Below are 115,343 nucleotides of genomic sequence, written 5' to 3'. Positions count from 1 at the left end.
CTTCTTCAATTATGGAAACCATAAAACCAGCGTCCGAAGTGTGCAAGCCATGATTTTCAACCAGGACACTTATCTCCATGGACCGGCCAAATTCTGCAAGTCGGCCCAGGCCATCAACCAGCGCAGCTTTTAGTTGTTTTCTACTGCCTTTTCCAAAGGCATTTACACGTATGGAATGACCCCCAAGGGTTTTGATGGCCTCCATCCACTTGTAATGGTTCTCCACTGCAATAAGCCTTTTGCTTTCGTTCTTTACCCCCAGTTCTCCCTCGTCATCAACCATGATCAATAGACTCACTACTCCATGATCATCTGCGTACTGTCGCATTCTTTTCCAGAAAGCGGTGTCCCTGGCCTTTTCTTTATAGAAGGCATTCACATACTCAACCGCTTTAATTCCATACGTTTCAGAGGCGATACCTGCAAACTGTTCCGGATCGAGTTCCCCGGCAAAGAAAGCCCGGTTTAAGGACCATTGTGCCAGTGAAATATTGGGTTTTGATATTGTTAATTCCCTAAGCGGATCCAGCCAGGAGAAGGCCATAGGACTGTATACGGCTAAAGTTCCCAGTGCCGTATTTTTCATAAATCGTCTACGGTTTTGCATCCCTATTCCAGTGCTGGCTGGTTACGCTTGGCAACAATTTCGACCAGCCAGTAGATCAACTGACCCAGTCCGCTGACAAAAACGAACAACAAAATCCATAGTAACAGCAAGTTGTTTTTCTGGAGGTTGGGATTTTGCACGGCGTGGACGATGTAGAAAACCAGGCTGGCTATTGAAAGGAGGATCACCACAAAAAGCACGACCATAAAAATGCCCAGCCATCCAAAGATAAGTTCAGGCGGACCTTCATGATGTCCTTCCAGCTCCGGGATATTACTCAAAACAGAGAAAAGAAAAGCAAAATACCCCAGCATGATAATAAAGAAGATAATAATGGGGGAAAGCGCAAAAAATGCCTGCCAGTACTTGTTGTGAATCATTTTGAACTAGGTTGTGGTTACTCTTTAAAGTTACGGAATAATCCCCTTTATAACAACAAAACCCGGGCACGTCCCGGGTCCTGTCGTTTGGTTGGTTGTTGATTGGTTATTGACGGGTAGCTGCCACTACACGACTGCTCAACCCGCTCAGGTCTTCCCGGTATACCCAGAGTTCGTGACGTTCGCCATCGGTGGTTGCCTCAATGGTTTTCATGAATTTGGCCATGCTTCCTTCGCCATGGACAGCTTCATAATCCTGCCAGAAAGTATCGGACTCGCCCATCCAGGAAGACTTATCAAAGAAATCTACCCAGGCAAAATCGTTACCCTGCATATTGGCCATCTCATTGGTGTATATTCCATAGATCTGGTCTGATCGCTTTTCTTTATACACCTTTTGTACTTTCTCTACGGCATTGATGAATTCCATATCCCTGAACCTTTTGACATCCACCACAAAAACCAGCAGATTCTTCAGGTCGAAATCACTGGAAAAATTGGAACGGTCCGGATGGAAACGCCAGTAGTTCACTTCACTTTCTGCCTCCACGTATTTTATAACATTGTTGTTCCAGTCTTCATCGTGGCCATCCTGAGCCGGACGGCTATCGAATGCGGCCCAGGGGATGGGACCCATATTCCACATATACTTACCGGAATTGACCCCGTTGGAGATCCAGTAGACGCGCGCACCATAGACCTCGTCTGCATGGTATTTCTTGTTATGGGCTGCCATTCCGGCTTCAAATTCACTTACATGTTCGGGATTTACGGTAAGCATTACATTTTCTATAACCATATGACCCCCGCTTTCCTGGGCCAGCAGAAGGCCGGGAAGGACGAATAACAGATAAATTATTTTTTTCATTTTAATGTTTTAATAGTTAGTGTTTATAGTTGTCTATTCTCCGGCAGGAGGACTAACTGTATACCCCAACTGGTTATAAAGTTCCATATTGTCAAAATAGGCATCTTCCTGAATGGCTTTACCATCTGCATCAAATGTCCATATACTCATGCCATGGGTTTTGATAGCTTTTCCCGTAGGGGCATTGCCCATGAATTCTCCCGTATTTGTACCGGTAACCGTCCAGGTGAGGTAGGATTTTCCATCGCGTATCACATAGCTGTCGACAACCACATTGAAATCCGGGAAAGCCGAATGGAATACATCCATCAGTCCGGCATATTCTTCCAGGTTACTAGCTATTCGAATGCCATTAGCATTCCGCACAACATTGGGTGAGGCAGCCGAGGCAAAGAGCTCTTTATCATAATTGCTCCAGGCTTCGGCAACTTTTGCCTGGTTGGCCATAATGGCTTGTTCTGCTTCAGGGGCATTCTGCATGGCCGTGAGTTCTGCCATGGCATTTTGGATGATAGATCCGTCCCAGAAACCGTATTCTTCCACGATTTTCCCGTCTTCAACATTAACAGACAGGTGAACTGGTACATCCATTGATTTGTCGCTGCCTGTTGGCGTTGCCTGCCAGACTCCCCAGAAGTTCACCCAGGTTTTTCCATTGTTGTCTATTACCTTTTCGTAAAAAATTGGCTCGTCTTTAAAACTGTAGGTACTGAAAGGAGCAAGGGACTCCTGGAAAGCCTCTTTAAGCTCATTTGCCGTAATTCCTTCATCCCAGTTATTGTGATAAACTTTAGCGGTATCCGCGTATTTGGTTAACCAGGACTCCCAGTTGCCCTGTTCGTAATCGGCAACAAGGCTTTTAACTACGTCTATTTCAGGACCAGTGGTGCTGTAACGTTCTGGTCCCTGTGACTGGCACCCTGCGATTAAGAGTAATACGAGTGCGGCATAAAATAAATTCTTCATTTGTTTCATAGTTTAAATGGTTATTAGTTTGAAGGCGAATAGGCCATATCAGGTCGCATTTGGCCAGCGATCTCTTCATATTTCAATAGGTTCCCCCAAAGTTCCCCCATTACTTTTTGTCCGTCCTCCCCCAGAAGTTTTTGGTTATCCATCCCACTCTGGGCATAGTCTACCGGATCTTTGGCGGCAATGGCAACCATATAATACTCTCCGCGATTTCCAAACCCACTTCTATATACGCGATAATCTACTTTGGATCCTTTGGCTACAAAAAGGTCTTTCACAGCCTTCATTTTTTCCCTGACAGTCGCACGTTTTTCGGGGGTGAAGTAGAGGTAGTGAAATTTGCGGTAGTTCTGTCCCTCGGGCGTCTGTGTAATGCCACCTGGCATGTAAGACAGTTCTTTGTCCAGGTAAATAACATAGTCATGTTCTGTGTCATAGCACTTGTCCATCCTGCCAAAAAGGGCTCCCATTTTATCGCCCCCCATTTTTTCCGCTAAACCTGGAAAAGGAGATTTATCCAAATCGGCCATATTGTCTATAGCACCAACAAAAAGGTAACGCGAATCTGCCGTATTGGTTACAATCCATCCATCATTCTGAATGTTATGGGTTTTCATATTTTCAAGAAGTTCTTTACAAACTGCCTCATATTCCCCAACCATTCCTGGCTTAACAACATCCTCGTGCACCCAGAATGCCTGTGGACTATTATCCTGTGCCAGAATTAGTGCAGGCACCATAAAGATCAGGCCAAGGATTAGGGTTTTGATTTTTTGTGTTCTCATAATTGATAGTTTTAGGTTACTGTTTTTATTATTAGGTAATTATTCCAGGTTTGGTGGTATCAGGCTGTATCCCATTTGCTGCAGCAGTTCCAGTTCATTGTAATAGACAATTTCCTGAATTATTTTGCCCTCTTTGCTGAAGTTCAGGTGAGACAAGCCGTTAATGTTTATGCGCTTGCCGGTTGGACGGATCTCACCGAAAACGCCTGTATTGGTTCCCTGGGCATTCCACTGAATAAATGCCAGGTTATCCTTGTAATGTACATCACCTGCTGTGATTACCAGATCTGGAAATGCAGTAAAGAATAGGCGCAAATGCGCTTCCAGTTCTGCAGGCCCTATGGCAACTTTAACCCCATTCATATAGCGCGTGGATTCCGATGAGGTTAGCCCTTGCAGCGCATTAAAGCTTCTTTGATTCCAGCAGCTGTCTATCCATATGCTTACCTGCCTGGATAGTTGTGCTTCTCTTTCCCCAACATTCTTCTGCTGATCCGATTTACAAGCCAAAGGTGCAAGTATCAGGAAGATGATTATAAAGGGCCAGGCTTTCATGTATGCGCGTTAATTAAAGGGAAAAGACAGCAATCTTGAAGTAATCCTTTTATTGTCAGATAAGGAAGCGCTTAAGGACGGATAGGTGGTTTTATTGTCCGAAACTGCTGTTTTTTTTAGCGAATGTAACAGCTCTGGAAAATTTGCTTATCTTTAAAATTCTCATTTTCAATGAGGCAACCGACCTGAAATGAAAAACGGTGCCCTAACCACGGCCTTTCTTATAGCCCACCTCCTTTGGGTATCTATACCTGTTTATGCCCAAATAATAGATCCCGGCAAGAATAACCCATATAATAAGGTTTTTGTAGACACCGATAATTTCGGTGTTTCCTATCTGGATTCTCTGGAACTGGGTTTGGAAAGGGTGGACTCAGATCAGGTTAAAATGGTAATCCTCAATGACCTTGCCTATTACTGGCATACCAGAAACCTCAATCGCTCGGAGGAATTGGCCCTTAGCGGCATTCAAATGGCGGAAGACCTGGGCGATACGCTTGCCCTGGGCCGTTTTCAATCAACCCTGGGTGCGATACTGTTGCGGATGGAAAAACTGGATTCGGCCTTGTTTGTGCTAAAAAAGGCAAGATCCAGGCTGGGGCCAGAGGAACTCCCATTTTTGCTAACCCAAATGGGCTATGTTTACGAAAGACAGGGGGCATTGGACGATGCGGCCGATTATGCGATGGAGGCCCTGAAAATCGCTGAAAGCAATCAGGATAGTTATGGGATTGCTGTGGCATACAGCGATCTTAGCAATTTATTCTGGAAACAGGAGAAGTACGAGAAAGGACTGGATTACGGCCTCAGGGCTATAGACCTCTTTGAAAAATCCGGCCTGAATAACCTGGATTACGATTTCACACTATATGTGGTGGGCAATCAGTACCTCGCACTAAACCAATATCAGGAAGCGAGAAAAAATTTCGACCATGCCATTGCTATTGGTGAGCGATACGGATTTTACAATAACCTTTCGGATGCTTATATCTCCATGGTAGAGCTACTAGCCCTCCAAAATCAATATGAAGAGGCAAGTATGGCAGCTGAGAATGCCATAAAATATGCAGAATTGCTCGATAATAATTTTATGCTGATGCGTTCCTGGCTCTCCCTGGGAAAACTACAGTACTTGCAGGGCAAGTTTTTATCTGCTATTGAAAGCCTCGAAAACAGTATCCGAATCGCAACTCCAGAATTCGGTGATGCCTTTTTCCTGAGTCAGGCTTATGAAAACCTCGGGAAGGCCTATGCCGGAAGTCATAATTATAAGGAAGCTTATCTGGCCTTTGAAAAATACGACGCGCTTAAAAACACGGTGTTCAACGCACAGTCGGATCAACGAATAAGCCAGTTGGAGTATCAGTTCGACTCGGCTGAGAAAGACAGCACCATACTGGAGCAGGAATCCAAGATTCAGAGACAGCGTGCTACCCAGACCTTTATTATTGTTATAACGGCAATGCTGGTGGTGGTTCTGGTTCTTCTCTATACCACCCTACAGAGCAATAGCCGGAAAAAGGAACTGCTGGAACAGCAAAACCGGGAAAAAGAGTACCTCCTTAAGGAAATTCACCATCGGGTTAAGAACAACCTGGAGATTGTTTCGAGCTTGCTGGCCCTGCAATCGGCCCAATTGCAGGATAGTAAAATAGCCGATGCCATGCAAAAAAGCGAACAGCGCATCCACAGCATGAGTATGATCCACCAGAAATTATACCAGGGGAAAAGCCTTTCCAAGATAGAGATGAGGGACTATTTTGAGAACCTGGGCAATTATATTATCCACACCTTTGGCAAGGAAGGTGAGGTAGTGCTGCAATGCAATATGCCGGCCCTTGAACTGGATGTGGACTATGCAGTACCCATTGGGCTTATCGTAAATGAACTGCTAACCAATGCACTCAAATACGCCTATCCGGCTGGCCAGAAAGGGTTGGTACAGGTTGCCCTTACCCAACAGGGAAAACAGTTATTCCTGAAGGTATCCGATGATGGCATAGGGAAAGACATAACCAATATGCGAGGTACTGGTTTTGGTACCCAGCTCATTGCACTGCTCACCGATCAACTGGATGGAAAAATGGAACTTTCAGTAGAGCGCGGCACATCGGTTAGTTTTGAATTCCAGCTAAACCAGGCTGCCTGATATGGAGAAACAAAAACGCATATTGATTGTAGAAGATGATATGATCATCGCGGCCAACCTGTCGCTCCAATTAAGCCAGCTTAACTATGAAATTACAGGCATAGAATCAAGAGGTGAAGAGGCTGTTTTGCACGCCCAGCTCAATCCACCGGATATGGTTTTAATGGATATCAATCTCAGAGGAGCTTTGGATGGAGTTGAAACAGCCAGGAGAATCCATGAACACCAGGACATACCTGTTATATACCTTACGGCTAACAACGATGAGGCCACATTCAATCGAGCTAAAGAAACCCGTCCCAGGGCATTCATATCCAAACCCTTTAATAAACTGGACCTGCAGCGCACTGTGGCGCTGGTTGCGGAGGAAATTCGAACGGAAACGGATGGCCCGAAGCCGCAAAGCGGGGAAGTGGCGGTGATGAACGACCGGGTGTTTATCCGGCATAACGGTAAGATGATCAAATTGCTCCTGGATCAGATATTGTATATAGAAGCCGACCGCAATTATTGCAAATTGGCAACCAATTCCGGGGAGTATCTTGTAGTTTGTACCCTGAAAACTATTGAAGGGGAATTAGATACCTCAAAATTTGTAAGGGTTCACAGGTCCTTTATGGTCAATTTGGCCAAACTGGATGTAGTGGCCGAAGGTCATCTGGAAATCGCTCGCAAAACTATTCCGATCAGTAAGTCTTACAAAGAACAGCTGATGGCCAGACTGCACACCCTGTAAGCTTTTCAGGGCTGATCTTTATCCATATGCTTAATAATCCCGGAGTCCCCTCCCCGGTTCCTTTTGCACAATTCTTCTATGATTCGCTCATGGTCTTTCTCCCTTCCCTGCGATAATTTGAAGGCAGCCTGAACCTCTTCAATATCGATCTGGAAACCCACTACACCATTAACCTGTCTCAGGGTTTGATCAGACATTTCACTCAGGGAAACAGGGTGTTTGGATTGGGCCTCATATTTATCTACCAGCCGATGCAGGGAAGCCATTACTTCTTCCTCCTTCAATATCCTGAGCGTACCATATATATGAACGGCAACATAGTTCCATGTTGGGACTTCTTCATCCTGATACCAGGAGGACGAAATGTAGGCATGAGGCCCGTTAAAAATGGCCAGCACCTGAGTATCTGGTTGGAAATGTTTCCATTGAGGATTGCGTCTGGCCATATGGCCGGTAAGCACTTGCTTTCCTTTGGGAGTAGTTTCCAACTCCAGGGGCAGGTGAGTGGCCCACGGCCTGTTATCTACCTGGCTCACCAGGATGGCAAAGGCGTTGTCTCTGAGAAAATCCTTTACCTCTTCCAGGTTTTCATTGCGGTATTGCAGTGGGATATACATAGTGGAAAAATGTGATCAAAGATAGCCAATTTTGAAGGTTGGCTTGAATTGGCAGCACTAACGGGATGCTCATCTACAGTTCGGTAAGGGCAATTGACAGTTCAGTAATCCATGTTGTGCATAATTTAATTGAAGGCGCACCTTTGCTAAAAAATGAAGAATAATGCAATTTATAATCCCTCTTATTATTGTTTGCTATTGCCTTGTACTCCTATTTTTATGACAGGATTTATCATAGCTAAATGCCAGCTTCACCGGAAGTTTACTAATTTTATTTACCGGCCGTCCCAGTGGAAATCTCAGGTTTTATCCATTGGTTGGCCCTTTTTGAAACATATTCAACATGTACAGAAAGATCATTAAAATATTGCTCGTCGGATTTTTAATTGGCTTTGTTATGTCCTTTGTCTTTATTGGCATACAGGTCCTTGCGGGAAATCAGAATCTGGGAAACTACAACGAGATCCTTGAGCAGGTTGGCAACTATATGCTCTATTCCATCGTACTCACTTTTATCAATGTGAGCTGGTTCGATTACCTGAATGATAAAGTCAAGTGGAAAAAATACGCTCGCTATCGCTTGCTCATAGGGGCTTTGGGGGCAGTAGTTTTCACCATGCTGGGAATTCTTGTCATCCGTATGTTCCTCGAAATGTATGTTGGGGGTGAGTCCTGGGAGGAGTTTGTTTCCGAAGAACGGATTGTTCATTATTACGTTGCTCTGCTAATTACACTTGTAGTAACCGTTTTTTTTCACGCAGTCCATTTTTACAAACTTTCCAGGGATAAGCAGATCAAAGAACAGAAGATAATTGCGGGAACGGCATCTGCGCGCTTCGATGCCCTGAAAAACCAATTGGATCCCCATTTCCTGTTTAACAGCCTTAACGTGCTCACCAGTTTAATTGAGGAAGATTCTGCTCAGGCCCAAAAATTCACAACATCCTTATCCAAGGTCTACCGATATGTGCTTGAACAAAAGAACAAGGATCTGGTAACCGTAAATGAAGAGTTGCAATTTGCAAGGACCTATGTTCGCCTGCTCAAAATGCGTTTTGAAGACAGTATCGTTTTTGATATTCCTGAAGAGGCCAGCAACCCGGAGGCCAAAATTGTTCCCTTATCGTTGCAATTGCTTTTGGAAAATGCAGTAAAACACAATGTGGTCACGGGGTCCAAGCCCCTGCATATTAAAGTCTTTGAGGAAGATGGATATCTGGTTATCCACAATAATCTGCAGGAGAAATCCGTCGTAAAGAGAAGCAGTGGGGTAGGCCTCAGAAATATACAGCAACGCTATCAGATACTTACAGATAGACAGGTGGTGATTGATAAGTCAATAGATGCATTCCAGGTCAGTATTCCCATGCTAACCCGGCAGAAATCTGAAGTAACGAGACAGGAAGTTTATATAGAAGACAAGCGCTATCAGAAGGCTAAAGAACGTGTGGAAGCGATAAAATCCTTTTACGGCAACCTAGTCGCTTATTGCATGGTTATTCCTGGCCTTGCCTACCTCAATTATGTCACTACAAGCTGGCCCTGGGTGGTCTTTCCTGCTGTGGGCTGGGGTTTTGGCTTGCTTATTCACGGCATGGAGGCCTTTGGGTATAACCCCTTGTGGGGCAAGCGTTGGGAGGAAAAAAAGCTTCGCGAGTTAATGGAACGCGATGATTTTTAGCCATGGTTTTATTCAAACAACAATTCAGTCATTAAAAACTACAGTTGGGGAATCTATATTTAGGAACCCGATCTACAGTACCGAGATTTGTACTGTAATTATTAAATAATAAAAGATGGAAAATATTAACATGGAGAACAGTTACTTACGCGCTAAAAAGCGTGTTGAAGAAATCAAAGGATTTTATGGCAACCTAATTGCCTACATAATTATCATGCCCCTGCTGGCCTGGCTCAACTATATTACTACGTCATTTCCCTGGGTTATCTTTCCGGCTGTGGGATGGGGACTTGGCGTAATCCTCAACGGGATGTGTGCCTACGGCTATAATCCCCTCCTTGGGAAAAACTGGGAAGAATGCAAGATCAAGGAATTTATGACGGAAGACGGATTTTAATCACTTATAAAACAACCTGTCAATTTAAAAGATCATGGAAGAATTCAACAAAGAAAGCAAATACATACGCGCCAGGGAGCGGGTAGAAGAGCTGAAGAAGTTTTACGGCAACCTTACCTCCTATATAGTTGTCATAACAGGTTTGGCTATACTGAATTACTGGATAAATGGCTGGTCATATATGTGGTTCCTTTGGGCCGCATTCGGGTGGGGGATAGGTCTTATATTCCACGCACTTCGGACCTTTAACCTTAATCCCTTCTTTGGAAAGGACTGGGAACAGCGCAAGATCAAGGAATTTATGAAGGAAGATGAACAGTCTCCCAGGAGATGGGAATAATACAGGGATAATGGAAGAAAAATCAAGGTTTGAACAGGAAGAAAAACTAAAACGCGCTAAAAAGCGGGTAGACGAGATCAAGGGGTTTTATATTCATTTGACGGTATATCTGGTTATAAATACTTTCATTATGGTCAACATAGCCATGCAAAATTTTGGAAATGAGAACGAATTCTGGTCATTTCCAACTTTTGTTACCCCGTTCTTCTGGGGTGTAGGTTTGGCGTTTCATGCCCTGCATACCTTCCAGGCCAGGACCTTCTTAGGCAAGAAGTGGGAAGAAAGGATGATTCAGAAGTATATCGAAAAGGACAAGCAGGAAGCTAATAAATACAAATAATGGAAAGAGATCAGCAATATCGAATAAGGTTTGACCAAGCCAGAAAGCGCGTTCAGGCCATTAAGGACTTTTTTAATAATGTGCGTGCCTTTTTATCGGTTTTCGTGATTCTGGCAGTGCTATACCTCTTTAAGGTCGAACCTTTTATCCTTATCTGGGAAGTGTTTGAAGGTAAAACCCTTATGTGGATTGAGTACAACATACTGGCAGGGCTTGGGATTTGGGCGCTGGTACTGGTCATACAGGGATTGGCAGCATTTAAATACCGCTCTACTTTTCTCCGTAAATGGGAAGAACGGCAAATACAAAAAATCCTCAGGGAAGAACAGTAAATACATACTAATGCCTATTTTCAAGGCCTATACCAAAAGCGAACAACCAATAACGAATAACCACCAACCAGCTACCAACCAAAAACCACTATGCAAGTCATAATTATTGAAGATGAGAAACCCGCTGCAAGGAGGCTTGCCAGGTTACTCTCGGAGCTCGGGGTAGAAGTATCAACCCTGCTCCATTCTGTTGAGGAGTCCATTGAATGGTTTCAAAACAACTCCCATCCGGACCTGATTTTCCTGGACATACAGCTTTCAGATGGTCTTTCGTTCGAAATCTTTGATGCGGTAAGTGTAGAAAGTGCCATTATATTTACCACGGCTTATGATGAATATGCATTGCAGGCTTTTAAACTAAACAGTATTGACTACCTGCTCAAGCCCATTGATGATGAAGAGCTGGCTGCGGCAATGAAGCAATACCAAAATCTAAACCACAGGGAGCAAACCGTCAACCTGGATTTTGAAGATATACGGAAACTGTTGACCAATCCTCTGGAACGGGAATACAAAAAACGCTTCACAGCCAAAGTTGGGCAGCATATAAAAATTCTCAATGCAGAAGATATTGAATGTTTCTACAGTGAGAACAAAGGCACTTATGCTTTCACCAGCGATGGCAGAAATTATTTGTTAGACACTACTTTGGAAAATCTGGAGGAGGAGCTGGCCCCGGAATCCTTCTTCCGGGTCAGCCGAAAATTCTATGTCAATATTCGCCATATCCACGACATTGTTGCCTACACCAATTCACGGCTGAAAGTGAAGTTAAATCGATTTAATGAGCAGGAAATCATCGTAAGCAGGGAACGGGTAAGAGACTTCAAGTTGTGGTTAGAGTAATAATATTAATTAATCTGATTAACAATATATTAACCCTTACAATAGATTTTTCTTATGGCGGGAATTTAGGCTAAATTAAGAGTGTTTTTCTACGCGGTTATCGTCGAATGCGGACGGGAGTAGTTTCGGAATCAATTTAATAAAAATCGGCAATAAAACCGCGCCTCCCGGAAGCATGAAAATTGCAAGTGAAGGTATGCTTTTGAAAATATCGAGCAGCTGGTTTTGCACCTTTTTCTTCTCCTCAGCGCTCAGGTCTTTCACGGTAGATTTCGAGAGTAAGCTTACCAGTTCCTTGCTGTCTGCAAGTTCTTTTTGGAGCCGTTTACTGTTCCTCATGATAAGCTTATTGACCACCTTGGACATGCTGTCGTAAAACTGGACGGCCAGGTTGTTCGATTTCAAAAAGGAGATAATTGGAGCATTTTTTTCAAAAAAAGAAGTTACTTCTTCCAGGCTTCTTGCAATCTGTTTTCGTTCAAAACCCAGATCCATGCCAATCCCAAATATGAATTCCGATTCGTGCAATTCCAGCACCTTGTCTTCCCAAACGGTAATACAGGCTACATCCAAAAAGTACCGATTTTCCCATTTAGAGGCATATTTAGCCAACTTCTCACGGTATCGGCCGTCAAATTTTTCCTTATCGCTATCAATAAAAGTCAAAGATGATTCGAAAAGTTGCGCCAGCCTGTCGTCTTTTTTATTGCGTTCCTTGGAACTCAGCGCGTGAAACACCAGGTTGATCAGGATATGCTCCAAATTTTTAGCGTGTTTGCGGATCTTTTCCCGCCCGTTCAGGTACTCCTTGTAGGTGAGTACATCAATAAACAGCAGGGAATTGGTTATAACACTATTGAAGGTCTTGGAGATCACATTGTCTTCCAGGAACACACGGGAATCCATAAGGCGTTCTAGCTGCGATGCGGTTTTGCTACCTGTTAGCAGTTTATTCAGGAAAGACATGCTGAAGATCTCCAGGTCCTTGTAAAAGCTGAAAATGCTTTCCAGAAAGGCCTGATAATCGGTTTCCCCTGTTTCACTTTTGAATGTGAAGAAAAGGGCTGTTATCAGGTTGATCTTGGCTTTCTCGTCTTCGGACAAGGTATGGGAAGGTCTTATAAAACGGGGTACCTTTACGTTGAGGCCGTAAACAAACCCGGTCTTTTTCATGCCTCCGTAAAGATCGCGGAAGTCCTCATAGGTATCCACATGGGCCTTAACTTCGTATCCAAACTTTTTGATCCATCCGGATGCCGATGGGTTCATACCGTTACTTTTTAGTGACCTCTCTTCCTTCTGTTTTACATACTATACCATCCTGGCAATATGTATTTCAAGGGTAAAGGGGATCGACATTAAAAATAACATTTCTTGTTTCTCAAAACATGTGTTTCGCATATTTTCCTTAGTTATGGCCTTACCATTCATCGAAATTTTAACAATTCTATAGGATAAGCCGGATGAAACGTATATTTTTAACGTTGAACTACAGGAAGTTGCCTTTGAGTCTATTGGTCTAAAGGTTGATTTTCTGGCTCAACTCAAAGTAATAGCTAACCCAAATCTGCCTATTATGGAATACTTAATATTTTTTGTTTGGCTGGGTATCATGTCATTTCTTGTTTACAAGATCGTGAAAGCCCATCATTCTCTTAAAAAACCACTGGAAAGATAGGAGTACAGCTACTTAATTTTTTTAGTGCTCTATATGAAACCATGCTTCGATGCGAAGCAGTTTTTTGAATAGTTTGAAAATGCCCAAAAAAAAGGCCGCAATCTGCGGCCTTTGTTGTTTCTACGTGGTTTTATGCGGTCATTCTATGATTCCGGTACAGCTCACGCGAGCTCCGGCAGCACCGCTGGGTTGGGAAACAAAGTCGTCTTTCCCCTGATGCACAATAACTGCTTTGCCGAGGATGTTTTTGGTTTCATCAGCGCATCCAAGGCACCATAAATCTGTTGAGAACTCAACTGTGGCATTTCCTTCTGCATCGGCTGTAAAGTTACCGATATCACCCCTGTGGTACCCTTCTTCTGCACCCCATGCACCATGCGGCTCCCGGGTAGGGTTCCAATGCCCCCCGCTCGATTTTCCATCAGCCGATGAACAGTCGGCTTTCTCGTGAATGTGAATGGCGTGCTCACCTTCGGTAAGGCCACTTAGCACAGCAACCATTTTAACCATACCATCTTCTTCGGTAAAGGTTACGGTACCGGCCACATTACTGTCACTTTTCGGTTCCATGGTAAAGGTAATGGTCTTAACTTCGTCAGTTTCCACCGCTTTCTCCACCATTGCTTCGCTTTCAGCCTTAGCGTCTTTCTCACCTTTCTTGGCATCCTTGCAATTATAGAAGGCTACACAGCAAAGAGCAACTATTAAAAAACTTATCTTCTTCATCATATTTCTTTAGGTTATTTCCCAAAGATAGGGGATTCAAAATGGGTTGTCAACCCCGGCCTTTAAAAGCACCGCTGATTTTACATAGAAAGCAGTCTTAAAATACTTTCGTATTAAATCAAAAAACAAGTGGTTTGTTAGCTCAGGAGTTCAGTAATTACCTGAGTTTCGCTATGCAGGGTGCGATGCACAGGACATCGGTCTGCAATTTCCAGCAGACGCTGTTTTTGTTTTTCATCCAGTTCTCCACTAAGTCGGATTTCCCGGTGGAAGGTGTCTATTTTCGCACGATCCGAATCACAATTTGCGCAATCTTCTGCGTGGGTTTTGCTGTAGGAGGTATGAACCTCAACATTCTGCAGGTCCCAGCCTTTTCTCCTGGCATACATTTGCAGGGTCATTACGGTGCAGGCCGACAAACCTGCAGAAACGAATTCGTAAGGGGAGGGGCCAAAATCATTTCCTCCGAAATCCACCGGTTCATCTGCCGTGAAATAATGGTTCCCTATCTTCATATCAGTAGTAAATCCGGAATCATTATCAAGGCTGGCTACCACCTGATGCGTGCTCTTCAGTACAGGTGTTTCCGGTATGCCTACATACCTGCTGGCCCATTCTGCAATTACCCTTCCGGTATAATGGGAATCTTTTGAGCTGCTTAGCAGGTGGTCTGCCCCGTCCAGGCTTACGAAGCTCTTGGGATGCCTGGCCGCGTGGTATATCTCCTCTGCATTTTTCACCCCAACCGTGGTATCCTGTGGCGAGTGGAGGATCAGGAGGGCTTTGCCGAGGTTTCTTGCCACCTTTGGCAGGGTATGGGCTTCCAGATCATCAAGGAATTGCTTCTTAATAGTAAAGGGCCTTCCTCCCAGGTTCACTATGGCCCTGCCTGATTGGCGTATTTCCTCAATATTTCCCTGCAGCAGGTGGGTCACATGCTGAGGATTCGATGGGGCCCCGATAGTGGCTATGGCCTGTATGCTGTCCAGCCGGGCACCGGCGAATATAGCGGCGGCACCCCCCAGCGAATGTCCCACCAGCAAAGCGGGAGCCTGGTGCTGTTCCTTAAGGTAATCTGCGGCAGCTATCAGGTCTTCCACATTCCCGGAAAAATTGGTTTCAGCAAAGTCACCGTCGCTTTCACCCAGTCCGGTAAAATCAAACCGAAGTACCCCAAACCCTTTTTGGGTAAGGGCTTTACTGATATTCCTGACCGCAGACAGGTTCTTGTTGCAGGTAAAACAGTGGGCAAAGAGGGCAAAATTATGGGGGTGCTGGTCTGCCGGCAGTTCCAGGTGACCAACGAGTTCCTGACCTTCAACGTTCTTGAAAAATATTTTCTGTCTCTTCATGTTCTTCGGATTTGAAATAGTGGTCGTGACCGGAAGTTAATCCTGACATTTACAATCCTTTCAGATTGCAAAAGCCCACCATATTTTGTGCCGGGTGAGGTTACTTCTTGAACAAGCCCCTCAGATCAGGATTGTAGAATACTGCAAACTGAAGGCGATCAAAGCTGGTGTTGCTGAAATGATTTTTTAAATAACCTATCTGAACACTGCTGTTTTCCGTAAGATGCACCCCAAAGGCCGCATAGGCCCTGTTCTGATCGAACAGGTTATTCTGGAAGTTAACAAAAACCTCGTCGTAAAAATTCAGGAAAAAGGTATCTGTTAAAGGTAGAGTAACTTGCAGGCGGTATCTGGCCCTGTGCTGGGTTTCTTCGCCTCGTATTTCTCCAAAATCTATAAAGCGCTGTTCCAGCCGGTAGCGGTGCTCGATCTTGAATTCCCAGACCTTGTTGTACAACAGGAACTGCTGGAATATACGGTGCTCGCTGATCTCATTGATGGTGTTCAATTCCCCGAAGGAAGGATCGGTGTCTATATATGCATATCCGAGCGTGGCAATGGCATTGTCCGAAATATGGTAATTGGCCCCGGTACGCAACAGCATCTGGTTAAAATTGCTGCTAGTCTCATAGTAGCGGAACTGGGCTTCGGAGTGTATGCTCCATTTGTCCGAAATCCTGTTCATTCCAAAATACTGAAACCAACTTCCCCAGGTATCTTCCCCTGTTTGCTGGGCATTCATTCCTGTAACGGCAATAAGCGCAAACAATATCCAAATTTTCCTCATCTCATTTATGTTCTGTTTTACTAAGCAAGTTAATCAAAGTAAAGCTAAAAAGGCCCCCATTCCGGGAGCCTTTTTGGAATTGTAATCTACAATATTATTTGCTGGTGTCCAGGTCGGTGGACTGCCCATCCTCAATGGGTTTTCCCGGGTCCTGCTTGAGGTAGACCTCCAGGAATTCCAGCACCTTGCTGTACGCCTCTATTTGATTCTCCTTCTTAACAAATCCGTGTCCCTCGTCTTCAAACAGCACGTATTCCACAGGCACTCCATTTGCCCGCACCCCCGCTACGATCTCGTCGGATTCTACCTGCAGCACACGCGGGTCCTGAGCTCCTTGCAGAACGATCAGTGGCTTCGTCACCTTGTCCGTATGGAAAAGGGGCGAAATAGCCCTCAGACGTACGGAATCCGCACTGTAGGGGTCTCCCAGTTCCTTGTAGAGGGCATCTTTGAAAGAAGCCCACCATGGCGGGATGCTTTTGAGGGTACGGATCCAGTTGGTTACCCCAAACAGGTTAACCCCCACTGCAAATTCTTCAGGCGTATAGGTCAGGGCTGCCATGGTCATATAGCCCCCGTAAGAGCCCCCGATGATCCCGATCTTGTCCGGATCGATATCTGGTTGCTGGGCGAGCCAGTTCTTGCCTTCAACACAATCCCTCAGGTCTTTGTCACCATGGTTCAGGTCGTCCATCTGGTAAAAGGTCTTGCCATAACCGCTGCTTCCACGGTTGTTCACCGCTAGTACGGCATACCCATGGTTCACCAGGTACTGGATCAGGGAGTTGAACCCCTGCCGGCTTTGCCCGCCGGGTCCGCCATGTACCCAGACCAGTGCCGGGACTTTGTTGTCTTCCGAGGCCTGGTGGGGCTTGTAATAGATGGCCGGGATCTCCAGTCCGTCAAAGGATGGGTAGCGGACCACCTCCGCTGTTACCAGGTGCTCCGGGGTGATCTCCGGGTTCAATACATCGGATATCTTGTTAAGTTCCTTGCTTTCCAGGTTGTAAACATACAGATTGGAAGGAGTGTGCGAGCCTCCTGCATAGAAGCGCATCATGCTTTCATCCCGTGAAAACCCAACGGAAGTGATGCTGGCATTTTCGATCTCCGGCAAGGCAATATTCTCGCCACTGGCCACATCTTTGACCTCAATCACGTTCCTGGCGTCTTCATTGATGTAGGTCACCTGGTATTTTCCATTCTCGGTGAAATAGCTTCCCGAAATGTCCCAATCGCGTTCCATCATCTTTTCCCTGCTGCCATCGGCCAGGTTGTACTTCATCAGGTATGCAAATTCTGCACCGTCATCCGTGGTATAGTAAAAGGCCGAATTGTCCAGGGAAAAATCCTGCATTCTGTTTGCACTCTGGTTTTCATTTACTTTGATTAGCGCATCACCTGCACGGCTGTACAGGTAGAGGTCGCTGTCGTTGGTGTTTATGGACTTGCTCAGGGCCACATACTGCTCGTCCCAGGAAATGCCCTCTATATTATACCCCTCCGTATTCTCATAGAGCATGGTCGGGGTAAAGGTTTCCACATCCATTTTGTAAAGGTCGTTGAACTGCGGGTCCCTTTTATTGGATGCAAAATAGAAATGCTTGTTGTCCTTAGCCCACCCATAGAAAAGGGCACGGGCTCCTTCATAGGGGGTCAGGTCCTGCTGGCTCCCGTCCTCATCCCGAAGGTAGATGTGGTAGATCTCATCCCCGTTGTTGTCCATACGGAAAAGCATGCGTTGGTCTTCAGGGAAATAAGAGATGGCAAAAACCGAAGAACTGTCTGATTCCGTTACCGGCATAAATTCCCCTCCGCTGGTGGGAACCGTGTACATATTGTAGATCCCGGAGCGGTTACTGGAAACCAGTAATTTGGACTTATCCGGGGAAAAACTTCCCCCTCCCACGTTCTCGTTGTCCATCATCTGCTCGATGGTGTAGCTTTTGAGCGTGTCCGCAATGGAGGGCTCTTTTTTCTCCTGGCAACTCCAGATCAGGACGATCCCCAGGAGTAAGATGCTTTTTTTCATTGATGTTTGTTTTTAATTGTTGATGATATAGGTTATAAGACGCTTATTCCAGCGTAAAGGTTTCGGTTTTCTTAAAAGGAGTTAATTCAAGTTGCTCCATTTCCTCCTGGTAGGCCTTCCAGCGGTCGGAGAAGAAGGTGTTGGTTTGTTGAAGGGCTGCTTTCAGATCGTTCTTTGCAAACTGAATCAGCCGCTCTTCCGTAGTGGTAATCCCTGTCTTTCGGCTTGCCACATAGCGGTAGGCATTGGATATGCGCTGCATAACTGTTACCTCAGGGCTCCTTGTAATACCCTGGCGCTTGTCTACCTTGCCCAGATATAGCGCGATCACTGAATCAATGCCCTTCACGATATCCTTCGATGCTTTGATCTGTGTTTTATATTTTTCCTTGTCCAACTCCTTGAGTTCCTTCTCGTACTTGCTGGCAATTTTCTTGCTTTCCACCAGTTGGCGTACAGCATCTGCAGCGGTCTGCATATGCGCCTCAAGCTTTTTGGTGGTTTCATACACTTCGTTGATGCTTGATTGTGAAACATTCAACCTTGGGTCTGTTTTGACGGTAACAGAGGTTTCATCTGTATTTTCTCCATATTCAACCACCACCTTGTATGTCCCGGGTTTAACCGTTGCGCCCCCAGGTTCCCTGTTTCGTTTACGGATGGTCCGTGAAGGACGATCCGGCCCTTTTTCATCCATTCCCCAGTACACCCTGTGGAAGCCTTTTTTATCCGGAGTCTTGTATTTCAGGGTGCGGATCAGTCTATCTTTATCATAGATCTTGAAAATAACGGAGTCCTTCGTCATTTTTTTCTTCCCTGCTTCATCATTTTCTTCTGATTCTTTTTCTTCCTTTTCATCTTTTTTGGGTAGGGGCTTGCGATCTTTTTTCCCCTCCCTAAGGTAATAGGTGATCATGGCTCCCCCTCTGCGGTTTTCCCCATTGTACAGGGCATCGCCGCCGAAACGGCTTCCCGTAGGCTGCTGGTAGGCAGCCAGGTAAGCATCCGGACTTGGAAAGAGGCTGATCTCCTGGTTCAATAGACTTTTATCTCTGGCTAGTGCCCTTAGCGGACGTATATCGTCCAATACCCAGGCAGCGCGGCCAAAGGTGCCTATCACCAGATCCTGTTCCCTCGGGTGGATGACCAGGTCCTTTGTGGATACGGTTGGGAATCCTTCCGTCCATTTCTGCCAGTTGCTTCCTGCATCAAGAGAGATGTACAGACCATCGTCCGTGCCAAGAAACATCAGGTTGGGGTTTTCTTTATCCTCCACTATGGAAAGAGTATAACTCTTCACATCTCCTTCATCTACCAGGCGTTCCCAGGTTTTGCCATAATCCCTTGTGCGGTAGGCGTAGGGTGTGTAATTGTACCTGCGGTAATCATTGGCGATCAGCAAGGCCTCACCCTTGTTGCGTTGGGAAGCTTTGATCTGTGGGATCCAGCTGCCCCTGGGCAGCCCCTTTATATTTTTGGTAACCTCTGTCCAGGTGTTCCCGCCATTCCGGGTAAAATGCACCCGACCGTCGTCGGTCCCTACCCAAAGCATGTCCTTTTCAACCGGGGAAGGCTCAATGACCAGTATGGTACAGTGGTTTTCCGCCCCGGTGGCGTCCATAGTAAGGCCACCACTTTCACTTTGTTTTTGTTTTTCCGGGTCGTTGGTGGTCAGGTCCGGGGAGATCACTTTCCAGGTCAGGCCTTTATCAGTGCTCTTGTGTACAAACTGGCTTCCGAAATAAACGGTACTGTTGTTGAAGGGGTCCTGACCGATCCCGGCATTCCAGTTAAAACGCAGCCGGGTCTCGGCATCTGGTGGAGTAGGGCGAACCGAATAGTTGTTCCCGGTCTGCCAGTCGTATCGGCTCACAAAGCCCTGCTGGCTCATGGCATAGCCGTAGCGGGAATCGTCAAGGTCCGGAACCACATCAAATCCATCACCAAAGGCAATTTCCTGCCAGTAGCTGTTGCGAATTCCCTGGTCGCGCCAAACGTAGGCAGGACCCCTCCAGGAACCGTTGTCCTGCATGCCCCCGTAAACATTGTAGGGAAATTCATTGTCCACACTGATATGGTAAAACTGGGCCACGGGCAGGTTGCCTATAAAACGCCAGGTCTTGCCACCATCCCTGGTGATGTTCATGCCACCATCATTTCCATCGATCATAAACTGACCGTTATCCGGGTGGATCCACCATGCATGGTGGTCCGGGTGCACCCCGTTGCTCACCCCGTAGGCCGGCATCAGCTGGCTGAAATTCTTTCCCCCGTCTTCGGACACATTCACATAGGTAAAGACTGAGTATACCCGGTTTTCGTTCTCGGGGTCTACGTGTATGTCCGAATAGTAGAAGGGTCGGTTGCCAATATCGTTCTTGTCGTTGATCTTTTTCCATTTAAAACCCCCGTCCACACTTTTGTAAAGCGCATTTTTCTTGGCTTCTACCAGGGCATAGACCACATTGGGTTTGTTGTGTGCAATGGAGAGGCCAATACGCCCCAGCTCGCCTTTGGGCAGGCCATCTTCCTCCGTAAGTTTCTTCCAGTTCTTACCACCATCATGGGTCATATAAAGGCCACTTCCGGGACCTCCTGACTCAAAGAACCAGGGATCGCGCTTGTGTTCCCACATGGCTGCGATGAGTTTGTTAGGGTTGGTGGGGTCCATGACCAGATCAGCCACCCCGGTTTTGTTGTTTACAAAAAGGATCTTCTGCCAGGTCTGTCCGCCATCTATGGTTTTAAATACACCCCGTTCCGGGTGTTCCCCCCAGGGGGATCCTATTGCTCCTACGTAGACCGTGTTGGGGTCTGTGGGATCTATAATAATGCGGTGGATATGACGGGTTTTTTCAAGGCCCATGAGCTGCCAGTTTTTGCCGCCATCCAGGGAGCGGTACACTCCGTATCCTCCGTTGAGGGAATTTCGGGGATTTCCTTCGCCCGTACCTACCCAGATCACTGAGGGGTTGGATTGCTGTATGGCTACAGCACCTATGGACCCGGTGGATTCATTATCAAATATTGGGTCCCATTTGATGCCTCCGGAAGTGGATTTCCAGAGTCCGCCGGAAGCCGTACCCACATACATAACGTCCGGGTTTTGGTGGACCACATCAATTGTAGTTACCCGGCCACTCATACCGCCGGGGCCTATGTTCCGGGGTTTCAGGTCCTGAACCAGGTCCATCGTAAAGTCTTGTGCAAAAAAAGAAAGGGATGCAAAAAGCATCAGTGGAAGTAGTAATTTCCTCATATATAAAGGTGCGTTAGTTAGAGCTCTAAAGATACCCTAAAAGGCAGGGTGAAGTTCTTAAAAGGATGTTAAGGAGAATCCTTGAATCTATTAAAACAATTAGTTAATTTAGTTATGTATTTAATTCGTGCAGGGGTCGATGCTATTATAACTCAGTAGCTCATTAATAAGCCTTCGGACTGAAAGAATTTTAATCACATGCGAGAAGGTTGCGATGCTGCCACGAAACCTTCAGGAGTCACGGAAATTATGGTATTTGTATTTAAGAAAAGTTATTTAAGGGCTAACCTCATCTTTGGGTTGATTTGGTTGACTGTATTTATACTTAAGGTCTTCATAGAGGATAATACAAATTCGATATCCTATTGGATAGATTATGGCTTCTTGTTGGTGGCGGTGCTGTATCTGGGCACCTACCTTTACCAAAAGCGCTACGGTTATTTAACCCTGGAAAACGGACTGCTCAAACTGAACGATCCCAGGAATAAGCATATCGACCTCAACACTGTTACCCGTTTCAAATTTTTTGCCGGGGAATATATCCTGGAAAGTGATAGCAAAAAGCTAAAGGTGAATACCTACCTGCTGGAACCGCCGTCAGTGGCACTGCTAAAGGCAGCACTGGAAAAGCACGGTCTGAAACCCGGAACCTCCCGAATCCTGCAAATGGAATCGAACTAATCCATCAACCAACAACCAACAGCGAAAAACTATGCTACTACCCCTTGCCTTAAGCTCCGCAGTGATTTTCTTTGTATTGATCCTTGCCCTGTTTGCCCTGGTCCTTACCCTGGTAGCCCTGGTCGATATCCTGGGCAATAAATTTGAAGGGAATGACAAGCTCATCTGGGTATTGGTGGTCATCTTTCTAGGCATCATTGGCGTTTTCTTATACTTCGCCATGGGGCAGAAGCAGAAGCTTCCCAAACCCTGATTAAAACCATACAGATGGAACAACATACGAACAACGACAAACAATATCCCGAAGGCCATTTTGTAGGCATGTGGATGGGTATTGGCATAGCTATTTTCACCGGGCTGGGTGTAGCCCTGAGTGCTGCTTTGCAGAATTTTGCCTTTATCGGGGTTGGCCCTGCTATTGGGGTAGGTTTTGGACTGCCTATCGGACAGGCCATTGAAAACAAGTACAAGGCGCAGGGCAGGATACGGCCGCTTACGGAATCCGAAAAGCAAAGCCGGAAAAACTTCCTGATTGGTGGGCTCCTGCTTTTCCTTGCCGGTGTGGTGGTGTTTGCATGGATGTATTTCAGGAAATAAGCGCCTATCGCAACAAGCTGAAATGCCCTTTCAGTATCCTTTCTTCACCCTGCTGGTCTACCAGGCGCGCCAGGAACCAGTAATCCGAAGCCGGTAACCGCTTACCCTTAAATGTACCTTCCCATCCCTGATCTGCCGGGGATACCTGTGCTAAAAAGGTGCCGTAGCGGTCAAAGATATGTATGTAGGAAGCAGAGCTAAAGGTATCGTTCCAGCCCTGCAGGTTCCAGGTATCGTTGATCCCATCCCCGTTGGGGGTGAAGAATTTGGGGAAGCCCAGCACAAAGACCTCCAGGGAGGCGATCCCACAGCCTTTTTTGTCCCGCACATAGATCACATGGGCGCCGGCATCTACGTCTCCGAAGAAGGGTTCATCCTGGAAGGGGCCGGCTTCATCATCCAGGGCAAATTCATAATCGCCTATACCCAGGTTCGTCGGGTCTATGCTGATGCTGTTATTGTTGGAAAAGTCGGTTATGCTAACATCGTCCATGCCGATATCTGCCAGTGCCGATTCTACCACTGTGAAGGAGTAGGGGAAGGAGATACAGTTAGTTGCGGAAATGGCCTCTACGGTGTAGGTGCCTGCCTGGCTTACTTCTGCAAACGGATCCGTACTCACCACGGTGCCCTGGGCATCCGTCCAGACATAGTCGTACTGCCCTTGCGGATCAAAGGTAAACAGGGTTATGGGGCTGCCGTTCAGGCAGAAGATATCCGACTGGTCCACCTCAAACTGCGGCCTGGGATATACGGTTAACAGCAGGTGCGGCCCTATCCCGAAACAATCCCCATTGATAATGCTTTCCACCCTCACATAGAGGGTCTGGGAAAATGCAGTTTCGTTGGTATATACAACCTGGTCCTGTATCTCATTCTGCTCCAGTTGGGCATCCTCCAGGTTTCGGTAATACTGTACGCTCAGGTCCTGTCCGCCCGGGAACTGGTCCAGGAATTGCTGGGAAACCTGGGAAAGGTCGAACTCCCGGAAACCATCTGCCCTGTCATCGTCATCACAAAAGGCCAATTCCTCCAGGTAGCCGGCCGGGAAGGAGGTGGTGGATACCTGCAGGCCTACCTGGGCCACCCTGTAGCAGCTATTGGGATTGGCCACACGGATATAAACCGTGGACGCCAGGGAATTATTGAATGGGAGGGGAGCTACGGCATTAACAGCCTGTTCGGCATCTGCCTGGCTCAGGTAATAACTGAAATCGAAGGCTGCCGAATTTCCGTTGGAGAGGAAATCGTTTACTTCGGTAAGGTTGAAATCGGTAAAACCATCCGGGGTGCCGTCCTCATCGCAATTCAGGAGTAGTGCAGTGCTTTGGATCACGGGCAGGGCCTGTACTTCCAGGGTGAATTCCGTATCGGTAAAACAGCCCGGGTTGAGCTGGTTGCTTACCCGTACATAAACCTGTTCCCCACCGCTTACCCCATTGACATAGGCATTGGGATTGGCAATAAGGCTGCTATAGCTTGCATCGCGGTAATATTCAATGTTGAAGTCGGCCGCATTGGCGACGTTCAGGATCTGGTTTTCATATACGGTCAGGTCAAAAGTCGTAAAGCCGTTGGTGTCGTCCCCATCGCTATCCGTATCGCATAAGGCCAGGGTCGGGATTTCGGAAGGGACGGGGACATCCACGGTTTCGTATACGGTTACACCTACCTGCAGCCGGGCAGGGCTCTCGCAGCCATTCAGGGTCTGACTGCCGTAATAAAACCCGGAAACCAATAATTCTGAACTGTTTAGCGGACTGCCCCCGAAAGGGGTGTTATACCATTGGATACTCGCCCCATTTGCCGCTAAATCGGAAACCAGAGCAACTTCCAGGTCGCAAAAGGTCTGTGAAGCATTGCCCGTGGGGGCTGCCACATTGACCACCGTGGTGTTAACGCCTTCACGCACCGGGTTTGCACAACCGTTGAGGGATGCTTCCGCATAAAAAGTGGTGGTTGTGGTAAGGTAGGGCGTTGTAAAGTTGTTTCCGGTGCCCAACAGGTTTCCTCCTGTTGGGGCATCGTACCAGCTGATAGTTCCCTGGTTGGCAGTAGCAGACAAGCTCCCTGTGCCTTCCTCGCAAATGATTGCAGGGCTAACCGTTATAATGCTGGGTATGGGTTGTATGGTAGCGGTAACAGCAGTGCGCTCTCCGGTCAGGCAACCGTTAACCGATGCCAGGGTATAATAAGTAGTGGTAATACTCAGGGGGGGCGTGTTGTAAGAATTACCGGTAAATATAGGGGAGCCTCCCGTCTGGTTTTCAAACCACAGCACATCGCCTGCAGAGGCTGTTGCTTCCAGGGTAATACTGCCCGGGCCACAATTGCTTCCCTGTACAGTACTGGTTATTTCAGGAATAGTAATTCGGGTGCTGGCTGATATATCAAGCACGGGATCGCCGGGGGTGCCCCCGTATTCAACAATAAAGCCCTGGGGGTGAAACAGACTGGCAGGATTAAGGTCACCGGTATCGGGAAGGTCGTTCCAGGAACCAGGTGTGCCTATGGAAGGATCAGTGACATGTGCGTAGTCTTCCCCACCACAGCATTCATTGGGTTCCCCCTCATTCCAGTTCGCATAGCCTCCTGCAGGAGGAGATCCGTTCATATCACCATTCCAGAATATGGTACCTGCTTCCGGGCCGGTCATCCACCTCCAGACCCCTTCGGTTTGTGCGTCGCTCCCGCCAATCCAGCCCGTTCCTGCAGCTTGTTCTCCAGATAATTGTGCCTCTTCTGCAGAGGTGATGGTGGCCAGGTAACCCTTTAAGCCAAAATAGGTATAGGTTTCCGCCAGGTCCCGTGCTGTGGTCCAGGTAACCCCGGGCATGGGGATGTACTCATAGTAATGATTTGTGGAAGGAAGGTAATTTGCATCTCCGATTGTGAAGGAAAAGAATTTCTCACCCGTGAATGTAGTGGAGCTACTGGTAAATACCACATCCTGTACCGCTGCAATGAAGTCTGTATAGGAAACCAGGGCATTGCCAACCCCAGAAAGGGTGAGTTTACCTTCGTTAGCATTCCAGCTCGTCTGTATATTGGGATGAGAACCAGTGAGGCTGAGTATATCCTGTCCGGGAACATAACCCTGTGATATCTGTATAAAAAGGGCTGCTATCTGGGTGTCGTCCGGATCTGTAATATTGAAACTGCTAACAATGTTGATCTCGGATTGTGGACAGTACAGTTGGTCGCCCGTAGCATCCAGTGTGGGCGGGGCATTGATCTGTGTTCTGACACTTAAAAAGGTCAGCATAAGTATACCAGATATGAACCATTTTTTTAGCAAGGGCCTCTGACGGTTTTACAAAAGCGGACCCTAAAATAACCAATTATCACGAGAGGCCCGAGTGGTTAGGCCAAGTGGGCTGTTTACCACGACAAAAGGGATTGGAACTCCCTGGCAGGGATAATTAATTGCAGTAGAGGAGACCTCACGGTGAATGCCTGGATGAAACCAGTATGCCTGTATAGATCAAGCCTTATCCTGCTTGCCTTTTTGTTTAGGCAATCTTTTGTGGTCCTTGAGGCTTTTATTGATGATCCATTCCAGTTGTCCGTTCACACTGCGGAATTCATCCTCTGCCCATTTTTCAATTTGCTTGAAAAGGGCGGGGTCAATCCTAAGGACAAAAGACTTTCGTTTACTCAAACCTATCAACCATTAAGGGTGCCTGCGTTTACCACAGGGATGGCTTCTTTATCGCCACACAGCACAACCATTAGGTTGCTCACCATAGAAGCCCGCTTGTCATCATCAAAGTCGATGATATTGTCTTCAGAGAGCTGGGTAAGGGCATCTTCGACCATACCTACGGCACCTTCCACGATTTTTTTACGGGCAGCCACAATAGCCACAGCCTGCTGCCTCTTGAGCATGGCACTGGCTATCTCGGGGGCATAGGCCAGGTAACCAATGCGTGCTTCCATAACCTTGATCCCGGCAATAGCAAGTCGTTCTGTGATTTCGGTTTCCAGGGCTTCATTGACCTCGTCCATACCGGAGCGCAGGGTCAATTCGGCTTGTTCGTCGTCAAAATTGTCATAGGGGTAGGAACCCGCCAGTTTCCTGACCGCCGCATCGGTTTGAACACGGACAAACTCCACATAGTTGTCGACATCGAAGGCCGACTTATAGGTATCCTGCACCTGCCAAACGAGGATAACGTTGATGAGGATGGGGTTTCCGATCTTGTCGTTCACCTTTACCCGCTCGCTGTCAAAATTACGGGCCCTGAGGGAAATCTTTATTTTGCGGTAAAAGGGGTTGGCCCAGAAAAAGCCGTTTTCTTTCACGGTGCCTTTGTACGCCCCGAAAAGGACCAAAACTTTGGAACTGTTGGGGTTTACGATAAAAAATCCTACCATTATGAGTAATATTACCGGTATCAGCAACAGGAATAGGGGATTCATGGTCATGATGATCCCAATTATCGTTGCTGCTATAAGTACCAACAGCACAAATAGCATGGTATAGCCGCTGCTCGCTTTTACTTCTTTTTCCATAATAATATCAATTTGATATCATAATAATACTAAAATTTTTCAAAATAAAAAAACTATTTCTAAAAGAACTTGCCGGGAGAATTGACTAAGTGTTTTACATATGAACCCAGAATTAAAAGTTTGGTCATATGAAAGTTGTATCGGGCGGAGATTTTTCTTACCTTGATAGGTGCCCTATTCTATCTTAACCTGCTTTGGCTTAAGGAATTAGTGGAGTCCAGAAGCCACTTTAAAAACCGGGGCGTAACCGAAAAGCCATACGAGTAGGAAGCTAATAATTACAACCATGCCAAAGTATGTTATTGAACGGGAAATCCCCAATGCGGGACAACTCACACAGGAAGAACTAAAAGGAATCTCGCAGACATCATGTGGGGTATTAGAAGAAATGGGGCCGCATATTCAGTGGCTAGAGAGCTATGTTACAGGGGACAAGGTCTATTGCGTCTACATTGCACCCAATAAGGAAATGGTCAGGGAACACGCTCAAAGAGGAGGCTTTCCTGTAAATCAGGTTAATGAAGTAGCAGCGGTCATTGATCCCACTACTGCAGAATAATTTTTTGGATTACAGTACATTTGAGGATCAAAACAAATAAACATAGATAAGGTTTAAGCAAAATATTTTGATCCTCTTTTTTATTGCCCTGTATTGGCGGCAATACAACCAGGGATATCCAGTATTTCCATCCTCCGGTATTTGGCGTATCAGAGGGCTTAACCTGCAAAAACTAAACCTGCTTAGCAGAAAGTTATGGAATACCTTCTTGTATCCTTAGTGGCTTTCCTTGTTGCCATACTCACTTTTTTTTCAGGATTTGGTTTGGGGACTATCCTGACCCCGGTTTTTATGTTGTTTTTCCCGGTGGAACTTGCAATAGCCCTTACCGGGGTGGTGCACTTTTTCAACAACGTCTTTAAAATTTTCCTGGTAGGCAGGCGGGCCGATAAAGAGGTGTTGCTTCGATTTGGGATCCCTGCGGTTATCTTTGCACTGTTGGGTGCTTGGGTGCTGGTCCATATCCCGGATGCCAAGCCCCTGTTTGAATATGAAATGTTCGGTAGGATTTTTGTGGTGTACCCAGTAAAATTCATTATCTCCATCTTGCTCCTCATTTTTGCAAGCTGGGACCTCATCCCTTATTTTCAGCGACTTGAGTTTGGAAAGGATAAATTGCCAATAGGGGGAATGCTAAGTGGATTTTTTGGTGGGCTTTCCGGGAACCAGGGCGCCCTGCGAAGTGCCTTTCTGATTAAAGCCGGATTGTCCAAGGAGGCATTTATAGGTACTGCTGTTGTGGTTTCCACCTTTGTGGATTTTACTCGCCTGGGGGTTTATGCTACTCGTATTGACCAGACCGGACTTACGGACAACATCACAATTGTTTTGTGTGCCACCCTGTCAGCCATCATAGGTGCATATCTAGGTTTGAAACTCCTAAAAAAAGTGACCGTGAAATTCCTTCAGGTTACCGTGGCTATAATGTTGATTTTCCTATCCGTTGCTCTGGGTGCCGGTTTGCTTTAGTCTACAGAGTAGCAAAGGTGATTACTTAACAATTTTGCCCGCTTTAAACACCAGTTGTACCTTGCGCAACCTGGTAATATCCATACTTGGATCACCCTGAGCAGCGATAAGGTCTGCCATAAACCCTTTTTTTATTTCCCCTAGTCTTTCCAGGTGGAAGGTCCGGGCATTTACGGAAGTTGCTGCCCTAAGCACTTGCAGGGGTGCCATGCCATAGGCAACCATCAGCTCCAGTTCCCTGTAGTTCTCCCCATGAGTGTAAACCCCTACATCTCCACCGAAACCAATAGTCACACCAGATTGCAGGGCCAGTTTAAAAGAGGCTTTTTTCATGATTATACGCTCTGTATCGGGATCTTCCCCCTTCTTCCATCCGCGGTATTGCTCAACGGCATCACCAGCAGCCAGGGTAGGGTAGAAGACCACCCCTTTTTCCTTCATCAAACGAAAAACTTCCAGTGTGCCGCCATCCCCGTGTTCTATGGTTTCCACACCGGCGAGGATAGCCCTTCTCATGCCTTCCGGTGTGCTGGCATGGGCCACTACATAGCTGCCGGCAGAGTTGGCCGCTGCTACCATGGCTTTGAGCTCTTCCTGCAAAAAGGTCGGCTGGGAAGCTGCTCCCGGCTGCCAGCGGTAATCAGCGTAGACCTTAATAAAGTCTGCTCCGTTACCCAGTTGTCTTCGTGTAGTTTCAATAACAGCATCAACCCCGCTGGAGGGTTCTGCCCCCAGGGGGATGCTGACCCCATCGTGAAACCCTTTTGGACCATAAGCTCCGGTGGCTACTATGGCCGGACCCGCAACGAGCAGCCTCGGCCCGGGGATAATACCTTTTTCAATGCTTTCTCTCAGGTATACATCGGCATATCCGGCACCTTCAGAACCCAGATCGCGCATAGTGGTTACGCCCGCCATCAGGGAGGCTTTGGCATGATTTGCACCCCTAAGCGATCGCTCCACGGGGGATTCTTTAAGGACCTGGTCATTCCAGGGAGTTTCGTCATAAGGGTGGAGCAACAGGTGGGAATGCCCCTCGATAAGCCCGGGCATCAGCGTCATCCCGCTCAGCTCTCTTATTTGAGTACCCTTCGGGACACGCAGTCCTGATTCGACACCGGCATAGGTTATAATTTCACCTTCAACCAGTACCACCCAGTTATTGTGCATTTCTATGCCATCAAAGACCCGGTTGGGTTTTAATAAAAGTTGTCCGGTGGCCAGCGAGCCAGAAAGGAGGGAGAGACAAAGGGTAAGTAAAAAGTTTTTCATTGGTTATGCATTGATTTAAACATCCAGGGCCAGCAGGTAGTCGAGGCTCTTTTTTAAAACCACTTCCGGCTTTTTGGCCATGTCCTGCTCAACAAAAAAGTGCTTTACCCCATTTTTTCTAGCCACGGAAAGGATTTCCGGCAGGCTCAGCACGCCACTGCCGGCAGAGGTCATGTTTGGGAACAGGGCTATCCATTGTGCAGCATCGCCGCCATCCCCTTCAAAATGCTTCAATTGCGCCATGTCCTTAACGTGCATTAGGCGATAGCGGTTTTTGTATTTTTTGAGATAGGCAATTGGGTCGGCCCGGCCGGCAATGGTCCAGAAAAGGTCCATTTCCAAGAACACCGCGTTGGGATCTGTACGTTCCATTAGCAGTTCGAAAGGGATCTCCCCTTCCATTTCACTCAGCCCGTACCCATGGTTATGGTAGGCAAAGCGTATACCTAGTTCACGTGCCCTCCGGCCAATGGTATTGAAACTATCGGCTACAGCCTTGTAGCCGTCCAGGTTTTGCCTGCGTTCCTCAGGGATTGCAGGCAGGATTACATATTTGGCCCCGAGGTAGTTTGCAGATTCTGCCAGCTTTTCCAAATGGTTTTCCAGGGTATCCAGATCGGTATGCATGGCCGGGACCCGCAGCCTGTTCGCATCGAGGACCGCCTTAAAGCGTGATTGCGAAAGTCCGAAAAAGCCACTTCCGCTAAAACCCAGCATGGGCGTAATCCCTGCCCAGCGGGTTTTGTTGGATTGGGCACTGAAAGGGTAGGGCCCGTAGAGTTCCAGTTCCCTGAAGCCCATTCCGGAAATCATGGCTACCGTGCCTTCAAAATCCTGTTCCAGCGGAAGGGGAATGGAAAAGAGCTGCAGGCCGACGCTCTTCAATCTTTTAGAAGAAGGGAAGCCCCTACCTATTGCCAATTCTGGAGCCAGGAGGCTACCGGCTACAAACAGTCCGGAATTTTTCAAAAAGGTTTTACGGTCCATGTTCTTATTGTTTAGCTGCATTTGAGGCGATTGATTCCAGTTTCTTATCTATATCCTCCCGGCTGATCCAGGTTCCCCGGACCATTACGCCTTCAACATTCCTTAGGTTCTCCAATTCCTCCAGTGGATTCCCGCCTACCAAAAAGAAATCCGCGGACAATCCGGTTTTGATTTCCCCGAATTCATCTTCCATCCCATAGAACACCGCCGGATTGAGGGTGCCGCTCTGCAATATTTCCAGGGGGCTCAGGCCGGCCCGGAGCATCACTGCCATCTCATGGTGAATGGAAAAGCCTGGCACGTTAAAAAGCTGTGGTGCATCCGATCCCAGAAGTAATCCCTGACCATCTTCCTGCAGGGCCTTGATGAGTTGCCTGCGGATGCTGATAAAATCTTCCCATTGGTCTTCTGAAAAGCCGGTGCCTTCACCGGTAGACTGTTCCTTGCGCTTCTTCCAGTTCTCCAGGGTGGTGGCAGGCATATACTGCATTTCCGGCTCGGAAAGCATTTCATTGGCTTCGGCAGGGGCGAACCAACGCTCAAAAAGGCTTTGGGTAGGAACTATCCAGACCCCTTTTTCCTTGGACTGTTCCACCAGTTCTTTTATCAATGTGGTATCAGCCAGTGGGGTAAAGTTATAGCCAAAGAAGCCGTTTTCGTTTGGTTTTACAGCAGCTGTTACAGGTACCAGCCCCTCCAAATAGCCATCAACATGGTCTATGGAAGCAAATCCACTTTCAATAGCGTGACGAATGCCAACATCCACTGGGACATGACCTGCGAATTCAATACCCAATTCGTTGGCGGTTTTAACCAGGGTATCGAATACATCTCTTTGAATACCCGGATGTATTTTCAGAAAATCGTAGCCTTCTTTTTGATAGGCGGTAACCTTGGTCCGGGCTTCTTCCGGTGTTCTTACCGAGTTCCCGTTTAATGACGGGCTGGAAGTAAAGACCCGGGGACTGAGCAAGGATCCTTCCTGAGCTTCCTCTCGGAGTTTAAGGTGTCTGGGGTGGCCCAGCATACCCCGAATGGTGGTAATCCCATTAGAGAGATAGAGGAACAGGGTTTCCTGTATCCTTTCTTCTGAAGTTGGTGGTGAGGGGATGTGGGCGTGCATCTCTGCCAGGCCCGGTACGGCAAAAGAACCCTTTCCATTAATGGTGCTGGAATAGTTTCCTTCAATCGAAATCCCTGTTTGCTGGATCTTTCCTGAATCAACCAGGATCTGATAATTTTCCAAAATATCGCCGTTGCGGACATCCACTATATGGATATTGGTTATCAGGATGGCAGTTTCACTAACTTTTTGTTGTGCCTGGTTGCAACCCAGAAAGGCAAGGGACAAAAAGACGGCATATAATTTTTTCATGAATTATTGAATTAATTGGGTTCTAATAATGTTTTCAGATCTTCCTGCAGATAAATTTTACCCTCCCTTACCACGGCTTCTATCTTCCGGGTATTCTGTATATTATCAAGGGGGTTTGCAGAAAGTATAACAAGATCTGCCTTTTTACCCGGGCTGACTGTCCCATATTCCGTTTGCTTTTTAAGGAAGTGTGCCCCGTTATATGCGGATGTGCGAAGTGCCTCTAATTCACTTAAACCACAGGAAACAAGGGCTTGCAGTTCATCGTGAAGCGAAGGTCCGGGATATATATAAGAATTGTATGCCCCACAGTCCGATCCGGCCAGCAAACCAACTCCCGCATTGTGCAGCTCAGTGGTGAGCTGGCGAAAAAAATCATCCAGTTCCTTGCGATTTTTCCGGGCCTGATCTGTTCCACTCAAAAAACTTGAGATACGCCTTTTGTAGGTCTCCAAAAATTCCGGACTTAAATAGTGCAGGTAAGGATCCTCGCTGTGGTCTGCTTCATCCAGGTAGCTAAGCGTCCTCCCGATATGGAGGGTAGGTACTACATAAACCTGCTTCTCTCGTAGCATGGTGAAGGTCTGGTATGCAATACTGTCTGTATATGTCTGCTGCAATTCAGGCATGGCCTGCCAGAAGCCCATGTTCCCGTCAATTACAGCCTGCGTAATCCTTGTTTCGGTAGAAGAGCATCCTTTCATCACGTAATACAGGTGTTCAATGGCGTCGATGCCGGCTTCTACGGTCTCCTGCAAGCTAACGCTGAATGGCATATGGCCGGAACTTATGAGCTCCCGTTCTTCGGTTTGCCGGAGGGTTTCCAGGTAATGCCGTGCGCTGATCCTGCTGTCATAGAGTTTCACAAAATCCACCCCCAGGGATTCCAGCGAATCCAGAGCAACCGGGATATCCTCATCTTCTGTTACTTCCAGGGATCCAGCCCAGGTGGCACCGGGACCATCAATCTTGGGGCCTGAAGTAAATATCTTAGGCCCTGGCATACCGTTTGCAATTTCTTTCTGCCACTGCTTTATGTAGGTAGTGAGGTCTCCACCAGCATCCCGGACAGTAGTGATCCCGTTAGCTAAAAACAATTTCAGAAACGCTTTGTTTTGTTCAATGAGGGCTTCCCCTCCTCGGAAATGTACGTGATTGTCCCAGAAGCCAGGGAGCAGGTATTTGCCATTGGCGGGTATTGAATTTTGAGTTCGATAGCGAACTGAAGACCCTACAGGCAAAACTCGCTTAATCAGTCCATCTGAAATAAAAACATTGCGGGTATTGATCTCTCCTGATTCCAGATCAATTACTTCAGCAGCTGTAAGTACCAGGTCATACTCTTCAAGCTGTTCGGACTTACATGTGGTTAACAGCAGCAGTAAAAATGCAAGGTATCGGAATGGGATTAGAATACGCATGTCCTCTTGATAAGGACTTTAAGGTAATAAGTTTTCCCGATTAATCAGTCGCCTTAAACCGATAAATACCAGAATGAAGACGGAGTAAAAGAGGAAGAAGGGAAGGATGTACGATTCCAGCCCGAATACAAGCATAAGGCCAATAAGCAATAATTGAAATCCAAGCCCAAAAGTAGATACAGCTGTCATCAACCAATTCGGGATATTGCGTGCAGTACAGGCGCCACGGTCCAGCGCATAGATTATCCTGTCAAAAACCCCGTAGCAGAGCCGATACATTATGAAAAGCAGGGTTACGTGCTTTTGCTCTTCTCCCTGATGAGCCCTGGGAACCTGTGTTTCAAAAACCCTGCTCGTAGTATCCCCCTGATGTCGGCTTCGCAAAATGGCGTAGTAGTAATTGTAAAGAGTACCCTGAAGTTCCAGGCCTATAAATGCAAGGATTGCCATCCATACCGAACCATTGGTAATGTACCATATGCTCAGCACAATGAGAAAGTTTAGGATTATGTCCGACACGGAATCCAGAAAACGACCAGTATAGGAAGGGCGGTTTTTAATCCTGGCTAATTCTCCGTCGGCAGCATCCAGAATGGATTTCAGAATGAGAAAAAATACGGCTCCCAGATAATATTCATTCAATATGCAATAAATACCCAGCAGACCTGAGATTACAAAGCCAAGGGTAACATGAATAGGCGTAAGGGTAGTCTTGCGAAGCATCTGAGCGATACGCACTGCCAGTGGCCGACCGTAGTCGGACAGGTCAAGAAACTGGTATTGCTCAGGTAATTTGGGCATAACTACTCCCGAAGGCTAATCCATTAATTATCAAACGATGGAAGCTAAGGATTATATAAATGTACCGTTAATTTTAAAATTAACTAGGCTTTTACCTGGTGGGAATCCAGTAATGTTATCCCCAAAAAAAGTTATTCCCTTATCTGCTTTTGGCGTATTTGCGGGTTTCCACATAAAAGTTCGGATCAAATTCGGGGATGGCATTGCTTTCAATTTTATCAGTTTTCCAGTTGGCTGATGGGAAGATCCATGTTTCCCGCCCTTCGATATAGATCCGCAGGGGCATGTCAAATCCGTCAACTATATTGGAGTACCTGTAAGAAAAAAGTTCGCCGTCCAGCTTAAATTCGAGGACAGGGATCTTTGTTGTTCTTAGGTATTGATTAAAAAAGGCGCTCAAATCCTTGCCCGTCTTCTCGCTGATGTAGTTTTCGATTTGTTTGGTTGTAACAGTCTGGTGGTAAAATTCCTTATTCAAACCTCTCAATACCTTACGCCAGAGTTCATCGTCCTCCACCAACTGCCTGAGGGTGTGCAGCATATTGGACCCTTTGTAATACATGTCTCCTGAGCCAGGATTATTTACATTGTATTGTCCAATTATCGGACGGTCATTTCGGATCAGCTTACGTGTCCCGAGAACATAATCTGCCCCAAGTCTTTTACCTAGGGCTTTTCCCTTGCCGTACTCTTCATAATGTTTGATCCCAAACCAGTATTCCAGATACAGATTTTCAGAGTAGGCCGTGAAACCCTCATGGATCCACATATCAGCGGCATCCTTGTAGGTAATGTTGTTGGCAAACCACTCGTGGCCGGTTTCATGGACTATGATAAAATCAAATAGTTGGCCTCCTCCAGAACCAGAAAGGTCCCTGCCCAGATAGCCATTCTGGTAGCCATTCCCATAGGTAACGGAGCTCTGGTGTTCCATGCCCAGATAGGGAACCTCCACAAGTTTGTAGCTGTCCTCGTAAAAAGGATAGGGTCCGAACCAGTATTCAAAGGCCTCAATGGTCATCGGCGCCTGAGTAAACTGTGTTTTTGCTTTTTCAAGGTTGTCCCTAAGCACATAATAGTCCATGTTCAAAGGGCCGTTCTCCCCCTTAAATACTTCCCCGAAATGCACATAATCTCCTATGTTTACATTTACCCCATAGTTGTTTATAGGATTGCTGACAAACCAGTGGTAGGTATTACTTTTTTTACCCTTCTCAACGGACCTAAGCCTCCCATTGGCAACGCCTGTAAGGTCTTTGGGTACGGTAACGCTAATGGCCATGCTGTCTGCTTCATCGTACATATGGTCTTTGTTAGGCCACCAGATACTGGCTCCAATTCCCTGGCAGGAAGTGGCTACAAAGTGTTTCTCATTGGCATCCCTTGTCCAGGTAAAGCCACCATCCCATGGGGGCATTTCGGCTTCCACGGGTTTTCCGGAATAATAGACTTTCAATTCTTTTACGGTGTTTTCAGGTTGTGGTCCCTCCAGTACTAAAAAATGGGCATTACCCCTGGATTCCCATTTGAGTTGTTTCCCATCCTGAATGACTTTGTCTATTTTAAGGGGAGGTTGGAGATCTACCTGCAGGCGATTATTCGATTCCAGGACCTTATATTGGATGGTGTTGCTTCCCGTGATGTATTTTCTATCCGGATCTATGGAGATGTCCAGGTGATAATAGGTCAGGTCCCACCACGCCCTTTCCGGGGTGATGCTTCCTCTGAGGGTATCCTGTTCGGTAAAAACCTTGTCCTGGGCTGTTACCCCTGAGATTGAAAGTATTGCCAGTAAGCCAGCTAGTTTTCGGATGATCATAAAGTCTCGTTAGTATTTGTTTTGACAAGGTTTGCAAATACGCCTCCCTGGTAAATGGTTTCCAGATTATCTGTATTCAGGAGCTCGTAAATGGCTTGTTCCTTATCTTCGTGATTCTCGTAGAACGATTTGCAAATAAGGTATCCCAGGGTGTAGCCCAGGTCTTGAGGCCTGTCTTCAATGGAGCCTCCATTATACAGCCATTTGGAGTTGTCTGTGTTATAGAGGTCGCCCTTGAGTTCTTCCAGGATAAAGGACATATTCTCTGGTTTTTCGAGATAGTTGAGGTTGTCGTTCTCCAGTTGCTCTCCCGAGCTGAGTTCCACAAGGAAGTCGCATACCCCTTCACCAATAATGGCGCCCATCACATATTCGAGATTTACCGTATCCCTGTAATTCTGCTGGAAGTGCATAAGTTCATGTATGGTGATGCCGGGCAATTGATCAAAACTCATAATGGCATTTTTTTGCCAGTCGCTCAGTCCTTCAGTAGGCATTTCATTTGAACGCCCATACATATCCCCTCCAATAAACATACCCATTTCTGTAACTGTTCCCCCGGAATTCAATATCCCGGGCACCACATATACTTTGGGGAATATGGCCTGGGGATACAGTTCCTTAAAATGCTGCATCCATTGCCTGGTAGTCTCCTGTACGGCAAGCAGGCTATCAGGACGCACCTGCGACTTCAAATGCAGGTAATAATCCGGCGATGCATTGATCATCTGTCCATACATCATATCCAGGTTTCCATAGCGCACTAAATAAAAGTCCCTGATCTCTGGTGGGCCTTCAAACAGGTACTTTTTCAGCTCTTGCCTGGCTTTGCTTGTATCTGCAAGTGCCCGTTCAAAATAAGGCCAGAATTGCTCCATAGAGCGCATCTCCAGGTGGTAATGGGACACCTGCTCCAGTTGTTCCTGGATAGAATCCAGTCGTTTGAACAACCTGTTGCCTTCTTCTGAGGCGAGTGCCTTTACGTGACCCGAAAACTGATCCATTATTTTAGGGTTGGCCATGCCCTTGTCTATCGCCAAATGCAGGGCATTTACCATTTCGGTTCCTGCGCCTGCCTTGTGGTATTGGGTAGCAGCTTCTACATAAAGCTGACTGGCCTCGAGATCTCGATTAGCTGACATCAAAGTATCTCCGAAGGCCCTGTAAGCTTCCGGTGATTTTTTGCTTTCTTCAATTGCAAAAAGGTCTACAATATCTGGCAGGTGATACTCCTTGGCTGGCACCACATTTTGTTTCTTACATGCGCCAAGGCCTATTAGGAGAAAAGCCAGAGCCAGGAGCCATAGTCTCATGCAAAGTGTCTTTTAGTTTCGAAATATCCCACCTGGAAAAACCACAGGGCTCTCAAACCCATTTTCACCTACTGCAGATACACCAAAAAAGTAATTGTCTATTACGATGCCTTCAAGCGTATGTTCTGTAGTGTTTCCAACATAGCGACTGTAATCCCAGGTTGGGGAGGTAGTGTCCCTCCAGTAGATTTTATAACCCTTTGCCCCAGGAACAGCCTCCCATTTTAATTTGGCATAAGGTTCAACAATACCACCTATTTTTACTTCCGCGGGGCTTAGTGGTGCCCATGCAATAGAGGCGAGGTTGATGGCATTAACCGCTGTCAGCTTTTTGGCAAATTCGAAGTTTACATGTTCGAGTTTGTCGCCGTATTCGATACCGTTCTCCGTGCGGATATCCTGGTGTTGTTGTGTGTAATTCTCATGGGCTTCCATGATGCGGATACCTGCAAATCCGGCATCGTTAAAAGGACGGTGGTGACCACCCCGGCCAAACCTGTCCAGGCGATAGATCATCATGGGGTTCATTTCAGGCATGTATTGTTGTGTTGTTTTATGCACATAGCGTGCCAGCTGCCTGGATATACCGTCTACTTCTCCGCCGTAGAATCGCCTGCTTCTCCTTTGTTGTTCTGTTTCCGTTGGAGGCACTGGTTCTGAAAAAATGCGGAAATCCCGGTTGCTCACCACACCGTCTACCCCGCGGATGTTCCCTATCATGTCGTTGTTCAAAATGCCTATAATATTCCATTCGCGTTCTTTTGCATAAGCCGCAAGGCCTTTACCGCCGTATAACCCCTGTTCTTCCCCTGAGAGCCCCACATAGATTATGCTGTTTTCAAATTTGTATTTGCTGAGGACACGAGCAGCCTCTATAGTGCCTGCCATACCACTGGCATTATCGTTGGCTCCGGGTGAATCCGAGGTGTAATCTGTAGGATTGCTAACACGGGAATCTATATCACCGCTCATAATGATAAAACTATTCGGGTTTGTTGTACCCCATTGTATGGCAACCACGTTTACGATCCATACGTCTTTTACAATACGCTGATTATCCCCTTTTTTTATAAAGTCTTTCTGGTAAAATACCTCCAGGCAATCTCCGCAATCACGGGAAATTTTATCGAATTCACTTTTGATCCAGCGTCGTGCCGCCCCTATCCCACGGGTTTGGGATAGCGTATCACTTAAGGTGTGGCGGGTTCCAAAATTAGCCAGAGTGGTAATGTCCCGCTCAATTCGCTCAGCGGACACGGCGTCTATAATACGATACAGGTCTGTTGATTCCTGTGCACTCGCCATAATAGCCGATAAAACCAGGAGGAAGGGTAAAAGTCTTTTCATGAAAGGGGAAATCTGAATTTTTTAAATTTTAGGGTTTTGCTGGCAAAGCAAAGGACCTTACAGTAGGTATGCAATACCAGGAAGACCAAAGATAATGCCTATTTTAAGATCAGGCAAAACGAAGCTCAGGGCTTCCGCATGAGGTCTGTATCCCAGGGATATCAACGTACAAACATTACTTTCGTGATCTTTCCATTTCTCACCTCATAAACGGCCACGGCATGGAATATCCTGCCATTAGCAGTGACGGATTCCTCATCGATCACTTTGTCCTGTATTATTATTCTGTTTTTCAACTCGCAATGCAGGTCCGGTGTACTCCTGAAAAAAGCACTGTAATTTTTCCGCATGGTTTCTTTACCCACATAGCGTAGTTTGTCCGGATAATCATAAACCTGTACATCTTCTGCATAAGGTTCCAGGAATTTTTCAATATCTCGTGCGTTATAAGCCTCCAGTTGCTCCTGAACCGGGATTTCAGAGGAGGCTTCGGCTACCAGAGCAAGGAGATTGCCTTTGCTGTTCACTGTAATCCGACTGATATTGCCAATATCTGGCCTTATGAAGCGATGGAATTGGCTCCATTCAGCGGATTCTCCAGGCTGGAATTCCAAAAGTCGGTTTTGCTGACCGGCGATTAGCGTTCCATCAGGAAGCCAGCAATAGTCCTGCACTCCTTCCGGTAATTCAGTTATAACTTCATTAGCCCTGCTAACAGGATCCAGGGACCTTATCGCAAATCCCTCTTCATCCCTGCTTGTAAAACTTACCAGTTGACTATTAGGAATCTTGTGCAGGGATCTGCCCACATTCTTATATACAGTGTACCGGGTATTCTTCTTGATATTAGCCACTACCAGGTCCATACGGTCTTCTATAAGAACGCTGCATACCATAATGTCCTCATCAAACCATACATGATATCCAACTTTGAGATCAGCCAGAAGTTCTTTCTCCTTTCCTTTTTCAAGGGGGTATGAGTAGAGCCTTTGCAGTCCGTCATTGTCCAGCCTGATAGCTGAAATACGGTTTTTTTCTGGTATTTTCAGGGGTGAGTACTCGCTTCCCCCCGGAGTATCCGTAATCCATGTTTTCTCCTTTTTATTTCGGGTGTAGCCTGCGATATCCGTTTGTCCGTATCGGTTTGAAGAAAACAGTACTACATTATCGTTGTAAAAAGAAGGCTGATTGTCATAACCGGGATTGTTGGAGATGTTTCGGGCTACACCAACCATTTTCTTTCCGCCGGTGATTTCCAGAGGAATCAGGAATACTTCTGTATTGGTTTGTGCAAATAACCCCGAAGATAGCAGGGCGAATACCCAAATTTTTTTAGGCATTCTTCCGAAGGTTTTAGAACTCATATGGTAAGCTTAAATATTCAAAAATCCTGCCAGCAGGTCTCTTACCTTGCGGTTGTTTTCCACAAAATAGCGCGCATTGGTTTTTTCACGACCTACCTTAACAGTAAAAGTATTTTCAGGCAATTCCTGGAACATGAATTCATCAGTGGTATCATCACCAATAGCGAATACAAAGTCGTACTGCCCTCGGGCCAAAACCTGGGTGCATGCCCTGCCTTTATTTACATTGCCACTCTTGATTTCCACAACTTTGTTCCCGGATAATATGCTAATGTTATCTGTGCCGATAAGGCTTGTGAGTACGGTTTTAAGCTCTGTGGCCCTTTTGTTCCCGAAATCGGGATCTGTCTGACGGTAATGCCATGCCAGAGAGAAATTCTTTTCTTCTATGAAAGTTCCAGGGGTACGGTCTACAAAAGATTCCAAAACCGGCCTGATTTTGTCCATCCAGTCTTTCTTCATCTGTTCCATCATCCTGAATTCCTCCCCATTCTCAGAGATCCATACACCGTGTTCCACAATCATATTGTACTTCTTGCGGCCAAACCATTTTTGAAAGGTTTCCTTGTCCCTTCCACTAATCAGGTATACTGTATTTTCTTCAGGTTCGCTCAGGCGATCGAGCAATTCCAGCAAATGCCCGTCCGGTTCTGCATGTTGAGGATCGTTCCTGAAGCCTGTGAGTGTTCCGTCGTAATCCAGGAAGAACAACCTTTGATGGGAAATCTGATATTTGCTCATGAGGTTATCCCAAACCTGGCCCTTGAGCAGGAGTGTAATGTTTGCTACCCCTTTGGAGGGCACACTTTTCAGGGAGGTCATGAAGTCATTTGCCCATTTTTCAACATTATACCGCTCCAGCCTGTTTTGCAGCAGGCTGTTCCTGGCTTGTTGTTCCTCAATTGGCATATTGATCGCCTGGTAGATAGTATCTGCAATCTGCTCAAAATTATTGGGGTTGATCAACAGCGCTTCATTCATTTCATTGGCTGCACCTGCCATCTCACTCAGGATGAGCACCCCTGTCTGATCAGTCCTGGAAGCAATGTACTCCTTGGCCACCAGGTTCATTCCGTCTCGAATAGGGGTTAACCAGGCAATATCGCTGGAGGTGTAGAGGTCTATGAGGTTTTCGAAGGGAACTGAGCGGTAAAAATACCATATGGGTGTCCAGCTAACAGTTGCAAATTCGCCGTTTATGCGACCAACAAGTTCATCAACTTCACTTTTCAGCAACTGATACTGGGGTACATTGGCCCTGGAGGGAACCGCAAGGATGATCAACCTGACCTTTTCTTTGTATTCCGGGTATTTATCCAGGAAATATTTGAAGGCATGCAGGCGTTTAGCGATACCCTTGGTATAATCCAGTCGGTCAATGGAAAGGAGCAATTTGCCCTCCGGTGTTAGTTCACGATGGCTGTCCAGACGCTTTTGAAGGTCTGACTGTTCACTACTTTTTGGACTGTCGTGTTTAAGGGCAGCCTGATGCCATTTCTTGTAATCGATCCCCATGGGGAAGGAGTCTACCCGCACTATACGGTTATCGGCGTATATTTCATTGTAGCTAACCTCAATACCCGTCAACCTTCGCACTGAGCTAAGGAAGTGCCTTTCGTAATCATAGGTGTGGAAACCGATTAAGTCAGATCCCAGCAGGCCCATCAGTATTTCTTTACGCCAGGGTAGTGTTCTGAAAATCTCGAAAGAGGGAAAAGGGATATGAAGGAAAAAACCAATGGTTACCTCGGGTCTTTTTTCCCGTATCATATCGGGTAAAAGCATTAACTGGTAGTCATGAACCCATATCGTATCCCCGTCCTCGGAGTGTTCCAGGACCACATCTGCAAATTTCTGGTTGACATCCCTGTAGATCTCCCAGTTTTTCAGTTCAAATTCGGCGTACTCCAAAAAGTAATGGAACAGCGGCCAGACGGTCCTGTTGCTGAAACCAAAATAAAAGCCGTCTACCTCTTCCTTGCTGAGCGGGACCTGTAAAGAACCGTGTCCGGCAAGGGCCTTGTCTATTTCTTTCTCCTTGCCCTCCGGAATTTCTTCATCCGTAAGGCCACTCCATCCAATCCAAACGCTATCCCCTCCGGAATGTACAGATTTCATACCTGTTGCCAGACCCCCCACACTTGGCAATGCAGTGATGCCTTCTTTGCTAATTTGCAATTGTACAGGTAGTCTGTTTGAGATTATGATAGTTTTGGCCATGAATTCAGCTGTTTTGTCGTCTATTGGATTAAATTTCTCTAAATTTCGTCAAATTGAAGCGCATAAACAATTCTAAAATCTTTTTTAGCTATTCCTTAAAATATGGATAATCTGGATTACGGTATAATAGGCAATTGCAGGAGCGCAGCCCTGATTTCAAAGACCGGTTCTCTGGACTGGTGTTGTCTTCCTGAATTCGACTCTTCTTCTGTTTTTGCCAAACTCCTGGACAAGAAAATTGGGGGTAGTTTTGAGATACTTGTAGATGATGATTATGTAATTACCCAGCGGTACAAGAAAGGAACAGCCCTGCTGATTACCCGTTTTAGCAGGGGAGAGGATATTTTTGAAGTCAGGGATTTCATGCCGAGATACCTGAAGAGCCAGACCACCTACCATAGTCCACCAGAAATTATCCGGTATATCCGCCACATTTCTGGCAAGCCCAAATTCCGGGCCAAATACGATCCCAGGCTGGGCTATGCCGTGGGGGAAACCCATACCTACGTGAAAAGTCAGTTTGTTTCCAGTTTAACCCACGCCATCAAATTTGACACCCTCTTTCTGTATACCTCTTTTAATAAAAATGCAGTTGTGGAAGGGCGTGAACTGGAGGTAGTCGAGGATGGATTCTTTCTCGTGGCCTACAATGAAAAAATATTCCTGCCTACTACCAAGTCCGCCTACCTGGAGCAGGAGCGCACCAAGGTGTACTGGCTCAACTGGAGCAATAAAACCCCCAGTTACCAGAAATACAATTCGGTAATAAACCGAAGCGCATTAACGCTTAAGTTACTCAGCTACGATAAGACAGGGGCGGTTCTGGCAGCTGCAACTACTTCACTGCCAGAGACTATAGGAGAGGTGCGCAACTGGGACTATCGGTTCTGCTGGATCCGGGATGCTTCCATGGTGATCAAGGTTATGGCGAACCTGGGACATGCCAATGTTTCCAGGAGGTATCTGCAGTTTATAATCGACCTTATTCCTGAAAAGGACGAGAAGTTGCAGATTATGTATGGGATAAACAGGCAAAAGCGCCTGACCGAACATACCCTGGGGCATTTAAGCGGTTATGAGAATTCCAGTCCGGTACGCATAGGTAATGCCGCCTACCGGCAAACACAGAACGACATTTACGGTATCCTGATGGATGTGATACACCAGCAACTTGCGCGATTCAGTACCAATATCGAAAACGGGGAGGAACTTTGGGGCATCACCAAGGGAATCGTCTGGATTGTTGAAAAGCACTGGCACGAGAAAGACAAGGGTATCTGGGAATTTCGAACGGAAGACAGGCATTTTACCTTTTCCAAAGTGCTTTGCTGGGTAGCTGTGGACAGGGCCATTAAAGTAGCCAGGATCCTCAAGAAGACCAGGAAGCTCGAAAAGTGGAATGCTCTAGAGCAGACCATCAAGAATGACATCCATGAAAATGCCTGGAATGACGAGGTAAATGCCTTTGTTCAGTCCTACGGTTCAAGCGATCTGGACGCCTCTGTGCTGCTTATGGAACAATACGGCTTTATACATGCAAAAGACCCGCGCTATGTGAGCACTGTAAAGGCTATAGAGAAAGAACTCAGCCACGATGGCCTGCTGTATCGCTATAAGAACGAGGACGACTTCGGTCTTCCTTCTTCATCCTTTACCATTTGTACATTCTGGTTTATCAACGCACTGTTTAAGATAGGGGAAGAGGAGAAGGCACAGGAATGGTTTGAGAAGGTACTGGGCTATAGCAACCATCTCGGGTTGTTTAGCGAGGATATTGATTTTAAGTCCAAGAGATTGCTCGGAAACTTCCCGCAGGCTTATTCCCATTTGGCCCTGATTGAATGTGCCGTTAACTTTTCGAATAAGGCTACGGCCGAAAAGGTAAAGGAATCTGTCTATTAGTAGTTTTGCACTTTTTATCAGGAGTTTTGTTAACTCCAAATACGGCATGTATTGACTGGTAATTAGAGGGGGTTTGACTACCTTTGCAGGACGAACAAAAATCCAAATTTAAAATGAGAATCAGTCAATTTTTGGGGATGGCTCTGGCCCTTACCCTGGCTTTGTCTTGCAAAAAAGGTGCCGAGGCCGATAAACCTGTGGTCACCGAAGAAAAAGGTTTTGAATACGTAGTAGATCAGTTTGCCGATCTGCGGATTTTGAGGTATCAGGTGCCAGGCTTTGATGAGCTCAGCCTGAATGAAAAAAAGCTGGTGTACTACCTCACCCAGGCTGGTCTGGCGGGGCGTGATATTATCTGGGATCAGAATTACCGCCACAATCTGCAGATACGGGAAGCCCTGGAAAACGTGTACACTACTTTCGAAGGTGATAAATCTACGGCCGACTGGAAAGAATTTGAAGTCTACCTCAAGCGGGTCTGGTTTTCCAATGGAATCCACCACCATTATTCCAATGATAAGTTGAAGCCCGGATTTGCCGCAGATTATCTGACCTACTTGCTCAAGGAAACCAATACGGAGCTTCAGGGGGAAGCCTTTGACGTAATCTTTAGCGATTCAGATGTCAAAAAGGTTAACAAGAAGAAAGGGGTAGACAATGTCGCTGCTTCAGCGGTTAATTTTTATGATCCGGATATCACAGATGCAGAGGTCGAAGCCTTTTATGCCGCAGTGGATAAAGGTAGTGATGAAGAGCCAATTGAAGCAGGACTGAATACCAAGCTTGTGCGTGAAAATGGCGAGCTGGTTGAGAAGGTCTATAAGGCAGGTGGCATGTATGGAGAAGCTATCAGCGAAATCGTCAAATGGCTGGAAAAAGCTGTGGAAGTTGCTGAAAATGAGAAGCAGGCCAATACCCTCAAATTACTGATATCATATTATCAAACCGGAAGCCTGGATACCTGGGATGAATATGCAATTTCCTGGGTGAATTCCACAGAAGGCAATATCGACTGGATACAGGGCTTTGTAGAAGTTTACAACGACCCTAAAGGGTATAAAGGATCTTATGAGAGTATCATTCAGATCAAGGACTTTGAAATGTCCCGTCAGATGGCCGTGCTGTCTGATAACGCACAGTGGTTTGAGGACAATTCCCCCTTGATAGAGGAGCACAAAAAAGACAATGTGGTAGGAGTATCTTACAAGACTGTGGTTGTGGCCGGGGAGGCCGGAGATGCCAGTCCCAGTACTCCAATAGGGGTAAACCTGCCCAACAATAACTGGATCAGGGTGAAACACGGAAGCAAATCGGTTTCGCTGGGTAATATTATAGATGCTTATAACAATGCAGGAGGATCGGGAAGACTGAGGGAATTTGCCAACGATGAGGAAGAAGTAGCTCTGGAATTGGCCTATGGTGAGCTCGGCGATAAATTGCATACAGCTTTACACGAGGTGGTGGGCCATGCCTCGGGGCAAATAAACCCGGGAGTGGGTCAGCCCAAGGAAACCCTTAAAAACTATAGTTCCACGCTGGAGGAAGGCCGGGCCGACCTGGTAGCCCTTTATTATCTGATGGATCCCAAGATACAGGAGTTAGGGCTTGTAGATGATTATGAGAAGCTGGGCAAAGCCACTTATGATGGCTATATCCGAAATGGTCTGGTTACTCAGTTGATCCGAATTGAACTGGGAGATGATATTGAAGAAGACCATATGGTGAACCGGCAATGGGTTTCTGCATGGGTCTTTGAAAAAGGACAGGCTGATAATGTGATTGAGAAAGTATCACGCAACGGGAAGACCTATTACAATATTAACGACTACGGGAAGCTACGGGAGCTTTTCGGGCAGCTGCTCAGGGAAACCCAGCGGATCAAATCAGAAGGTGATTTCCAGGCCGCCCAGGACCTTGTTGAAGGCTATGGTGTGAAAGTAAACCAGGAATTGCATGCTGAGGTATTGGAGCGGAACGCCCAATTCACCTCTGCACCCTACAGCGGATTTGTAAATCCTGTACTTAACCCCGTTATGAACGATGCCGGAGAAATTACGGATGTTATCCTTGTCCAGCCAGAGAGCTTCGAGGAGCAGATGCTGGACTACTCGGAGCGTTATAGCACGCTATCATCGAAGTAGATATCATTATTGCATAAAATGAAAAAACCGCCCAATTGGGCGGTTTTTATTTTCCCTAAGGAAATCCATCAGTAAACTGATTAGTCAAACTTATAGGCGTTATCTGCCGCTACCTTATCGGCAATTATGGTGCGCAATTCTACCACATTGGGTTGGTTTACGTACTTGGTGAATCGTTTAAGTCCCATCAGCATCATGCGCTGCTCGTCACCCTCTGCAAAGGAAACAATAGCTTCCTTGGCACGCTGCACTGTAAGGTCAACGGCATTGTACAGGTACAGTTTGGACATGGCAATCTGTGCTTTTTGGGCATCTTCCCCGAAACGTTTGGCATTCTTCTCGGTTCGGAGTATGGTTGACTCTGCCATATAGATCTCTATCAAGATATCTGCAGCTGCCAGCAGTAACTGCTGATGTTTTTCCAAATCCGGCCCAAATTTCTGAACAGCGCTTCCTGCTACCATAAGGAACACTTTTTTCAAGCGGGCTATCAGGTCTTTTTCTTCAGAAAATAGCGCAGAGAAATCAGGGGTTTCAAAGGAAGGAATTCCCATCAGTTCTTCTCCCACGGCCGTGGCTGGTCCAAGAAGGTCCACATGGCCCTTCATGGCTTTTTTGACCAGCATACCCACGGCAAGCATGCGGTTAATTTCGTTAGTACCTTCATAAATCCTCGCAATTCGCGCATCCCTCCAGGCCTTTTCCATAGGAGCGTCTGCACTGAAACCCATCCCTCCGAAAACCTGTATGCCTTCGTCAGTAGTGTTTTGTACATCTTCAGACACAGCGACCTTCAGAATAGAACATTCGATGGCGTATTCTTCAACGCCCTTGAGTTCTGCCTCCTGATGCGTATTCCCTTCGGCTACCCGAATTGCAATCCTGTCTTCAATGTTTTTGGCTGCTCTGTAACAAGCGGATTCACCGGCGTATGCATTGGTGGCCATCTGAGCAATCTTTGCTTTAATGGCTCCGAAATTTATGATAGGTGTTTTGAATTGTACGCGCTCACTGGCATAACGCACGGCTTCATTGGTAACCCTGCGTTGTGCTTCCAGGCATGCAGCCGCTAATTTGATACGGCCAACATTGAGTGCATTCATCGCAATCTTAAATCCATTTCCGCGCTCGGAAAGCATATTCTCAACAGGAACTCTAGTATCATTAAAGAACACTTGTCGGGTAGAGGAGGAGTGGATTCCCAGTTTCTTCTCTTCATCACCCAGGGTGATTCCGTTTTCCGGATCGTTTTCGACTATGAATCCGGTGATATATTTATCATCTTCAATACGGGCAAATACGATAAACAGATTGCAGAACCCGGCGTTGGAGATCCACATTTTCTGACCCGTGATGCTGTAGTACTTGCCATCTTCTGACAGTACTGCCTTCGTCTTTCCGGAATTGGCATCAGATCCGGCGCCAGGTTCGGTGAGGCAGTAGGCCCCAAACCATTCTCCGCTAGCAAGTTTGGGTACATATTTCTTCTTCTGTTCTTCCGTACCGTATAAGGTAATGGGCATGGTTCCGATACCGGTATGAGCTCCAAATGCCGTGCTGAAAGAACCTGTGGCGCCGGAAATGTAGTCGCACACCAGCATAGTATCAACAAATCCCATTCCCATACCCCCATAGGCTTCAGGAACAGCAATACTTAGGAACCCCAGTTCCCCGGCTTTTCGCATGCAGGACTCGGTGTAGGCATAATCCTTGCTTTCGAAGCGCTCCCAATGCCCCCAGAGTTCGCGATCTACGAATTCCTTGGTGCTTTCGCGCATCATCTTTTGTTCTTCATTGAGGTCTTCCAGGGTGAAAATATCATCACACTGGGTTTCCTTAACCAGAAACTGACCTCCCCTGAGAATTTCCTTGTTCATAACTTCTGTACTCATTGCTTATTTTTTGATCGATTAATTTAAAAATTCATAAATCCCTGCGGCACCCTGTCCGGTTCCCACACACATGGTAACCATGCCGTATTTTCCCCGCATGTTTCGCTTACGCATTTCATCAAACAGCTGTACCGAAAGTTTGGCCCCGGTACACCCCAGAGGGTGACCAAGGGAGATGGCCCCGCCATTTACGTTAACAATCTCCGGATTTAACTGCAATTCCCGCATCACTGCAAGGGATTGGGATGCGAAGGCTTCGTTAAGCTCAATTAACCCCACCTGATCTTGCTGCAGTCCGCCTTGTTTCAATGCCTTAGGAATAGCTTTAACAGGACCAATACCCATTATCCTGGGCTCAACCCCGGCAGCAGCATAACTAACCAGGCGCGCTACGGGTTCCAAATTTAATTCCCTGACCAGTGTTTCACTCATCACAAGTACAAATGCAGCACCATCGCTCATTTGTGATGAATTACCCGCGGTTACACTTCCGTTGGCTGCAAAAACCGGTCGTAAACGGGCCAAAGCTTCCAGGGATGTATCAGCCCTGGGACCTTCATCTGTGTCTACGGTATAAGTTTTTGTTTCCTTCTTTCCCTGGGCATTTACAAAGGTGTGCTCTACCGAAATAGGTACGATCTGATCCTTAAAACGATCATCTTTTTGTGCTTTCAGAGCCTTCATATGGGAATTATAGGCAAATTCATCCTGGTCTTCCCTTGAGACTTTGAATTGCTCTGCCACTGCTTCAGCAGTAAGTCCCATACCCCAGTAATAGTCCTCATGACCTTCTTTGGCGGTCTGATAATCAGGAGTGGGTTTGTAACCGCCCATGGGTATATAGCTCATGCTTTCTGCCCCTCCGGCTATGATGCAATCTGCCATTCCCGCCTGGATTTTGGCTGTGGCAATACCAATGGTCTCCAGTCCTGAGGCGCAGTAGCGGTTAACAGTTACACCGGGAACATCTTCAACCTCGAGTCCCATCAGGGATATTAAACGGGCCATATTAAGACCCTGTTCGGCTTCCGGCATGGCATTTCCGACGATTACATCATCGATGCGTTTCTTGTCCAGTTGCGGAACTTCCTGCATCATATGTGCAATGGTTTCCGCGGCCAGTTCGTCCGGCCTTTTGAATCGGAACAGGCCTTTAGGGGCCTTCCCCACGGCAGTTCTGTATGCTTTTACGATATAGGCTGTATTCATGATTAGTTTCTTAAAGGTTTACCAGTTTTCAGCATATGCTGGATGCGTTCCAGGGTTTTTCTTTCTGTGCAGAGCGACAGGAAAGCTTCTCGCTCAATGTCCAGCAGGTACTGTTCGCTTACGTATGAACTTTCGGAAAGATCCCCTCCTGCCATTACGTAGGCCAGTTTATCGGCGATCTTTTTGTCGTGTTCTGATATATAATGTGCAGCTTCCATGGAGTCTGTCCCTACAAGGAACATCCCAAGGGCCTGTTTTCCCAGGACTTTTACATCTTTACGACGTACCGGTTGTGTATAGCCCGATTCTGCCATTAGTTTTGCATATGCCTTGGCAGTGGCAATTTGCCGGTCTTTATTCACTACCACAACGTCCTTGCCCTTCTGCAAAATACCAAGGTCATAGGCTTCGTAAGCTGATGTTGACACTTTGGCCATGCCAATGGTAAGGAAGTATTCCTGTAATACATTGAGTTCAACATCATTCTTGCGGAAGCTGTCCGATGCGCGCAGTGCCATTTCCTTGGAACCGCCGCCACCGGGGATTACACCAACACCAAATTCAACCAGTCCGATGTAGGTTTCCGCAGCGGCTACTACCTTATCGGCATGCAGGGATAATTCGCACCCCCCTCCAAGGCACATGCCATGCGGAGCAGCAATGGTAGGGATAGCTGAATAGCGCATGCGCATCATGGTGTCCTGAAACATCTTGATAGCCATGTTGAGTTCGTCGTATTCCTGCTCAACGGCCAGCATAAATATCATACCGATATTGGCCCCGACCGAGAAGTTAGCAGCCTGGTTCCCGATCACCAGCCCCTGGAAGTCTTTTTCAGCCAGGTCAATGGCTTTGTTGAGGCCAGCGATTACATCTCCGCCAATAGTATTCATTTTCGACTGGAATTCACAGTTCAGGATACCATCACCCAGGTCTTCTATAACCACACCACTGTTTTTGAATACCTCATTGGACTTGCGGATATTGTCCAGAATAATGAAGGCATCCTGTCCGGGTTTTTTAACCTGTTCTTTCCTGGGAATGTCATAATAATAGGTTGCCCCATCCTTGACGGTATAAAAAGAAGTTTCACCGCCACCTTTCAGATCATTTATCCAGGCCGCAGGTTCCTGTCCGGCTTCTTCAATCAGCGCCAATCCCTTATCCAGACCAATCGCGTCCCATATTTGAAACGGACCGTGCTCCCAGCCAAAGCCGGCTTTCATAGCGTCATCAATCTTGTAGAGTTCGTCCGTGATCTCCGGTATGCGGTGGGAAACATAAGCAAACAAAGCACCAAAACTCCTCCGGTAAAATTCGCCGGCCTTGTCTTTGCCACCAATCAGCACTGGGAAGCGCTCAATTACCTTGTCGATAGGTTTGGTGAGCTCCAGGCTGGCAAAGTTTGCACGCTTCTTAGACCGGTATTCCAGTGTATCCAGATCCAGGCTCAGGATCTCGCTTTTCCCTTTATCTCCCTTGACCTTTTTGTAAAAACCCTGACCGGTTTTACTTCCCAGCCAATTATTGTCTGACATGGTTTTTATGAAATCCGGTAATTGGAACAACTCATGCCGCTCATCTTTCGGGCAATTTTCACCGATCCCGTTTGCCACGTGGATCAGGGTATCCAGCCCTACCACATCCACTGTTCGGAATGTAGCAGATTTGGGCCTTCCGATTACGGGTCCTGTGAGTTTATCAACTTCCTCAACGGTGAGACCCATTTCCTTAACCGCATGGAAAAGGCTCATTATACTGAAAATCCCGATCCTGTTGCCGATAAATGCCGGAGTATCCTTAGCCACTACGGCTGTTTTGCCCAGAAATTTCTCCCCGTAGGTATTCAGGAAAGAAAGTACTTCCGGACGGGTTTTAGGACCTGGGATGATCTCAAAAAGCTTCAGGTACCTGGGTGGGTTAAAAAAGTGCGTGCCACAGAAATTCTCCTGAAAATCATCGGATCGCCCCTCACTCATAAATGCAATGGGGATACCCGAGGTATTTGAAGTAATCAGGGTTCCCGGTTTGCGGTATTTTTCAATTTGTTCAAATACCTGTTTTTTGATATCCAGTCGTTCCACAACTACTTCAATGATCCAATCTACCTCAGCAATTTTAGGCAGGTCATCCTCCAGGTTACCTGTGGTGATCCTGCTGGCAAATTTGGAGTGGTAAATAGGTGAGGGCTTTGATTTAAGAGACTTGGCCAGGGCTTCGTTGACCAGCCTGTTACGTACAACGGCATCTTCGAGGGTTAACCCTTTTTTCGCCTCTTTGTCGTTCAACTCCCTGGGGATTATATCGAGCAGGAGTACTTCCACGCCGATATTCGCAAAATGACAGGCAATGCCACTTCCCATGATTCCGGAGCCGATTACAGCTACTTTTTTGATGTGTTTCTTCATATATGGTTTTGGCTTAGCGCTATTGTTTTTATGTATCCTGTAAATAAATCTTCTTTTCTGATATCAGGTGATTGATGACATCCACTACCTCAAAAAAATGATCCAGTTTGTCCTGGCTAACATGTTCTCTTACCGTATTGTTGAACTGGAGCACTACGGCTTTGGAGTCTTCGCGTTTTTCAAGGCCAAATGGAGTGAGGTGGATCAATACCCCGCGACCGTCATTGGGATTCGGGCGTCTTTCTATAAGCCCTCTTTCCTCCATACTCTTTAAAATCCTCGAAAGGCTGGTGGCTTCCATCCCCATTTTAGGTCCCAGGGATGTAGATGGGGTCCCTGTTTTGGGATCTATGCTCAACAAGGTAAACCCAACCGCCATTGTAGCCTCGAATTTCTTGGCTTCTTCATTGTACATACGGGCAACTGCCTGCCATGTGGCACGGAGAGCATAATCAATGGTAATATCCTTCATGGGAGACGCTTAGGTTCCCAAAGATAGAAAAAATTTATTATGCATGCATAATAAATTAGATGAAAGTACGAAGAAATTACGGATGGAATTTAATATCCGTATATATCGTTGTAGAGGTCGATATATTTTTCCTTAATGATCTTTCTTCTGAGTTTCATAGTGGGTGTAAGATGTCCGTCATCTACCGTCCATACTTCCGGGGTAAGCCGAAACTGCTTGATCTTTTCCCACTTGGCAAAACTTTCATTGGCTTGGTCAACTTCTTTCTGGAAACGGTCTAAAATCCGTTTATCAGCAACTATATCCGAGTTTTCGCCAAAGGTAATATTATGGCGTTTTGCCCATTCGTACAGGAATTCATAATTGGGCTGTATAAGTGCAGCCGGCATTTTTTCACCCTCGCCTACAACCATGATCTGTTCAATGAAACGGGATTGCTTGAATCGGTTTTCCAGTAACTGCGGGGCCACGTATTTCCCTCCGGAGGTTTTGAACATTTCCTTTTTACGGTCAGTTATCTTAAGGAATCCATCGGCATCAATCTCGCCAATATCGCCCGTATGAAAATACCCGTTCTTAATAACTTCGGCAGTCTTTTCGGGGTCCTTGTAGTAACCCATCATTACATTGGGGCCTTTGCAGAGGATCTCCCCGTCATCGGCTATCTTCACTTCCACATCGTCAATAACGCGTCCCACACAACCGATTTTCCATCCGGCATTGCGCTGGTCGCTAACGGAAATAACCGGTGAGGTTTCGGTAAGGCCATATCCTTCCATAACTGGCATCCCTGCTGCACCAAAAACACGGGCCAGCCGGGGCTGTAATGCAGCACTACCTGATACCATAACCTCCAGGTTCCCACCCAGGGCTTCCTTCCACTTCACGAATATCAGTTTACGGGCCAGGCCGAGTTTCTTTTCATACCACCAGCCATTGGCCTGATAGGGCTCAAATTTCAACCCCAGTTCCACCGCCCAGAAGAACAATTTCTTTTTCAAGCCGGTAAGCTCAGCACCTTTGGCTATGATCTTGTCGTACAACTTTTCCAGCAGACGGGGAACAACACTCATGGTGTTCGGGTTAACTTCCTTTAGGTTGTCGCCTATTTTATCCAGGCCTTCCGCGAAGTAGACCGAAATGCCGCAATACATATAGATATATAAGATGATGCGTTCAAAGATGTGGCAGATAGGCAGGAAACTAAGGGCAGTAGCTCCATATTCGAATGGTACCCGTTTTTTGCTTGCCAGGGTGTTAGAAACGATATTCCAGTGAGATAGCATTACCCCTTTGGGCCTGCCGGTTGTTCCTGAAGTGTAGATAAGGGTAGCAAGGTCCTCCGGTTTTACAGCATCCTTGCGTTGTTCCACCTCATCCTGGTTACTTGCATCGGCTCCTAATTCCAGCAGTTCCGACCAGTGTTTGCAATCGCCTAGTTCATCAAAGGAATAGACTTCAATTACCGTACTGATCTGGTTCCGGATGGCCTTTATTTTTTCGAATACCTCCGCGCAGGATACAAAGACATATTTGGCTTCTGAATGGTTCAGGATGTATGCATAATCCTCCTCCGAAATGGTGGGGTAAATAGGCACATTCTGGGCACCTACCTGCAACACCCCTATATCCATTATATTCCACTCGGTGCGGTTAGTCATGGAGATCACCCCAATTTTATCATTGGCCTTTACACCCAATCTCAGTAAGGCCCGACTAATGGCATTGGACTTATCCAAAAATTCCCTGCTGGATGTGGCAACCCATTCACCATTGTACTTGGTGACCAGGGCTTTTTCGAGATTGTAAGTTTCCAGCTGATAATAAGCGAAGTCGAATAAACGGGTAATATTCTCCATAAAAAGATTCTGAACAGTTATTGCAAAATAGGAAAAGACTGGCTGAATTTAAAATATCCGGCTTCTTTTGGTTCAGGAAGCTAGGCTGCCACCCGTTATAAATGGAGTTTCATCCCCTCGTGCGATGCACGGAAACCAAGATCTTCATAAAACTTTATGGCCTCGGAGCGGTTTTTATCTGTTGTGAGCTGCACAACATGGGCCCCTTTTTCCCGTGCACGTTCAATACACCATTTAAAAACGAGCTTTCCAATGCCTTTTCCTCTGTAATCCTTATGGATCCTGACGGCCTCAATCTGGGCGCGGGTACCCCCTCGATAAGTCAGGTATGGAATCAAAGAAAGCTGCAGCGTGCCAATTACCCTACCCTCATCATTTATTACAACCATCAATTCCTGGTTGGGGTCAGTGGAAATTCTTGAAAAAGCCTCATAATAGGCTTTCGGAAGCGGGTCCCGGAAGTCCTCGCGGGTACTTCCCAGTTTATCATCCGCAAGCATGGAGACTATTTCGGATACATCTTTCTTCCTGGCAGGACGAATCTTAACTTCTTCCATGGTTGAGAATCCAGTTTCGCGCATTTATAAAGGCCTCAATCCAGGGTGAGATCTGGTCATTCCGGTCTTTCGGATAATGCGCCCAGTTCCATGGGAAAATGGAACGTTCTATATGCGGCATGGTTACCATATGCCTTCCTGAAGGATCACAAAGCATTGCTGTATTGTAATCACTTCCATTTGGGTTCGCAGGATAAGCTTCATAGCCATATTTACCAACAATATCATAGTTTTCTTCGCTCAGCGGCAGGCTGAATTTCCCTTCGCCATGAGAAATCCATACGCCCAGGGTGGTGCCTGCAAGACTGGATAACATTACAGAATTATTGGGCTGGATGGTAACCGAGGTAAAACTACTTTCATGTTTGTGGGAATCATTAAAGGTCATACGGCCGTGCTCAGGATGATTGGGATTAATAAGGTCCAGCTCCATAAAAAGCTGACAACCATTGCAGATGCCCACGCTCAGGGTGTCTTCCCTGTCGAAGAAATTCCTGAGGGCCGTGCGCGCTTTTTCATTGTACTTGAATGCACCCGCCCATCCTTTGGCACTACCCAGTACGTCTGAATTTGAAAATCCACCCACAGCACCAATAAACTGTATATCCTCCAGGGTTTCCCTTCCAGTAATAAGATCGGTCATATGTACATCCTTAACCTCAAAGCCTGCCAGGTACAGGGCATGGGCCATTTCCCTTTCAGAATTGCTTCCTTTTTCCCTCAGTATTGCAGCCTTGGGTTTTGGATTATTCTCCCATGAATTCAATTTACCATTGAAATTCACTGGAAAAACATAGTCCAGCGGCTGATTGGAATAATTTTCAAAACGGTCTTTGGCCAGGCCATTGGCGGTCTGTTTGGTATCCAGCAGATATGACGTCCTGTACCAGTATTCTCGGAGTTCCGGGATGTCCAGGCTAAATGTGTCATCGTAATTGGTAATATCCATTCTGGATACTTCCATAATACTTCCAATTCGGAAATAAGACAGTCCGGCTTCTTTCAAAAGCTGTTCCACACTATCGTCTTTCGCCTGGAACACTATGCCTGTGTTTTCCGCAAAAAGCAGTTTTACAGAATCTTTTTCTCCCAGGGCACTCAGGTCTAATTTGGCTCCCAAATCCAGGTCTGCAAAACACATCTCCAGTAAGGTGGTGATTAGTCCGCCTGAGGCCACATCGTGACCAGCAAGTATGAGGTTCCTTGCTATTAGTTCCTGAATTGTGTTGAACGCTGTTTTTACATAGGCCGCATCCTTTACAGAAGGTGCTTCGCTACCTACTTTATTTCTGACCTGATTAAAGGAAGAACCTCCCAGTTTAAAATTGTCCTGTGACCAGTTGAGGTAATAAATTGCCCCTCCATTTTTCTGGAGCACCGGCTCTACTGTTTTAGTCAGGTCCTCACACTGCCCGGCGGCAGAAATAATTACCGTACCTGGCGCAATGACTTCCCCATCAGGATATTTTTGTTTCATGCTCAGGGAGTCCTTTCCTGTAGGAACGTTGATGCCGAGCTCAATTGAAAACTCGGAGACCGCCTGTACGGCTTCATAAAGACGGGCGTCTTCCCCAGGATTTTTACAAGGCCACATCCAGTTTGCTGAAAGGGAAACAGCCTTTAGCCGGTCTGCAAGTGGGGCCCAGACAATGTTGGTCAGCGCTTCGGTTATGCTGTTTCGGCTGCCGGCCACAGGATCGATCAAGCCGGAAACTGGGGAATGCCCAATAGATGTGGCTATACCGGCTTTTCCTTTGAAATCCAAGGCCATAACCCCACAATTATTCAAGGGCAGCTGCAGTGGTCCCGCACATTGTTGCGTGGCCACGCGTCCACCAACACATCGATCTACTTTGTTGGTCAGCCAGTCTTTACAGGCCACGGCTTCCAGCTGTAACACCTGTGTCAGGTAAGTTTTAAAATCGGCAACCTGATATGCTGGATCTTCATAGGTCCGGGCAACCGATTTATCATTCATTATAGTTTGGGGAGAGCTGCCAAACATGTCGCTCAGTTCGAGGTCCATGGGTTTTTCTCCTCTTTTGGCCGATTCAAAGGTGAAGCGGTGGTCACCAGTTACTTCACCAACTTCATACATGGGGGAACGTTCCCGTGCTGCTACCCTTTTAAGCAGTTCCATATCAGCCGTGCCCATAACCAGCCCCATCCTTTCCTGGGATTCATTTCCGATAATTTCTTTGGACGATAGGGTAGGATCACCAATGGGCAATTGATCCATATCGATATACCCTCCGGTTTCCTCCACCAGTTCTGACAGACAATTCAAATGCCCCCCGGCGCCATGGTCGTGAATAGAAACAATGGGATTATGGTCCAACTCCACAAGCCCCCTGATGGCGTTGGCTGCCCGTTTTTGCATTTCAGGATTTGATCGCTGAACGGCGTTTAATTCAATAGCAGTGCTGAAGGCACCAGTATCAGCACTGGATACCGCTGCGCCTCCCATTCCTATCCGGTAATTATCCCCGCCAAGGATTACAATTTTATCCCCTTTTTCGGGTGTGTCCTTCAGGGCCTGGCTGGCCTTTCCGTAGCCAATACCACCGGCTAGCATAATCACCTTGTCGTAACCCAGTCTCCTCCCGTGCTCTTCATGCTCAAAGGTGAGCAGGGAACCCGAGATCAGCGGCTGACCGAATTTGTTTCCAAAATCGGAAGCTCCATTAGATGCTTTGATGAGGATATCCATTGGGGTTTGATACAGCCATTTTCTTTCGGGCATGCCCTTTTCCCAGTGCCTGTCATCCGCAAGCCGACTATATGAAGTGATGTAAACCGCAGTTCCGGCCAGGGGTAGGGACCCTTTTCCACCGGCAAGCCTGTCCCGTATCTCTCCCCCGGACCCTGTTGCTGCACCATTGAATGGTTCTACTGTGGTCGGGAAATTATGGGTTTCGGCCTTTAAGGAGATCACAGATTCAAAAGGCTTCTCTTCATAGTAATCTGGTTTGTCTGCCGATTTGGGGGCAAACTGAACCGCTTCAGGCCCCGTAATGAATGCTACATTGTCCTTGTAAGCAGAGACGATATGGTTCGGGTTTTTTTCAGAGGTCTTTTTGATCAGTTTGAAAAGGGAAACAGGCTTTTCCTCCCCGTCTATCACAAAAGTCCCGTTAAATATCTTATGGCGACAGTGTTCGGAATTTACCTGACTGAAGCCAAATACCTCGGAATCTGTAAGCTTTCTGCCCAGGCGATTTGCCAGATCCTCCAGGTAGGTAATTTCCTCAGGGCTCAGGGCCAGACCTTCCTGCTCGTTATAAGCAGCAATATCATCCACTTCAATAATAGGCTGGGGGGTAATATGGATGTCGTAAAGATCTTGGTCTAAACGGCTGTACTTCTGGAACAACATGGGATCAAAGTCCTCAAAGTCCTCGTTTACCGCCTTGAACTCCTCTATGCGTATAATACCCGAAATCCCCATGTTCTGGGTAATCTCTGTGGCATTGGTACTCCATGGAGTGACCATGGCCGCCCTGGGTCCAACAAAAAAGGCGTCCAGTGACGCCAATTCCAGTTTGGGTTCGTTCCCGAATAACCAGTTTAATTTTTCAGTATCCTGTTGATACAGATTACCGGGTGCTTCTACAGCGTAAACTTTTCTGGCAATGTCTCCAAAGAAGTGAATCATGGGCCTTAAAAGGTATTTAATAAAGAAAGCTCAAATTTACATCTTTATAGGGGAAATCAGACATTGGTTTTTAAACAGTTATCCCCTGGGATTGTTGATTACTTTCGACGGAGGCGGGCCATATAGAAACCGTCGAAACCATCATCCGCCGGGGAACAGTGCTTCTCCTCTTCGAGAACAAAACCAGACCCGGAATCCTTTTTGAGGAATTCCTGTACCTGTTCCTCATTTTCCCGGGGTAGGATAGAGCAGGTAGCATAGACTATTTTGCCTCCTGGCTTCACCATTTTGGAATAATCTTCAAGTATTTGCCTCTGGATTGCTGTAACCCGTTCCAGGAACTCCGGGTTTAACTTCCATTTGGCATCGGGATTTCGCCTGAGGACTCCCATACCGGTACAAGGGGCGTCAATCAATACACGGTCTGCGCGCTTATTCAAACGCTTGATCACTTTGGTGTTCTGGATCAACCTGGATTCCAGATTGTGTACCCCGTTTCTCCTGGCCCTCAATTTGAGTTGTTTTAGCTTGTAATCGTATATATCCAGCGCCAGCAGCTGGCCTTTGTTTTCCATGAGAGCAGCCAGATGCAGGCTTTTCCCACCCGCTCCGGCACAGGCATCTACCACTAATTGCCCGGGTTCTACCTGGAGAAAAGGAGCAACCAGTTGTGAGGATGCATCCTGGACCTCAAACCATCCTTTTTTAAATAAAGGGGTCTTAAATACATCGGTTCTTTGTTCCAGCAGCAAGGCATCCTCATATCCTTTTAGTCGGGTGGTCGGAATCTTCAGGGCCGATAATTCCTTCTGAAGTGCATCCAGATCTGTTTTCAGGCGGTTAACCCTGAGTACCACGGCTGCCTGCTGGTTCAGGGCTGCTAATTCCCTGGACCACCTTTCTTTTCCCAAAGACTGAACACCCAGTTCGTCCAGCCAGTCGGGTACAGCTTCCCTGAACTTTCTGATTTTGGCCAGCTCGTCGAATTTCCCTTTTATTCTACGGGCAGGGGTGTTTTTGAATTGCTCCCATTCCGGAAGGGGAATACCCCTAAGGGTAATCCAGACGCCAATGATACGGAAGAGGTCTGCTCTTGAAAATGGTGTTTTAACTTCTGCTATTTCCTGGTAAAGGCGTTTGTAGCGCACTATTTCATAGGTGGTCTCCGCTATAAAACCTCTGTCGCGTGAACCCCATCTTTTGTCGCGTCTAAGGACCTTTTCCACTACCTTATCCGCGTACTCCCCCTGGTTGAATATCATATTCAGGGCATCAATCACAGCAAATACCAGGTTTCGGTGTAAGCGCATAGCGGAAAATTATCGGACAAAGGTATCGCTTTCCTGTATAACAAGTACATTTGATAAATTTCAAATCATGCGAATAACCGTCATCCTATTGGTATTTATGTTCTTGTCATGCGCAGACCGCTCTGCAACAACCAGGGAATTCTCTGAAGTGGAGGTAGATCTGCTCTACCAGGATTCCATCAGTATTCGGGCGATCGAGATCATGGGAGGTAGCCTGGCGTTTGCTGCTAACAAGGGTGTTTTTGGCAGTGTTGATTTACGCACAGGGAAAGTTAGGACAGCCGTACAGGCCTATGACAGTATACTTCCGGAATTCCGTGCTATAGCCCATACATCCACTGATTTTTTCATGCTTTCGGCCGGTAATCCGGCCTTGTTGTATAAAACTGGTGACAAGGGTAGTATGGAATTGGTCTATACCGAATCCGGTGAGGGTGTTTTTTACGATGCCATGGCCTTTTGGGATGATCAGGAAGGCATAGCATTAGGGGATAGCAGGGAAGGCTGCCTGTCTGTACTGGTCACAAGGGATGGCGGACAACACTGGGAAAAAATACCTTGCAGGGAACTGCCTGAGTCGCCTGAAGGAGAAGGGGCCTTTGCTGCCAGTAACACCAATATTTCGATTATTGGGGATGAGGCCTGGATCGCTACAACCGAGGCCAGGGTTTTCCATACTTCAGATCGGGGCAGGACCTGGAAAGTGATGCAAACGCCTATGGGCAGGGAAGCGGAGGCCCAGGGTATTTTCAGTATTGCTTTCTACGATTCAGAACAGGGATTTGCCATCGGAGGCGATTACACAAAACCAGAAGTTAATATTGGGAATAAGGCGGTTACAAAAAATGGAGGTAAAACCTGGGACGTTGTTTCGGATGGGGAAGATCCGGGCTACAAGAGCTGTGTGCAATATGTACCTGATTCCGGAGGAAAAGGCCTGGTAGCGGTGGGCTATACCGGTATTTCTTATTCTCCTGATTCCGGGGAAAATTGGAAAGAATTATCCACGGAATCGTTTTACACCCTGCGTTTCCATAATGATTCAACTGCATTTGCCGCCGGAAGCAATAGAATAGCACGTTTATCATTCAAATAAAAACGGGAAGGTCAAGACCTCCCCGTTTTAATCAACACGTATTCAAACAACAATCACCCTGATAGTAGCCTATACGCTAACCACGATATAACCACCTTTTCTTTTCTGGTAATACACACCGTTAAACCGGTAGTATTTCCTTCCATTGATCCTTACAACTTTCCTTCCCCTGGGCAGGGTTCTTACTACAACGCCTACAGGGGCAGCGGCAACTACATAGCGATTGCCCGAGGTTCGGTACCATATGCCTTTGGAGTAATGAAACCGCACTCCTTTATGTACATAAATTTTGGGTTTGTGAACCTTGGTTACAACCACCCCTATCTTTAACTGGGGAGCAAAGCTGTTACTGGCCTGTCCTATGGCAAAGCCAGCTAATAAGAACGTAATAACAAATAAAGATTTGAGACTTTTCATAACTTGTTTTTTTAGGATTTCTATTATTAGGACAATGCATAGGGTAAAAGGTTTAATAAAAAAGGAAGCTTTTGGGCTTCCTTTATTGCATTTGGTCGAAACTTCTATCTGTTGCCCCGCCGGCGTTGCTGGATTTCACGCAAAAGACGCTTCTTGAAATCTTCCTCGGCTTTGATCAGCAGGAAGGCTTTCTTAGCCGATATCACCTGGCTGATTTTGTCCATAAATTGCATGTTGAGCTTGTGCTTCTCCCGCTCCAGTTCCAAGGATTGCTGCAGTAAATCTGCGGCTTCCCTTTCCGAGAGGTTTTCAAAATCGATCAGTTTACTCCGGATTTCCCTTCGCTCCTGTCTTTTGAGCGCTTCCAGGTTTTGTTCATGGGCATTGTAAATGGGCCAGAAGTCCTGTGCTTCATCGGTCGTAAGGTTTAATCGCTCCGTAATAAAAGCAACCTTTAAGGTTTTTATTCGCTCCTGTGCCGGCCTTCTTTGGCCATATCCGCTTGCAAAAACAAGCATTATTATTAGCAGCGCCCCTATTTTGCTCAATTTATTCATCGTACTCAATATTTAGTTCATACAGATCTTCCACATTATCATCCAGATAATCCATAATGTTCTCTTCGTTCAACTCATTATCCAGTATGTCATTAACCTCAATTTCCTCAACCGGCAATACCTCCGCCATTTCATAGGAAGTGAGCTCCAAATCGTTATCATAGAAATAGCTCTCCAGTTCGGCGTTGGCCAGATCACTGAAGGTGAAATCATCCGTGCGCCCCAATCGCAGGCCAATGATTATTACCACAGCGGCCGCAATGGAAGCAGCTACAAAATAGTACTTTTTCCACGGTTTGAGTTTGATAACCCCGGGTTCTTCCCCAGTTGCTATCCGGGAATTCAGTTTGTCCTGCAGGCCTTCAAGATAGCCCTCCGGCACCGCAAACCCATCCTCCTCAGGCAGATCAAACGAATCCTGATAAAGACGATCCTGAAGGCGCTTGTTTAAGCCCTCAAAATATCCGTCAGGAACCCTGAATCCTTCTTTTTTATATTTCTTATCCATCGTTTAGGTTTGACTTTCAATTCGCATCATGGTTTAATCCTCCTCCAGGTAGCTTTGAATCTTTTTCACAGCCAGGTGATATGAAGCTTTAAGCCCACCTACAGAAGTATCCAGGATTTCAGAAATCTCATCGTACTTCAATTCCTGGAAATATTTCATATTAAAGATCAGCTTCTGTTTTTCCGGCAGGGTGGCAATGGCCTGTTGTAATTTCAACTGAATCTCATCACCTTCAAAATAAACATCAGATACCAGTTGATTGGCCAGCGATTCCTGCAAGGCTTCACTGCTTAGCCCCAGCTTGCGCGACTTGGTTTTCAGAAAGCTGAGGGCTTCATTGGTGGCAATCCGGTACATCCATGAATACAATTTGCTATCACCCTTGAAATTTTCAATATTGCGAAAAACCTTGATAAAGGTATTCTGCAAAACATCATCCGTGTCATCGTGATTCAGGACAATCCTCCGGATATGCCAGTACAGCCTCTCCTTATAGGCGTTTATCAGGACTTCGAAAGCCTTTGCCTGGCTTTCCCTGTCTTTTAACTGAGCTACTAAGGTTTCTTCTGCGATCAAAGCAAGCTTGTTGTGATCCTTAGACTATTGCAAGAAGCAATGGTTTAGTCGTTTTTTATCCCAAAGACTGCATTTCAACGAGTTTTTTGTACACCCCTTTGGATTTTATGAGTTCTGCATGGGTTCCCTGTTCTACCAATTTGCCTTTCTCAAGGACCACGATATTGGTGGCCTTCTGAATGGTAGAAAGGCGGTGAGCGATGACGATTGAAGTACGGTTGGCCATCATTTTTTCAAGTGCATCCTGTACAAGGCGTTCACTTTCAGTGTCCAGGGCGGAAGTAGCTTCGTCCAGGATCATAATTGGAGGATTTTTAAGTACGGCCCGGGCAATGGACAATCGCTGACGCTGACCTCCACTCAGTTTACTGCCCCCGTCACCAATATTCGTTTTATAGCCTTCCGGCAATTCTGAAATAAATTCATGGGCGTTGGCAATCTTTGCAGCAGCCATAATTTCTTCATCTGTGGCATTTGCTTTGCCGAGGCGGATATTATTTTCCACAGAATCATTAAACAGAATTGATTCCTGGGTTACCAGGCCCATCAGGTTACGCAGGTCTCCCTTGCGAATATCTCGTATATCAACGCCGTCTATGGTTATAGCCCCGCCCGTTACGTCGTAGAAGCGGGTAACCAGATTGGCAATGGTGCTCTTGCCGCTTCCGGATTGTCCTACCAGAGCGAGTGTGCTGCCTTTGGGGATTTTAAGGCTGAATTCCCTGAAAACAGGTTCCTTCTCGTATTGGAATGAGATGTTATCAAGAACGATCTCCTCAGAGAAGTCTTCTTTTACGACCGGATTCTCGGGTTCCCTGATTGGATTTTCTGCTTCGATTACCTCCAGTACCCGTTCGGCAGCGGCATTTCCTTTTCTAACGCCATAGGAAGCCTTGCTGATGGCCTTGGCGGGGGTGAGGATATTATAGGCCAGGCCCATATAGGCTATAAAGGAGGAAGCATCCAGGCTGTTTTCCACCAGCACCATTTTCCCCCCGAACCAGAGCAATACGCCAATTACCAGTATCCCAAGGAATTCCCCGGTAGGTGAGGCCAGGTTTTGCCTGTTGAGCAAACGATTGGAAAAGTGATAAAACCGTCGGGTAGAATTTTTGAAAGTCTCCGCAAACCGGGATTCAGAATTAAATGCTTTTATTACACGCAGGCCTCCCAGGGTTTCTTCTACAATGGAAAGGAACTCACCCTGTTCCTTTTGCACCCTCAGGGATTTTTTCTTGAGTGATTTGCCAATGCGGCTGATGACCATGCCCGCCAGGGGGATGAAAATAAACACGAACAGCGTTAGTTTTACGCTGATAAAGAACATGATCAGGATGGTGAAAAGTATGGTAAGCGGTTCACGGACGATAAGTTCCAGTATGGACAGGAAGGAATGTTGTATTTCCAGCACATCTGAAGTGATACGCGCAATGACGTCCCCTTTCCTTTTCTCGGTGTAGTAGGATATGGGCAATTCCACCATCTTTTCGTACATCTTGTTTCGGATGTCTTTGAGTACCCCGTTCCTCAGGAAGGTAATGAAGTACATGGCCAGGTAGTTGAAAAGATTCTTAAACAGGAATAAAACCAGGACCAGCCCAATGACCAGAACCAGGCCTTTCATCTCGTCTTCCCCTGCATAGTTGGTGATCCGGTAGTTGATGTAGTCCTGCAAAAAGGGCTTAACCTGACCAATACCTTCATATACTGGTGGACTGTATACTTTCTGAGACTGGTCAAACAGTACATCCAGCATTGGGATCAGAGCGGCAAAGGATAGAGCGCTGAACAAGGCATACAGGATGTTGAAGAATATGTTCAGAAAGCCAAATTTGCGATAGGGCAGGGCAAAGGCCAGGATTTTTCGGAAGTATCCCATTAGCCGAGGTTCAGTTCTTTGAGAATGCGTTCAATCTTTCGATCCAGTTCTGCTTCCGTTTTTTCAAAAGCGGCTTTGGAGCCTAGCCTGGTGTTCACGCTGAAATAAAACTTGATCTTGGGTTCGGTGCCGCTTGGACGGGCTGCCATTTGTGTACCATCTGCTGTTTTGTATATCAATACGTTGGATTTGGGGATATCGATGGTATGGGATTCGCCGGTTTTCAGATTCCGTGAGATCGAGCTGCTGTAGTCGTCTATGGTCACCACTTCAGACCCGTCGATGGACTTAACCGGATTTTCCCTGAAATCGACCATCATCTGGGCAATTTCCTCTGCACCTTTCATTCCTTTCTTTGTCAGTGAGATCAGTTTTTCCTTGTAAAAACCATAGGCTTCGTAGCAACTTACGAGTTCCTCAAAAAAGGAGCTCCCATCGGCTTTGGCCTGTGCTGCAATTTCACATGCCAGCAGGGTTGCTGTTACCGCATCTTTGTCACGCACAAAATCGCCCACCATAAAGCCAAAACTCTCTTCACCACCACCCAGGAAATGCTGATCCGGGAAATCCTTGATCATTTTGGCAATCCATTTAAATCCTGTAAGTGAGATTTTGCATTCCACACGGTAAACCTCAGCCATCCGGGACATCATGGGTGTGGAAACGATAGTAGATGCAACAAATTCGTTGCCCTTAAACCCTTTTTTCTTCTGTTGATCCAGTAAAAATTTGGTCATCAGGATCATGGTCTGGTTCCCGTTAAGCAACTGCAGCTTGCCCTCCCTGTTCCTCACCGCAATTCCCAGGCGGTCACTGTCGGGGTCTGTACCCACAACCATGTCGGCTCCGATTTCCTCTGCTTTTTTCATAGCAAGACTAAGTGCCTCAGGTTCTTCCGGGTTGGGGGATTTCACCGTGGGAAAATTACCATCAGGTTCGCGCTGCTCTTCCACGATGGTCACATGGGCATATCCGGCCCTTTTGAGAACTTCCGGAATAGCAGTTATGGATGTGCCGTGCAGGGAAGTAAAGACAATTTTAAATTGGTCCTTACCCTCGGCTCCAAAATTACCATTATTCACAGAAGCCGAAATAAAGGCCTCATCCACTTCCTTGTCGATCAGCTTAATGAGGTTTTTATTCGGATTGAATAATATGTCTTCAAAGGAGATGTTGTTTATCTCTGCAATAATCTCACCATCTTGTGGAGGTACAATTTGTCCGCCGTCCGTCCAGTAAACTTTATATCCATTGTATTCCGGAGGGTTGTGTGAAGCGGTAAGAACCACACCGGCGTGGCAGTTAAGGTATCGAACTGCAAAGGAAAGCTCAGGGGTGGTCCTAAGGGCCGAAAACAGGTACACCTGAATGCCGTTTGCTGAAAATACCTCGGCTACAACGCGGGCCAGTGTATCGCTGTTGTGGCGGCAATCGTAGGCAATAACCACCTTCAGCGATTCACCTGCATAAACCTTTTTGAGGTAATTGCTCAGTCCCTGGGTACTTTTTCCCAGAGTGTATTTGTTGATGCGGTTGGTGCCTACACCCATGACACCACGCATACCACCGGTACCAAATTCGAGATCGCGGTAGAAACGCTCTTTCAGACCTTCTTCATCTTGGGTGATCAGGGTTTTAACTTCATTTCGGACCTCAGGGTCGAAAAAGTCGCTTAGCCAGGAATTGGCTCTTTCCAGGATTTGCTCCATTTTATTTCAGGCAGGTAATGTTTCCCACCAAAATTACGAAGATTATCAAATTAATAGGGGTTAGAGGTTTAAATCTTCCGCGATGAAGTAACGGGGCCTGCCTTTGCGCGAGCGCACTACGATTTCCCCCAGGAATCCGGCCAGGAATAATTGTGTACCTATAATCATGGCCGTCAGGGAGATAAAAAACTCAGGACGGTCTGTCAGCAATCTTCCTCTGGGATGAATAAAGAGCTTGTCTATTCCCAAATAAATAGCAAAAGCGGTTCCAATCAAAAACATAAGAAAGCCCAGGGCACCAAAAAGGTGCATCGGTCGTTTGGAAAATTTAGAGACGAACCAGATGGTGATAAGATCCAGGAACCCTTTGATAAACCGGTCTGCACCAAATTTGGTCTTGCCGTATTTACGAGCCTGATGCTGTACTACTTTCTCCCCAATCCTCAGGAATCCGGCGTTTTTGGCCAGTACCGGTATGTATCGGTGCATTTCGCCCGAAACCTCAATGGTCTTGATTACTTCCCGGCGGAATGCTTTCAGGCCGCAATTAAAGTCGTGCAAGGCAACGCCGGATGTTTTTCTTGCAGCCCAGTTGAATATTTTGGAAGGGATGTTTTTCATGATAACGGAATCGTACCGTTTCTTCTTCCACCCGGCCACAATATCATAGCGTTCTTCTTCCATTAGGGCGATCATGCGTGGAATTTCCTCCGGATTGTCCTGAAGGTCTGCATCCATGGTAATTACGATATCGCCCCCGGCCTTTTTAAACCCGGCATGCAGGGCCTGAGATTTCCCGAAATTTTTCCGGAACCGGATGCCTTTTACCGAAGGATTTTCAGCAGCTAGTTTTTCAATAACCTTCCAGGAATCGTCTGTGCTTCCGTCGTCTATAAAAATAACCTCATACAAAAAATGATTGGACTGCATTACACTTGCAATCCAATCATGTAATTCGTCAAGGGATTCTTCTTCGTTAAGTAAAGGAATTACTATGGATAACTTCATAGGGCAATGGGCCTAATTCCTTTCAAAAGTACAATTTTCAGACTTATTATTCAGGCTTGGCCTTCTTAAGGATGAGTCCTCCGATCAATCCAATAACCAGACCGATAAGTACATTGACAATGAGGATTACGGGATAACCGAACCAGAAAAATTTAATCCCCATTTCTTTTTGCTGCTGGATTTGTTCAGCACTGTACTGTCCACCAGCTTCCAATTCTGCCATTCGGGCATCCATGATCTTGGCCGTAAATTCCGGATCCAGAACATTGGATAGAAAAATGGTGTAAACTATAGATATGATAGCAGAAATAAGGGCTATCCCGGCACCGAGTTTAAGTGCTTGACTAATAGTAAGAAATCCTCCGTTAGCATTTCTGAATGCGTAAATACCCCAGATCACGACGGCAACCATCATTACCAGACCAATGATAGTATTGCTTATATCCTGAGAAGTATGAGCATCCATGCTGTACAGCATAAGACCGAAAGCTACTCCCAATGCTCCGAGGATTAATCCATAATTCAGTGAGAACTTACCAGTTTTAGGTTGTTGATCTTCCATTTTGTGATTTTTTGTTGATTTTTTATCCGTTAGTTGTTTGTTTAGTCGGATTGTTACAGTTAAAGATACGATATTGTGCGGTGTTTTTTAAATGATTAAATTGTAGTTTCCTTGAAAAAGGTATATATTTGCAGCCTGAAAAATCGGGAGCGCATAAAATTAAAACGATGAGAAAAGGCATACATCCGGAAAATTTTAGAATAGTAGCATTCAAGGACATGTCCAATGATGACGTATTTCTGGCAAAATCCACTGCGGAGACCAAGGAAACCCTGGAGGTTGACGGTGTTGAATATCCGCTGGTAAAGCTGGAGATTTCAAGGACTTCCCACCCATACTACACCGGGAAAGCGAAGCTTGTGGATACTGCTGGTAGGATTGACAAGTTCAAGAGCAAATACGAAAAATTCAAGAAGCCCGCAAAAAAGGAAACGCCTGAGGAAGAAGGCAAGTAGTCCATTTAAACGGGAGTACATCGATAAGCTCGCCTCTGAAGTCAATTCAGGGGCGTTTTTTATTTAATTTTGTACAAAATAAGGTCAATGAACTACATCTTATTCGATAGTCCTGTACGCGAAGCCCTCAAACCTTTTACTTTTACAAGGCCTGTTGCCGATATCCGTTTTGGCATACTTACGATCAGGGAAAAATGGGAACACTTTTTGGGGACATCCACCAGTTCCAGGACGGAGGACTACCTTTCGGGAAAATTTCCCATGGTACGGGGCGATGAAAATATCTTTATCAATGGTGCTTTTTTGCCGGACAAAGAATTACTCAGGCAGATCAAAGCCCTGAATACGGGGGAGGCCCTGGTTAAGGCGGGAGAGATGATTGCCTGCGCCACGGGGGCGTCCGTTGAGTTGCCTGGCGCGAATGATTACACTGCCATTGAGTATATGCCCGAAATCCTGTCGCTTCGCAATACATGGGACATTTTTTCCCGAAACGGCGAAGCCCTGGAAGCGGATTATGAACTTATCACCAGTGGCAGAAAAAGCGCCCCTCTATCAGATACCAATAAGGTAATCAACCCTGAGCGCATCTTCCTGGAAGCGGGAGCCAAAGTAGAATACAGCATCCTTAATGCCAGTGAAGGCCCTATCTACATTGGGAAAGACGCTGAAGTAATGGAAGGCAATATGATCCGGGGTGGTTTTGCCCTATGCCATAATGCCGTGGTTAAAATGGGAGCTAAAATATATGGTCCTACAACAGTTGGTCCTTTCGGCAAGATTTGTGGTGAGGTAAATAACTCGGTAATTTTTGGTTATTCCAGCAAGGGTCACGACGGATATCTCGGTAATTCCGTGCTCGGGGAGTGGTGCAATATTGGTGCAGATTCCAACAACTCTAACCTCAAGAATAACTATGCTAAGGTCAGGTTATGGAATTATGCTACGGAACGATTTGACCATACCGGACTTCAATTCTGCGGATTAATGATGGGAGATCACAGCAAAACTGCGATCAATACCATGTTTAATACCGGTACTGTGATAGGTGTGAACACCAATATCTATGTGCCTGGCTTCCCCAGGAACTTTGTGCCCAGTTTTAGCTGGGGAGGAGCATCCGGCTTTTCGGCTTATTTGCCGGAGAAGGCTTATGAAGCGGCGAAGGTCATGATGGCCCGTCGCAATGTGGAGTTTACCGAAGCAGATGCTAAAATGCTGAAGCATATCTTCGAGATCACGAGCAAATACCGGAAGTATTGATTCGGGAGCTGGAAACACATTGATTTTCTTATCTTTGCAGGCCTGGAATCCAAGGTGTTGCCCATGAAGAAAAAAGTGGCTTTTTATACCCTGGGCTGTAAGCTCAATTTTTCCGAAACTTCCACTATTGCCAGACAGGTAGAAGGTGAGGGATTCCTGCGCGTGCCCTTTCACGAGGAAGCAGACCTTTATGTGATTAATACCTGTTCGGTAACTGAGAATGCGGACAAGCGATTCAAGACCATAGTGCGGCAGGCACAGAAAGCCAATCCAAAGGCCTTTGTTGCAGCCATTGGTTGTTATGCGCAGCTTAAGCCAGAGCAACTCGCTGCTGTAGATGGGGTTGACCTCGTACTGGGTGCCACCGAAAAGTTTAAGCTGACAGATTATCTGAACGACCTGTCCAAAAACGATTTTGGGGAAGTCCATTCCTGTGAAATTTCCGAAGCGGATTTTTACGTGGGCAGTTATGCCATAGGAGACCGTACCCGGGCGTTTCTCAAGGTTCAGGACGGCTGCGATTACAAATGCACTTATTGCACCATACCACTGGCTCGGGGTATTTCAAGGAGTGATACACTGGAAAACGTCTTGCGCAATGCACGTGAAATTTCTGAGGAGGGTATCAAGGAAATTGTGCTTACCGGTGTAAATATTGGTGATTATGGCAAAGGGGAGTTTGGCAATAAGCGACACGAACATACCTTTCTGGACCTGGTTCGCGCATTGGACGATGTGCCGGGAATCAACCGGTTGAGGATTTCATCAATAGAACCCAACCTGCTCAAGGATGAAACCATTTCTTTTGTAGCGGGTAGTAAAACCTTTGTCCCTCATTTTCATATCCCGCTCCAAAGTGGTAGCGATAAGATCCTGAGGGCCATGAAGCGACGCTACAAACGTGAATTGTACACAAACAGGGTAGATCAGATCAAGTCTCTTATGCCACATGCCTGCATTGGTGTGGATGTTATAGTAGGGTTTCCTGGCGAAACGGATGATGATTTTCTGGAAACCTATCATTACCTCAATGAGCTGGACATTGCCTATCTCCATGTATTTACCTTTTCGGAGCGCGACAATACGCCTGCAGCAACTATGAATAATGTTGTCCCACTTAAAGTACGGCAGAAACGGAGCAAAATGCTGAGGGCTTTATCAATAAAGAAACGTCGTGCTTTCTATGAAACCCAGTTGGGAAGTGTACGTACGGTATTATTTGAAGGGGAGAACAAAGCCGGCTATATTCATGGCTTTACCGAAAATTATGTAAAGGTGAGGGTACCCTGGAACCCTTCTTTGGTCAATACACTGCATAAGGTTCGACTCACAGAAATTGATGAGGAAGGAATGGTGCGCCTGGAGTTTGTCAAGGCTGCCGTAATACCATAAAAAAACCTCTCCATTTGAGAGGCTTGTATTCCGTAGTCTTTTAGTCTTATATCCGGATCCCAACAGGAAGCATTTCCTTGTACTGCCTGTTTTTTCTCAAGAAGCCTGCAATTTGAGGACTGGTTGGAACAACCCTCAGGTTTTGTTCCTGTATATGGTGCAGGACAGACTTTATAAAATCCTCTTTAAAACCGTTATGTTGAATTTCTTCAGGGATAACCAGTTTAGTTAAGAAAATCTTGCGTTCTTGGGAAGAGTATTCAATCTTGGCCAGATGACCGTCGACTTTAGTTTCAAATTGGCGCAGGAAACTATTGTCTTTAATTGCTACTTCACTCATATAGTTTGATTTAATTTGGTTTTTAGACAAAAAAATTACGATCTGTTCTTCATCGTAATTTCCCAAATTGTAAGCGTAAGGTTAAATTTGCAAAGAGATGGGGCTTCAGTTACATTTACTGTACAAAAGTAACCAAAAAAATGCTAAATTCCTAGTTTTAAATTACTTTAGGCCAAATGCCTTCCAGTAGAATTCACGTTTATTTTATGCCCGGCTTGGCAGCGAGCTCCAAGATCTTTGAATTCATACAGCTCCCATCCGATACTTTTCAAATACATTACCTGGAGTGGTTCCTCCCGGAACGGGGAATGACTTTCGAGGCCTATGCAAGAAAAATGGCAAGTCAGATCAAATACGAACATTCGGTTTTGGTAGGGGTTTCCTTTGGTGGGATGCTGGTTCAGGAAATGGCTAAATACCTTCCGGTTCGTAAAGTGATCATTATATCCAGCATAAAGATGAAGTCAGAGATGCCTAAAAGGCTTCTGTTCGCCAAATACACCAAGGTGCATCGCTTGCTTCCCACAGGTCTTGTAAATAATGTGGAATTACTTTCCAAATATGCCTTTGGGGAAACGGTAACTAAACGCCTCTCCCTGTATGAGCAGTATCTGTCCATTCGGGATAAATACTACCTGGACTGGTCTATCGACAAGATAGTCCATTGGAGTCAGAGCAGCTATGATCCGGGACTTGTTCATATCCACGGAGATCGGGATGCCGTATTTCCGGTAGGCCCCATCTCAAACTATATTCCGGTTAAAGGCGGTACCCATACGATGATCCTCCATCGATTTAAATGGTTTAATGAACGATTGCCCACAATTATTTTGGAATAAAGAGTTTGTATTTAATACCTTTATCAGGGTAAACCGTATGTCATGAGAGTAATTAAGAAGATTTTGATGCTTCTGGGGGTGGTTTTTGTTATATCTACCCTTGTTTTTGCAGTTCAGCAAAAGGACGCAGCATCAGTAAGTGGTCCCCAGGCAGGGGATAATGAAGAGGTAAAGAACGTAGCTGAGGAATATACGATATCCGCTATTGATATACCTGAGAATTTAAATTTTGCCGGTGAAACCGTACCGCAGGATGACCCTGAGATCATGGAGCGGATTGACCGGGAGTTTCTCGTAAATACGTATTGGCAGTCCAATGCTGTGCTACTGATGAAGCGGGCTCACAAGTACTTTCCAATAATTGAACCTATCCTGGAAAAGAATGGTATTCCGGACGATTTCAAATACCTTGCTGTGGCAGAAAGCGGTTTGCAGAATGTGGTTTCCCCTGCAGGGGCAACGGGTTTCTGGCAAATTATGAAGGCTACAGGAAGAGAGTACGGACTGGAAGTTAATTCGAATGTAGATGAGCGCTACCACCTGGCCAAATCAACTGAAGTGGCCTGCAGGTACCTCAAAAAATACAAGGAAGCTTACGGTAGCTGGACTCTAGCAGCGGCTTCCTACAACGCAGGTCCGGCTGCTATCAAGAGATATATGAATATCCAGCAGGTAGATGATTATTACGACCTGTTACTGGGTCAGGAAACCGGGCGCTATGTTTTCCGAATTCTGGCAATTAAAGAAATCCTCTCTAATCCGGAGAAATATGGTTATGTCCTGGAGGAGGATGACCTGTACCAGGGTATCCCAACCTTCAATGTGGAAGTTGATACGGCAGTGACCAATTTTGCAAACTTTGCTGAAGAGTACGGTATCAACTACAAAATCCTGAAAAGACATAATCCCTGGTTACGCGAGCCCCATCTGAACAACGCTTCGCGTAAGAAGTATGCAATTGAAATTCCTAATAAGGGATTTTACAGGGTAAGCAGGTAATCAGATACGCTTCATCTGTTGCTGCATCATCTTTATCTGTTCGGTAAGCATGTTGTTTTTGTCGAGCTTCTTGGCCTCCTGCAACAATAAAGTGGCTTCCCTTTTTCTCCTCTTCTGCAGGGCAATCCCGGCAAGGCTTAATTTGGCCATCGCCACGTCATAGTCCATATTAAGCCCTAACTTAAGGGCTTTCCTGAAGAATTTTTCTGCCTGGGTAAGGTTTTTCTGGGAGTAGATTATTCCATGCAGGTAGTTGTAATAACCCTGTTGTTTCCGGGTAAGGGCGGCTTCCGGGTTCTTTATTTTGGTAAGCCATTTCTGGGTGCCTTCAAGATCCTGCTTCCGCATCCTTAAGAATGCGAGTAATATGATCTCATTCCGGAAATAAAAGAACACAAAAACCAGGGAGAACAGGACCAGGAATATTCCATTGCCAATATAGCCTTCGTAGAATTGGTATCCGGCGTAAGCCACAATTAGAAAAGTAATAACCAGCTTAATATTTTTGTGAAACATAGTTGTCTATTGAATTAATTCGTAAGTAGTAACCGATTGAATACTAGTGGGGATTTCCGCATTTCCCATTTGGGCCATTATAGTAACCCCTTTTGATGATCCCTCAACTTTCATGGAAACGATAAAACCAGAAAGTAAATCTGTTTTGATCCATGTAGATTGTGAACCGTCGAGTTTCATGGTTGATATGGGCTCGGAAACATCCATAGTGATATCTGCTTCTCCTTTAATGGTAGCCGTGCTCTCCGATAATGCTTCAAGCAACCAGGAATTCCTGGCAGATAATTTCCCCTGGTATTCATTTTTCCAGCTTTCACCCACACGAACCGGCTTGCTGGGATAGATAAATGTCATTTGCTCGTAGCTGTTAGATAAGGCTTCGGATCCAAACTCCCGCTCCAGGGACTTCTTCATCATATTCAGAGAAAACTCATCTGTAATACCGGATGCCCCGGACATTTTTATAACCAGACTGTCTCCCCCCGTCACTTCCAGTATATCTCCGTTCTTACTAAGGATCATATGGACCGGTTCGTTTAGCAGACTGTTGAATATCTTGGATTGAATATCGTTTTCGTCAACTTCACTTGCCTTAACGTTCATCAGTTCGCCCTGAATGCTCGAAGTCATCACCAGGCTGAGGTCCCTGAAAAAAAGATCTATTTCGAAAGTGGTATCCCTCTCTTTGATTACCTGGAATTCCAGCAATCCCGTGATCTTGTTGGTAAGCTCATGCACAGCACCATCCATTTCCTGCAGGATAACCTGCTGAGCTTCCTGTTTTATCTTATATACCTCTCCTTCTTTGAGGTTATACTGCAAATTTGTCTGTGACACTGCTGTTGTGGATAGCAGCAAAAACAAGACAAATATGATTGCATTTTTCATTATTCTGCGGGGGCTTTCTTATTAACTGCAAAAGTAGTAAAACTATACCGAATAATTTTAGCAATCGATTTGGCAAAGCAAAAACTCTTCGTATATTTGCGCCCAGAATTTTGCATGGTCAATAAGGACTTTTAATTGTCCGCAATTAATCTTCAGTTATGAAAAGAACATTTCAACCTTCCAAAAGGAAGAGAAAAAACAAGCACGGTTTCAGAGAGCGAATGGCTTCTGCTAACGGAAGGAAAGTATTGGCCAGGAGAAGGGCTAAAGGAAGGAAAAAATTAACCGTATCCTCAGAGCCGAGACACAAAAAATAATGATCATATTCCAGAATATTGATAAAGGTGTTACTTTTCAACAGTAACACCTTTTTTTTATCCATACTTAACAACGCCTATTAAAAATGCCTAAAAGAAAAGACCTGAACTCCATCCTGATCATCGGATCAGGCCCAATTATTATCGGACAAGCATGTGAATTTGATTACTCCGGATCACAGGCCCTTCGTTCCCTCAGGGAAGACGGGATTGAGACCATATTGATCAACAGCAACCCGGCCACGATCATGACGGATCCGTCCATGGCAGACCATGTCTATCTTTTGCCACTGAATACCAGGTCTATAATAAAGATCCTGAAAGAACACCCTCAAATAGATGCAGTATTGCCAACTATGGGTGGACAAACGGCATTGAACCTTTGTATCGAGGCGGATGAAAAAGGTATCTGGGAAGATTTTGGCGTGGAAATTATCGGAGTGGACATCGATGCAATCAACATTACCGAGGACAGGGAGAAGTTCCGGGAGCTAATGACCAAAATAGGCATAGGCATGCCTCCCCAGGCGTCAGCTACTTCATTCCTAAAAGGAAAGGAAATCGCCCAGGAGTTTGGCTTCCCATTGGTTATCCGGGCTTCGTACACCCTTGGTGGGGCAGGAGCTTCTATTGTACACGACCCCAAGGATTTCGATGAACTGCTCAGCAGGGGTCTGGAAGTTTCCCCAATCCACGAGGTCATGATAGACAAGGCCCTGATCGGATGGAAGGAATATGAGTTGGAGCTCTTGCGTGATAAGAACGATAATGTTGTTATTATATGTACCATTGAAAACATGGACCCTATGGGAATCCATACCGGTGACTCAATAACCGTAGCCCCAGCCATGACACTGTCTGATAGAACCTTCCAGCGCATGCGGGATATGGCTATAAAGATGATGAGGAGCATAGGGGAGTTTGCCGGAGGCTGCAATGTACAGTTTGCTGTAAGCCCTGATGAAGAGGAAGACATCATTGCCATCGAGATCAATCCCAGGGTTTCCCGTTCTTCTGCACTTGCTTCCAAAGCAACGGGTTATCCGATTGCCAAGGTTGCTTCAAAACTGGCAATAGGCTATTCCCTGGATGAACTTGAAAATCAGATCACTAAATCAACCTCGGCCCTTTTTGAGCCTACACTCGATTATGTTATCGTAAAAATACCCAGATGGAATTTCGATAAATTTGAAGGCTCTGACCGTACCCTGGGATTGCAGATGAAATCTGTTGGGGAGGTAATGGGTATTGGGCGCTCCTTTCAGGAGGCCCTGCACAAGGCCACGCAATCCCTCGAGATCAAACGCAATGGATTGGGAGCTGACGGCAAAGGCCATACGGATTATGATACCATCATCAGTAAACTCACGTATGCCAGCTGGGACAGGGTTTTTGTCATCTATGATGCTATACAGCTCGGGATCCCCCTGAGTCGTATCCACGATATTACCAAAATAGACATGTGGTTCCTTAAACAATACGAGGAATTACATCACCTTGAACAGGAAATTACCAAGTATTCCGTAGAAACGGTGACCAAGGAATTGCTGCTGGAAGCAAAGCAAAAAGGATTTGCAGACCGGCAGATTGCATACATGCTGGATTGTTATGAAAGCGAGGTGCATGAGAAGCGCACACAATTGGGGATCAACAGGGTTTATAAACTGGTAGATACCTGTGCCGCTGAGTTTAAGGCCATGACGCCTTACTACTATTCAACCTTTGAAGAGGAGGTTGAGACTCCGGAAGGGGAACGCTATGTGGCCAACGATAGCGAGGTAACGGATCGCAAGAAAATTGTTGTGCTGGGTTCAGGCCCCAACAGGATCGGGCAGGGGATAGAATTCGACTATTGTTGTGTACACGGAGTACTGGCCGCTGCGGAATGCGGCTATGAAACCATAATGATCAACTGTAACCCGGAGACCGTATCTACTGACTTTGATACGGCAGACAAATTGTATTTTGAACCGGTATTCTGGGAACACATTTACGATATTATCCGGCACGAGAAACCTGAAGGCGTGATCGTGCAACTGGGCGGACAAACTGCCCTGAAGCTGGCAGAAAAACTGGACCGATATGGCATCAAGATTATTGGAACCAGTTTTAAATCACTTGACCTGGCGGAAGATCGTGGTAGTTTCTCTACACTGCTTAAGGAAAACGATATCCCTTACCCTCAATTCGGGGTGGCCGAAAGCGCAGATGAAGCACTGGCACTTGCAGATGAGTTAAAATTCCCCCTGCTGGTTCGCCCGTCCTATGTACTTGGGGGACAGGGAATGAAGATCGTGATCAACAAAGAGGAACTGGAGGCGCATGTGGTTGGACTACTCAAGAAAATTCCAAATAACAAATTGCTGCTGGACCACTACCTGGATGGAGCCATTGAAGCTGAGGCCGACGCCATTTGTGATGGTGAAAACGTGCAGATCATAGGAATTATGGAGCACATAGAACCCTGTGGCATCCATTCTGGAGACTCTAACGCCACATTGCCCCCCTTTAACCTGGGTGAATTTGTTTTGCAGCAAATTAAGGACCACACCAAGAAGATTGCACTTGCCTTAAATACAGTGGGACTGATCAATATTCAGTTCGCAATCAAGGACGATATGGTTTATATTATTGAGGCAAACCCCAGGGCTTCCAGGACCGTACCTTTCATTGCGAAAGCCTATGGAGAACCCTATGTAAACTTTGCAACCAAGATCATGCTGGGGCACAACAAACTATCTGATTTCAAATTCAATCCCCAACTGGAAGGTTTTGCAATCAAACAGCCGGTTTTCTCTTTCAATAAGTTCCCGAACGTGAACAAGAATCTCGGACCTGAAATGAAAAGTACTGGCGAGAGCATACTCTTTATTGATAGCCTTAAGGATGATGAATTTTATAACCTCTACGCCAGGAGGAAGATGTACCTGAGCAAATAGGGAAATAAGCTCAGAATAATTTATTGCCGGGGTAGCTGGAACGAAAAATTAACTTCCACTTCCCTGGCAATTTTTTTAAACATCAGGCTTGGGATTTCCACCTTGTACTCCTCCGGACGGATAATAAAGGAGCTTTTAAGAAGAATCCCGGCACTGTTTCTTAAAATGGTTCCCGGAACAGTTACTCTTTTCTTTATCCCGTGTAAACTAAGCTCTCCGGTGATTTTTATTGCTACTGGTTTTTCATCAACAGCGGAAAGATTCGCTTCCATTATTTTTCCTAGGAAATAACTCTTTGGATAGGTGTCGGATTCCAGGTAATTTTCATTGAAGTGCTCCTGCATGAGCTTCCTGCGGAATTCAAATTCGCCAACCAGCAATACCACGGCCAGATCGCCCGTCTCTTTTAAGATGACATTGACCTTTTTGTTGACGGCCCTGATATCCTCCAGTGGGGTAGAAGCGTTGAATTCGACCTGTCCGGATGAAGTTTTGTAAACATCCTGCCCCAGTGCAATTTGATTCCCCTGCAAGGTGAAAAGAATAAACAATATTAGAATTCGGTACTGCCTCATCTCCACTGATATAGGGATAGTACGTAATTTCATCCTGAATATTGTCCTTGTTGCTATAATGATTGGATAAATAAACAGGCTTAAAAGGATTCTTTGTAAGTTTAATACGGGGCCTATACAATTACACATAGAAGGATATGAAGAAATGTATGATTTTTATCGGTTTGCTCTTTTTTGCACTGACAGCCAGGGCTCAGCAGGATCTGCTGGATCAAATAGACAAGGATGAGAATGCCGCTGCCACAGCTGCCTTTAAAGGGCTTAAGATTGTGAATTTTGAGTCTACCAAATTGCTCTATAAGCGCGAATTTTATTTTGTGGTTTCACACCGTTTTGGAAGCATCAAAAATGGTTTTGACGACTTCTTTGGCCTGGATTTTGCCAATACCCGGCTTCATCTTCTTTACGGAATTACAGATAATATCAATATTTCCATTTCCCGTAATTCTTTTAATAAGACCTATGATTTCTCCGGAAAATATCGCTTTGTGGCCCAGAATAAAGACTTCCCTTTTACGGTTGTGGGCTACAGCCAGCTTGCCATAAATACCCTCCTGGAGGAAGCCCTTATTCTGAGACCGGTAGATTTTAGCGATCGGGTATCCGTTACCCAACAGCTACTGATATCCCGAAAGGTTAATGACCGACTGTCCCTGCAGCTCATGCCTACGATCTTCCATGAGGGATATACAGCTTATGATCCGCAGGAAAATACCCAATATGCGCTGGGATTTGGTGGTCGTTATAAATTGAGCAAAAGGTTAAGCCTCAACATAGATTACGGCTGGCATCTCAACCGGGCGTCGGGATCGCCCTTTGTGAACCCACTTTCAATAGGGGTGGATATAGAAACAGGGGGGCATGTATTTCAGTTGCATTTCACCAATGCTCAGCCTACGTTTGAGAGCGGATTTCTGGGTAATGCCAGGGGCGACTGGGGAGAAGGGGATTTTTACTTCGGGTTTAACCTGAGCCGGGTATTTAATTTCTAGGCTTTATGCTATTTTACCATTCGGTGCTGAAGTTTCCTTCACGATCTTTGCGTTCGTAGGTATGGGAACCAAAAAAGTCCCGCTGTGCCTGTACCAGATTGATAGGGAGATCCGCTGTGGTAAATGCATCGAAATAGGCAAGTGCACTGTAAAAGGCAGGAATGGCAATCCCATTTTGCGCAGCTAAACATGCCATCATACGTGTGTGTTGCAGGGTATCCCTGACCTGATCCACTATAGCCGGGCACAGCAAGAGGTGCCCGGGCGAATCCGGACCGGAAAAGGCATGAGCGATATCCTGTAGCAGCGAAGACCTAATAATACAGCCAGAGCGCCAAATCTTGCTAACTTTAGCCAAATCAAGAGCGTAGCCATAAGTTTCAGAGGCATTGTTCAGCAGATGAAACCCTTGTGCAAAGGTCAGGATATAGCCAAATCTCAGAGCGGCACCTGTAATATCCAGAAGGTTCTCTTCCGTGCTTCTGTTGGATTTTTCATAGATTTTACCAGCCTCCACTCTCATTTCTTTAGCGGCAGATATTTCCCTCATCCTTACGGCCGCATCAATTGTAGGAACCGCAATCCCCAGGTCCATAGCGTTTTGTGATGTCCATTTACCGGTGCCTTTTTGTCTGGCCCTGTCCAGGATCTGATCCAGCAATGCTCCCTGTCCCAAAGGATCCGGTTTAGCGAAAATAGCAGATGTGATCTCCATCAGATAGGACTGTAAGGGACCTGAATTCCATTCACCATAGATTTCATGAAATTGGGCATTGGAGTAATTGCCAAGACACTTCAGAAAACCATAGGATTCTGATATAAGCTGCATCAGCCCATATTCAATCCCGTTGTGCACCATTTTTACATAATGCCCAGATGATCCTGTTCCCAGGTACGCCACGCACGGTTCGCCCCTGTACTTTGAAGCCAGCGCTTCAAGTATTGGTCTTACATGTCCATAGGCGGATTTGCTTCCACCCGGCATCATGCTTGGGCCGTGAAGCGCACCAAACGCACCACCAGAAACCCCAACGCCGAGGAAATGTATGCCTTTTTCTTCTAGGGATTTTTGTCGCCTTTCGGTATCCTGGTAAAAGGAATTACCGCCATCGAGGATAATATCTCCGGGATCCAGTAAAGGTTCCAAATTTTCAATAATTGATTCAACTGCATTGCCGGCAGGCACCAGTAGCATTATCTTGCGGGGTTTGCTTAAAGAATTGACCAGTTCCTCCGGATCTGTAGAAGCCTGAATTTGAAAGTTCCTATTATTTTCTCTCAATAAGGAGTTTACCTTGCTCCGGTCCAGATCATAACCAAAGACCTTATACCCTTTTCCGGCTGCATTCAGAAGGAGATTCCTTCCCATAACGCCAAGACCTACCAATCCGAAATCACAACTGTTTTTCATATTCTTTTTAATTGGCAGGTTATCAGGAGGCTTCCGGCTGCAGCAGACATACTAAAGGTTCAGCTTGGGTTCCTGGTCAAATTCGTCTTCCTCTGCTCTTTTAAGGATAGGCTCCGGTAGTGATTTCTTGGCTTTTGCACCCATTTTCTTCAGCTTTTCAATACTCGTAATAATGTTGCCACGGCCTTCCACCAGTTTGTTCATTGCCCCCTGGTACTCCCTTTTGGCCTCATCCATTTTACGGCCCACTCTGGTCAGGTCCGTTACGAAACCTTCAAATTTATCATACAGGGCGCCTGCCTGCCGGGCAATCTCAATGGCGTTCCGCTGCTGTTTCTCATTGTTCCACATACTATCTATGGTGCGTAGTGTTGCCAGTAGGGTTGAAGGGGTTACAATTACAATGTTTTTCTCGAAAGCCTGGTTATAGAGGTTGTTATCGTGGTTAATTGCAAGGGCAAAGGCAGGCTCAATGGGTACAAACATGAGCACAAAGTCCGGGCTTTCCATTTCGTACAATTCCTCATATTTTTTCGAAGATAGTTCAGACACATGTTTTTTGAGGGAATTCACGTGGTCCTGCAGGAATTTGGGCCTTAGGTCATCTTCGGCATTTACGTAGCGCTCGTAATCTGTCAGGGACACCTTGGAATCCACGATCATTTTTTTGCCATCCGGCAGGTTGATGATTACATCAGGCATAACCCTGCTGCCATCTTCGCGTGTAAAACTTTTTTGCACAGTATATTCCCGGTCCTTTTCCAGGCCCGATTTTTCCAGTACGCGTTCCAAAACCAGTTCCCCCCAATTCCCCTGCATTTTACTGTCGCCCTTCAGGGCTTTAGTCAGGTTGGTGGCCTCCTTCGTCATTTGTTCGTTCAGTTCCTTAAGCCCGTAGATTTGTTGCCGCAGGGCTGCGTGGTAATCTATGCTTTCTTTATGGGTTTTCTCTACCTTGTCCTCAAAGGTTTTTATCTTTTCCTTCAGGGGATTCAGGATATTTTCCAGATTCTCCTTGTTCTGCCTGGTAAATTTGCTGCTTTTCTCCTCCAGGATTTTGTTTGCCAGGTTCTCGAATTCCTTGGTGAATTTTTCCTGTAGCTTTTCCACCTCTTCCTTGTGTTCCTGATTTTTTTGCCGAAGGTTATCCATATCGGCCTGGTAGCGCACTAATTGGTAGCCGAGATCTTCTTTTTTTTGCCCCAGTTCCTGATTTTCAGCAGTTGCCTTTTCAAGACGATGTTCTAATCCGCTGATTTGGTGATGCAATTGTTTTTCCCGCTCTTCCAGGGCGCTTTGTCCGGATTTGGTGCGTAGTAATTGAATATAGCGTCCTGCCCAAAACCCCACTGCCAGGGTAATCAGACCGATAAGAATGTAAGGGAGTAATCCGTCCATAGTTGCCTCAATTCATCAGTATAAAGATAGGGGTTTGCATGTAATTAAGCTGCACTTCCGGAATTAACTACTGTATTTTAAATGTCCCGGTTTTAGCATCAAAGCGGACGAGGTCTGAGGGGAAGAGGGTTTCGAAATTCTTTTGTGAGATTAACTCGCAGGGCTCGCCAAAATAATAGCCTTCCGGGCCAAGGATAAGCATGCGGTCGCACAATTGAATTGCAAGGTCCAGTTCGTGGGTGGTAAAAACAATAATTTTGTTGGAATTATGTGCTACACCTTGCAAGGTCTTCAGGATTTGTGCTTTGTGGTACAGGTCCAGGTGGGTAGTGGGTTCATCAAGCAGCAAGAGGTCTGTATCCTGGGCCAGCGCTCTTCCGATCAGGGCCTTCTGTAATTGTCCGTCGCTCAGCTCAAAACACTTTTTGTTTTTCAGGGGTTCCAGCCCCATAAGTGTGATGACCTCCCTGACTCTTCCGAGATCCACTGCAGACAGGCTGCCTATCCAGTTTGTATAAGGCTGCCTTCCTAAGGCAATGAGCTCCGTTACGGTAATATTCCGGCTGCTCAAAGGTTCAGTTAGCACAACGCCTATTTTCCTGGAAAGTTCCCGAACGGTATTTTCAGAAACAGGTTTTTCATCAAGAAGGATGCTCCCATTAAGCGCCGGTTGTATCCTGCCTAAAGTACGGAGCAGCGTAGATTTCCCGATACCGTTAGCGCCTACAATGGCGGTAAGTTCACCACACTTGATGGTAAAATTCAGGTTTTCGGCTATTACAGTTGATTTTTTCCCTGAACGGTATCCAATAGCTAGTTGTTCGACTTTTAGGCTGATGGTATTACTATTTAATTGGTATACTAACCAGGCTGAAAATTACGTAAAAACTCAGAAGATCATCTTTTTTTTCCGCAGCAATAGCCAGATTACAACAGGGGCCCCAATAACAGAGGTAATGGCATTGATAGGAAGCACATAGGACGAGGACGGCATCTGGGCTAGTGTATCGCAGAGTAGCAGGAGAATGGCCCCGTAGAGCAATACTGCCGGCACCAGTACCTTGTGGTCTGTAGTGTTGAAAATCTGCCTGGTAAGGTGGGGTACTGCCAGTCCCACAAAGGCAATAGGGCCCGCAAAAGCGGTAACCGAACCGGCCAGTAAACCCGTAGCCACAATGATCAGGTAGCGCGACTTGCGGATGGCTACGCCAATACTCTGGGCATAGTTTTCCCCGAGCAAAAGGGCATTCAGGGGTTTTATAGAGAGGATGCTGAGCACTATACCAATCAGGATAACCAGGCCTAGGATCAATAACTGTGTCCAGGAGAGGTTCCCTACACTCCCGAAGGACCAGTAAATATACTGGCGAAGCTGCTCTGCTTCAGTAAAGTAAGAGAGGATAGACACGAGGGCTGCTGTAATGCTCCCGAACATGAGCCCTATGATAAGTAAAGCCATGGTATCTTTAATCCTGCTGGCAACAACGACCACTACCAGTAAAACAAGAAAACTACCCAGGCTGGAAGCCAGAATCAGGGAAAGATCCTGTGTGAGCCCCAGGATTGCTGCTCCTCCCAAAGCAGACATACCCATAATGAGTATGGCTGCCCCCAGGCTGGCTCCTGAGCTTATTCCCAGGACAAAAGGACCTGCCAGCGGATTTCTGAATAAGGTTTGCATCAGCAGGCCACTAAGGGATAAACTGCTCCCGGCCAGTATGGCTGTCAGCGCTTTGGGGATACGGTATTCCCAGATGATGTACTCCCAGGAAGATTCTGAAACAGAGCCACCGAAAATAGCTGATACGGTTTCATCCAGGGGAATGTTAACAGAACCCAGGCTGATGTTCAGCCCAAGGCTCAAAATCAATAACAAACCTAAATAGAGAAATCCGGTGATATAGGTTTTGCTGGGATACACTTATTCAAGAGGCTTAAAAAAGTAGAGCTCCCTTTCGGGCAGCAACTCTGGATGAAAGATAGCGATTAAGTCGAGAAGTACCTCATGGGGCTTAGTGGGTGCCAGTTCGTAGTATAACATGCCACCGGTTGGTCCCTTTGATCGGGCAAAGGTGTATACCTTTTTATCCTTAAATGACCTGAACTGCTCGTAATGCCTGCTTCCCTGTGCCAATTCTGCATAACTGGTGTACTGGGAAGGTGACACCCAGATATCGGCATTCCGCCCCTTTTCCAGCACAGCTTCCACGCTGAGAGAGAGGCTCCCGGTGCCGGGCACATCCTTCCATAGATATTCGGCGCCGGCATCGGCAAGGAATTTGGCTGCCCAGCTCTCACCGGCCGGGAGATACCAGATATCCTTGTAAAGTGCACCGCTAATGGCCGTCGGATTATCAGTGGCCTGCATGGCCAGTTCCTTCGCTTGCTGGTACGCTTTTTCAATTCTGGAGAATTCATCAAGGGCAAGGGCCTCCTTTCCAAAAAAAGGGGCGAAAAACCTGATCCATTCTGCCTTACCCAGAGGTGTATTTTCTGTCCAGTCTCCTACATAGACTGTAGGGATGCCGGACTGCTTAAGGGTCTGATAGGTTTGATTCTCCCCGTTAATGCTAAATCCAAAAACAAGTTCGGGTTGTAGTGCCAGGGTGATTTCGGTATTGATGGCTTCGTTACGGCCAATGTCTGTGATCTGCCCTCCTTCCACACGTTTTCGGGTGTATGGAGAGGAGATGTAGCGGGTATCGGGAAACCCCACCATTTTATCAGCAACGCCAAGGGATTCCAGGGCCGGTATATGGGTGGTAGAAGTTGCTACCATGCTTTTTACGGGCACCGGGATAATAGCATCGTAGGCATAACCGTCCAGGCTTACAGTTGGCAGCAATTCCCTTGGAACCAGCGCATAGACCAATTCCCTGTCGGCATCAGGCCAGGGGGAATTGACCTTTAAGAGGGTAATTCCCGATGATGATTGCTCTATGGAAAACCCTTTCGCATATGTTACCCCCTTTGTCTCCATGCTATGCGATTGGGCCGGATTTCCCGCTTGCTCTTTGCATGAAATGGCAAGCAGCAGTATGATTATCAGGAAGGGTTTCAAATTGATCTCCATTGGCTGACTTCAAAAATACTCCAAATTTTCCACCAGCATGGCGTCATTTTTTCATTACTTTGTTTCCGGATTTACGGTGCCTAAACCTTTTATATGGGTTGGGCTTAAAATGGGAATTCAGTGCTGGAATCGAACAATTACCTCCAAAAGCTGAAACTGTACCCGCAACTGTGAGCTTCGTCACTATATCCAGTGATGCTTGCGGCATCTTCATACCACTGTTCATCTGAACGGGAAGGGCGCCGGCAAGACGCAAGTCAGGAGACCTGCCGTGATTCCCAGGATTCCTTCTCTCGGGATAAGAAAAGGTATTCCTAATTAATACGATCAATCTAATCCGTAGTGCATATGGGATCCAGATTTCTGGGGGTAACTGCCGCAATATTGGTATCTGTCTTTGCTCAGGCACAGCAAAAGGCCGATAGCCTTGATATACAGGAACTGGAAGAAGTCGTAGTCAGCGATTCCCGTTTTAAATTAAATCGTTCCTTTTCGGGAAAAACGATCATTAGCATTGGGCCTGATGATTTGGAGCGCTACAGGGGGGTGGCTGTGCCTGTGCTGCTCAATCAATTCAGCGGGATTGAAATAGGGGGTAGCCGAAGCAGACAGGGTGAGGTATTAGGCGTTTATGCGCGTGGAGGCCGTGGCCGACAGGTCCTGGTGCTGCTGGATGGCGTGCGAATCTCCGACCCCTCTTCATTTTCACAGGAATACGACCTCAGATTATTGTCTACCCTGGACATAGAGTCCATTGAAGTTATCAAAGGGGCGGCAAGCAGCCTTTACGGAACCAATGCGGTTAGCGCAGTCATTAATATCATAACCAGGAAAGGTTCTTCGGAAAGGTTATCCGGTGAGTTCCTTTCCAGAGTCGGGACTAACCAATCGGCCATGGAGCAAAATTACCAGTTGGGCAGTTTTACCCATTCGGCCAGGGCCAGCGGAACAATCCATAAATTGACTTATGCTGTTGGGATTACCCACGACTATGCCGATGGTTTGTCGTCCTTGTCAACCGAAACCAATGAAGAGGATCCTTTCTCCAGGGCCGTCAGCCAGGTTCGACTGGGTTATGAATTCAATGCAGGTCTTTCAATGCAGGTATATGCCCAGGAAAGTCGTTTACGCAATGATTATGACGAATCCTTTGGTTTAATTGATGCTCCTTATCGTTTTGTAAGCCGACAGCAAAGAGCAGGAATCATGGCCGATTATCGTTATAAAGTGGGAAGCCTGCACTTCAATTCGGCTTACACCGAATACGATTCCGAGAATTTCAGTGCATTTCCATCCGTTTTCAAAGGCGATAACCTGATTGCGGATCTTTACAACCGCTATACTTTCGGAGAGCATTTATATACTGTGATAGGGTTGAATTACAGCAAGGACCGCACCTTTCTGGCAAACAGGGCAGAATTTACACAGGCAGATCCCTATTTAAATCTGGTTTTTGTTTCTCAGAATGGATTTAACCTTAATACCGGTACGCGCTTAAATATACATTCTGAGTATGGAAACCACTGGGTCTACAGCCTAAACCCTTCTTACGTATACCGGATGGGAAAAGGGTACCTGAAAGGTTTTTCTTCCTACAGCACTTCATTTTTGACTCCCTCCCTTACCCAGTTGTTTGGGGAGTTTGGTGCCAATCCAGAACTGGAACCCGAAACCAACAGGACCTTCGAAATAGGGGCAGAAGTTGCCCTGGCAGGTAAGTTCAGAGGCAGTTTGTTGTATTTTGACCGAAAAGAAGAAAATGCGGTAGTTTTCAACAACAGCACTTTCCGGTTTTTCAATGCAGATGCGACTATAGATGTTTCCGGAGTGGAGGTTGAAGGCAAATGGGCATACAGTGATAATCTGGAAATCAACGCTAATTACACCTTTACAGAACGAAAGGGTGACAATGCCATACGTATTCCACGGCATAAACTGAACCTGAGCTTGGGTTATGAACTAAATCCGCGCCTGTATGCCAGTTTTAGCTACACCTTTACAGGTGAACGTGAGGATACAGACTTCAACACCTTTACGGATGTTTCACTGGACCGGTTTTCCCTGTATGGGTTATATATTTCGTATAGGCTGATCCCCAATCGTTTAAAAATGTTTTTCGAAGGTGAAAATTTGGGTAACGCCCAATTTGAGGAAGTCTTTGGCTTTAACACCCGAGGACGGAACCTGGCCTTTGGTTTTCAGTTATCCCTATAAAAAAAGCCCCTGCAGGAGGGGCCTTTTTTAAAATCTATTCTGGAATAAAATCCAGTTTAATGGGTTTGTCGAGATACATATTGTCTTTAAGCGTAGTAAACATCTTGGAGTTGGTAATTTCTTTCACGGGGATGTCCACCGTAAAGTCGCGCCTTCCGCTCATACCAGTTATTTCCTGAATGGCTCTGGCCAGCAATGGCTCGTTAACGTCACCGAGTATGCCCATGTTTTGGGCGTTTTCAAACAGCTGAATATCAGGTTCCAAACCATTTGGAGCACTGAATCCGACAGAATTCGCGGTTACACCCACTATAGCCTGCATACCCCAGAGGTTATTCGGGTTGATCTGGTTTTCCCTTGATGGAGAATAGATGTATGGAGCACCTTCACGATCAGGGTCGTCTACAAGGGTAAGTGAAAACTCGATCTTTCCCCTGGTGGTAGAACCAATCTGAACTACATCCATATAGGGAGCCAGGCCGTTGATCACAAGCTCACTGGCAGAGGCACTCGACCGGGTGGTTAAAACATAAACCCTGTTCAGGTTTAGAGTGTTCAGTGGAGTTCCCGCCCTTGGGGTTTGATTTAAGAATGTATCCTCCAGTTGCGCAGGATCAAAAATAGCCTGTAATTTGGGGTTATATTCTTGTCTCCACAGTACCAGGTTGGTATTATCAGTGCCGTAGATCATACTGCTTAATAATTGGGCGGTTCTTACTGAGCCGCCAGGATTATATCGCAGATCGAGCACTAATTCTGTAGCTCCCTGACTTACCAATTCTCCAAATGCACTGTTAAGTTCCTCGTCATAATCAGCAATAATATTACCTGCATCATCTCTGGCAACATCTGTAAAACCGTTGTACATCAGATAACCAATCTTAGTCCCCATGACGTCTAAAGTAGTTGTAATGTAGACCGGATTTTCCAAAAGTCCCTCTTCTTTGGTCAGGGTTACTTCTTTACCGTTTGGGGTTAGAGTACCACCATCAATATCGGCCATATTCAAGGTGTAGGTGGCATTTTCACCAAACAGCAAATCCTGATAATTGGCTCCATTAAGTTCCTGCCCGTCGACACCGGTAAAAATCTCACCTCTGGAGATATCGACAGTTGCGGCATTAGAACCATTGACAATATAACGTACTATCCCATAGATTATCTCGTCGTTATCCAGTAGATCGTTGTCGTTCGAATCGATATAGGTGAGGCTAAATTCCAGTCCATTACTTCGCGAAATCCCATCTAAGCCACGGACAAGATCTTTAAAATCCTCCCGATAAAAGGTAAAACGATCACCGGAAAAGCGAAGTTTGTTTTCAAAAAAAGCTGCGGGGTCACTTTCAGAGCCCAGGAATTCCGTGTATTCCTGATCTGAACTAAAACGGTCGTCGGCCAGGTTGGGAACTTCAGCCTGCCAGTAATACCAAAGGTTCAGGGATTGCCACATAAAATGCTGCGTATCCAGGTCGGCATTCCCTACCGGGTCAGGGCCATTGTCATCATCATTATTCTTACTGCATCCTAAAGCCAGCAATCCAACGGTTAAGAGGAGAAAAATGTACTTTTTCATTCAAGCTATTTTTTTATTTTCTTTAATATAACAACTCAGCAGCAAAAAACACTACCCATTTTTACTACCTTTATTTTGGACGCTAAATATCAGGAATATGCTGAAAATAAAGCGTTAAGAACAACCTAAAATACTTACTTCAAAAAGAAAAAAAAATTTTCTGTAACAAATTTCGGTGTACTTCGTCTTCCTTGTGTAATGCATCATAAATGATTACAGCAGCAATACAACAACCAACAATGACACAATCAGAGTTTCTAAATGTGGTCATGCCTTTTAAGGATAAACTGTACCGCCTGGCAAAGAGACTGCTCGTCTCCTCGGAGGAAGCAGAGGATGCCACTCAGGAGATTTTGATGAAACTGTGGAGCAATAATAAATCCATAGGGAAGTATAAGAATGTAGAGGCGTTTGCCATGACCATGACCAAAAACTTTTGCCTGGACCGCTTAAAGTCTAAACAGTCCAGCAATTTAAAACTGGTCCACAGCAATTATCACGATGGTGCCACCTCTTTACAAAGGCAGGTTGAAGCCAAAGATAGCGTAAGCTGGGTAGAAAGGATCATGGAAGATTTGCCCGAACAACAAAAAATGGTATTGCAATTGCGGGATGTTGAGGAATACGACTATGATGAAATTGCAAAATTACTGGAAATGAAGCCCACAGCAGTTCGGGTAACCTTATCCAGAGCAAGAAAAGCAGTAAGAGAAAAATTATTAGAAAAGCATCGTTATGGAATCGGTTAACATAGAAAAATTACTGGAGAAATATTTTGAGGCCACAACCACGGCGGCCGAAGAGAAACAGTTGAAGGAGTATTTTACCCAGGGGGATGTTGCCCCGCATCTGGAACAGTACGCCCCGATGTTCTCCTACTTCTCCGTAGCCAAGGAAGAGCGTTCAACGCGGCAGGTATCCCTAAAAACCAGAAGATACATCTATCAGTGGGTTTCTGTTGCCGCAGTAGCCGTAATTGCCTTGGGCGTGTTCTTCGGTAGAGACTACCAGGAACAAAAAGAAGCAGAATTTGCCTACCTGGAAACCAGGAAAGCATTGACCCTGCTGGCCGCAAATTTGGACCGTGGAACCGAGAAAGTGGCCTATTTAAATGAATTTGAAGAAGCAAAACAAAAAATTTACAAAAACAATTAAAAAGCGATCAGTGATGAAAAAATTATTATTAATTGCCTTTATGGCCGTACTCCCATTAACCGGATTTTCACAATCCATCTTCGATAAGTTCGAAGACCTGGATGCAGTAACTTCGGTTGTCATTAACAAGAACATGTTTAACCTGCTGGTTAAGATGGATGTTGATGTAGATGATCCGGAAGCACGGGAATTCATGGATATTGCACAGAGTCTGAGTGGTCTCAAAGTATTTGTCACCGAAGACAGTGCCATCTCTGCCGATATGAAAACAACGGTAGACAAATACCTGAGATCTAACTCTCTGGAGGAGTTGATGCGGGTTAAGGACAAGGATGCCAATGTTAAGTTCTATATTAAGAATGGCAAGGATGAAGACCATGTAAGCGAACTGCTCATGTTCGTAACCGGAATGAGCAACGCGGATGTTGAAATCAACGACCGCAAGATTGAAACGGTTCTGTTAACCCTTACGGGGGACATAGACCTTACCAAGATTGGTTCTCTTACCAAGAAGATGGATCTGCCCGAAGAACTGAATAAGGCAGAGAAGAAGAATTAAATCAATCAAAATAAATTTTCCCATGGGCGACGGTAATCTACACCGTCGCTCCAGGGAAAAAATCATCCATAAACCAACAGAAGATGAAAAGAAATATTATTTCCGCTCTTGTATTACTCGCGGTAATGCTGGTAGCAGCCTGCAATTCAACCCAAAGTTTACAGGAGTACTACATCGATAATTCGGAGAACCCGAATTTTATATCCCTGGATGTACCTACCAGTATTCTTAACCTGGAAGAATCCGATCTTGATGAGACCCAGAAGGAGGCTTATCAGTCCCTCAGAAAACTTAATTTGCTGGCCTTTAAAAAGACCAGTACCAATGAAGCGGAATACACTGCTGAAAAAGCCAAGGTATCTGCCATCCTGAAGGATAAAAATTATAAAGAGCTGATGAAGCTTAATTCCGAATTTGGAAAAGGTGTGATCAAGTACCTGGGTGAGGACGATGCCATTGATGAGGTTGTGATCTACGGAAGCAGTGACGATAAAGGCTTTGCCCTTATCCGAGTACTCGGAAACGATATGAATCCTGCACACCTGATGCAATTAATGCAGGCCATTCAAAGTGCGGATTACGACGAGGACGCCCTGGGAGATATAGGGAAGTTCCTGAAAGGATAAACATCAATCAAAAACCAACCAGGAAATCCCATTGCCAGAACGGTAGTGGGATTTTTTTTTGGCCTGATCAGATACCTGTATAATTCTGGGGACTAATGGCCAGCATCTCCTTTTTAACCGTGTCATCAATATCCAGGGAATTGATGAATTCTGCCAGGGTATCCCTGGTAATTTGGGTGTTTTTACGGGTAAGGCCTTTTAAGGCTTCATAAGGGTTGGGATATCCTTCCCTCCTGAGGATAGTCTGCAGGGCTTCGGCTACCACAGCCCAGTTTTGGTCAAGGTCCGACTGTATCTTATCCTCATTTAACAGCAATTTGTTAAGGCCGGTCAGTGTTGCTTTTAACCCAATCAGCGTATGTGCAAAGGGGACCCCAATATTCCTAAGGACCGTACTGTCCGTAAGGTCGCGCTGCAATCGGGATACCGGTAGCTTGGAAGAAAGGTGTTCAAAAAGGGCATTGGCCATACCCAGGTTCCCTTCCGAGTTTTCAAAGTCAATTGGATTTACTTTATGTGGCATGGCCGAAGAACCCACTTCCCCTTCTTTTATCCTTTGCTTGAAGTAGTCCATGGAAATATAGGTCCAGAAATCACGGTCAAGGTCTATCAATATGGTATTGATACGCTTTAAATTATCAAAAAGTGCAGCCATATGGTCGTAATGTTCAATCTGGGTAGTGGGAAAGGAGTGGTGCAATCCCAGTTTTTCCTGAACGAATTGTTTTCCAAAAGCCTTCCAGTCTATCTCGGGGTAAGCTACCTGATGTGCATTGTAATTCCCCGTTGCACCGCCGAATTTAGCAGCACTTGGGATATCATTAAGGAGGTTGAACTGCTCTTTCAGGCGGACCACAAAGACACTGATTTCCTTACCCAGCCTGGTAGGTGAGGCTGGTTGTCCATGGGTTCGCGCAAGCATTGGGATATTTTCCCATGTTTTGCTCAGCTCCTCCAGTTTTGCAACCACCTTGTTGTACACCGGTACATATACCTCATTCATTCCTTCCTTCAGGGAATACGGTATAGCAGTGTTGTTGATATCCTGGGATGTAAGTCCAAAATGTACAAATTCTTTAAAGGCCTGAAGCCCCATTTCGTCCATTTTTTCCTTGATGAAATATTCAACAGCCTTTACATCGTGATTGGTAACTTTTTCTATTTCCTTAATGGCCTGGGCCTCTTCCTCCCCAAAATTGAGATATAGCTCCCTTAGCTGGTGAAAATCGTTAGGGTCGAAATCCGCAAGCTGGGGCAGTGGAATCTCACAAAGTGCAATGAAATACTCAACCTCCACCAGGATACGGTACTTGATCAGCGCAGCTTCGGAAAAAAAAGGAGCCAGTGTTTCGGTCTTGCCGCGATACCGGCCGTCAACAGGAGAAATCGCATTCAGTTTGGACAATGACATGGGAGCCGTAATTTGGTTAGCAAAATAAAAGGCAAAGATACTTATTTCCGGCAGCTTTTCAGGCGCTTAATACCAGATACGCCTTTGAAAAGTATTGACCTAATTTTTACATCTCTTTCCCGGTCCTAGCCTGATAGGCAATACTGAGTACAGGCAGGACATGGAAAAGGCCTGAGCGGCCACTTTGGGTTCGCTGATCAGCCAGTCATATCTGTAAAGGATTTGGAAGAAAATCTAGATTGCTGCACCAATTAGATCAGCAACAAGAGCAGGGACACCGGAAGCTGCCGTTTGAGTAATAACATTAAGGTTAGGTAAATCTCCGCTTCCCAAGGTAGGCCTGGGATCTACCAAATAGATCGGTATTCCGGGGTTGGCATAATGGATTAGGCTGGCTGCAGGATAAACCTGAAGACTCGTACCGATTATTAATAGGATATCTGCCGTCTGTGTAATATTCGCAGCCACTGGCAGTAAGGGAACTTCTTCTCCGAACCATACAATATGAGGCCTGAGTTGATGGCCTTCCGGACAAGTGGAGCCCATTATAAGATCTGTTTTCCAGTCCATTATGAGCTCCGGGTTGCCTGTGCTGCGGACCTTGAACAATTCCCCGTGCAGGTGTATGACCCTGCTACTGCCCGCTCGCTCATGCAGGTCGTCTATATTCTGGGTGACAATGGTTACATCGTAATGCTTTTCCAACAGGGCCAGCGCTTTATGACCCTCATTGGGATGTGCAGACAACAGTTGTCTCCTTCGCTGGTTATAGAACTCCAGAACCAGATTGGGGTTTCTGGCAAAACCTTGTGGAGAAGCTACTTCCATAACATCGTGCCCCTCCCAAAGACCATCCTCATCCCTAAAGGTTTTCAAACCGCTGTCGGCACTCATTCCCGCACCGGTTAGTATTACGATCTTCCTTTCCATAGTAAGCTGTTCTCCCTTAAAGGTACGTTTTTATTATCTTCGATATATGTCAGATCAGGAACTTCTGAAATACCTTGAAACCTTAATAACTCCGGAGAGGAGGCAGCGATTTATCGACATCCTGGAACTGCGTACACGATACATCACAGTTGCCGTTGAAGATGTGTTTCAGATGCATAACAGCAGCGCGGTTATTCGCAGTTGCGAGGTATTTGGAATACAGGACAGCCACCTTATCGAAGCCCGTTTTGGCAAAAGGCTGGATAAAAATATCGCACTGGGGGCGCAGCAATGGGTTGATAACTACTCCTACACCGATAGTCCCAGCTGTATTCAGGAGCTAAGGCAAAGAGGTTATCGCATTGTGGCTACCACCCCGCATTGCGAATCCTGTCTGCTGGACGATTATGAAATCCAGGAACCAATAGCCCTGTTTTTCGGAACTGAGAAGGAAGGCCTGAGCAAGCTGGTCCTGGATGAAGCCGATGACTTTATTAAAATTCCTATGGTAGGGTTTACAGAAAGCCTTAATATTTCTGTTGCGGCCGCCATAGTACTGCAAAACCTGACCTCAAAACTTCGGAGTTCTGAACTTCCCTGGAAACTGACAGAAGAAGAAAAATTTGTAAAACGACTAGACTGGACCAAGAAATCCATTAAGCATGTGGAGGAGATTATTGATCGCTACCAGAGGAGTTTTTAAAATTCGTATCTTTAAGTAAACCAATCAATTAAACATTATGGAAACCTTTCTCTACATCCTTTTAGGATTAGTGGTTGCTATCATCTTTTTAGCCACAATTGCCCCAAAAACGTATGACGTTTACCGCTCTATTGAGATATCCAAACCTAAGGCTGAGGTTTTTGAATATTTGAAATACCTTGATAAACAACGTGAATGGTCGCCCTGGGAAAAGCGCGACCCCAATATGGAGCACAGGTTTACAGGTACAGACGGAACTGTAGGGGCCATTAGTTATTGGAATGGCAACAAGGAGGTTGGAGAAGGAGAGCAGGAGATTACTAAGATTGAAGAGGGTAAACGAATTGAAACAGAATTGCGATTTATAAAGCCCTGGAAGTCACAGTCTGATTGTTACCTCGAAGTGAATGAGGTCACGAAGGATAATACTAAGGTAACCTGGGGGTTTAATGGTCAGAATAAGTTCCCCATGAGCCTGATGATGCTTTTTATGAGCATGGATAAGATGATCGGAAAGGATTTCGAGGAAGGCCTGGCAAACTTAAAAACAAGACTGGAAGGATGATGGAACACAATATGATAGGGTGGGTTGAAATACCCGTCACGGATATGGACAGGGCAAAGAATTTCTACGAGGCCGTCTTCAATATTACGATATCGATACACGACCTTGGAGGATTTATAATGGGATGGTTTCCCTATGAAGAAGGAGTGAAAGGCATTTCAGGATCACTGGTCAAGCACGAGATGTATCAACCCAGTGACCACGCAGGCGCTCTTATTTACTTTAGTTGTAGAGACGTGGCTGAAGAAGCCCGTAGGGTAATGGATGCCGGCGGTGAGGTATTACGCGAAAAAACGGCCATCGGCGAGGGTCATGGCTATATGGCCCTTATCAAGGATTCCGAAGGCAATCGCATAGGTTTGCATTCACAATCCTAACCTTAACTGTAACATTTTTGGATTACTCTGCAAGCTCCAGTAGGGCCGTATCATAATTATTTTCCAGGGTCACAACCCCGTCTACAACTTCTACCACGGAACCGGAATAGGCGTCGTGCAAGCTGGTCCCATTTCCAAAGAAGCCTTTTACCCTCAGTGTTTTTTTGCCTTTTGGCAGGTCAAGCCCAACCACCACTTTATCGCGGTATTCACCATCCATGTACGACCTGCTAAAAACATAGGGAGCTCGGGTAAGACGTTTATGCCTTCCTGCTCCAACGGCGGGATGATCACGCCTGAATTTCCCCAGTTTTTGCCAATGGGTGAGCAGTTCCTTGGTCTGTTGGAGACTATCAATCTCCTGCCAGTTCATAAAGGAACGGAGTGTGGCATCCCCTTCTGCCCCTTCAATGGTGAGGCTGCGGCCAGACTCGTCTCCGTAATAGATTTGTGAGGCTCCTGGTGCCAGTAAAAGTATATTGGCGGCATAATACCCGTTTTTGCGTTCCTTGTCAAAGGGAGCCCCATCATCATGAGAGGTGAGGTAGTTGAGTGTGCCTAATCCTTTGAGTTGGGTCCGCAGTAAGCGGTTATATTTCCTGAAGGTTGCTTCGTATCCTTTGGTAGCGTCTGTTTTCAGGTCAAAATTGATAAGGCTTTTAAATCCGTGATTGTAGTAATCCACTTTTTTATCACCAAAATCAAATTCACGTCCCTGGGAAATCCCATAATTATATACTTCCCCTACCATGAAAAAGGGATTGTTATCCAGAACCTTGGCGGGATTTTTTTTCTTCCAGTTTTCGAAAGCATAGGAAGCCTCTTTGTACAATTCTGCCCAGGCATTTTCGTCTGCGTGTTTTACAGTATCTACCCGAAAGCCGTCTATCCCCAGATCATTGACATAATCTGTGAGCCATTTGATTATATAGAACCTTGGGGCCCTGGGGTAACCGGTCCGTTCAAAAAACAATTGCAATTCATCCAGTTCGTTACTCAACCTTCCTTCCTGCTTCCATTTAGCCAGAAGGGCATCGGGCAATTTAACATTGTCATTTCTTTCTGTGTAGATGTCAGGCAAGTTATCTACCAGTGTACAGCTAGTGGTGTTTTCGTAAGTGGTGAATTCACATGTGGGACTGGTACGCACCCAGTCTTCAGGCCAAACAGGATCTTTTTCGGTTACGGGCCCCGTATGATTAACCACCACATCCATCAAAATGCGAATGCCTGCGTCATGTGCTGTTTTTACCAGCTTCTCCAGGTCTTTCCTGCTTCCGAAGTTAGGATCTAGCCTGGTCCAGTCCTTGGCCCAGTACCCGTGGTAGGCGTAGGTGTTGCCAGTGCCTTCATCCGTGTCTCCGTGTACCTGTTCTACAACTGGCGTAAACCATATTGCATTTACTCCTAAATCTGTAAAGTACCCTTCCTGTATTTTTTCTGTGATGCCCGCAAGGTCGCCACCCATAAACCCACGCAAAGTACCGGTGGGATTCGTTCTATCATAATTCAGGTCGTTTTCAGGATTACCGTTATTGAATCGATCTGTTAAAAGGAAATATACATTGGCACCTTCCCATAGGAAAGGCACTTCTTTTCTGGCTACTGAGAGGCTGTCAATTGCTTTTTCAGTTTCGGCCTGGGGCTTTTGCCGATCTGTTTTGCAGTTCAGGAAAAGAGTGCAAATTGCTAGTGCAATGAGCAGGTTTTTCATATTTATGGTTTTGAGTAAAGCTATAAAATGATTGTTGAAATCTAAAATAATATTGCAGCGTTCATTTCCCTTAATTCATGGGGATTGCCTTGGCGATATTTATGATAAGATCACGGAAAATCAATTACCACGGTTGAGTATCCTGTACTCTTCGTAACAGCTGCTTATGGCATCCAGGATTTGAAGATCGTTGGCAGTAGTAATAAAGGATTTGGAATAGTTGCAGTTTGAAAGGATATCGTCTATGTCCACCTTTTCAAGTTGCAGGAGTGCCTGAAGCGTTTCCCTGTCGAATTTGCTGGCCAGCAGGTCGCGGATGTCATCATCTTCCTTCATCTGCCTGAGTTTTCGCATTTGCCTGGGGCGTTTGCCAAACAAATTTCGAAGGAGATCGGCAGGATTCATGATAGCCCCCAGGACCTTGGTAACGGCACTTGGATTTTTATTTCCAGCCTCATAACTGGTGGGAAGGCCAGATATGCTGTACTGGTAGGCTGTATTGATCGGAAGGTTGCGCACGTCTATTTCGAGGTAACCCGTGAGCTGGTATGGGGTAATGATCACTTCTTCCAGGGCATAGGCCAGTTCTGTCAGCGCTATTTTGGTCTCCTGGAATCGAAACATATCATTGGTAACCCGGACCTTCTGTGATTTGAAACCCAGATAGGAGAAGTACAGCGTGTCATTCACTGCTGCAGTTATGGCAAATTCTCCCTTTTTATTGGTAATGGTCCCTACTACCTTGTTGAGGTTGATGACGTGGACGCTTTCCAGCGGGCCACCTGTCTGTGCGTTTAGAACCACTGCCTTTAGCTCTCCTTCCTGCATTTCAGGGGTTTCTTCCTGGGCAAGTACAGGAAGTGCCAAAAACACCATAAACAACAGGAGAAAGTTCTTTTTCATAAGGGATAAATACGCTGTAAAGCTACTAAGAAAACGAAAATTTATCCGATTATACATGCCATTAATATACAATTAACTAAAAGTAACCGGACCTTCGTTTACCTCGGTGCCCTTTTCCTTTTTTGGAGCGAGCAGCTGCCCCTTGTTTTTTTCGAGAATCTGATTTGGTTTTCCCTCCCTTGCTGCGTTTTTTTCTGCGTCCTGAAGATTCCGCGTTGGTCGCAATCTCCGCATTAATGGTCCGCCCGCCTGATTTGTAGTTCCTGAGCACCCCGGTAACCACGTCCTTTATGGAATCATCGGTGTTGAAAAAGGAAAAACTGTCTTTGACATCAACTTTGTAGATATCGTCCCGCTCCAGGTCCAGAGCCTCCTTCAAAAAGTCCTTAAGTGATTTCCAGTCGTATCCGTCACGTTCGCCTATATTGATAAAATACCTTGTACTTCCCTTATCGCCATTAGGTGTGACCTCGGTAGTGTTGAGATCTTTTGATTTGCTGTAATAGGCGTGAAAGCGGGAGAACTCCACCGCAACCATTTTTTTTACGAGGGTTTCCCTGTCCAGCCCCTCTAGCACGTCGTATATTGCCGGCAAATAGGGGTTTATAGCTTCGTCTATTTCTGTATTCTTGATTTTGCTGGCCAGGTGGTAGAGCTGAATTTCACAGATCTCCATCCCTGTGGGTAGTTTTTTTGCCACGAATTTTTGCCCGATTTTCTTCTCGATGGCGGAGATCCTCCGCAATTCACTTCGCGTAAGGATCACCATGGACACACCAGATTTGCCAGCCCTTCCTGTACGACCACTCCTGTGGGTATAAGTCTCAATTTCATCGGGCAGCTGGTAGTTGATTACGTGGGTAATATCTTCCACGTCTATACCCCTTGCTGCCACATCTGTAGCCACCAGCATCTGTATCTGATTTTTCCGGAAGGCTCCCATAACCAGATCGCGCTGATTCTGGCTCAGATCACCGTGCAGTGCCCCGGCATTATAACCATCTTCAATTAATTTTTCTGCTACCCGCTGTGTATCCCTTTTTGTTCTGCAAAAAACCACCGAAAAAATATCGGGATTGGCATCTGCGAGCCTCTTGAGAGCCGGATACCGGTCCCGCCCGGATACGGTGTAATATTCATGCATAACGGTTTGAGCACCCACATTCCGTTCTCCCACGGTAATTTCCACCGGGTTCTGCATGAATTTCTTTGCGATCTGCGCCACTGAATTGGGCATGGTGGCTGAAAAGAGCCAGGTCGACTTTTCTTCTGGCGTCCCGGAGAGAATATCACGAATGTCTTCATAGAAGCCCATATTGAGCATTTCGTCTGCCTCATCAAGGATACAGTAGTCTACCCGGGAAATATTTACCAGGCCCCTGCCGATCATATCTTTAATACGGCCCGGAGTAGCCACGACGATCTGGGCTCCTTTTTTTAACTGCTTAGCTTGTTCATTAATGCTGGCTCCGCCGTATACGGCTACAATATTTAGGCCTGGTACATATTTGGAATAAGCCTGAAGCTCATTGGTTATTTGTAAACACAGTTCACGGGTAGGAGAAAGGATAACCGCCTGGGTAGTCCTGCTTTCCTCTGCGATCTTTTGGATCAGGGGAAAACCAAATGCTGCAGTTTTACCCGTGCCGGTTTGGGCAAGTGCAACTAAATCGGTTTCAGATTCAAGTAGCACAGGAATACATTTGGCCTGGACTTCAGAAGGCTTTTTGAACCCGAGGTCTTCAACTGCCTGCAGGATGGGTTGTTCCAACCCTAAATTTTCGAATTTGTTCATGGATGTTTTTAAGAAGCGTCCTTAATGAATTTCCCCCGGACGACTTTGTTTTAAGTTGGGAAGGGTCCCAAATGGGGTGCAAAGATACTTTTTAATTGCTGTAATCAGCTTTATCTGGCTGATTTCTTTTCACTTATGTCAACCCTGATCCATTTTGCTCAGGAATTTACTAAGCTTTTTTAACGCTTTGCCCCGGTGGCTGATAAGGTTCTTCTCTGCCAGGGTCATTTCGGCAAACGTCCTTGTTTCGCCTTCCGGCAGGAATATGGGATCATAGCCAAAGCCTTTATTTCCCCTGGCTGTTTCAATTATAGTCCCTTCAGCCACTCCCGAGAAAAAATGTGTCCTGCCTTCCAGAATGAGCGCTATTGCCGTCTGGAATCTGGCCGATCTGTTCGATACCCCTTGCAGTTCCTGAAGTAATTTATTCATATTCTGCAGAGGGTCTCTTTCAGGTCCGGCATAACGAGCCGACCATACCCCTGGAGCCCCACCTAGTGCATCGGTCAGCAGGCCCGTATCATCCGCAAAGCAATCTAAGCCATACTTATCCTTTACGTGCTGCGCCTTGGCCAGAGCATTTTCTTCTAAAGTCAAGCCATTTTCGGGAATATCTTCCCTGCATCCTATATCATCCAGGGATACGAGCTCTATATTTTTTGAGAGTAGTCTTTGTACCTCTATGAGTTTACCCTGATTGTGAGTGGCAAAAACGAGTTTCATAATCAAATAAGTGTAAGCGGGAAGATACAATAGCTGGAGTTAAATCGGTATTTTTAGGGGAGTAAAAATAAAAGCATGGAATTAAGGATTCCACCGGTAGTTGTATTTTTTGTATTTGGTGGGCTTATGTGGGCTGTAGCGGCGTTTTTGCCTGTAGGTGATTTTAATTTCTTTGGAAGGATATGGCTCATTGGAGCTTTGTTGCTACTCGCTATGCTTATTGCGTTGATTGCACTGGTACAATTTTTCCTTTCCCAAACCTCCGTTGACCCACTTCACCCGCAGAAAAGCCGAAAACTGGTTACTTCGGGCGTCTACCAGATCTCCAGAAACCCGATGTACCTCTCCCTATTGCTGATCCTGCTTTCCCTGGGCCTCTGGCTGGGAAATGCATTTAATACGCTAACTGCGGCCGCATTCGTGTACTATATGAATGCCTTTCAGATAAAGCCCGAGGAACAGCATCTCCAGAAGATTTTTGGACCGGCGTATAAGCAATACTGTAGTATGGTCCGCCGATGGTTTTAGCATATTCTCATAAATTACGGACATTAATTATCAGCTCATTAATTCTGGAAGGTAAATGATTCTTATCATTCAGGGAGACAGATTTAATTTATAGTTTTGCAGCTTTATCAAGACAGCTTTTATTACGGTGGGAAGAAAATATGTATTCGATTTTGACAGCACCCTGACACAGGTGGAGGCCCTGGATGTGCTTGCAGAAATGACGCTTCAGGGGAGGATCGACAGGGACGATGTTATAGCGCAGATACAGGAAATTACCAATCTGGGCATAGACGGAGATATTTCCTTTACTCAGTCACTGGAAAGTCGCATTAAATTGCTCAAGGCCCATAAGGAGCATCTTAAGCCCCTTGTTGAAGAACTAAGGCAGAAAATTTCCAAGTCCATTGCTTCCAACAAGGAATTCTTTCAAAAGTTTTCCGATGACATCTATGTGATTTCCTGTGGTTTCAAGGAATTTATTGACCCCATAGTGGCCGAATATGATATTCCCTCCGAACGGGTTTACGCCAACACCTTTAAATTCGATGAAGAAGGAAACATTGTTGGATTTGACGAGACCAATGTGCTGGCTACGCATAACGGTAAAATAGAATGCCTCAAAATGCTGGATCTGGAAGGTGAAGTTCAGGTGATCGGTGACGGATACAGTGATTATGTAATGAGGGAGGCCGGTATTGCTCATAAGTTTTTTGCCTACACGGAGAATGTACACCGGGAAAAAGCAGCGAGCAATGCAGACCATGTGGCACCCAACCTGGATGAATTTTTATTTGTTAACGATCTTCCCAGGAACCTGTCCTATCCTAAAAACCGAATCAAGATATTGTTGCTGGAGAATGTACACCCTGTGGCCTTTGACAACCTTTCTGAAGACGGTTTCTCGGTAGAGCTGGTAGACCGGAGCCTTTCTGAAGACGAGCTCATAGAAAGGATAAAAGGAGTCCATGTACTGGGCATTCGATCCAAGACGCAGATTACTCCTAAAGTTCTGGATGCCGCGAACAAGTTGCTGGTGATTGGTGCATTTTGCATAGGTACTACACAAATTGACCTTGATTCCTGCAAAAAACATGGGATTGTAGTATTCAATGCTCCATACAGCAATACCAGATCGGTGGTTGAATTGGCCCTTGGACAAATTATCATGCTAATGCGTTTCATTTTTCCAAGGAATAAGGAACTCCATTCCGGTATCTGGAATAAAACTGCATCCAACTCTCATGAAGTAAGGGGAAAAAACCTGGGTATTGTGGGCTATGGTAATATTGGAAAGCAGTTATCCGTCCTTGCAGAGGCCATGGGCATGCGGGTGTATTACTACGATATTGAAGACCGCCTGGCCCTTGGTAATGCTGTAAAATGCGATACACTTGAAGATTTGTTAAATGTATCCGATGTAGTGTCTCTTCATATTGATGATAACCCGGCTAATAAGAATTTTATTGGGGAACGGGAACTGGCCCAGATGCGTAAAGGGGCATTCCTGATCAATTTATCCAGGGGATTTGTGGTGGACATACCCCACCTTGTTGAGGCATTGAAGACAAAAAAACTGGCTGGTGCCGCTTTTGATGTGTATCCGAAAGAGCCCAGGAAAAACGGGCGTTTTGAGAGTGAGTTACAGCAACTGGACAATGTGATTCTCACACCCCATATTGGCGGTAGCACCGAGGAAGCACAACGCGATATTGCCGACTTTGTTCCTAACAAGATCATGGCGTACATCAATTCAGGGAATACTGTTGATGCGGTTAATTTCCCAAATATCCGCCTCCCCAAACAGGTCAATGCGCACAGGTTTCTTCATATCCATGAGAATGTGCCGGGTATCATGGCGAGGATCAATGAAGTGCTTGCTCAATACGATATGAACATTATAGGGCAGTATCTATCTACGGACAGTGATGTGGGCTATGTTATCACCGACCTGGACAAGGATTACAACAAGCAAGTAATCAAGGACCTCAAGCGCATTGAACACACAATCAAATTCCGTGTGCTATACTAAACCACGGATTTACTGATTGTGGTAGGGTTCATTTCTAAGTATGCTGAATCCCCGGTAAAGCTGCTCTACAAAGAACAGGCGAACCATCTGGTGGGAGAAGGTCATTTTGGAGAGGCTTATTTTGCCCTGTGAGCTGTTGTGAACCTCTTTGTCGAAGCCGTAGGCACCACCCACTACAAAAATAAGTTGTTTGCCTCCCCGATTCATTTGTTCCTGCAGGAATTTGGAAAATTCAACAGAACCGTACTGTTTGCCACGTTCATCCAGGAGGAATACGGTATCGCCATCTCTGAGACGATCCAGAATTAGCAGACCCTCCTTCTGTTTAAGAGTGTTCTCAGGAAGGTTACCGGCCTTTTTGAGGTCAGGAATCACCTCTATTTCAAAAGGGAGATAACGGTTAACGCGCCTGGTGTAGGTATCGATCAGGCCCGCGAGGTCAGCGCTTTGGGTTTTTCCAACAACCAGGAGTTTAATCTTCATATGCCAAAGGTAAAATAATCCCGGCTACAGGATATTCCCGTGGCCTATGTTTTTAGTAATTTAGCGTTACCGTATTATTGCTTCATGATATCCAAGGATCAATTCCAGAAAGAAATAGATATTATCATTGCCAATGCCATTCGTGAGGATGTCGGGGACGGGGATCATAGCTCGCTGGCGTGCATCCCTAAACATGCCCTAGGCAAGGCCAAATTGCTGGTCAAGGACACCGGCGTTATTGCCGGCGTTGATTTTGCCAGGCAGGTATTTGCCTATGTAGACCCGGAAATGAATATGGATGTCCGAATAGCGGATGGTGAAAGGGTAAATTTTGGTGATATAGCCTTTTATGTGAGTGGAAGATCACGTAGCATATTGCTGGCTGAAAGGCTGGTATTGAATGCAATGCAGCGCATGAGTGCTATAGCCACCAAAACAAGGTATTTTGCGGATCTACTCGAAGGCACAGGAACGCAGATCCTCGATACCCGAAAAACAACCCCGGGTATACGTGCCCTGGAGAAATGGGCCGTTAAGATTGGCGGAGGAGAGAACCATCGATTTGCCCTGTATGATATGATCATGTTGAAAGACAACCACATTGATTTCGCGGGGGGTATTCCAGAGGCTATTAAAAAGACTTCGGCATACTTGAAGGAAAATAAAAAAGACCTGAAGATAATTGTTGAGGCGAGAAACCTGGACGAAGTAAAACAGATCCTGGCTGAGGATGGCGTACACCGCATACTGCTCGACAATTTTTCATACGAAGACACTCGAAAAGCGGTGCAGTTAATTGGCAACAATTGCCAGACCGAATCCTCCGGAGGTATTAATGAACATACCATTGCCCAGTACGCTGCTTGTGGGGTAGATTATATTTCTTCCGGAGCCCTGACACATTCGGTTTATAATATGGATCTTAGCCTAAAAGCGGTATAGATGTCCGTAGAGATAGAAGAACGACTCAAAAAAATACCTGTTGTAAATGGCCTGGTCCGTTTTATGAAATCGGTCCGTTTTTCGGCCCTGGAGGGATTGTCCCTTTACGATATCATGGAGATGTATATTATAGGGATCATACAGGGTACCCTCTCGGCAAGGGCCAGTTCTATAGCATTCAGTTTGTTTTTAGCCCTTTTCCCCCTTTTGATTTTTCTAATTACCCTGATTCCATTTGTTATCCCCTTATTGAGTATAGGGAACGAAAATTTTGACGCCCAATTCCTGTTGTTCCTGGAGTCCTTTCTGCCTTCGGCCACCAGTGATTATTTTGGGGAAATCTATCAGCAAATCAAAGGACAGAAAAGGGGAGGACTGCTTTCTTCCACCTTTCTCCTATCCATTTTCCTCATGGCCAATGGCGTTAACGCCATATTCGGTGGATTTGAAACCTCATATCATATTGAGCTCACCCGAAATTTCTTCAAGCAATATTTCTATGCCCTTATGGTAGGGTTGATATTATCCATTTTGCTTATCCTGGGAGCCGTGGCCTATGTTTATGTGGACCTTTATATCCTGGAATACCTGAGTGTGTGGGCGGCTAAGACAAGGGGTTATAATCTTACGGAAAATTACATACTGGGTGCCCGCGTTGGGAAATTCGTTTTCTTTATAGTACTTTCCTACCTTACCACAGCCACCCTGTATTATTTTGGAACAGCAGAAGGCAAACAGGCAAAATTCTTTTCCTACGGTGCCCTGATGACTACCCTGCTCTTTCTTCTGACCTCTTATCTTTTTGGTGTTTATGTGGAGAGAATTGCTCGCTACAATGAATTATACGGTGCACTTGGAGGTTTACTGATCCTCATGGTATATATCTGGCTGAATTCGATTATTCTGCTCCTGGGATTTGAGCTCAATGCTACCCTGAATTACCTCCACAAAAACATCCGTAAGAAATAATATGGGCTTCCCTGAAGTACTTTTGGAACCCACTGAAGGTTCGATAGAACCGCTGTAATTATTCAAGATCAATGGCCAACGCATATTATATAGACGTAATCCTTCCCATTCCTCTGGAACGGGCATTTACCTATGCGGTGACGCCCAGTGAAGCGGATGAATTGCAGCCTGGAATGCGTGTAGCAGTCCCCTTTGGAAAAAACAAGATCTATACAGCACTTGTTTACCGCATCCATCAGAATGCCCCGGAGGTATATGAAGCCAAGCCCCTTCATCAGATACTAGACCAAAATCCGGTTGTTAACGGCTTGCAGTTGAAGCATTGGGAATGGATGGCCTCCTATTACATGTGTACACTTGGGGAAGTGTTCCGGGCGGCTTTACCAGGACCATTTCTGCTGGAGAGTGAGACCCTGATAATCCGGAACCAGGATGTGGAAGTGGCAGAGCAGGAGCTCACAGATAATGAGTTTTTGATCTATGAAGCACTGCAGTACCAGGAAAGTCTCAGAATAAATGACCTCATGGACATCACCGGCAGGAAAACCATTCTCCCTATAATTAACTCTTTGATAAATAAGGGAGTAGTGCTTCTGAAGGAAATATTGGATGAGCAGTACAAACCCAAGATGGTCTGCTATGTGGACCTGCACGAACAGTATTCTTCTGAGGAAGCCCTTTCGGAACTGCTGGATTCCCTGTCCCGTGCCCCGAAGCAGTATCAGGTGATCTTGAAATTGTTTCAGCTCAAAGGCGGTTCAGACAGGCTGCTCAAAGCAAAAGAGTTGCAAAAGGAGAGCGGAGCTTCCGCCAGCATCCTCAAGGCACTGGTAAAAAAAGGTGTATTGTTGGAATCCTGGTTGCGTACAGACCGCGTAAGTTACAAGGGGGATAAACCTCTGCCACCAAAGGCCTTGAATTCCCATCAAAAGGAAGCTTTAAAGGATATTGTGGATCAGTTTGGAGAAGATAAGGTAGTGCTGTTGCACGGGGTTACCTCTTCTGGTAAGACTGAAATTTATGTTAACCTGGTGCAGTCCGCTCTCAGGAAGGGCAAACAAGTACTCTACCTGCTGCCTGAAATAGCCCTTACCACCCAGTTGATAGCCCGCTTACAGCAGTATTTTGGAGATCAGCTTTCAGTTTACCACTCCCGCTACAATGCCCAGGAAAGGGTAGAGGTGTGGAACAATGTACTGCACCAGAAAGTAAAGGCCCAATTGGTGGTAGGTGCGCGTTCGGCCTTATTCCTTCCTTTTCAGGATCTGGGACTGGTTATCGTAGACGAAGAGCATGAGACTTCTTACAAGCAGTTCGATCCGGCTCCCCGGTATCACGCCCGTGATGCGGCTATAGTACTAGGCAAGTTCCATGGAAGTGATATACTACTGGGCTCTGCCACTCCCAGCCTTGAGAGCTTTCACAATGCCAGGACTGGTAAATATGGTTTTGCCAGGATAAGCAGGAGGTATGGTAACGTGCTTATGCCTGAAATTGAATTGGTAGACATAAAGGATAAAATCAGGAGAAAGCGAATGCAGGGGCATTTTTCTGACCGACTTATTCTGGAAATTGAGGAGGCACTGAAGGATAAAGAACAGGTAATTATATTTCAAAACCGAAGAGGTTATGCACCCGTTTTGGAATGCCAGACCTGTGGTCATTGCCCGCAGTGTCCCAATTGCGATGTTAGCCTTACCTACCACCGGACAAGAAATCAATTGCGCTGCCATTATTGTGGCCACAATACAGCTCTGCATACCAGTTGTGAAGCCTGCGGAAGTAACACTTTAGATACAAAGGGGTTTGGCACTGAACAGGTAGAGCAGGAGCTAAAGGAGCTCTTTCCTGAAGCTTGCATTGCAAGGATGGATTTGGATACCACGAGGGGGAAACATGCCTACCGCAATATTATTACATCTTTTGAAGAACAGGAAATTGATATCCTGGTAGGAACTCAGATGGTTACCAAGGGACTGGATTTTAGGCACGTAAAACTGGTAGGTATAATGAATGCGGATGCACTGCTCAACTTTCCGGATTTCCGTGCACATGAAAGAAGCTTTCAACTGCTTACCCAGGTTGCCGGCAGGGCAGGGCGAACTAAGAAAAGGGGAAAGGTTATTGTGCAGTCTTATAATCCTTATCATCAGATTCTGAAGCAAGTGTCTACAGGAGACTATGAGAGCATGTACAGCGAGCAGTTATATGAAAGGGAACAATTCCAGTATCCTCCTACCTACAAGGTTATCAAAATTACCCTGAAGCACAGGGATTTCAACAAGCTAAGTGAGGCTTCAGCCTGGTTTGCACAAGGACTTCGCAACATTTTTCGCTTTCCGGTACTGGGCCCTGAATTTCCACCTGTGGCCAGGATCCGTAACCAGTATTTGAAGAACATACTGATCAAAATACCTCCGTCTTATTCCCTGAGCAAAACAAAAAATGGCATTAAAAGACTGGAACAATCCTTTAATGCCATCGCCCCGTACCGTGGGGTACGAATAATATATAATGTAGATTATTTCTAGAAGTTGTTCAGGGCCTCAGCAAGCTCCGTCTTTTTGTTCCGGCTCAGCGGGATAGAACGACCACTAACCTCTACATTTTTGCTGTTGAATTTTTCGATCTTCTCCAGGTTAACAATGTAGGATTTGTGTATCCTCAGAAACTTTTCGGCCGGAAGTTGCTTCTCAAAGGCCTTCATGGTAGAAAGGATAACGATGTTAGCCTCATCTGTAACTAATTTAATATAGTCTCCGAGGGCCTCAATCCACTTAATGTCATTCAGGATAACTTTGCGCTTTTTCAGATTACTCTTTACGAAAATATGCTCTTCATCCTCGTTAACCTTATGCAACTGCTCATACTTGGTAACCGCCCTCTTAACTGAAGCGTCAAAACGCGCCATGGTAATGGGTTTATGCAGGTAATCGGTTACATCGTAATCAAAGGCTTTAAGTGCATAATCCGGCTTTCCCGTGATAAGAATAACCTGAGGTCTGTTTTCAAGGGATTCGAGCAGATCAAAGCCACTGATAATCGGCATTTCAACGTCCAGGAATATCAGGTCAATTTCATTGTTCTTAATCCCGTTTTTGGCCTCAATAGCATTGCTATAGTCAGCCACCAGGGTTAAGTTAGGATGGTTGTTTACGAGCTTTGCAACTGCCATACGTTGCATAGAGGAGTCATCAACAACGATACTTCTAAGTTTCATAAATGGTTGATTTGTGGGGTTAAATCATCGACAAAATACTGAAAAAACAACTGTTTAGGCAACAAAAGTTGTAAACAATGTTAAATGTCCTTGTACATGGCGATGACCATACTTTTTTACGTTTTAGGTTAAGTTCAGATTTCAAGATTTATATGCATTAACGAAGATTTTTTAGTTTTCTTGTGCTTGCAGCTAATTTTTATTACTTTTGCGCTCCTAAAATTCAATAACATATTTATGAACAATTACGAAACTGTTTTCATTTTAAATCCCGTTCTATCTGATACGCAGATAGAGGAAACAGTAAAGAAATTTGAGGATTTCTTGAAAAAACAAGGCGCCAAGATGGTGGCCAAAGAAAATTGGGGGCTGAAAAAGCTTGCGTATCCCATACAGAACAAAAAGAGTGGTTTTTACCATTTGTTTGAATTCGTTGTTTCTGGAGAGGCAATTGGCCCTTTTGAACAGGAATTCAGGAGAGATGAGCGCGTAATGCGCTTTCTGACTGTTAAGCTAGACAAGCACGCTATAGCCTGGGCGGAGAAACGCAGGGAGAAACTAAACATTAAAGCGTAGTAAAGATGGCAACATTACAACAACAAGCAAAAGGTAAAAAAGATGGTGAGATCCGGTATCTGACCCCGCTCAACATCGAAACCAACAAGCAAAAGAAATATTGCAGGTTTAAAAAGTCCGGTATCAAATATATCGACTACAAGGATCCTGATTTCCTTATGAAGCTGGTCAACGAGCAGGGTAAATTGCTGCCCAGAAGGCTTACCGGTACTTCCCTGAAGTATCAGAGAAAGGTTGCCCAGGCAGTTAAACGAGCCCGTCACCTGGCTTTGATGCCTTATGTAGGAGATTTATTAAAGTAAAAGCGGAGGATCATGGAACTTATATTAAGAGAAGACGTACAGAACCTGGGTTTTAAAGACGACCTGGTTACAGTAAAGAACGGATACGGAAGAAACTACCTGATCCCAAATGGGCTGGCTGTACTGGCTACCCCATCAGCTAAGAAAGTTCTGGCTGAAAACCTGAGGCAAAAAGCCCACAAGGAAAAGGAACTGATAGAAGGTGCCAATAAAACGGCTACTGCCCTCAAGGAGCTGGAAATCAAGATACCTGCCAAGGCCGGTGCCGGAGACAAGTTGTTTGGTTCGGTAACCAATATTGATCTTGCAGCTGCCCTGGAGAGTGTGGGTCACGAGATTGATCGCAAGTTTATTAGTATCAAAGGAGGTTCAATTAAAAGGACAGGACCTTACGAAGCGCAAATCCGACTTCACCGTGAGGTAATTGTGGATTTCCCCTTTGAAGTGGTTGCTGAGAAAAGTTAATAGATTACTTATAATCAGATAAAAGAGCTATGGGGACATAGCTCTTTTTTATTTTTGCCGTATGAAGTACGCAAGGCTTACACAGGAACAATTAGAAGAATTACATGAGGAATTTATTAATTTCCTCGCAACCCAATCCATTACGGCTTCGGAATGGGAAGCCATAAAAACCGAAAAACCGGAAGTGGCCGAGCAGGAGCTGGACGTATTCAGCGACCTGATTTGGGAAGGGGTGCTTAGCCGTGTAGGATACCTGGAAAACATATCAGCCCAGCATATGCATCTGTTCTGCTTAGCCGACAAAGAAATGAAGTTAATTTCGGTAAAGGTCCGCAATCCGGAGATCGACCTTACCACTTCGGAGGGGTTTGCCTGGTTCAAGAAGAACTGGCAGTCGGATTACGTAGATTACCTGACGGCTTCCAAGGCCTATTCCCAGGATCAAAACCAGGATAAGTTTGAGCTGATCAGGCAGGGAGCCGTAATTACCAGGGGTGATTTGTACCGTTGGTTTGATGATATCATAGGTGAATAATCAAGAGCCATAGCCAGAGAAACCTCATTATTTTATCTTTGCAGAAGAATTTAACTCCATGCCACAGAAACCAGCAATTCCCAAAGGCACCCGGGATTTTAGTCCGCGAGAAGTAGCCCGGCGAAATTATATCATAGATACTATAAGGAAGTATTTCCGGATCTATGGCTTTATGCCCATAGAAACTCCTGCAATGGAAAATATGGATACCCTAATGGGCAAATACGGTGAAGAAGGGGACAGGCTGATCTTCAAGATCCTTAATTCCGGTGACTTTATCAGAAAGGTAGACGATTTTACCTATAGCTCCAAGGACTCCAGATCCCTCACTCCGAAAATATCGGACAAGGCCCTGCGATACGATTTAACCGTACCTTTTGCGCGTTATGTGGTAATGCATCAGAATGAGATTGACTTTCCATTCAAGCGTTACCAGATCCAGCCGGTGTGGCGGGCAGACAGGCCACAGAAGGGTCGTTTTCGTGAATTCTATCAATGTGATGCCGATGTTGTTGGGCCCAGATCGCTGTGGCAAGAGGTTGAGTTCATTCAGCTCTACGGAGCTGTATTTTCCGAGTTGAAATTGAATGACGTCCAGATCAAACTCAATAACCGTAAAGTACTCTCAGGCATTGCAGAAGTTATCGGTGCCAAAAACCACCTGGTTGATTTCACAGTTGCCCTGGATAAACTGGATAAGATCGGCAGGGAAGCCGTAATCGCCGAGATGCAGGATAAGGGTATAAAAATGGAAGCCATAGAAAAGGCCAGACCCTTATTTTCACTCAGTGGTAGTGCAATGGAAAAGCTCGACAAATTGGATGATTTCCTCTCCCATAGCGAGATCGGAAAAGAAGGTGTGGAGGAGCTCAGGTTTATTATAACAAGCCTTGATGCTTTGGATAGTCGGGATACCAGGATAGAAATTGATGTCACACTGGCCAGGGGGCTCAACTACTACACTGGCACTATCATGGAAGTAGCACCGCCAGAGGCGGTAGCCATGGGTTCTATTGGAGGTGGTGGCCGCTATGACGATCTAACCGGCATTTTTGGCCTGAAAGACGTCAGTGGGGTAGGTATCTCCTTTGGTTTGGACCGTATCTACCTGGTCCTGGAAGAATTAGGTTTGTTTCCGGAAGAAATAGATCAAACCCTGGATGTTTTGTTTATCAACTTTGGGAATCAGGAAGCATTGCAATCCCTCAAACTAATCAAGAAACTAAGGAATAATGGCATAAAGGCCGATCTGTATCCCCAAAATACCAAGATTCAGAAGCAAATGAAGTATGCCAATAACAGGCAGGTGCCCTATGTGGTGATGATCGGGGAGGAAGAACTCAATCAGGGTCAATTTGTAGTTAAGGACATGGTAAAAGGTACCCAGAAAACCTATCAGTTGCAGGATCCCGATTTATTTATTTCAGAATTATAGCCGCTCTTTTATTGCCTTTATAACCGCCTTGTAATAAGATATGTCATGGGGTACATAGCGCTGGGGGTTTGCCATGCCCCAGACCTCTTCGGCCAGGGTATGCAGCGGTATCAGCTTCAGGGCTTCTACCTCGCTATCCTGTTTCCTGAGTGCAGCTAAAGGCGTATTGAGTTCGCATAGGAAGGAATGGTGGAATTCCCGGTCTATCAGGGTTTTGTGATGTAGCTGTTCCGACTTAAATACACCCAGCAGATGGAGTTCTCCTTTTTCCAGGCTTAAGCCAATCTCTTCCTCTATTTCCCGGATGGCGGCGTCACTTATGGATTCCCCGGAACTTACATGTCCGGCAACGGACACATCCCACAGCATAGGGAAGGTAGGTTTACTACGTCCCCGCTGCTGCAATAAGATGTATCCTTCCCTGGTGTAGAACCAGATATGCACAGTTGGATGAAAAAGGCCTTTGCTGTGGGCTAGAGACTTTGGAACGCTTTCCCCGGTGTACCTTCCCTCGGCATCCATTACGTCTACATACTCCTCCATCTGCCTTGAATCTAAATTGCGATAAGACTAGTCGAAATAGCTAAAAGTCTCTCCCGGCTTAATGGTCAGAAGAGTTTCGTAGATAAGTCGTATAACATTCTCTACATCTTCCCGGTGTACCATTTCCACGGTAGTATGCATATAGCGAAGAGGGAGTGAGATCAGGGCCGATGCTACACCTCCATTACTATAAGCAAAGGCATCAGTATCTGTACCTGTGGCACGGGATGCGGCAAGGCGCTGGAAGGGAATTTCCTTTGCTTCTGCAGTCTCCAGAATACGTTCCCTGAGTTTATTTTGAACTGCCGGTGCGTAAGAAACCACCGGACCAGAACCAATTTCCGTATGACCCTGTTTTTTCTTGTCGATCATAGGCGTTGTGGTATCATGGCAGACGTCAGTAATGATGGCAGCATTGGGTTTGATGCGCTGTGTGATCATCTCTGCGCCTCTGAGGCCGATTTCTTCCTGTACGGAATTGGTAATATACAGTCCAAACGGAAGCTTAACCTTGTTCTCGTGCAAAAGCCGTGCAACCTCGGCGATCATAAATCCACCAGCGCGATTGTCAATAGCCCTGCAAACAAATTTATTACCGTTCAGTATCTGAAATTCATCCGGGTAGGTAATGACACAGCCTACATGTACGCCTAACGCTTCGACTTCTTTTTTGTCTTTGGCGCCTACATCGATAAAAATATTGTCCAGTTTTGGGGGTTCTTCCTTACTGCGATCCCGTGTGTGGATTGCCGGCCAGCCAAATATACCCTTTACAATACCCTTTTTGGTGTGAATATTAACCCATTTGGATGGGGCAATCTGGTGGTCACTTCCTCCATTTCTGATTACATAGATTATGCCATCATCGGTTATATAATTGACGTACCAGGAAATTTCATCGGAATGACCTTCGATAACCACCTTGTACTCGGCTTCCGGATTGATTACCCCTACTGCTGTTCCATAGGTGTCTGTAATAAAAGTATCTACATAAGGCTTCAGGTAATCCATCCAGATTTTTTGGCCCTCCCATTCATATCCGGTAGGGGATGCATTGTTGAGGTATCGTTCAAAGAAATCCAGGGATTTATCAGTAATAATATTCTTATTGCTCATACGTTTTTTCTTTAGCTACAAACTTAAGAATATTCACTTTTATTTAGTACAGGCTTTGTTGCTTTATGTTTAATTTTGAAACATTATGATCAAGCATTTGCCAATGGGCAGGAATTGGATTTTTGCAATCATCTTTTGTGTTCCCCTGATGCTTTTCAGTCAGGTAGCAGATCAGCCATTGGATTCGGTTACTGAGCGGCTGATCATTGTAGAGGGTGATTCCATATTTCGAACTTCCATTGCCCTTGATGAGGTATATCTGTTTAGTAAACTGGAATTTGGAAGTTACCAGGAAAAATTGCGCTATTATATCCTCCGGAGGAAAACTTTAAAGGTTTATCCTTATGCAAAGCTTGCATCCGAAAGACTGGTGAGCCTTAATGAGCGTTTGGAAAACATAAATTCCAAACGCAAGCGGAAAAAGTATACGAGGCTCGTGCAGAAATATATTGAGGGGGAGTTTTCAGAAGAATTAAAAAAACTTACGCGCACTGAGGGTCAGATCCTGGTCAAGCTTATCTACCGCCAGACGGGCACCACGGCTTTTGATCTGGTAAAGGAGCTGAGGAGCGGATGGCGCGCCTTTTGGTACAATACCACAGCCAAGATGTTCAAGATTAATATCAAGGAGGAGTTCCATCCTGAACTTGTGGAGGAGGACTATCTTATTGAAGATATATTACAGCGCGCTTTCGCGGCCAACAGGCTGGAGCGACAGAAGAGCGTGCTGGACTATGATTACGCCACGCTTACGAATAAATGGGCCAGGAGCAACAAGCAAAAAAAATAGTTGCAGGAGTCTTTAAAATCACTTATCTTTAGTAGCCTTTTTTTGTTGCTTTTTTAAGTAATAATCTCTTTTAGAGAAGGTTAATTTTTTGGGGCTTAAAAAAATCTTAAAAATACCCGATAATTTATTTTTAATTAAAAAAAGTCCTCTATATTTGCACCCGCTTTACGGATGAGATGATTGAATGAGGGATAAGATCTGTGGGGTAAGAATATCAAAAGTTCATTGAAATATTGGCAGAGACAAGCGTTTTTTCGTTAGCCATTTATGGTTGATGAGAAGAAGTACAAATTAGAATTATTTCCAAAACAATGAGGAGATACGGGACAGGATCTTGGATTCGGGTTCGTTAGTGATTATTATGATTTAACGATGAAGAGTTTGATC

General features: G+C 45.8%; 105 protein-coding genes and 1 riboswitch (1 of these 106 running past the window's edge). Of the genes, 43 read left to right on the top strand and 62 right to left on the bottom strand.

All coding sequences use genetic code 11. The features are described 5' to 3' along the window. The 6 genes from OO016_RS11820 to OO016_RS11795 form a co-directional block, all read right to left on the bottom strand. Positions 1 to 586: the 5' portion of a sugar phosphate isomerase/epimerase family protein gene (locus tag OO016_RS11820; RefSeq protein ID WP_266014185.1), read on the bottom strand. Its footprint begins 335 nt before the window's first position; 586 of the gene's 921 nt are visible here — the first part of the coding sequence; it begins with the start codon at positions 584 to 586; its stop codon lies off the left edge, out of view. Between the two features lie 23 nt (positions 587 to 609). Further along, positions 610 to 987 carry a hypothetical protein gene (locus tag OO016_RS11815; protein WP_266014183.1) on the bottom strand — a complete coding sequence of 126 codons (378 nt, stop codon included), beginning with the start codon at positions 985 to 987 and terminating at the stop codon, positions 610 to 612. A gap of 106 nt (positions 988 to 1,093) precedes the next feature. Continuing rightward, complete coding sequence (locus tag OO016_RS11810; protein WP_266014181.1) at positions 1,094 to 1,855, bottom strand: hypothetical protein; 762 nt, start codon at positions 1,853 to 1,855, stop codon at positions 1,094 to 1,096. A 33-nt stretch (positions 1,856 to 1,888) separates the two neighbouring features. Continuing rightward, complete coding sequence (locus OO016_RS11805; RefSeq protein WP_266014179.1) at positions 1,889 to 2,821, bottom strand: nuclear transport factor 2 family protein; 933 nt, start codon at positions 2,819 to 2,821, stop codon at positions 1,889 to 1,891. Positions 2,822 to 2,844: 23 nt separating this feature from the next. After that, a complete protein-coding gene (locus tag OO016_RS11800) occupies positions 2,845 to 3,612 on the bottom strand; it encodes a hypothetical protein (RefSeq protein ID WP_266014177.1) in 768 nt (255 codons plus the stop codon). 39 nt (positions 3,613 to 3,651) lie between these two features. Beyond that, entirely contained in the window at positions 3,652 to 4,167 is a 516-nt protein-coding gene (locus tag OO016_RS11795; protein ID WP_266014175.1) for an ester cyclase, read from the bottom strand. Positions 4,168 to 4,357: 190 nt separating this feature from the next. Between OO016_RS11795 and OO016_RS11790 the strand changes: the two genes are divergently transcribed. Both OO016_RS11790 and OO016_RS11785 read left to right on the top strand, forming a co-directional pair. Continuing rightward, positions 4,358 to 6,316, top strand: coding sequence for a histidine kinase dimerization/phosphoacceptor domain -containing protein (locus OO016_RS11790; RefSeq protein ID WP_266014173.1), 1,959 nt, complete (start codon positions 4,358 to 4,360; stop codon positions 6,314 to 6,316). A gap of 1 nt (position 6,317) precedes the next feature. Beyond that, positions 6,318 to 7,052, top strand: coding sequence for a LytR/AlgR family response regulator transcription factor (locus OO016_RS11785; RefSeq protein ID WP_266014171.1), 735 nt, complete (start codon positions 6,318 to 6,320; stop codon positions 7,050 to 7,052). A gap of 5 nt (positions 7,053 to 7,057) precedes the next feature. Here OO016_RS11785 and OO016_RS11780 read toward each other — a convergent pair whose 3' ends face one another. Then, positions 7,058 to 7,669, bottom strand: coding sequence for an FMN-binding negative transcriptional regulator (locus OO016_RS11780; protein ID WP_266014169.1), 612 nt, complete (start codon positions 7,667 to 7,669; stop codon positions 7,058 to 7,060). Positions 7,670 to 8,012: 343 nt separating this feature from the next. Between OO016_RS11780 and OO016_RS11775 the strand changes: the two genes are divergently transcribed. The 6 genes from OO016_RS11775 to OO016_RS11750 all read left to right on the top strand — a co-directional run bounded on the left by OO016_RS11775 (position 8,013) and on the right by OO016_RS11750 (position 11,605). Beyond that, positions 8,013 to 9,350 carry a 2TM domain-containing protein gene (locus OO016_RS11775; protein WP_266014167.1) on the top strand — a complete coding sequence of 446 codons (1,338 nt, stop codon included), beginning with the start codon at positions 8,013 to 8,015 and terminating at the stop codon, positions 9,348 to 9,350. Between the two features lie 115 nt (positions 9,351 to 9,465). Continuing rightward, on the top strand, positions 9,466 to 9,747 hold the full coding sequence (locus OO016_RS11770; protein WP_266014165.1) for a 2TM domain-containing protein: 282 nt from the start codon (positions 9,466 to 9,468) through the stop codon (positions 9,745 to 9,747). A gap of 34 nt (positions 9,748 to 9,781) precedes the next feature. Continuing rightward, positions 9,782 to 10,087, top strand: coding sequence for a 2TM domain-containing protein (locus OO016_RS11765; protein ID WP_266014163.1), 306 nt, complete (start codon positions 9,782 to 9,784; stop codon positions 10,085 to 10,087). Continuing rightward, on the top strand, positions 10,059 to 10,427 hold the full coding sequence (locus OO016_RS11760; RefSeq protein WP_266014161.1) for a 2TM domain-containing protein: 369 nt from the start codon (positions 10,059 to 10,061) through the stop codon (positions 10,425 to 10,427). Before OO016_RS11765 ends, OO016_RS11760 begins: the two co-directional genes overlap by 29 nt. Next, positions 10,427 to 10,759, top strand: a complete 333-nt coding sequence (locus OO016_RS11755) for a 2TM domain-containing protein (protein ID WP_266014160.1) — start codon at positions 10,427 to 10,429, stop codon at positions 10,757 to 10,759. Before OO016_RS11760 ends, OO016_RS11755 begins: the two co-directional genes overlap by 1 nt. A gap of 90 nt (positions 10,760 to 10,849) precedes the next feature. Continuing rightward, the gene (locus OO016_RS11750) at positions 10,850 to 11,605 is read left to right on the top strand and encodes a LytR/AlgR family response regulator transcription factor (RefSeq protein WP_266014158.1); all 756 of its coding nucleotides are present in this window, start codon (positions 10,850 to 10,852) and stop codon (positions 11,603 to 11,605) included. Between the two features lie 75 nt (positions 11,606 to 11,680). Here the strand turns inward: OO016_RS11750 and OO016_RS11745 are convergent, their stop codons facing one another. From OO016_RS11745 to OO016_RS11720, 6 genes are all read right to left on the bottom strand, one after another. After that, positions 11,681 to 12,874: an LETM1-related biofilm-associated protein gene (locus tag OO016_RS11745; protein WP_266014155.1), complete on the bottom strand. Its 1,194-nt coding sequence runs from the start codon at positions 12,872 to 12,874 to the stop codon at positions 11,681 to 11,683. Between the two features lie 547 nt (positions 12,875 to 13,421). Then, positions 13,422 to 14,009, bottom strand: a complete 588-nt coding sequence (locus OO016_RS11740) for a superoxide dismutase family protein (protein ID WP_266015495.1) — start codon at positions 14,007 to 14,009, stop codon at positions 13,422 to 13,424. Between the two features lie 137 nt (positions 14,010 to 14,146). Further along, on the bottom strand, positions 14,147 to 15,361 hold the full coding sequence (locus OO016_RS11735; protein WP_266014152.1) for a bifunctional alpha/beta hydrolase/OsmC family protein: 1,215 nt from the start codon (positions 15,359 to 15,361) through the stop codon (positions 14,147 to 14,149). Positions 15,362 to 15,461: 100 nt separating this feature from the next. After that, positions 15,462 to 16,148 carry a DUF2490 domain-containing protein gene (locus OO016_RS11730; protein WP_266014149.1) on the bottom strand — a complete coding sequence of 229 codons (687 nt, stop codon included), beginning with the start codon at positions 16,146 to 16,148 and terminating at the stop codon, positions 15,462 to 15,464. Positions 16,149 to 16,242: 94 nt separating this feature from the next. Beyond that, positions 16,243 to 18,180: a S9 family peptidase gene (locus OO016_RS11725; RefSeq protein WP_266014146.1), complete on the bottom strand. Its 1,938-nt coding sequence runs from the start codon at positions 18,178 to 18,180 to the stop codon at positions 16,243 to 16,245. Between the two features lie 43 nt (positions 18,181 to 18,223). Continuing rightward, positions 18,224 to 21,439, bottom strand: a complete 3,216-nt coding sequence (locus OO016_RS11720; protein ID WP_266014143.1) for a WD40/YVTN/BNR-like repeat-containing protein — start codon at positions 21,437 to 21,439, stop codon at positions 18,224 to 18,226. A gap of 198 nt (positions 21,440 to 21,637) precedes the next feature. On the opposite strand from OO016_RS11720, the gene OO016_RS11715 reads away from it, so the two are divergent. The 3 genes from OO016_RS11715 to OO016_RS11705 are packed head-to-tail and all read left to right on the top strand — an operon-like array spanning position 21,638 to position 22,717. Next, on the top strand, positions 21,638 to 22,120 hold the full coding sequence (locus OO016_RS11715) for a YesL family protein (RefSeq protein WP_266014139.1): 483 nt from the start codon (positions 21,638 to 21,640) through the stop codon (positions 22,118 to 22,120). Between the two features lie 31 nt (positions 22,121 to 22,151). Beyond that, on the top strand, positions 22,152 to 22,373 hold the full coding sequence (locus OO016_RS11710) for a PLDc N-terminal domain-containing protein (protein WP_266014136.1): 222 nt from the start codon (positions 22,152 to 22,154) through the stop codon (positions 22,371 to 22,373). Between the two features lie 14 nt (positions 22,374 to 22,387). Then, positions 22,388 to 22,717 (top strand): hypothetical protein, encoded by a 330-nt coding sequence (locus OO016_RS11705; RefSeq protein ID WP_266014133.1) that lies wholly within the window; start codon positions 22,388 to 22,390, stop codon positions 22,715 to 22,717. Positions 22,718 to 22,721: 4 nt separating this feature from the next. On the opposite strand, the gene OO016_RS11700 is transcribed toward OO016_RS11705, so the two are convergent. The 3 genes from OO016_RS11700 to OO016_RS11690 all read right to left on the bottom strand — a co-directional run bounded on the left by OO016_RS11700 (position 22,722) and on the right by OO016_RS11690 (position 27,232). Next, positions 22,722 to 25,982 carry an FIDD domain-containing protein gene (locus OO016_RS11700; RefSeq protein ID WP_266014130.1) on the bottom strand — a complete coding sequence of 1,087 codons (3,261 nt, stop codon included), beginning with the start codon at positions 25,980 to 25,982 and terminating at the stop codon, positions 22,722 to 22,724. A gap of 219 nt (positions 25,983 to 26,201) precedes the next feature. Beyond that, entirely contained in the window at positions 26,202 to 26,378 is a 177-nt protein-coding gene (locus OO016_RS11695) for a type II toxin-antitoxin system antitoxin (protein WP_266014127.1), read from the bottom strand. Between the two features lie 5 nt (positions 26,379 to 26,383). Further along, positions 26,384 to 27,232, bottom strand: a complete 849-nt coding sequence (locus tag OO016_RS11690; protein WP_304608111.1) for an SPFH domain-containing protein — start codon at positions 27,230 to 27,232, stop codon at positions 26,384 to 26,386. Positions 27,233 to 27,518: 286 nt separating this feature from the next. Here OO016_RS11690 and OO016_RS11685 point away from each other — a divergent pair, with 286 nt between their 5' ends. Both OO016_RS11685 and OO016_RS11680 read left to right on the top strand, forming a co-directional pair. After that, a complete protein-coding gene (locus OO016_RS11685) occupies positions 27,519 to 27,791 on the top strand; it encodes a DUF4242 domain-containing protein (protein ID WP_266014124.1) in 273 nt (90 codons plus the stop codon). A 195-nt stretch (positions 27,792 to 27,986) separates the two neighbouring features. After that, positions 27,987 to 28,760 carry a sulfite exporter TauE/SafE family protein gene (locus OO016_RS11680; RefSeq protein ID WP_266014122.1) on the top strand — a complete coding sequence of 258 codons (774 nt, stop codon included), beginning with the start codon at positions 27,987 to 27,989 and terminating at the stop codon, positions 28,758 to 28,760. A 21-nt stretch (positions 28,761 to 28,781) separates the two neighbouring features. Here the strand turns inward: OO016_RS11680 and OO016_RS11675 are convergent, their stop codons facing one another. From OO016_RS11675 to OO016_RS11630, 10 genes are all read right to left on the bottom strand, one after another. Further along, a complete protein-coding gene (locus OO016_RS11675; protein WP_266014120.1) occupies positions 28,782 to 30,032 on the bottom strand; it encodes a metal-dependent hydrolase family protein in 1,251 nt (416 codons plus the stop codon). Positions 30,033 to 30,047: 15 nt separating this feature from the next. Then, positions 30,048 to 31,019 carry a sugar phosphate isomerase/epimerase family protein gene (locus OO016_RS11670; protein WP_266014118.1) on the bottom strand — a complete coding sequence of 324 codons (972 nt, stop codon included), beginning with the start codon at positions 31,017 to 31,019 and terminating at the stop codon, positions 30,048 to 30,050. Positions 31,020 to 31,023: 4 nt separating this feature from the next. After that, positions 31,024 to 32,394: an amidohydrolase family protein gene (locus OO016_RS11665; RefSeq protein ID WP_266014115.1), complete on the bottom strand. Its 1,371-nt coding sequence runs from the start codon at positions 32,392 to 32,394 to the stop codon at positions 31,024 to 31,026. An 11-nt stretch (positions 32,395 to 32,405) separates the two neighbouring features. After that, a complete protein-coding gene (locus tag OO016_RS11660; RefSeq protein WP_266014112.1) occupies positions 32,406 to 33,815 on the bottom strand; it encodes an amidohydrolase family protein in 1,410 nt (469 codons plus the stop codon). A gap of 18 nt (positions 33,816 to 33,833) precedes the next feature. Continuing rightward, positions 33,834 to 34,616, bottom strand: coding sequence for a CDP-alcohol phosphatidyltransferase family protein (locus tag OO016_RS11655; protein WP_266014109.1), 783 nt, complete (start codon positions 34,614 to 34,616; stop codon positions 33,834 to 33,836). 139 nt (positions 34,617 to 34,755) lie between these two features. After that, a complete protein-coding gene (locus tag OO016_RS11650; RefSeq protein ID WP_266014106.1) occupies positions 34,756 to 36,435 on the bottom strand; it encodes a M1 family metallopeptidase in 1,680 nt (559 codons plus the stop codon). Continuing rightward, entirely contained in the window at positions 36,432 to 37,748 is a 1,317-nt protein-coding gene (locus OO016_RS11645) for a DUF2268 domain-containing putative Zn-dependent protease (protein ID WP_266014103.1), read from the bottom strand. Before OO016_RS11645 ends, OO016_RS11650 begins: the two co-directional genes overlap by 4 nt. A gap of 12 nt (positions 37,749 to 37,760) precedes the next feature. After that, entirely contained in the window at positions 37,761 to 39,053 is a 1,293-nt protein-coding gene (locus OO016_RS11640; protein ID WP_439649335.1) for a M28 family peptidase, read from the bottom strand. A gap of 203 nt (positions 39,054 to 39,256) precedes the next feature. Next, positions 39,257 to 40,435, bottom strand: a complete 1,179-nt coding sequence (locus OO016_RS11635; RefSeq protein ID WP_266014097.1) for a nuclear transport factor 2 family protein — start codon at positions 40,433 to 40,435, stop codon at positions 39,257 to 39,259. A 33-nt stretch (positions 40,436 to 40,468) separates the two neighbouring features. Then, positions 40,469 to 42,679, bottom strand: a complete 2,211-nt coding sequence (locus tag OO016_RS11630; protein WP_266014094.1) for a bifunctional alpha,alpha-trehalose-phosphate synthase (UDP-forming)/trehalose-phosphatase — start codon at positions 42,677 to 42,679, stop codon at positions 40,469 to 40,471. A gap of 102 nt (positions 42,680 to 42,781) precedes the next feature. Here OO016_RS11630 and OO016_RS11625 point away from each other — a divergent pair, with 102 nt between their 5' ends. Together OO016_RS11625 and OO016_RS11620 are read left to right on the top strand one after the other, a co-directional pair. Then, positions 42,782 to 44,581 carry a glycoside hydrolase family 15 protein gene (locus OO016_RS11625; protein WP_266014091.1) on the top strand — a complete coding sequence of 600 codons (1,800 nt, stop codon included), beginning with the start codon at positions 42,782 to 42,784 and terminating at the stop codon, positions 44,579 to 44,581. A 113-nt stretch (positions 44,582 to 44,694) separates the two neighbouring features. Continuing rightward, positions 44,695 to 46,722 carry a dipeptidyl-peptidase 3 family protein gene (locus OO016_RS11620; RefSeq protein ID WP_266014088.1) on the top strand — a complete coding sequence of 676 codons (2,028 nt, stop codon included), beginning with the start codon at positions 44,695 to 44,697 and terminating at the stop codon, positions 46,720 to 46,722. A gap of 80 nt (positions 46,723 to 46,802) precedes the next feature. Here OO016_RS11620 and OO016_RS11615 read toward each other — a convergent pair whose 3' ends face one another. The 8 genes from OO016_RS11615 to OO016_RS11580 form a co-directional block, all read right to left on the bottom strand. Further along, positions 46,803 to 48,614: an acyl-CoA dehydrogenase FadE gene (locus OO016_RS11615; RefSeq protein ID WP_266014083.1), complete on the bottom strand. Its 1,812-nt coding sequence runs from the start codon at positions 48,612 to 48,614 to the stop codon at positions 46,803 to 46,805. Between the two features lie 18 nt (positions 48,615 to 48,632). Continuing rightward, positions 48,633 to 49,823: an acetyl-CoA C-acyltransferase gene (locus tag OO016_RS11610; protein WP_266014080.1), complete on the bottom strand. Its 1,191-nt coding sequence runs from the start codon at positions 49,821 to 49,823 to the stop codon at positions 48,633 to 48,635. A gap of 2 nt (positions 49,824 to 49,825) precedes the next feature. Next, on the bottom strand, positions 49,826 to 52,231 hold the full coding sequence (locus OO016_RS11605; RefSeq protein ID WP_266014077.1) for a 3-hydroxyacyl-CoA dehydrogenase/enoyl-CoA hydratase family protein: 2,406 nt from the start codon (positions 52,229 to 52,231) through the stop codon (positions 49,826 to 49,828). Positions 52,232 to 52,259: 28 nt separating this feature from the next. Next, positions 52,260 to 52,703, bottom strand: a complete 444-nt coding sequence (locus OO016_RS11600; RefSeq protein ID WP_266014074.1) for a MarR family winged helix-turn-helix transcriptional regulator — start codon at positions 52,701 to 52,703, stop codon at positions 52,260 to 52,262. 89 nt (positions 52,704 to 52,792) lie between these two features. Then, positions 52,793 to 54,562: an AMP-dependent synthetase/ligase gene (locus OO016_RS11595; RefSeq protein WP_266014072.1), complete on the bottom strand. Its 1,770-nt coding sequence runs from the start codon at positions 54,560 to 54,562 to the stop codon at positions 52,793 to 52,795. A 95-nt stretch (positions 54,563 to 54,657) separates the two neighbouring features. Beyond that, positions 54,658 to 55,119, bottom strand: a complete 462-nt coding sequence (locus tag OO016_RS11590) for a GNAT family N-acetyltransferase (RefSeq protein WP_266014070.1) — start codon at positions 55,117 to 55,119, stop codon at positions 54,658 to 54,660. After that, on the bottom strand, positions 55,106 to 58,774 hold the full coding sequence (gene purL, locus OO016_RS11585; RefSeq protein ID WP_266014067.1) for a phosphoribosylformylglycinamidine synthase: 3,669 nt from the start codon (positions 58,772 to 58,774) through the stop codon (positions 55,106 to 55,108). Before purL ends, OO016_RS11590 begins: the two co-directional genes overlap by 14 nt. A 98-nt stretch (positions 58,775 to 58,872) precedes the next feature. Further along, complete coding sequence (locus OO016_RS11580) at positions 58,873 to 60,084, bottom strand: RsmB/NOP family class I SAM-dependent RNA methyltransferase (protein WP_266014064.1); 1,212 nt, start codon at positions 60,082 to 60,084, stop codon at positions 58,873 to 58,875. A gap of 67 nt (positions 60,085 to 60,151) precedes the next feature. On the opposite strand from OO016_RS11580, the gene OO016_RS11575 reads away from it, so the two are divergent. After that, entirely contained in the window at positions 60,152 to 61,180 is a 1,029-nt protein-coding gene (locus OO016_RS11575) for a WD40/YVTN/BNR-like repeat-containing protein (RefSeq protein ID WP_266014061.1), read from the top strand. 69 nt (positions 61,181 to 61,249) lie between these two features. On the opposite strand, the gene OO016_RS11570 is transcribed toward OO016_RS11575, so the two are convergent. The 8 genes from OO016_RS11570 to OO016_RS11535 form a co-directional block, all read right to left on the bottom strand. Further along, positions 61,250 to 61,597, bottom strand: a complete 348-nt coding sequence (locus OO016_RS11570; protein ID WP_266014058.1) for a DUF6515 family protein — start codon at positions 61,595 to 61,597, stop codon at positions 61,250 to 61,252. A 104-nt stretch (positions 61,598 to 61,701) separates the two neighbouring features. Continuing rightward, positions 61,702 to 62,154 (bottom strand): hypothetical protein, encoded by a 453-nt coding sequence (locus OO016_RS11565; protein WP_266014055.1) that lies wholly within the window; start codon positions 62,152 to 62,154, stop codon positions 61,702 to 61,704. Beyond that, on the bottom strand, positions 62,147 to 62,662 hold the full coding sequence (locus OO016_RS11560) for a hypothetical protein (RefSeq protein WP_266014051.1): 516 nt from the start codon (positions 62,660 to 62,662) through the stop codon (positions 62,147 to 62,149). The genes OO016_RS11565 and OO016_RS11560 overlap by 8 nt, the downstream gene beginning before the upstream one ends. Before the next feature lie 33 nt (positions 62,663 to 62,695). Beyond that, entirely contained in the window at positions 62,696 to 63,238 is a 543-nt protein-coding gene (locus OO016_RS11555; RefSeq protein ID WP_266014048.1) for an RNA polymerase sigma factor, read from the bottom strand. 55 nt (positions 63,239 to 63,293) lie between these two features. Next, the gene (locus tag OO016_RS11550) at positions 63,294 to 65,117 is read right to left on the bottom strand and encodes an ABC transporter ATP-binding protein (protein ID WP_266014046.1); all 1,824 of its coding nucleotides are present in this window, start codon (positions 65,115 to 65,117) and stop codon (positions 63,294 to 63,296) included. Then, a complete protein-coding gene (locus OO016_RS11545) occupies positions 65,117 to 66,826 on the bottom strand; it encodes a phospho-sugar mutase (RefSeq protein WP_266014043.1) in 1,710 nt (569 codons plus the stop codon). The genes OO016_RS11550 and OO016_RS11545 overlap by 1 nt, the downstream gene beginning before the upstream one ends. A 60-nt stretch (positions 66,827 to 66,886) precedes the next feature. Further along, complete coding sequence (locus OO016_RS11540; protein ID WP_266014040.1) at positions 66,887 to 67,834, bottom strand: glycosyltransferase family 2 protein; 948 nt, start codon at positions 67,832 to 67,834, stop codon at positions 66,887 to 66,889. A 46-nt stretch (positions 67,835 to 67,880) separates the two neighbouring features. Continuing rightward, the gene (locus OO016_RS11535; RefSeq protein WP_266014037.1) at positions 67,881 to 68,396 is read right to left on the bottom strand and encodes a DUF4199 domain-containing protein; all 516 of its coding nucleotides are present in this window, start codon (positions 68,394 to 68,396) and stop codon (positions 67,881 to 67,883) included. Positions 68,397 to 68,563: 167 nt separating this feature from the next. Between OO016_RS11535 and OO016_RS11530 the strand changes: the two genes are divergently transcribed. The 3 genes from OO016_RS11530 (at position 68,564) to mtaB (ending at position 71,506) form a co-directional block, all read left to right on the top strand. Next, positions 68,564 to 68,851, top strand: coding sequence for a type B 50S ribosomal protein L31 (locus OO016_RS11530; protein WP_266014034.1), 288 nt, complete (start codon positions 68,564 to 68,566; stop codon positions 68,849 to 68,851). Positions 68,852 to 68,938: 87 nt separating this feature from the next. After that, positions 68,939 to 70,114 carry a GlmU family protein gene (locus OO016_RS11525; protein WP_266014031.1) on the top strand — a complete coding sequence of 392 codons (1,176 nt, stop codon included), beginning with the start codon at positions 68,939 to 68,941 and terminating at the stop codon, positions 70,112 to 70,114. A 63-nt stretch (positions 70,115 to 70,177) separates the two neighbouring features. After that, positions 70,178 to 71,506 carry a tRNA (N(6)-L-threonylcarbamoyladenosine(37)-C(2))-methylthiotransferase MtaB gene (gene mtaB / locus OO016_RS11520; protein ID WP_266014028.1) on the top strand — a complete coding sequence of 443 codons (1,329 nt, stop codon included), beginning with the start codon at positions 70,178 to 70,180 and terminating at the stop codon, positions 71,504 to 71,506. A 46-nt stretch (positions 71,507 to 71,552) separates the two neighbouring features. Here mtaB and OO016_RS11515 read toward each other — a convergent pair whose 3' ends face one another. Beyond that, on the bottom strand, positions 71,553 to 71,846 hold the full coding sequence (locus OO016_RS11515) for a GNAT family N-acetyltransferase (protein ID WP_266014023.1): 294 nt from the start codon (positions 71,844 to 71,846) through the stop codon (positions 71,553 to 71,555). Positions 71,847 to 72,022: 176 nt separating this feature from the next. Here OO016_RS11515 and OO016_RS11510 point away from each other — a divergent pair, with 176 nt between their 5' ends. Together OO016_RS11510 and OO016_RS11505 are read left to right on the top strand one after the other, a co-directional pair. After that, positions 72,023 to 72,685, top strand: a complete 663-nt coding sequence (locus OO016_RS11510) for an alpha/beta fold hydrolase (RefSeq protein WP_266014020.1) — start codon at positions 72,023 to 72,025, stop codon at positions 72,683 to 72,685. A 42-nt stretch (positions 72,686 to 72,727) separates the two neighbouring features. After that, on the top strand, positions 72,728 to 73,684 hold the full coding sequence (locus OO016_RS11505) for a lytic transglycosylase domain-containing protein (RefSeq protein ID WP_266014017.1): 957 nt from the start codon (positions 72,728 to 72,730) through the stop codon (positions 73,682 to 73,684). Here the strand turns inward: OO016_RS11505 and OO016_RS11500 are convergent, their stop codons facing one another. Further along, positions 73,685 to 74,200, bottom strand: a complete 516-nt coding sequence (locus OO016_RS11500; protein WP_266014014.1) for a DUF2892 domain-containing protein — start codon at positions 74,198 to 74,200, stop codon at positions 73,685 to 73,687. It abuts the gene before it with no gap. 6 nt (positions 74,201 to 74,206) lie between these two features. Further along, positions 74,207 to 75,088 (bottom strand): DUF6263 family protein, encoded by an 882-nt coding sequence (locus OO016_RS11495; RefSeq protein ID WP_266014011.1) that lies wholly within the window; start codon positions 75,086 to 75,088, stop codon positions 74,207 to 74,209. A 158-nt stretch (positions 75,089 to 75,246) separates the two neighbouring features. On the opposite strand from OO016_RS11495, the gene rpmH reads away from it, so the two are divergent. Together rpmH and carB are read left to right on the top strand one after the other, a co-directional pair. Next, positions 75,247 to 75,405, top strand: coding sequence for a 50S ribosomal protein L34 (gene rpmH / locus OO016_RS11490; RefSeq protein ID WP_266014008.1), 159 nt, complete (start codon positions 75,247 to 75,249; stop codon positions 75,403 to 75,405). A gap of 86 nt (positions 75,406 to 75,491) precedes the next feature. Continuing rightward, entirely contained in the window at positions 75,492 to 78,344 is a 2,853-nt protein-coding gene (carB, locus tag OO016_RS11485; RefSeq protein ID WP_266014005.1) for a carbamoyl-phosphate synthase large subunit, read from the top strand. A 20-nt stretch (positions 78,345 to 78,364) separates the two neighbouring features. On the opposite strand, the gene OO016_RS11480 is transcribed toward carB, so the two are convergent. Beyond that, positions 78,365 to 78,919 (bottom strand): YceI family protein, encoded by a 555-nt coding sequence (locus OO016_RS11480; RefSeq protein WP_266014002.1) that lies wholly within the window; start codon positions 78,917 to 78,919, stop codon positions 78,365 to 78,367. Positions 78,920 to 79,056: 137 nt separating this feature from the next. Here OO016_RS11480 and OO016_RS11475 point away from each other — a divergent pair, with 137 nt between their 5' ends. After that, a complete protein-coding gene (locus OO016_RS11475) occupies positions 79,057 to 79,911 on the top strand; it encodes a DUF5777 family beta-barrel protein (RefSeq protein WP_266013999.1) in 855 nt (284 codons plus the stop codon). Positions 79,912 to 79,924: 13 nt separating this feature from the next. Here the strand turns inward: OO016_RS11475 and gnd are convergent, their stop codons facing one another. The 5 genes from gnd to OO016_RS11450 form a co-directional block, all read right to left on the bottom strand. Then, the gene (gnd, locus tag OO016_RS11470; RefSeq protein ID WP_266013996.1) at positions 79,925 to 81,322 is read right to left on the bottom strand and encodes an NADP-dependent phosphogluconate dehydrogenase; all 1,398 of its coding nucleotides are present in this window, start codon (positions 81,320 to 81,322) and stop codon (positions 79,925 to 79,927) included. A 51-nt stretch (positions 81,323 to 81,373) separates the two neighbouring features. Beyond that, positions 81,374 to 82,720 (bottom strand): DNA recombination protein RmuC, encoded by a 1,347-nt coding sequence (locus tag OO016_RS11465; RefSeq protein ID WP_266013994.1) that lies wholly within the window; start codon positions 82,718 to 82,720, stop codon positions 81,374 to 81,376. A gap of 67 nt (positions 82,721 to 82,787) precedes the next feature. Then, positions 82,788 to 83,486: an ABC transporter ATP-binding protein gene (locus OO016_RS11460; RefSeq protein ID WP_304608117.1), complete on the bottom strand. Its 699-nt coding sequence runs from the start codon at positions 83,484 to 83,486 to the stop codon at positions 82,788 to 82,790. A 123-nt stretch (positions 83,487 to 83,609) separates the two neighbouring features. After that, the gene (locus OO016_RS11455) at positions 83,610 to 84,641 is read right to left on the bottom strand and encodes an iron chelate uptake ABC transporter family permease subunit (RefSeq protein WP_266013991.1); all 1,032 of its coding nucleotides are present in this window, start codon (positions 84,639 to 84,641) and stop codon (positions 83,610 to 83,612) included. Further along, the gene (locus OO016_RS11450; RefSeq protein ID WP_266013988.1) at positions 84,642 to 85,793 is read right to left on the bottom strand and encodes an ABC transporter substrate-binding protein; all 1,152 of its coding nucleotides are present in this window, start codon (positions 85,791 to 85,793) and stop codon (positions 84,642 to 84,644) included. It abuts the gene before it with no gap. Between the two features lie 57 nt (positions 85,794 to 85,850). Next, positions 85,851 to 86,081, top strand: a riboswitch (cobalamin riboswitch). A 60-nt stretch (positions 86,082 to 86,141) separates the two neighbouring features. Between OO016_RS11450 and OO016_RS11445 the strand changes: the two genes are divergently transcribed. Continuing rightward, positions 86,142 to 88,007 (top strand): TonB-dependent receptor plug domain-containing protein, encoded by a 1,866-nt coding sequence (locus tag OO016_RS11445; RefSeq protein ID WP_266013986.1) that lies wholly within the window; start codon positions 86,142 to 86,144, stop codon positions 88,005 to 88,007. Between the two features lie 34 nt (positions 88,008 to 88,041). Here the strand turns inward: OO016_RS11445 and OO016_RS11440 are convergent, their stop codons facing one another. Then, on the bottom strand, positions 88,042 to 89,580 hold the full coding sequence (locus tag OO016_RS11440; RefSeq protein ID WP_266013984.1) for a GFO_1087 family putative carboxy terminal peptidase: 1,539 nt from the start codon (positions 89,578 to 89,580) through the stop codon (positions 88,042 to 88,044). Positions 89,581 to 89,819: 239 nt separating this feature from the next. On the opposite strand from OO016_RS11440, the gene OO016_RS11435 reads away from it, so the two are divergent. The 4 genes from OO016_RS11435 (at position 89,820) to OO016_RS11420 (ending at position 91,920) form a co-directional block, all read left to right on the top strand. Then, positions 89,820 to 90,329, top strand: a complete 510-nt coding sequence (locus OO016_RS11435; protein WP_266013982.1) for a GFO_1088 family ECF-type sigma factor — start codon at positions 89,820 to 89,822, stop codon at positions 90,327 to 90,329. Then, positions 90,316 to 90,735, top strand: a complete 420-nt coding sequence (locus OO016_RS11430) for a PG0215 family putative anti-sigma factor (protein WP_266013979.1) — start codon at positions 90,316 to 90,318, stop codon at positions 90,733 to 90,735. Before OO016_RS11435 ends, OO016_RS11430 begins: the two co-directional genes overlap by 14 nt. A 13-nt stretch (positions 90,736 to 90,748) precedes the next feature. Beyond that, a complete protein-coding gene (locus tag OO016_RS11425; RefSeq protein WP_266013976.1) occupies positions 90,749 to 91,294 on the top strand; it encodes a GFO_1090 family protein in 546 nt (181 codons plus the stop codon). An 83-nt stretch (positions 91,295 to 91,377) separates the two neighbouring features. Beyond that, positions 91,378 to 91,920 carry a GFO_1091 family lipoprotein gene (locus OO016_RS11420; RefSeq protein WP_266013973.1) on the top strand — a complete coding sequence of 181 codons (543 nt, stop codon included), beginning with the start codon at positions 91,378 to 91,380 and terminating at the stop codon, positions 91,918 to 91,920. Between the two features lie 67 nt (positions 91,921 to 91,987). On the opposite strand, the gene purB is transcribed toward OO016_RS11420, so the two are convergent. Both purB and OO016_RS11410 read right to left on the bottom strand, forming a co-directional pair. Continuing rightward, positions 91,988 to 93,331 (bottom strand): adenylosuccinate lyase, encoded by a 1,344-nt coding sequence (purB, locus tag OO016_RS11415; RefSeq protein ID WP_266013970.1) that lies wholly within the window; start codon positions 93,329 to 93,331, stop codon positions 91,988 to 91,990. Positions 93,332 to 93,565: 234 nt separating this feature from the next. After that, positions 93,566 to 94,261: an SIR2 family NAD-dependent protein deacylase gene (locus OO016_RS11410; RefSeq protein WP_266013967.1), complete on the bottom strand. Its 696-nt coding sequence runs from the start codon at positions 94,259 to 94,261 to the stop codon at positions 93,566 to 93,568. Between the two features lie 46 nt (positions 94,262 to 94,307). Here OO016_RS11410 and OO016_RS11405 point away from each other — a divergent pair, with 46 nt between their 5' ends. From OO016_RS11405 to OO016_RS11395, 3 genes are read left to right on the top strand one after another with little or no spacing between them, the layout of a single operon-like run. Continuing rightward, complete coding sequence (locus OO016_RS11405; RefSeq protein ID WP_266013964.1) at positions 94,308 to 94,964, top strand: TrmH family RNA methyltransferase; 657 nt, start codon at positions 94,308 to 94,310, stop codon at positions 94,962 to 94,964. 37 nt (positions 94,965 to 95,001) lie between these two features. Continuing rightward, positions 95,002 to 95,529, top strand: a complete 528-nt coding sequence (locus OO016_RS11400; RefSeq protein ID WP_266013961.1) for an SRPBCC family protein — start codon at positions 95,002 to 95,004, stop codon at positions 95,527 to 95,529. After that, positions 95,526 to 95,906 (top strand): VOC family protein, encoded by a 381-nt coding sequence (locus OO016_RS11395; RefSeq protein ID WP_369413855.1) that lies wholly within the window; start codon positions 95,526 to 95,528, stop codon positions 95,904 to 95,906. Before OO016_RS11400 ends, OO016_RS11395 begins: the two co-directional genes overlap by 4 nt. A 22-nt stretch (positions 95,907 to 95,928) precedes the next feature. Here the strand turns inward: OO016_RS11395 and OO016_RS11390 are convergent, their stop codons facing one another. The 4 genes from OO016_RS11390 to OO016_RS11375 all read right to left on the bottom strand — a co-directional run bounded on the left by OO016_RS11390 (position 95,929) and on the right by OO016_RS11375 (position 101,041). Continuing rightward, positions 95,929 to 97,620, bottom strand: a complete 1,692-nt coding sequence (locus OO016_RS11390) for an alpha-amylase family glycosyl hydrolase (RefSeq protein ID WP_266013958.1) — start codon at positions 97,618 to 97,620, stop codon at positions 95,929 to 95,931. A 120-nt stretch (positions 97,621 to 97,740) separates the two neighbouring features. Beyond that, positions 97,741 to 98,523, bottom strand: coding sequence for a carboxypeptidase-like regulatory domain-containing protein (locus OO016_RS11385; RefSeq protein WP_266013955.1), 783 nt, complete (start codon positions 98,521 to 98,523; stop codon positions 97,741 to 97,743). Between the two features lie 76 nt (positions 98,524 to 98,599). After that, positions 98,600 to 100,318 carry a DEAD/DEAH box helicase gene (locus OO016_RS11380; RefSeq protein WP_266013952.1) on the bottom strand — a complete coding sequence of 573 codons (1,719 nt, stop codon included), beginning with the start codon at positions 100,316 to 100,318 and terminating at the stop codon, positions 98,600 to 98,602. A gap of 138 nt (positions 100,319 to 100,456) precedes the next feature. Then, entirely contained in the window at positions 100,457 to 101,041 is a 585-nt protein-coding gene (locus OO016_RS11375) for a non-canonical purine NTP diphosphatase (protein ID WP_266013949.1), read from the bottom strand. Between the two features lie 75 nt (positions 101,042 to 101,116). On the opposite strand from OO016_RS11375, the gene OO016_RS11370 reads away from it, so the two are divergent. Continuing rightward, on the top strand, positions 101,117 to 101,569 hold the full coding sequence (locus OO016_RS11370) for a methyltransferase family protein (protein ID WP_266013946.1): 453 nt from the start codon (positions 101,117 to 101,119) through the stop codon (positions 101,567 to 101,569). A gap of 127 nt (positions 101,570 to 101,696) precedes the next feature. After that, positions 101,697 to 103,580, top strand: a complete 1,884-nt coding sequence (serA, locus tag OO016_RS11365; RefSeq protein WP_266013943.1) for a phosphoglycerate dehydrogenase — start codon at positions 101,697 to 101,699, stop codon at positions 103,578 to 103,580. Between the two features lie 9 nt (positions 103,581 to 103,589). Here serA and rlmH read toward each other — a convergent pair whose 3' ends face one another. Next, the gene (gene rlmH, locus OO016_RS11360; RefSeq protein WP_266013941.1) at positions 103,590 to 104,063 is read right to left on the bottom strand and encodes a 23S rRNA (pseudouridine(1915)-N(3))-methyltransferase RlmH; all 474 of its coding nucleotides are present in this window, start codon (positions 104,061 to 104,063) and stop codon (positions 103,590 to 103,592) included. A gap of 84 nt (positions 104,064 to 104,147) precedes the next feature. Between rlmH and nadC the strand changes: the two genes are divergently transcribed. The 3 genes from nadC to priA all read left to right on the top strand — a co-directional run bounded on the left by nadC (position 104,148) and on the right by priA (position 108,505). Next, positions 104,148 to 105,005, top strand: coding sequence for a carboxylating nicotinate-nucleotide diphosphorylase (gene nadC / locus OO016_RS11355; RefSeq protein WP_266013938.1), 858 nt, complete (start codon positions 104,148 to 104,150; stop codon positions 105,003 to 105,005). Further along, on the top strand, positions 105,006 to 105,974 hold the full coding sequence (locus tag OO016_RS11350) for a YihY/virulence factor BrkB family protein (protein ID WP_266013936.1): 969 nt from the start codon (positions 105,006 to 105,008) through the stop codon (positions 105,972 to 105,974). Positions 105,975 to 106,045: 71 nt separating this feature from the next. Next, on the top strand, positions 106,046 to 108,505 hold the full coding sequence (gene priA / locus OO016_RS11345) for a replication restart helicase PriA (RefSeq protein WP_266013933.1): 2,460 nt from the start codon (positions 106,046 to 106,048) through the stop codon (positions 108,503 to 108,505). Here the strand turns inward: priA and OO016_RS11340 are convergent. Further along, positions 108,502 to 109,194, bottom strand: coding sequence for a LytR/AlgR family response regulator transcription factor (locus tag OO016_RS11340; RefSeq protein WP_266013931.1), 693 nt, complete (start codon positions 109,192 to 109,194; stop codon positions 108,502 to 108,504). The genes priA and OO016_RS11340 overlap by 4 nt on opposite strands. A 237-nt stretch (positions 109,195 to 109,431) precedes the next feature. On the opposite strand from OO016_RS11340, the gene rpsF reads away from it, so the two are divergent. From rpsF to hisS, 5 genes are all read left to right on the top strand, one after another. After that, positions 109,432 to 109,770 (top strand): 30S ribosomal protein S6, encoded by a 339-nt coding sequence (gene rpsF, locus OO016_RS11335; RefSeq protein ID WP_266013929.1) that lies wholly within the window; start codon positions 109,432 to 109,434, stop codon positions 109,768 to 109,770. A 5-nt stretch (positions 109,771 to 109,775) separates the two neighbouring features. Further along, positions 109,776 to 110,072 carry a 30S ribosomal protein S18 gene (gene rpsR, locus OO016_RS11330; protein ID WP_129604536.1) on the top strand — a complete coding sequence of 99 codons (297 nt, stop codon included), beginning with the start codon at positions 109,776 to 109,778 and terminating at the stop codon, positions 110,070 to 110,072. Positions 110,073 to 110,084: 12 nt separating this feature from the next. Further along, on the top strand, positions 110,085 to 110,537 hold the full coding sequence (rplI, locus tag OO016_RS11325; RefSeq protein WP_266013920.1) for a 50S ribosomal protein L9: 453 nt from the start codon (positions 110,085 to 110,087) through the stop codon (positions 110,535 to 110,537). Positions 110,538 to 110,598: 61 nt separating this feature from the next. After that, the gene (locus tag OO016_RS11320) at positions 110,599 to 111,072 is read left to right on the top strand and encodes a DUF6495 family protein (RefSeq protein ID WP_266013918.1); all 474 of its coding nucleotides are present in this window, start codon (positions 110,599 to 110,601) and stop codon (positions 111,070 to 111,072) included. A 58-nt stretch (positions 111,073 to 111,130) separates the two neighbouring features. Next, complete coding sequence (hisS, locus tag OO016_RS11315) at positions 111,131 to 112,507, top strand: histidine--tRNA ligase (protein ID WP_266013916.1); 1,377 nt, start codon at positions 111,131 to 111,133, stop codon at positions 112,505 to 112,507. Here the strand turns inward: hisS and OO016_RS11310 are convergent. Both OO016_RS11310 and OO016_RS11305 read right to left on the bottom strand, forming a co-directional pair. Further along, positions 112,502 to 113,050, bottom strand: a complete 549-nt coding sequence (locus tag OO016_RS11310) for an NUDIX hydrolase (RefSeq protein ID WP_266013914.1) — start codon at positions 113,048 to 113,050, stop codon at positions 112,502 to 112,504. The genes hisS and OO016_RS11310 overlap by 6 nt on opposite strands. Before the next feature lie 27 nt (positions 113,051 to 113,077). Beyond that, positions 113,078 to 114,166: a M42 family metallopeptidase gene (locus OO016_RS11305; protein ID WP_266013912.1), complete on the bottom strand. Its 1,089-nt coding sequence runs from the start codon at positions 114,164 to 114,166 to the stop codon at positions 113,078 to 113,080. A gap of 148 nt (positions 114,167 to 114,314) precedes the next feature. Here OO016_RS11305 and OO016_RS11300 point away from each other — a divergent pair, with 148 nt between their 5' ends. After that, entirely contained in the window at positions 114,315 to 114,956 is a 642-nt protein-coding gene (locus tag OO016_RS11300; RefSeq protein ID WP_266015486.1) for a DUF4294 domain-containing protein, read from the top strand. The last annotated feature ends 387 nt before the right edge of the window (positions 114,957 to 115,343 follow it).

This window comes from Lentiprolixibacter aurantiacus (assembly GCF_026241225.1).
Taxonomy (GTDB): domain Bacteria; phylum Bacteroidota; class Bacteroidia; order Flavobacteriales; family Flavobacteriaceae; genus Lentiprolixibacter; species Lentiprolixibacter aurantiacus.
The sequence above is the reverse complement of the archived record's forward strand: the minus strand, read 5'-3'. Positions and strand labels throughout refer to the sequence as shown.

Bases quoted from the DNA above. Each gene is read 5' to 3' on its own strand.
- OO016_RS11815 (WP_266014183.1), bottom strand. From the start codon at position 987: ATGATTCACAACAAGTACTGGCAGGCATTTTTTGCGCTTTCCCCCATT.
- OO016_RS11810 (WP_266014181.1), bottom strand. From the start codon at position 1,855: ATGAAAAAAATAATTTATCTGTTATTCGTCCTTCCCGGCCTTCTGCTG.
- OO016_RS11805 (WP_266014179.1), bottom strand. From the start codon at position 2,821: ATGAAGAATTTATTTTATGCCGCACTCGTATTACTCTTAATCGCAGGG.
- OO016_RS11800 (WP_266014177.1), bottom strand. From the start codon at position 3,612: ATGAGAACACAAAAAATCAAAACCCTAATCCTTGGCCTGATCTTTATG.
- OO016_RS11795 (WP_266014175.1), bottom strand. From the start codon at position 4,167: ATGAAAGCCTGGCCCTTTATAATCATCTTCCTGATACTTGCACCTTTG.
- OO016_RS11790 (WP_266014173.1), top strand. From the start codon at position 4,358: ATGAAAAACGGTGCCCTAACCACGGCCTTTCTTATAGCCCACCTCCTT.
- OO016_RS11785 (WP_266014171.1), top strand. From the start codon at position 6,318: ATGGAGAAACAAAAACGCATATTGATTGTAGAAGATGATATGATCATC.
- OO016_RS11780 (WP_266014169.1), bottom strand. From the start codon at position 7,669: ATGTATATCCCACTGCAATACCGCAATGAAAACCTGGAAGAGGTAAAG.
- OO016_RS11775 (WP_266014167.1), top strand. From the start codon at position 8,013: ATGTACAGAAAGATCATTAAAATATTGCTCGTCGGATTTTTAATTGGC.
- OO016_RS11770 (WP_266014165.1), top strand. From the start codon at position 9,466: ATGGAAAATATTAACATGGAGAACAGTTACTTACGCGCTAAAAAGCGT.
- OO016_RS11765 (WP_266014163.1), top strand. From the start codon at position 9,782: ATGGAAGAATTCAACAAAGAAAGCAAATACATACGCGCCAGGGAGCGG.
- OO016_RS11760 (WP_266014161.1), top strand. From the start codon at position 10,059: ATGAACAGTCTCCCAGGAGATGGGAATAATACAGGGATAATGGAAGAA.
- OO016_RS11755 (WP_266014160.1), top strand. From the start codon at position 10,427: ATGGAAAGAGATCAGCAATATCGAATAAGGTTTGACCAAGCCAGAAAG.
- OO016_RS11750 (WP_266014158.1), top strand. From the start codon at position 10,850: ATGCAAGTCATAATTATTGAAGATGAGAAACCCGCTGCAAGGAGGCTT.
- OO016_RS11745 (WP_266014155.1), bottom strand. From the start codon at position 12,874: ATGAACCCATCGGCATCCGGATGGATCAAAAAGTTTGGATACGAAGTT.
- OO016_RS11740 (WP_266015495.1), bottom strand. From the start codon at position 14,009: ATGAAGAAGATAAGTTTTTTAATAGTTGCTCTTTGCTGTGTAGCCTTC.
- OO016_RS11735 (WP_266014152.1), bottom strand. From the start codon at position 15,361: ATGAAGAGACAGAAAATATTTTTCAAGAACGTTGAAGGTCAGGAACTC.
- OO016_RS11730 (WP_266014149.1), bottom strand. From the start codon at position 16,148: ATGAGGAAAATTTGGATATTGTTTGCGCTTATTGCCGTTACAGGAATG.
- OO016_RS11725 (WP_266014146.1), bottom strand. From the start codon at position 18,180: ATGAAAAAAAGCATCTTACTCCTGGGGATCGTCCTGATCTGGAGTTGC.
- OO016_RS11720 (WP_266014143.1), bottom strand. From the start codon at position 21,439: ATGAGGAAATTACTACTTCCACTGATGCTTTTTGCATCCCTTTCTTTT.
- OO016_RS11715 (WP_266014139.1), top strand. From the start codon at position 21,638: ATGCGAGAAGGTTGCGATGCTGCCACGAAACCTTCAGGAGTCACGGAA.
- OO016_RS11710 (WP_266014136.1), top strand. From the start codon at position 22,152: ATGCTACTACCCCTTGCCTTAAGCTCCGCAGTGATTTTCTTTGTATTG.
- OO016_RS11705 (WP_266014133.1), top strand. From the start codon at position 22,388: ATGGAACAACATACGAACAACGACAAACAATATCCCGAAGGCCATTTT.
- OO016_RS11700 (WP_266014130.1), bottom strand. From the start codon at position 25,982: ATGCTGACCTTTTTAAGTGTCAGAACACAGATCAATGCCCCGCCCACA.
- OO016_RS11690 (WP_304608111.1), bottom strand. From the start codon at position 27,232: ATGGAAAAAGAAGTAAAAGCGAGCAGCGGCTATACCATGCTATTTGTG.
- OO016_RS11685 (WP_266014124.1), top strand. From the start codon at position 27,519: ATGCCAAAGTATGTTATTGAACGGGAAATCCCCAATGCGGGACAACTC.
- OO016_RS11680 (WP_266014122.1), top strand. From the start codon at position 27,987: ATGGAATACCTTCTTGTATCCTTAGTGGCTTTCCTTGTTGCCATACTC.
- OO016_RS11675 (WP_266014120.1), bottom strand. From the start codon at position 30,032: ATGAAAAACTTTTTACTTACCCTTTGTCTCTCCCTCCTTTCTGGCTCG.
- OO016_RS11670 (WP_266014118.1), bottom strand. From the start codon at position 31,019: ATGGACCGTAAAACCTTTTTGAAAAATTCCGGACTGTTTGTAGCCGGT.
- OO016_RS11665 (WP_266014115.1), bottom strand. From the start codon at position 32,394: ATGAAAAAATTATATGCCGTCTTTTTGTCCCTTGCCTTTCTGGGTTGC.
- OO016_RS11660 (WP_266014112.1), bottom strand. From the start codon at position 33,815: ATGCGTATTCTAATCCCATTCCGATACCTTGCATTTTTACTGCTGCTG.
- OO016_RS11655 (WP_266014109.1), bottom strand. From the start codon at position 34,616: ATGCCCAAATTACCTGAGCAATACCAGTTTCTTGACCTGTCCGACTAC.
- OO016_RS11650 (WP_266014106.1), bottom strand. From the start codon at position 36,435: ATGATCATCCGAAAACTAGCTGGCTTACTGGCAATACTTTCAATCTCA.
- OO016_RS11645 (WP_266014103.1), bottom strand. From the start codon at position 37,748: ATGAGACTATGGCTCCTGGCTCTGGCTTTTCTCCTAATAGGCCTTGGC.
- OO016_RS11640 (WP_439649335.1), bottom strand. From the start codon at position 39,053: ATGGCGAGTGCACAGGAATCAACAGACCTGTATCGTATTATAGACGCC.
- OO016_RS11635 (WP_266014097.1), bottom strand. From the start codon at position 40,435: ATGCCTAAAAAAATTTGGGTATTCGCCCTGCTATCTTCGGGGTTATTT.
- OO016_RS11630 (WP_266014094.1), bottom strand. From the start codon at position 42,679: ATGGCCAAAACTATCATAATCTCAAACAGACTACCTGTACAATTGCAA.
- OO016_RS11625 (WP_266014091.1), top strand. From the start codon at position 42,782: ATGGATAATCTGGATTACGGTATAATAGGCAATTGCAGGAGCGCAGCC.
- OO016_RS11620 (WP_266014088.1), top strand. From the start codon at position 44,695: ATGAGAATCAGTCAATTTTTGGGGATGGCTCTGGCCCTTACCCTGGCT.
- OO016_RS11615 (WP_266014083.1), bottom strand. From the start codon at position 48,614: ATGAGTACAGAAGTTATGAACAAGGAAATTCTCAGGGGAGGTCAGTTT.
- OO016_RS11610 (WP_266014080.1), bottom strand. From the start codon at position 49,823: ATGAATACAGCCTATATCGTAAAAGCATACAGAACTGCCGTGGGGAAG.
- OO016_RS11605 (WP_266014077.1), bottom strand. From the start codon at position 52,231: ATGAAGAAACACATCAAAAAAGTAGCTGTAATCGGCTCCGGAATCATG.
- OO016_RS11600 (WP_266014074.1), bottom strand. From the start codon at position 52,703: ATGAAGGATATTACCATTGATTATGCTCTCCGTGCCACATGGCAGGCA.
- OO016_RS11595 (WP_266014072.1), bottom strand. From the start codon at position 54,562: ATGGAGAATATTACCCGTTTATTCGACTTCGCTTATTATCAGCTGGAA.
- OO016_RS11590 (WP_266014070.1), bottom strand. From the start codon at position 55,119: ATGGAAGAAGTTAAGATTCGTCCTGCCAGGAAGAAAGATGTATCCGAA.
- purL (WP_266014067.1), bottom strand. From the start codon at position 58,774: ATGATTCACTTCTTTGGAGACATTGCCAGAAAAGTTTACGCTGTAGAA.
- OO016_RS11580 (WP_266014064.1), bottom strand. From the start codon at position 60,084: ATGCGCTTACACCGAAACCTGGTATTTGCTGTGATTGATGCCCTGAAT.
- OO016_RS11575 (WP_266014061.1), top strand. From the start codon at position 60,152: ATGCGAATAACCGTCATCCTATTGGTATTTATGTTCTTGTCATGCGCA.
- OO016_RS11570 (WP_266014058.1), bottom strand. From the start codon at position 61,597: ATGAAAAGTCTCAAATCTTTATTTGTTATTACGTTCTTATTAGCTGGC.
- OO016_RS11565 (WP_266014055.1), bottom strand. From the start codon at position 62,154: ATGAATAAATTGAGCAAAATAGGGGCGCTGCTAATAATAATGCTTGTT.
- OO016_RS11560 (WP_266014051.1), bottom strand. From the start codon at position 62,662: ATGGATAAGAAATATAAAAAAGAAGGATTCAGGGTTCCTGACGGATAT.
- OO016_RS11550 (WP_266014046.1), bottom strand. From the start codon at position 65,117: ATGGGATACTTCCGAAAAATCCTGGCCTTTGCCCTGCCCTATCGCAAA.
- OO016_RS11545 (WP_266014043.1), bottom strand. From the start codon at position 66,826: ATGGAGCAAATCCTGGAAAGAGCCAATTCCTGGCTAAGCGACTTTTTC.
- OO016_RS11540 (WP_266014040.1), bottom strand. From the start codon at position 67,834: ATGAAGTTATCCATAGTAATTCCTTTACTTAACGAAGAAGAATCCCTT.
- OO016_RS11535 (WP_266014037.1), bottom strand. From the start codon at position 68,396: ATGGAAGATCAACAACCTAAAACTGGTAAGTTCTCACTGAATTATGGA.
- OO016_RS11530 (WP_266014034.1), top strand. From the start codon at position 68,564: ATGAGAAAAGGCATACATCCGGAAAATTTTAGAATAGTAGCATTCAAG.
- OO016_RS11525 (WP_266014031.1), top strand. From the start codon at position 68,939: ATGAACTACATCTTATTCGATAGTCCTGTACGCGAAGCCCTCAAACCT.
- mtaB (WP_266014028.1), top strand. From the start codon at position 70,178: ATGAAGAAAAAAGTGGCTTTTTATACCCTGGGCTGTAAGCTCAATTTT.
- OO016_RS11515 (WP_266014023.1), bottom strand. From the start codon at position 71,846: ATGAGTGAAGTAGCAATTAAAGACAATAGTTTCCTGCGCCAATTTGAA.
- OO016_RS11510 (WP_266014020.1), top strand. From the start codon at position 72,023: ATGCCTTCCAGTAGAATTCACGTTTATTTTATGCCCGGCTTGGCAGCG.
- OO016_RS11505 (WP_266014017.1), top strand. From the start codon at position 72,728: ATGAGAGTAATTAAGAAGATTTTGATGCTTCTGGGGGTGGTTTTTGTT.
- OO016_RS11500 (WP_266014014.1), bottom strand. From the start codon at position 74,200: ATGTTTCACAAAAATATTAAGCTGGTTATTACTTTTCTAATTGTGGCT.
- OO016_RS11495 (WP_266014011.1), bottom strand. From the start codon at position 75,088: ATGAAAAATGCAATCATATTTGTCTTGTTTTTGCTGCTATCCACAACA.
- rpmH (WP_266014008.1), top strand. From the start codon at position 75,247: ATGAAAAGAACATTTCAACCTTCCAAAAGGAAGAGAAAAAACAAGCAC.
- carB (WP_266014005.1), top strand. From the start codon at position 75,492: ATGCCTAAAAGAAAAGACCTGAACTCCATCCTGATCATCGGATCAGGC.
- OO016_RS11480 (WP_266014002.1), bottom strand. From the start codon at position 78,919: ATGAGGCAGTACCGAATTCTAATATTGTTTATTCTTTTCACCTTGCAG.
- OO016_RS11475 (WP_266013999.1), top strand. From the start codon at position 79,057: ATGAAGAAATGTATGATTTTTATCGGTTTGCTCTTTTTTGCACTGACA.
- gnd (WP_266013996.1), bottom strand. From the start codon at position 81,322: ATGAAAAACAGTTGTGATTTCGGATTGGTAGGTCTTGGCGTTATGGGA.
- OO016_RS11465 (WP_266013994.1), bottom strand. From the start codon at position 82,720: ATGGACGGATTACTCCCTTACATTCTTATCGGTCTGATTACCCTGGCA.
- OO016_RS11450 (WP_266013988.1), bottom strand. From the start codon at position 85,793: ATGGAGATCAATTTGAAACCCTTCCTGATAATCATACTGCTGCTTGCC.
- OO016_RS11445 (WP_266013986.1), top strand. From the start codon at position 86,142: ATGGGATCCAGATTTCTGGGGGTAACTGCCGCAATATTGGTATCTGTC.
- OO016_RS11440 (WP_266013984.1), bottom strand. From the start codon at position 89,580: ATGAAAAAGTACATTTTTCTCCTCTTAACCGTTGGATTGCTGGCTTTA.
- OO016_RS11435 (WP_266013982.1), top strand. From the start codon at position 89,820: ATGACACAATCAGAGTTTCTAAATGTGGTCATGCCTTTTAAGGATAAA.
- OO016_RS11430 (WP_266013979.1), top strand. From the start codon at position 90,316: ATGGAATCGGTTAACATAGAAAAATTACTGGAGAAATATTTTGAGGCC.
- OO016_RS11425 (WP_266013976.1), top strand. From the start codon at position 90,749: ATGAAAAAATTATTATTAATTGCCTTTATGGCCGTACTCCCATTAACC.
- OO016_RS11420 (WP_266013973.1), top strand. From the start codon at position 91,378: ATGAAAAGAAATATTATTTCCGCTCTTGTATTACTCGCGGTAATGCTG.
- purB (WP_266013970.1), bottom strand. From the start codon at position 93,331: ATGTCATTGTCCAAACTGAATGCGATTTCTCCTGTTGACGGCCGGTAT.
- OO016_RS11410 (WP_266013967.1), bottom strand. From the start codon at position 94,261: ATGGAAAGGAAGATCGTAATACTAACCGGTGCGGGAATGAGTGCCGAC.
- OO016_RS11405 (WP_266013964.1), top strand. From the start codon at position 94,308: ATGTCAGATCAGGAACTTCTGAAATACCTTGAAACCTTAATAACTCCG.
- OO016_RS11400 (WP_266013961.1), top strand. From the start codon at position 95,002: ATGGAAACCTTTCTCTACATCCTTTTAGGATTAGTGGTTGCTATCATC.
- OO016_RS11395 (WP_369413855.1), top strand. From the start codon at position 95,526: ATGATGGAACACAATATGATAGGGTGGGTTGAAATACCCGTCACGGAT.
- OO016_RS11390 (WP_266013958.1), bottom strand. From the start codon at position 97,620: ATGAAAAACCTGCTCATTGCACTAGCAATTTGCACTCTTTTCCTGAAC.
- OO016_RS11385 (WP_266013955.1), bottom strand. From the start codon at position 98,523: ATGAAAAAGAACTTTCTCCTGTTGTTTATGGTGTTTTTGGCACTTCCT.
- OO016_RS11380 (WP_266013952.1), bottom strand. From the start codon at position 100,318: ATGAACAAATTCGAAAATTTAGGGTTGGAACAACCCATCCTGCAGGCA.
- OO016_RS11375 (WP_266013949.1), bottom strand. From the start codon at position 101,041: ATGAAACTCGTTTTTGCCACTCACAATCAGGGTAAACTCATAGAGGTA.
- OO016_RS11370 (WP_266013946.1), top strand. From the start codon at position 101,117: ATGGAATTAAGGATTCCACCGGTAGTTGTATTTTTTGTATTTGGTGGG.
- rlmH (WP_266013941.1), bottom strand. From the start codon at position 104,063: ATGAAGATTAAACTCCTGGTTGTTGGAAAAACCCAAAGCGCTGACCTC.
- nadC (WP_266013938.1), top strand. From the start codon at position 104,148: ATGATATCCAAGGATCAATTCCAGAAAGAAATAGATATTATCATTGCC.
- OO016_RS11350 (WP_266013936.1), top strand. From the start codon at position 105,006: ATGTCCGTAGAGATAGAAGAACGACTCAAAAAAATACCTGTTGTAAAT.
- priA (WP_266013933.1), top strand. From the start codon at position 106,046: ATGGCCAACGCATATTATATAGACGTAATCCTTCCCATTCCTCTGGAA.
- OO016_RS11340 (WP_266013931.1), bottom strand. From the start codon at position 109,194: ATGAAACTTAGAAGTATCGTTGTTGATGACTCCTCTATGCAACGTATG.
- rpsF (WP_266013929.1), top strand. From the start codon at position 109,432: ATGAACAATTACGAAACTGTTTTCATTTTAAATCCCGTTCTATCTGAT.
- rpsR (WP_129604536.1), top strand. From the start codon at position 109,776: ATGGCAACATTACAACAACAAGCAAAAGGTAAAAAAGATGGTGAGATC.
- rplI (WP_266013920.1), top strand. From the start codon at position 110,085: ATGGAACTTATATTAAGAGAAGACGTACAGAACCTGGGTTTTAAAGAC.
- OO016_RS11320 (WP_266013918.1), top strand. From the start codon at position 110,599: ATGAAGTACGCAAGGCTTACACAGGAACAATTAGAAGAATTACATGAG.
- hisS (WP_266013916.1), top strand. From the start codon at position 111,131: ATGCCACAGAAACCAGCAATTCCCAAAGGCACCCGGGATTTTAGTCCG.
- OO016_RS11310 (WP_266013914.1), bottom strand. From the start codon at position 113,050: ATGGAGGAGTATGTAGACGTAATGGATGCCGAGGGAAGGTACACCGGG.
- OO016_RS11305 (WP_266013912.1), bottom strand. From the start codon at position 114,166: ATGAGCAATAAGAATATTATTACTGATAAATCCCTGGATTTCTTTGAA.
- OO016_RS11300 (WP_266015486.1), top strand. From the start codon at position 114,315: ATGCTTTTCAGTCAGGTAGCAGATCAGCCATTGGATTCGGTTACTGAG.